The sequence below is a fragment of the Thermoflexus hugenholtzii JAD2 genome (assembly GCF_900187885.1).
Classification (GTDB): Bacteria; Chloroflexota; Anaerolineae; order Thermoflexales; family Thermoflexaceae; genus Thermoflexus; species Thermoflexus hugenholtzii.
This window is the reverse complement of the sequence record NZ_FYEK01000066.1, coordinates 1-87,574: the sequence shown is the minus strand read 5'-3', so window position 1 is coordinate 87,574 and position 87,574 is coordinate 1. Positions and strand designations below refer to the sequence as shown.

Annotated in this window: 81 protein-coding genes, 2 tRNA genes and 1 pseudogene; 54 read left to right on the top strand and 30 right to left on the bottom strand. The window is 68.1% G+C overall.

The features are described from left to right. Positions 1-600 (bottom strand): annotated as a pseudogene (locus tag CFB18_RS12630) (RNA-guided endonuclease TnpB family protein); the annotation flags it as partial. Between the two features lie 402 nt (positions 601-1,002). On the opposite strand from CFB18_RS12630, the gene CFB18_RS12625 reads away from it, so the two are divergent. From CFB18_RS12625 to CFB18_RS12560, 14 genes are all read left to right on the top strand, one after another. Next, the gene (locus CFB18_RS12625; protein ID WP_088572154.1) at positions 1,003-1,938 is read left to right on the top strand and encodes a ring-cleaving dioxygenase; all 936 of its coding nucleotides are present in this window, start codon (positions 1,003-1,005) and stop codon (positions 1,936-1,938) included. Positions 1,939-2,002: 64 nt separating this feature from the next. After that, entirely contained in the window at positions 2,003-2,515 is a 513-nt protein-coding gene (locus CFB18_RS12620) for a luciferase domain-containing protein (protein WP_088572153.1), read from the top strand. After that, positions 2,512-3,402: a VOC family protein gene (locus tag CFB18_RS12615; RefSeq protein ID WP_088572152.1), complete on the top strand. Its 891-nt coding sequence runs from the start codon at positions 2,512-2,514 to the stop codon at positions 3,400-3,402. Before CFB18_RS12620 ends, CFB18_RS12615 begins: the two co-directional genes overlap by 4 nt. A gap of 62 nt (positions 3,403-3,464) precedes the next feature. Then, positions 3,465-4,067 (top strand): DsbA family oxidoreductase, encoded by a 603-nt coding sequence (locus CFB18_RS12610; RefSeq protein WP_088572151.1) that lies wholly within the window; start codon positions 3,465-3,467, stop codon positions 4,065-4,067. 24 nt (positions 4,068-4,091) lie between these two features. Continuing rightward, a complete protein-coding gene (locus tag CFB18_RS12605; RefSeq protein WP_088572150.1) occupies positions 4,092-4,421 on the top strand; it encodes a hypothetical protein in 330 nt (109 codons plus the stop codon). Between the two features lie 13 nt (positions 4,422-4,434). After that, entirely contained in the window at positions 4,435-5,496 is a 1,062-nt protein-coding gene (locus CFB18_RS12600) for an LLM class flavin-dependent oxidoreductase (RefSeq protein ID WP_088572149.1), read from the top strand. Between the two features lie 177 nt (positions 5,497-5,673). Further along, a complete protein-coding gene (locus tag CFB18_RS12595) occupies positions 5,674-6,078 on the top strand; it encodes a DoxX family protein (protein WP_088572148.1) in 405 nt (134 codons plus the stop codon). Positions 6,079-6,161: 83 nt separating this feature from the next. Further along, the gene (locus tag CFB18_RS12590) at positions 6,162-6,749 is read left to right on the top strand and encodes a class I SAM-dependent methyltransferase (RefSeq protein WP_088572147.1); all 588 of its coding nucleotides are present in this window, start codon (positions 6,162-6,164) and stop codon (positions 6,747-6,749) included. 10 nt (positions 6,750-6,759) lie between these two features. Then, positions 6,760-7,656 (top strand): DsbA family oxidoreductase, encoded by an 897-nt coding sequence (locus CFB18_RS12585; protein WP_088572146.1) that lies wholly within the window; start codon positions 6,760-6,762, stop codon positions 7,654-7,656. 59 nt (positions 7,657-7,715) lie between these two features. Further along, positions 7,716-8,318 carry a DUF488 domain-containing protein gene (locus CFB18_RS12580; protein ID WP_200808214.1) on the top strand — a complete coding sequence of 201 codons (603 nt, stop codon included), beginning with the start codon at positions 7,716-7,718 and terminating at the stop codon, positions 8,316-8,318. Between the two features lie 21 nt (positions 8,319-8,339). Continuing rightward, positions 8,340-9,728, top strand: coding sequence for an MFS transporter (locus CFB18_RS12575; protein ID WP_088572144.1), 1,389 nt, complete (start codon positions 8,340-8,342; stop codon positions 9,726-9,728). 37 nt (positions 9,729-9,765) lie between these two features. Beyond that, positions 9,766-10,524 carry a MerR family transcriptional regulator gene (locus CFB18_RS12570; protein ID WP_088572143.1) on the top strand — a complete coding sequence of 253 codons (759 nt, stop codon included), beginning with the start codon at positions 9,766-9,768 and terminating at the stop codon, positions 10,522-10,524. 27 nt (positions 10,525-10,551) lie between these two features. Next, the gene (locus CFB18_RS12565) at positions 10,552-11,997 is read left to right on the top strand and encodes a sensor histidine kinase (protein ID WP_088572142.1); all 1,446 of its coding nucleotides are present in this window, start codon (positions 10,552-10,554) and stop codon (positions 11,995-11,997) included. Further along, positions 11,966-12,640: a response regulator gene (locus tag CFB18_RS12560; protein WP_088572141.1), complete on the top strand. Its 675-nt coding sequence runs from the start codon at positions 11,966-11,968 to the stop codon at positions 12,638-12,640. Before CFB18_RS12565 ends, CFB18_RS12560 begins: the two co-directional genes overlap by 32 nt. On the opposite strand, the gene CFB18_RS12555 is transcribed toward CFB18_RS12560, so the two are convergent. Both CFB18_RS12555 and CFB18_RS12550 read right to left on the bottom strand, forming a co-directional pair. Next, positions 12,635-13,351 (bottom strand): prolipoprotein diacylglyceryl transferase family protein, encoded by a 717-nt coding sequence (locus tag CFB18_RS12555; protein ID WP_088572140.1) that lies wholly within the window; start codon positions 13,349-13,351, stop codon positions 12,635-12,637. The two genes, CFB18_RS12560 and CFB18_RS12555, sit on opposite strands and share 6 nt — an antisense overlap. Next, entirely contained in the window at positions 13,351-13,896 is a 546-nt protein-coding gene (locus CFB18_RS12550) for a peroxiredoxin family protein (protein WP_088572139.1), read from the bottom strand. Before CFB18_RS12550 ends, CFB18_RS12555 begins: the two co-directional genes overlap by 1 nt. A gap of 156 nt (positions 13,897-14,052) precedes the next feature. Here CFB18_RS12550 and CFB18_RS12545 point away from each other — a divergent pair, with 156 nt between their 5' ends. From CFB18_RS12545 to CFB18_RS12535, 3 genes are all read left to right on the top strand, one after another. Further along, on the top strand, positions 14,053-15,882 hold the full coding sequence (locus tag CFB18_RS12545; protein WP_159461748.1) for a DUF2207 domain-containing protein: 1,830 nt from the start codon (positions 14,053-14,055) through the stop codon (positions 15,880-15,882). A 26-nt stretch (positions 15,883-15,908) separates the two neighbouring features. Further along, positions 15,909-16,451 (top strand): TFIIB-type zinc ribbon-containing protein, encoded by a 543-nt coding sequence (locus tag CFB18_RS12540; protein ID WP_088572137.1) that lies wholly within the window; start codon positions 15,909-15,911, stop codon positions 16,449-16,451. 228 nt (positions 16,452-16,679) lie between these two features. Continuing rightward, positions 16,680-17,930, top strand: a complete 1,251-nt coding sequence (locus tag CFB18_RS12535; RefSeq protein WP_088572136.1) for a hypothetical protein — start codon at positions 16,680-16,682, stop codon at positions 17,928-17,930. Positions 17,931-18,011: 81 nt separating this feature from the next. Here the strand turns inward: CFB18_RS12535 and CFB18_RS15425 are convergent, their stop codons facing one another. Both CFB18_RS15425 and CFB18_RS12525 read right to left on the bottom strand, forming a co-directional pair. Then, positions 18,012-18,788 (bottom strand): response regulator transcription factor, encoded by a 777-nt coding sequence (locus CFB18_RS15425; RefSeq protein ID WP_159461747.1) that lies wholly within the window; start codon positions 18,786-18,788, stop codon positions 18,012-18,014. Positions 18,789-18,951: 163 nt separating this feature from the next. Then, positions 18,952-19,674: a rhomboid family intramembrane serine protease gene (locus tag CFB18_RS12525; protein ID WP_088572135.1), complete on the bottom strand. Its 723-nt coding sequence runs from the start codon at positions 19,672-19,674 to the stop codon at positions 18,952-18,954. 148 nt (positions 19,675-19,822) lie between these two features. On the opposite strand from CFB18_RS12525, the gene CFB18_RS12520 reads away from it, so the two are divergent. After that, a tRNA-Ser gene (locus tag CFB18_RS12520) sits at positions 19,823-19,913 on the top strand. A 16-nt stretch (positions 19,914-19,929) separates the two neighbouring features. Next, positions 19,930-20,021 (top strand) — tRNA-Ser (locus CFB18_RS12515). 47 nt (positions 20,022-20,068) lie between these two features. On the opposite strand, the gene CFB18_RS12510 is transcribed toward CFB18_RS12515, so the two are convergent. Continuing rightward, positions 20,069-20,599 (bottom strand): 3-isopropylmalate dehydratase small subunit, encoded by a 531-nt coding sequence (locus CFB18_RS12510; RefSeq protein ID WP_088572134.1) that lies wholly within the window; start codon positions 20,597-20,599, stop codon positions 20,069-20,071. A gap of 122 nt (positions 20,600-20,721) precedes the next feature. Between CFB18_RS12510 and CFB18_RS12505 the strand changes: the two genes are divergently transcribed. Continuing rightward, on the top strand, positions 20,722-21,258 hold the full coding sequence (locus CFB18_RS12505) for a DUF4058 family protein (protein WP_088572133.1): 537 nt from the start codon (positions 20,722-20,724) through the stop codon (positions 21,256-21,258). Between the two features lie 11 nt (positions 21,259-21,269). On the opposite strand, the gene CFB18_RS12500 is transcribed toward CFB18_RS12505, so the two are convergent. The 8 genes from CFB18_RS12500 to lysW form a co-directional block, all read right to left on the bottom strand. Continuing rightward, positions 21,270-22,571: a 3-isopropylmalate dehydratase large subunit gene (locus CFB18_RS12500; RefSeq protein ID WP_088572132.1), complete on the bottom strand. Its 1,302-nt coding sequence runs from the start codon at positions 22,569-22,571 to the stop codon at positions 21,270-21,272. Continuing rightward, entirely contained in the window at positions 22,568-23,737 is a 1,170-nt protein-coding gene (lysS, locus tag CFB18_RS12495) for a homocitrate synthase (protein WP_407084016.1), read from the bottom strand. The genes CFB18_RS12500 and lysS overlap by 4 nt, the downstream gene beginning before the upstream one ends. Before the next feature lie 37 nt (positions 23,738-23,774). Next, a complete protein-coding gene (locus CFB18_RS12490) occupies positions 23,775-24,863 on the bottom strand; it encodes a [LysW]-lysine hydrolase (protein ID WP_088572130.1) in 1,089 nt (362 codons plus the stop codon). Next, the gene (locus tag CFB18_RS12485; RefSeq protein WP_088572129.1) at positions 24,860-26,059 is read right to left on the bottom strand and encodes an aspartate aminotransferase family protein; all 1,200 of its coding nucleotides are present in this window, start codon (positions 26,057-26,059) and stop codon (positions 24,860-24,862) included. The genes CFB18_RS12490 and CFB18_RS12485 overlap by 4 nt, the downstream gene beginning before the upstream one ends. 246 nt (positions 26,060-26,305) lie before the next feature. Further along, positions 26,306-27,130, bottom strand: a complete 825-nt coding sequence (locus tag CFB18_RS12480; RefSeq protein ID WP_088572128.1) for a [LysW]-aminoadipate kinase — start codon at positions 27,128-27,130, stop codon at positions 26,306-26,308. Between the two features lie 14 nt (positions 27,131-27,144). Continuing rightward, complete coding sequence (gene argC / locus CFB18_RS12475) at positions 27,145-28,185, bottom strand: N-acetyl-gamma-glutamyl-phosphate reductase (protein WP_088572127.1); 1,041 nt, start codon at positions 28,183-28,185, stop codon at positions 27,145-27,147. Next, on the bottom strand, positions 28,158-29,075 hold the full coding sequence (gene lysX, locus CFB18_RS12470) for a lysine biosynthesis protein LysX (RefSeq protein WP_088572126.1): 918 nt from the start codon (positions 29,073-29,075) through the stop codon (positions 28,158-28,160). Before lysX ends, argC begins: the two co-directional genes overlap by 28 nt. Before the next feature lie 3 nt (positions 29,076-29,078). Next, positions 29,079-29,249 carry a lysine biosynthesis protein LysW gene (gene lysW, locus CFB18_RS12465; protein ID WP_088572125.1) on the bottom strand — a complete coding sequence of 57 codons (171 nt, stop codon included), beginning with the start codon at positions 29,247-29,249 and terminating at the stop codon, positions 29,079-29,081. Between the two features lie 396 nt (positions 29,250-29,645). Between lysW and CFB18_RS12460 the strand changes: the two genes are divergently transcribed. After that, a complete protein-coding gene (locus CFB18_RS12460; protein WP_088572124.1) occupies positions 29,646-30,884 on the top strand; it encodes a coiled-coil domain-containing protein in 1,239 nt (412 codons plus the stop codon). A 25-nt stretch (positions 30,885-30,909) separates the two neighbouring features. Further along, positions 30,910-32,817: a selenocysteine-specific translation elongation factor gene (gene selB / locus CFB18_RS12455; RefSeq protein WP_088572123.1), complete on the top strand. Its 1,908-nt coding sequence runs from the start codon at positions 30,910-30,912 to the stop codon at positions 32,815-32,817. Positions 32,818-32,821: 4 nt separating this feature from the next. Here selB and mutL read toward each other — a convergent pair whose 3' ends face one another. Further along, positions 32,822-34,468: a DNA mismatch repair endonuclease MutL gene (gene mutL / locus CFB18_RS16335; protein WP_088572122.1), complete on the bottom strand. Its 1,647-nt coding sequence runs from the start codon at positions 34,466-34,468 to the stop codon at positions 32,822-32,824. Positions 34,469-34,471: 3 nt separating this feature from the next. After that, positions 34,472-35,593 carry a response regulator gene (locus CFB18_RS12445; RefSeq protein WP_088572121.1) on the bottom strand — a complete coding sequence of 374 codons (1,122 nt, stop codon included), beginning with the start codon at positions 35,591-35,593 and terminating at the stop codon, positions 34,472-34,474. Positions 35,594-36,055: 462 nt separating this feature from the next. Here CFB18_RS12445 and CFB18_RS12440 point away from each other — a divergent pair, with 462 nt between their 5' ends. From CFB18_RS12440 to CFB18_RS12405, 8 genes are all read left to right on the top strand, one after another. Then, positions 36,056-36,589 carry an HD domain-containing protein gene (locus tag CFB18_RS12440; protein WP_088572120.1) on the top strand — a complete coding sequence of 178 codons (534 nt, stop codon included), beginning with the start codon at positions 36,056-36,058 and terminating at the stop codon, positions 36,587-36,589. A gap of 233 nt (positions 36,590-36,822) precedes the next feature. Beyond that, entirely contained in the window at positions 36,823-38,907 is a 2,085-nt protein-coding gene (gene fusA, locus CFB18_RS12435) for an elongation factor G (RefSeq protein ID WP_088572119.1), read from the top strand. Between the two features lie 60 nt (positions 38,908-38,967). Then, the gene (locus CFB18_RS12430; RefSeq protein ID WP_088572118.1) at positions 38,968-39,378 is read left to right on the top strand and encodes an SCP2 sterol-binding domain-containing protein; all 411 of its coding nucleotides are present in this window, start codon (positions 38,968-38,970) and stop codon (positions 39,376-39,378) included. 50 nt (positions 39,379-39,428) lie between these two features. Further along, positions 39,429-40,595 (top strand): iron-containing alcohol dehydrogenase, encoded by a 1,167-nt coding sequence (locus CFB18_RS12425; protein WP_088572117.1) that lies wholly within the window; start codon positions 39,429-39,431, stop codon positions 40,593-40,595. A 13-nt stretch (positions 40,596-40,608) separates the two neighbouring features. Beyond that, entirely contained in the window at positions 40,609-41,097 is a 489-nt protein-coding gene (moaC, locus tag CFB18_RS12420) for a cyclic pyranopterin monophosphate synthase MoaC (RefSeq protein WP_088572116.1), read from the top strand. A gap of 14 nt (positions 41,098-41,111) precedes the next feature. Next, positions 41,112-41,837: a molybdenum cofactor biosynthesis protein gene (locus CFB18_RS12415; protein ID WP_088572115.1), complete on the top strand. Its 726-nt coding sequence runs from the start codon at positions 41,112-41,114 to the stop codon at positions 41,835-41,837. 148 nt (positions 41,838-41,985) lie between these two features. Beyond that, a complete protein-coding gene (locus CFB18_RS12410) occupies positions 41,986-42,423 on the top strand; it encodes a CBS domain-containing protein (protein ID WP_088572114.1) in 438 nt (145 codons plus the stop codon). 100 nt (positions 42,424-42,523) lie between these two features. After that, positions 42,524-42,823 carry a DUF1232 domain-containing protein gene (locus tag CFB18_RS12405; RefSeq protein ID WP_088572113.1) on the top strand — a complete coding sequence of 100 codons (300 nt, stop codon included), beginning with the start codon at positions 42,524-42,526 and terminating at the stop codon, positions 42,821-42,823. 22 nt (positions 42,824-42,845) lie between these two features. Here CFB18_RS12405 and CFB18_RS12400 read toward each other — a convergent pair whose 3' ends face one another. Next, a complete protein-coding gene (locus CFB18_RS12400) occupies positions 42,846-44,273 on the bottom strand; it encodes a glycosyltransferase family 39 protein (protein ID WP_088572112.1) in 1,428 nt (475 codons plus the stop codon). A 250-nt stretch (positions 44,274-44,523) separates the two neighbouring features. Continuing rightward, positions 44,524-46,548: a sigma-54-dependent Fis family transcriptional regulator gene (locus CFB18_RS12395; protein WP_159461745.1), complete on the bottom strand. Its 2,025-nt coding sequence runs from the start codon at positions 46,546-46,548 to the stop codon at positions 44,524-44,526. Positions 46,549-46,794: 246 nt separating this feature from the next. On the opposite strand from CFB18_RS12395, the gene CFB18_RS12390 reads away from it, so the two are divergent. The 18 genes from CFB18_RS12390 (at position 46,795) to CFB18_RS12310 (ending at position 68,981) form a co-directional block, all read left to right on the top strand. Then, positions 46,795-47,721, top strand: coding sequence for a hypothetical protein (locus CFB18_RS12390; RefSeq protein ID WP_088572110.1), 927 nt, complete (start codon positions 46,795-46,797; stop codon positions 47,719-47,721). 263 nt (positions 47,722-47,984) lie between these two features. After that, entirely contained in the window at positions 47,985-49,613 is a 1,629-nt protein-coding gene (locus CFB18_RS16330) for a helix-turn-helix domain-containing protein (RefSeq protein WP_159461744.1), read from the top strand. Continuing rightward, positions 49,576-50,922: a glutamine synthetase family protein gene (locus CFB18_RS12380; RefSeq protein WP_088572108.1), complete on the top strand. Its 1,347-nt coding sequence runs from the start codon at positions 49,576-49,578 to the stop codon at positions 50,920-50,922. Before CFB18_RS16330 ends, CFB18_RS12380 begins: the two co-directional genes overlap by 38 nt. Before the next feature lie 193 nt (positions 50,923-51,115). Continuing rightward, positions 51,116-51,556: a cation:proton antiporter domain-containing protein gene (locus tag CFB18_RS16325; protein ID WP_088572107.1), complete on the top strand. Its 441-nt coding sequence runs from the start codon at positions 51,116-51,118 to the stop codon at positions 51,554-51,556. Further along, the gene (locus CFB18_RS16320) at positions 51,553-52,347 is read left to right on the top strand and encodes a cation:proton antiporter (protein WP_088572106.1); all 795 of its coding nucleotides are present in this window, start codon (positions 51,553-51,555) and stop codon (positions 52,345-52,347) included. Before CFB18_RS16325 ends, CFB18_RS16320 begins: the two co-directional genes overlap by 4 nt. A gap of 38 nt (positions 52,348-52,385) precedes the next feature. Continuing rightward, complete coding sequence (locus tag CFB18_RS16080; protein WP_159461743.1) at positions 52,386-52,598, top strand: ammonium transporter; 213 nt, start codon at positions 52,386-52,388, stop codon at positions 52,596-52,598. Between the two features lie 53 nt (positions 52,599-52,651). Next, positions 52,652-53,809 carry an ammonium transporter gene (locus CFB18_RS12365; RefSeq protein WP_234977053.1) on the top strand — a complete coding sequence of 386 codons (1,158 nt, stop codon included), beginning with the start codon at positions 52,652-52,654 and terminating at the stop codon, positions 53,807-53,809. Positions 53,810-53,821: 12 nt separating this feature from the next. After that, positions 53,822-55,048 (top strand): hypothetical protein, encoded by a 1,227-nt coding sequence (locus CFB18_RS12360; protein WP_088572104.1) that lies wholly within the window; start codon positions 53,822-53,824, stop codon positions 55,046-55,048. A gap of 6 nt (positions 55,049-55,054) precedes the next feature. Further along, a complete protein-coding gene (locus tag CFB18_RS16315) occupies positions 55,055-56,341 on the top strand; it encodes a flotillin family protein (protein WP_159461741.1) in 1,287 nt (428 codons plus the stop codon). Between the two features lie 251 nt (positions 56,342-56,592). Then, positions 56,593-60,432: a phosphoribosylformylglycinamidine synthase subunit PurL gene (gene purL, locus CFB18_RS12350; protein WP_088572102.1), complete on the top strand. Its 3,840-nt coding sequence runs from the start codon at positions 56,593-56,595 to the stop codon at positions 60,430-60,432. 34 nt (positions 60,433-60,466) lie between these two features. Further along, entirely contained in the window at positions 60,467-61,399 is a 933-nt protein-coding gene (locus CFB18_RS12345) for a phosphoribosylaminoimidazolesuccinocarboxamide synthase (protein ID WP_088572158.1), read from the top strand. 10 nt (positions 61,400-61,409) lie between these two features. Further along, a complete protein-coding gene (locus CFB18_RS12340) occupies positions 61,410-61,916 on the top strand; it encodes an AIR carboxylase family protein (RefSeq protein ID WP_088572101.1) in 507 nt (168 codons plus the stop codon). Between the two features lie 11 nt (positions 61,917-61,927). Next, positions 61,928-63,424 (top strand): amidophosphoribosyltransferase, encoded by a 1,497-nt coding sequence (purF, locus tag CFB18_RS12335; protein WP_200808211.1) that lies wholly within the window; start codon positions 61,928-61,930, stop codon positions 63,422-63,424. Continuing rightward, positions 63,421-64,746: a phosphoribosylamine--glycine ligase gene (purD, locus tag CFB18_RS12330; RefSeq protein ID WP_088572100.1), complete on the top strand. Its 1,326-nt coding sequence runs from the start codon at positions 63,421-63,423 to the stop codon at positions 64,744-64,746. The genes purF and purD overlap by 4 nt, the downstream gene beginning before the upstream one ends. Before the next feature lie 12 nt (positions 64,747-64,758). Continuing rightward, positions 64,759-65,781: a phosphoribosylformylglycinamidine cyclo-ligase gene (gene purM / locus CFB18_RS12325; RefSeq protein WP_088572099.1), complete on the top strand. Its 1,023-nt coding sequence runs from the start codon at positions 64,759-64,761 to the stop codon at positions 65,779-65,781. A gap of 50 nt (positions 65,782-65,831) precedes the next feature. Beyond that, the gene (purN, locus tag CFB18_RS12320; RefSeq protein ID WP_200808210.1) at positions 65,832-66,452 is read left to right on the top strand and encodes a phosphoribosylglycinamide formyltransferase; all 621 of its coding nucleotides are present in this window, start codon (positions 65,832-65,834) and stop codon (positions 66,450-66,452) included. 326 nt (positions 66,453-66,778) lie between these two features. Next, positions 66,779-68,269, top strand: coding sequence for a type I glutamate--ammonia ligase (gene glnA / locus CFB18_RS12315; protein ID WP_088572098.1), 1,491 nt, complete (start codon positions 66,779-66,781; stop codon positions 68,267-68,269). Between the two features lie 82 nt (positions 68,270-68,351). After that, entirely contained in the window at positions 68,352-68,981 is a 630-nt protein-coding gene (locus CFB18_RS12310) for a LysE family translocator (RefSeq protein WP_159461740.1), read from the top strand. 213 nt (positions 68,982-69,194) lie between these two features. Here the strand turns inward: CFB18_RS12310 and CFB18_RS12305 are convergent, their stop codons facing one another. From CFB18_RS12305 to hisG, 7 genes are all read right to left on the bottom strand, one after another. Then, complete coding sequence (locus tag CFB18_RS12305) at positions 69,195-70,109, bottom strand: hypothetical protein (protein ID WP_088572096.1); 915 nt, start codon at positions 70,107-70,109, stop codon at positions 69,195-69,197. Between the two features lie 216 nt (positions 70,110-70,325). Then, on the bottom strand, positions 70,326-72,038 hold the full coding sequence (locus tag CFB18_RS12300; RefSeq protein ID WP_200808209.1) for a cytochrome c oxidase subunit I: 1,713 nt from the start codon (positions 72,036-72,038) through the stop codon (positions 70,326-70,328). A 14-nt stretch (positions 72,039-72,052) separates the two neighbouring features. Then, entirely contained in the window at positions 72,053-72,571 is a 519-nt protein-coding gene (locus CFB18_RS12295) for a cupredoxin domain-containing protein (protein WP_088572095.1), read from the bottom strand. 16 nt (positions 72,572-72,587) lie between these two features. Beyond that, positions 72,588-72,731 (bottom strand): hypothetical protein, encoded by a 144-nt coding sequence (locus CFB18_RS15415; RefSeq protein WP_159461739.1) that lies wholly within the window; start codon positions 72,729-72,731, stop codon positions 72,588-72,590. 109 nt (positions 72,732-72,840) lie between these two features. Continuing rightward, a complete protein-coding gene (gene hisB, locus CFB18_RS12290; RefSeq protein ID WP_088572094.1) occupies positions 72,841-73,437 on the bottom strand; it encodes an imidazoleglycerol-phosphate dehydratase HisB in 597 nt (198 codons plus the stop codon). Continuing rightward, positions 73,424-74,524: a histidinol-phosphate transaminase gene (gene hisC / locus CFB18_RS12285; protein ID WP_088572093.1), complete on the bottom strand. Its 1,101-nt coding sequence runs from the start codon at positions 74,522-74,524 to the stop codon at positions 73,424-73,426. The genes hisB and hisC overlap by 14 nt, the downstream gene beginning before the upstream one ends. A gap of 25 nt (positions 74,525-74,549) precedes the next feature. Then, positions 74,550-75,611, bottom strand: a complete 1,062-nt coding sequence (gene hisG / locus CFB18_RS12280; protein ID WP_159461738.1) for an ATP phosphoribosyltransferase — start codon at positions 75,609-75,611, stop codon at positions 74,550-74,552. A gap of 156 nt (positions 75,612-75,767) precedes the next feature. Between hisG and CFB18_RS12275 the strand changes: the two genes are divergently transcribed. Next, on the top strand, positions 75,768-76,475 hold the full coding sequence (locus tag CFB18_RS12275; RefSeq protein ID WP_088572091.1) for a Crp/Fnr family transcriptional regulator: 708 nt from the start codon (positions 75,768-75,770) through the stop codon (positions 76,473-76,475). A gap of 4 nt (positions 76,476-76,479) precedes the next feature. Here CFB18_RS12275 and tilS read toward each other — a convergent pair whose 3' ends face one another. Together tilS and CFB18_RS12265 are read right to left on the bottom strand one after the other, a co-directional pair. After that, on the bottom strand, positions 76,480-77,967 hold the full coding sequence (tilS, locus tag CFB18_RS12270) for a tRNA lysidine(34) synthetase TilS (RefSeq protein ID WP_159461737.1): 1,488 nt from the start codon (positions 77,965-77,967) through the stop codon (positions 76,480-76,482). Positions 77,968-78,025: 58 nt separating this feature from the next. Next, on the bottom strand, positions 78,026-78,820 hold the full coding sequence (locus CFB18_RS12265; protein ID WP_088572089.1) for an alpha/beta fold hydrolase: 795 nt from the start codon (positions 78,818-78,820) through the stop codon (positions 78,026-78,028). 284 nt (positions 78,821-79,104) lie between these two features. Between CFB18_RS12265 and galK the strand changes: the two genes are divergently transcribed. Continuing rightward, positions 79,105-80,277: a galactokinase gene (gene galK, locus CFB18_RS12260; RefSeq protein ID WP_088572088.1), complete on the top strand. Its 1,173-nt coding sequence runs from the start codon at positions 79,105-79,107 to the stop codon at positions 80,275-80,277. A gap of 8 nt (positions 80,278-80,285) precedes the next feature. After that, positions 80,286-81,593 (top strand): MFS transporter, encoded by a 1,308-nt coding sequence (locus CFB18_RS12255; RefSeq protein ID WP_159461736.1) that lies wholly within the window; start codon positions 80,286-80,288, stop codon positions 81,591-81,593. Positions 81,594-81,607: 14 nt separating this feature from the next. Here CFB18_RS12255 and CFB18_RS12250 read toward each other — a convergent pair whose 3' ends face one another. Then, the gene (locus CFB18_RS12250) at positions 81,608-81,943 is read right to left on the bottom strand and encodes a DUF4190 domain-containing protein (protein ID WP_088572086.1); all 336 of its coding nucleotides are present in this window, start codon (positions 81,941-81,943) and stop codon (positions 81,608-81,610) included. A gap of 79 nt (positions 81,944-82,022) precedes the next feature. On the opposite strand from CFB18_RS12250, the gene CFB18_RS12245 reads away from it, so the two are divergent. Next, complete coding sequence (locus CFB18_RS12245; protein WP_088572085.1) at positions 82,023-82,343, top strand: DUF4282 domain-containing protein; 321 nt, start codon at positions 82,023-82,025, stop codon at positions 82,341-82,343. Positions 82,344-82,405: 62 nt separating this feature from the next. Here the strand turns inward: CFB18_RS12245 and CFB18_RS12240 are convergent, their stop codons facing one another. Beyond that, positions 82,406-83,572, bottom strand: coding sequence for a S1C family serine protease (locus tag CFB18_RS12240; protein ID WP_088572084.1), 1,167 nt, complete (start codon positions 83,570-83,572; stop codon positions 82,406-82,408). A 100-nt stretch (positions 83,573-83,672) separates the two neighbouring features. After that, positions 83,673-84,245 carry a hypothetical protein gene (locus CFB18_RS12235; RefSeq protein WP_088572083.1) on the bottom strand — a complete coding sequence of 191 codons (573 nt, stop codon included), beginning with the start codon at positions 84,243-84,245 and terminating at the stop codon, positions 83,673-83,675. Between the two features lie 204 nt (positions 84,246-84,449). On the opposite strand from CFB18_RS12235, the gene hutU reads away from it, so the two are divergent. Next, on the top strand, positions 84,450-86,111 hold the full coding sequence (hutU, locus tag CFB18_RS12230) for a urocanate hydratase (protein WP_088572082.1): 1,662 nt from the start codon (positions 84,450-84,452) through the stop codon (positions 86,109-86,111). Between the two features lie 35 nt (positions 86,112-86,146). Then, complete coding sequence (hutI, locus tag CFB18_RS12225; protein ID WP_200808208.1) at positions 86,147-87,469, top strand: imidazolonepropionase; 1,323 nt, start codon at positions 86,147-86,149, stop codon at positions 87,467-87,469. Positions 87,470-87,574 lie beyond the last annotated feature (105 nt).

The window sequence follows — 87,574 nt, the reverse complement described above, 5'->3', positions numbered from 1 at the left end:
CTCACTGGTGGAGGTCACGAAAGCCGTCAGATTCCCCTCATGGCTGTCGATCCCGATCACCCCCTCCGGCTCATAGGGGATGGGGTCGGGGAACTTGAGGGGGATGGAGAGGGAGTGGGCCGTCAGGGTTGGCTCCCCCATCTTCGCCCGCCCTGCCTTCCACTCGTCCAGCAGCCGGCGATACTTGTGATGGGGACGGAAGGTGAGGACGATGGGATCTGGATCGTGAGGGGAGAGAGGGAAGGTCAGGGTCAACGTCTCCCCGTCCCACTCGATCCGCAGCAGATCCCGGCGCACATAAACGAAGGGCCGCCGGATCTCCGGCTTTTGAAGCTGGGTTTTCCCTTTTCGCTGGCGGTTTCGGAAGGAGTGGACGACGGCGGCTCCGGCGCGGACGGCGGACTGCACCCAAACCGAGTGGAGATCCGGATGCTGATCCCGCAGGGAGGGGTAGAGGGCTTTGATGAGGGTGAAGGTGGCGGTTTTGCCGTTTTCCAGGGCGTAGTCGACGGCCTGCCGCTGGATGTCGGCGCAGGCCTCCATCAAAGCGCGGATCTTCGGATGCTCCTCGAATCGGAATCGCAGGCAGACCGTCGGCATCGTCGCCGCCTCCGCGATCATGATCACCCTGTCCGCCGCGCGGGGGAATGACGGATCCAACTGTGCAACTCCTACCATTATAGCAGGTGGTCCCTCTGGGATTCTGGGAAAGGGTTCTGCGTATCCGATCATCACGCCTTCCATCCCAACCGGATTCATCCCTCATCCTCATCGGTTGGATGTTGCTCCGTTTATGAACGACCTGCCGCTGACCATCCTCGAGCGGAAGAACCTCGACGACGAGCAGGCCTCCGCATCCGTGTGATCTGGCACACCCAGGGGTCAGGCCATGCGGATCACCTAAGGGCCACCGCCCTTCGCCATGCCCTTGACAGGATCCCGGGTCGAGGATATACTGAAGATCGAACTTAAATCTAAAGTGAGATTTAGATTAAGGTGGGCGTGGAGGGGATTCAGGGGCTTCATCACGTGACGGCCCTGGCGGGGGATCCGCGGGGGAACCTGGGGTTCTACCGGGAGGTCCTGGGGTTACGGCTGGTCAAGCGCACGGTGAACTTCGACGACCCGGGCGCTTATCACCTGTATTACGGGGATGCCCTGGGCCGGCCGGGGACCTTGCTGACGTTCTTTCCGTGGCCGGGGGCGCGCCCGGGGCAGGTCGGTGCGGGGCAGGTTGCGGTGACTGCTTTCACCATCCCAGCGGCCGCCATCGGTTACTGGCAGGAGCGGTTGCAGGCCCATGGGGTCGCTGTGGAGCGCATCGCTCCGCGTTTTCAAGAGGAGGAGGTGGTCCTGGGGTTTCGGGACCCCGATGGCCTGGCCCTGGAGCTGGTCGCCCATCCCCGGGCGGAGGAGCGTGCGGGCTGGCCGGATGGGCCGGTTCCGCTGGATGCTGCGATCCGAGGCCTTCATGCGGTGACCCTTCTGGAGGCCGTTGGGGAGCCCACGCTTCGTTTCCTGATCGAGGGAATGGGGTTCCGAGTGGAGCGGGAGGAGGGGGATCGGATCCGCCTGCAGGTCGGCCCAGGGGGTCCAGGGGCGTGGATGGATCTCTGGATCGATCCCCGGGCCTCCCGGGGTCGCGTGGCGGTGGGGACGGTGCATCACGTGGCCTGGCGGGTTGCCAACGAGGCGGATCAGGGCGCTTGGCGGACCCATTTGCAGGCGTGGGGGCTTTATGTCACCCCGGTGATGGACCGGAAGTATTTCCGCTCGATCTATTTCCGGGAGCCCGGCGGGGTGCTGTTCGAGATCGCCACGGATCCGCCCGGGTTCACGGTGGATGAGCCGCCGGAACGTCTGGGGACGGGCTTGATGTTGCCGGACTGGCTGGAGCCCCAGCGGGGCGAGATCGAGCGAGCGCTGCCGCCTCTATGAGGTCTCTTAAAGCCAACGGCCCATGGATGGACCAAAGGGCAAGCTGAGAAAGGGAGGCAGAGCGATGGATCGCCTGGAGGATCTTCCAGCGCGCACGGGGGAGCGGCCGTTGACGCGCCGCTCGATGCCCCACCAGCAGCTCACCCAGAACGCCCCTCGGGCACTGCAGGAGGCGCTGTTCGAACGGGCGCGGGCCCTGCCGGGCGTTCGGGTGGCCCCCAGTCGGATCTCCGTGCCCGGAGCCCGGGCGTTTTACCTGGACCCGGAGCGAGCGCAGGGCCCGGCGGAGGCTTTTGTGTTCGGTTATGAGTTCGCCCATCTCCATCCCCCTTACGATGGAAGCCTGCATCTATCGCTGCCGCCGGAGCTGGCGGAACGCGTGGTGGAGCGCGGATGGGGGGAATTCCACCCTCTGGTCGCCCAGGGGGTGTTGCCCCCGACCTATGTGATGGTATATGGGCCGCGGGACGAGGCGGAGCTGGAGGTGGTGTGGCGGATCCTCCAGGCCAGCTACGCTTTCGCGCGCGGCGAAGAGGTGGAGTCGGTCCAGGCCCAGAAAGGAGATCGAAACGCATGAGGGAGCGCATCGGGTTACCCGAGAATACCCATATCGGTGGGGTTCACCTTCAGATCCGAGACCTGGGGCGGTCCCTGGCCTTCTACCGGGACCTTCTGGGGTTCCAGGAGGTCGGGCGGGAGGGAACTACCGTGCTCCTGTCCGCGCCGGGATCGCGATCCCCGTTGCTGGCGCTGACGGAGCGTCGGGACGCCCGGCCGAAGCCGCCGCGGACGACCGGGCTGTATCACGTGGCCATCCGGGTGCCGACGCGTCGGGATCTGGCCCGGGTCTTTCGGCGCCTGATTGAGGCCGAGTGGCCGTTCCATGGGTTCTCCGACCATGGGGTGAGCGAGGCCCTCTATCTGCCAGACCCCGACGGCAACGGCCTGGAGATCTATCGGGATCGGCCCCGGGCGCAGTGGCCGTGGCGGGAGGGGCGGCTGGCGATGGTGACCCGCCCTCTGGATGTCGAAGGGCTGCTTCAAGAGGGCGCCTCCGAGCCGTGGAGCGGGCTGCCGCCGGAGACTGACATCGGCCACATCCATCTGCACGTGGCGGATCTGGATGAGGCGGAGGCGTTTTACAGCGGGATCTTGGGCCTGACGGTGACGCAGCGGGACTATCCGGGGGCGCGCTTCTTCGCCGCCGGGGGTTACCACCATCACGTGGGGACGAACACCTGGGCCGGCCGGGGCGCGCCTCCGCCGCCTCCGGACGCCGTGGGACTTCGGGCCTTCCGCCTGGTGGTCCCGGACGAGGAAGCGTGGCAGGGGATCCGGGAGCGGGCGCGCCGCGCCGGACGGCTCGTGCTCGAGGGTTCCCCGGCGTTCTTCCTGCGCGATCCCTCGGGGAACGGGGTCTGGGTGAGCCGGGGGGACGGTTTCGAGGGGGAGCCCCCTGAATAAGGGAGAAGCGCGCGATGGTGCGGGTGACGTTCTACCACGATGTGCTTTGAGTCTGGTGCTTCCTGGCCTCGGCGAGGCTCCGAAGGGTGGTGCGGGAATTCGCAGGACGGGTGACGGTGGAGCACCGTTGCTTCGCCCTCGCCCCGGACCCGGAGGCGATCTCCCGGATCTTCGGGTCACCAGAGCGAGGGAAGGCGGAGATCCTGACCCACTGGGCGGCGGCCCGCCGGCATCCGGACGGAGAGGCCATCCATGTGGAGGGGATGCGAAGCGCCTCGTTCCCTTACCCGTATTCCATGCCCGGCTTGAAAGCGTGCAAGGCCGCGGAGCTCCAGGGCGGGCCGGAGGCCCACTGGGATCTGTTCGATCGGGTGCAGCGGGCCCACGCTGTGGAAGCCCGTAACATCGCCGACTTCGAGGTTCTACGGGATTGCGCCCGGGAGGTGGGCCTGGATCTCGAGCGGTGGGAGCGGGATTTCCGAAGCCCGGAGGTGGAACGACGGGTGCAGGCGGATCTGCAGGAGGCCGCACGGCGGGGGATCCACGCCGTCCCCACCCTGATCCTGAACGATCGCTGGGTGGTGCAGGGGGCGGTGCCCGAGGAGTTCCTGCGGTGGGTGATCGCGGATCTCTTGGCGGGGCGGGATCCGAGCCGCCGATCCTGATGCCAGATCCCGGAGGGAGGCCGTATGGCGCATTACCTGGTTCGTGCGCGGCTTCGGCCGGCGCTGGCGGGGGAGCTTCACCAGCGCCTGCGAAGGGGAGAGTTCCGCCGGCTGCGGCCCTTCGGGGAGGCGCTGACTTTCTCGCTGGAGAACGCCCGGCTCGACCCCGCTACAGGGGAGGCCGTGTGGGAGGAAGAGGATTACTGCTCCCCGCCGCTGGCGATGGAGCGGGAGGCGGTCCTCGACCGTTATTTCGAGGACCTGCGGGTGGAACGGGTGGCAGAGGGGGAGGGCTGGCGGCGGATCGCGGCGCTGCCCTCCCTCTGGGGGTCCGGTGGGACGGAAGCGGGTTGAGGCCGGAGGTCGGATGGAGATCGGGATCTACAGCTTCGGGGAGCGGACGGTCGATCCAGAGACAGGTCAGCTCCTCTCCCCGGCAGAGCGCATCCGGCGCCTGCTGGAGGAGATCGCGCTGGCGGACGAGGTGGGGCTGGATGTGTTCGGCGTGGGCGAGCATCACCGACCGGACTACGTGGTCTCCGCGCCGGCGGTGGTGCTGGCCGCGGCGGCCGCCCGCACCCGGCGCATCCGGCTGACCAGCGCCGTCACCGTCCTCAGCTCCGACGACCCGGTCCGCGTCTTCCAGCAGTTCGCCACCCTCGACCTGATCTCCGGGGGGCGGGCGGAGATCATGGTGGGGCGGGGCTCGTTCATCGAGTCCTTCCCCCTGTTCGGCTACGACCTGGAGGACTACGACGCCCTCTTTGAGGAGAAGCTGGATCTGTTGCTCCAGATCCGGGCCGCCGAGCGGGTGACCTGGTCGGGGAGGTTCCGGCCGCCCCTGCGGGATCAGGGGGTCTACCCCCGGCCGATCCAGGACCCGCTTCCGATCTGGGTGGCGGTGGGGGGGACGCCGGCGTCCTTCGTCCGGACCGGGGTGTTGGGCCTGCCGCTGATGTTGGCCATCATCGGGGGCCGGCCCCGGAATTTCCTCCCTTTGGTGGATCTGTATCGGGAGGCAGCGCGGCAGGCGGGGCACACGCCGAAGCTGGGGATCGCCTCCCACGGCTTCCTCGCCCCGACCCGGCAGGAGGCCATGACACTCGCGGTCCCTGCCTTCCTCGCCCAGATGAATCGCATCGGGCGGGAACGCGGGTGGCGCCCCCTGACCCCGGATTACTTTGAGTTCAGCCGGGGACGGGAGGGGGCGGACTTCATCGGAAGCCCGGAGGAGGTGGCGGAGAAGATCCTTTATCAGCACGAGCGGTTCGGGCACGAGCGGTTCCTCCTCCAGCTTACGGTGGGCACGCTGCCCCATCGGGCGGTGCTGCGGGCCATCGAGCTCTTAGGCACCCGGGTGGCCCCGGTGGTCCGCGCCGAGGTGGCGCGGCGGGCCTCGACGGCCGTTCCCGGCACGGTGGGCCGCTGATGGGAAGCGTCTGGCCGGAGGGAGGGAGAACGTCATGGATTGCGGGTCGCACAGGAGGCAGGAGGAGCCCGGGCGGGTCGCGGCGGCGACCCCGCTCGGGGGGAGCGCGGCGTCGATCGCCGGCGTTCCCCCCGGGCGATGGCCCGGATCTTCATCCCATCCTCACGGAGGTGTCCTATGGAGATCTTGTTCCTGATCGGGCGGATTATCGTCGGCCTCTTCTACCTGTTCAACGCGGCCAACCATCTGATCATGGGCACGGAGCAGATGACCCAGTATGCCGCGTATAAAGGGGTGCCCGCGCCCCGGCTGGCGGTGATCGTCTCGGGGATCCTCCTGCTGATCTCCGGCCTTAGTTTCCTGCTGGGGGTGTATCCGGGCATCGGGGTGCTGAGCGCGGTGCTGTTCTTCCTGCCCGTGACCTTCAAGATGCACAACTTCTGGGCGGTGCAGGATCAGCAGCAGCGCATCATCGAGATGGTCAACTTCAACAAGAACATGGCCCTGATGGGGGCGGCGCTGATGTTCCTCCTCATCGAGCGCTGGCCCTTCAGCCTGATCCCGAACCTCTGGCCGTTCTGAGCACGGCCGCCCGGGGGCCCGGCCCCGAAGGATCCGGGCCCCCGGGGCGTTGATCTCAGAGGAGGAGGTTGAGGAGGTTGAGAATGAGGTGGCTCCCGGCGATCGAGGGATGGCTTCCTTCTCGCCGTCCGCTTCGTGTCCTGCTCATCGGTTGTGGGGAAGGGGAGGAGGCCGCTGCGCTGGCCGACCGCCTGGGAGGGCCGGGGGTCGTGCGGATGGTGGGGGTGGACCTGGATGAGCTGGCGTTGGCGCGGGCTCAGGCGCGGGTGCCCTGGGCCCGGTTCCGCTGCGCCGACGCCGCCACCCTTCCGCCCGGCTGGGAGGGCGGCTTCGATCTCATCGTGATCCGCCGGCCGGACCTCCTCGCCCAGCCGAGCCGCTGGCAAGCGGTCTTCGCCCGGCTGCCGGGGCTCCTGGCCGCCGACGGGCGTTTGATCTGCACCACGATCTCGGCCGTGGAGGCCCGATGGGTCCGGCGCGAGCTCTCGGAAGCGGGCTGGAGCCTTCTCCACGAGGAGATCCATCCCGAGGTCCCGGAGGAGGTGGCCTGGCTGGTGGCCGCGCCCCCTGCGGAGCCGGAGACGTCTTCGGAGACCCTGGAAATCCTCCCGGCGGAAGAGCCCGGCCTCTGGTGTGATTGGAGCACCGGACGTTGCGGACCGATTGGGTGAGGAAGAGGGGATGGCGTCGCGGGTGGAGGTCACGTATTTCACGGACCCTTACTGCTCGTGGTGCTGGGCCACCGAGCCCATGCTCTACCGGATGCGGGAGACCTTTCGGGATCAGGTGCGGATCCGGTATGTCATGGGCGGGCTGGTGCGGGACATGGCCGAGTTCTACGACGCCCTCAACGATATCCGCACGGCCGCCCAGGTCGTCCCGCACTGGCGGATGGTCTCCCAGCGCTCGGGCCAGCCCATCGATGAAGGGCTGTGGCTGGAGCTGGACGATCCCCATTTCTCCACGTGGCCGGCCTGCATCGCCGTCAAAGCGGCCTTTCTGCAGGGGGAGGAGATCGGGGAGCGGCTCCTGCGGCGGTTCCGGCGAGCTGCCCTCACCGAGCGCCGCAACATCTCCCAGCGGGAGGTCCAGGAGGAGTTGGCCCGGGAGGTAGAGGGGTTGGATCTCGCACGCTGGCGGGTGGATCTAGAGAACGGACGTGCGGCGCGTGCGTTCGAGGAGGACCTGGAGGAGTGCCGGCGTTACGGGGTGACGGGGTTCCCCACGCTGCTTTTCCGGTACGTGGGGTCGGTGGCGGTCCCGGGCGCCCAGCGACCGGTCCTCGTGGTGGGCCACCGCGCTTATGCGACGTATCGGGAGGTCCTCCGCCGGCTGGCTCCCACCCTGAAGGAGCATCCCCCGCGGGCAATCGAGGAGCTGCTCCGGATCTACGGGCCGCTGACCACCCGGGAGCTGGCGGAGATCTACGGGAGGGATCTTCCGGGGATGCGGGAGGCCATGGAGGCCCTGGAGCGGGAAGGGCGAGCGCGACGGATCCCTGTCCCGGGCGGCGAGTTTTGGGCGTCGCCGACCGCTTCTCCGGAACCCGCCGAATCGGATCCCCGGCTCCAGAATTGACAGAACCGGTCCGCCCCGGTGACAATCGACGTGGCCCTCGGCCGCGTGGAGGGAGCGGAGTGCCCACAATCTGGACAGTAGGGCATTCGAACCGGCCGCTGGAGGAGTTCCTGGAGCTCCTCCGGATCCACCGGGTGGAGTGGGTGATAGACGTGCGGCGGTTTCCGTCCTCCCGGCGGCATCCCCATTTCCGCGGAGATGCCCTGGCGGTGGCCCTGGCCGCCGTGGGGATCGGTTACCTTCACCTGCCGGAGCTGGGCGGTCGGCGCGCCCCGCGGCTGGACTCCCCCCATATCGCTTGGCAGACGCCGGGGTTCCGCGGCTATGCGGACCACATGGAGAGCGAGGAGTTCCAGCGCGGGCTGGAGCGGGTGATGGAGGAGGCCGGGCGCGCCCGGGTCGCGCTCATGTGCGCGGAGCGGTTCCCGTGGCGCTGCCACCGGCGGCTCATCGCCGACGCCCTGACGGTGCGAGGGTTCCAGGTGGAGCACATCCTGGATCAGGAGCGTTGCGTCGGGCATTCGCTTCCTCCGTGGGGGTGCCTGGAGGGAGGGCGGTTGCTTTACGCCGGGCCTTCCAACCCGGGAGGGAGGCAGATGGAGTTGCTTCCCGAGGGATCCGCGCGCATCTCGCCGAACCCTCTGAAGGGTGAGGAAGGCTGAGAGGAGGCATCGCCACCCGCCATGATCACCTCCGCCGTCGTATCGCATCGGATTCGGGTCACCGCGGGCCTGATCTTGGGCCTGTTCTTGGCGGCTCTGGAAGCGACGGTGGTCGCCACGGCGATGCCCCGGGTGATCCGGGAGCTGGGCGGGGTGCAGCTCTACAGCCTGCCCTTCGCCCTCTACCTGTTGATGGCGACGGTGTCCGGGCCGATCTGGGGCCGCGCCTCGGATCTGTATGGCCGGCGGCGGCTGTATCTGGCGGCAGTGTTGATCTTCCTGCTTGGCTCCGCCCTGAGCGGGGCGGCCCGTTCGATGGGGATGCTGATCGCCACCCGCACCTTGCAAGGCCTGGGGGGAGGGGGTCTGCAAACCCTCACCTTCACCCTGGTGGGGGAGCTGTATCCCCTGCGGGAGCGGGCGCGGGTGCAGGGCTGGATCAGCGGCGTGTGGGGGTTCTCGGCCCTGGTCGGTCCCCTGATCGGGGGACTGATCGTGGATCACTTCTCATGGCGCTGGGTGTTCTACCTGAACCTGCCTTTTGGGATCGCAGCTCTGCTGCTGGTGGGCCGTGGCGTGCCGGAAAGGGTCGGCCATGAAGCCCCGCGGATCGATCTGAGCGGGGCCGCTCTGTTCACCTTGGGGGCCGGGGCGCTGATCTACGGCCTGGAGCTCGAATCCCCGGGCGCGCTGATCGTGGCGGCGCTGTCCCTGATCCTTTTCGTCTTCGTGGAGCGGAGTCAGGAATTGCCGCTGCTTCCTTTCCCGGCGCTGCGGCGGCCTTTCGCCTTCCGGGGATTCCTGGGCAATCTGCTCGGCGGCATGGCCTTCTTCGGGATGACCGCTTACATCCCGTTCTTCGTGCAAGTGGCCCGTGGCCAGAGCGCCACGGTGGGCGGATTGCTCCTCTCCCCGATGACCGTAGGCTGGACCGTGAGCAGCGTCCTGGCGGCGCGGTGGCTGCCCCGCTGGGGGCCCCGGCCCATGGCCCGCTGGGGTCCCCTCGCGATGATGGCGGGGTTCGGCCTGTGGGCGCTGGCGTGGCGGGCCCCGTTGCCGGTCCTGGCCCTGGCCGGCCTGATCGTCGGGGCGGGGATGGGGACGGTGATGCTGGCCCTCCTGGTGTGCGCGCAGGAGGAAGCGCCCCGGGAGGTTCTCGGTGTGGTCACCGCCATGCTGCTCTTCGCCCGCAACATCGGCGGGTCCATGGGAGCGGCGGCGATGGGTGCCGCATTGGGTCCGGCGCTGGCCGCCGGTGGGGAGGTTTTGCTCAACGCCTTCTGGCGGGTTCCCGCCCTCGCCCTGGTTCTGGCCATCGGGATCCTGTTGATCGGGCGGGGGGTTCCGGATCTGCCTGCTTCCGAGACCCCAGAGATATCGGAACCCATTGAGGTCCGTGCGGTGGAGTGAGCGGGGAGAAGGGCCATAGGACAGGGAGCGAAAGGGGATGCGTCACGAGGAAGAGCGAAAGGAAGCGGAGCGGACAGAGCGGCTGTGGACGATCGGGGAGGTGGTTGCGCATCTGCGATGCCGCTTCCCGGATGTGACGCCGAGCAAGCTCCGTTATTGGGAGAAAGCGGGTCTGATCCGGCCCCGCCGCACCCACGGCGGGCACCGGCTGTATTGTCCCGGCGACGTGGAGCGGCTGGCCCTGATCCTGAATCTGCGGGCCCGTCATCGGCTCCCCCTCCCGGTGGTGCGGGCGATGCTGGATCGCCTGCAGGAGGATCCGGCGCTGAGCCCGGAGGCCCTGGAGGCGCTTCTGGAGGTGTTCCGGGAAGAAGGCGTGGAGGGGTCGGCTTCTCTGACCGCAGAGGAGGCCGCGCAACGGGCGGGGATTTCCCTGGACCAGCTCCGTCGCATGGAGGCCATGGGCCTGCTCCCGGACGGGGAGTCCGGAGGGGAGCGTCGTTACGGCCTGGAGGACGTGGCGCTGATGCGGGTGGTGCGGGATCTGGAGGCGATGGGCATCACATGTCGGGACCTTGCCTTTTACGTGCGGCTGGTGCGGGCTCAGGTGCGCCACGACGTCGCCCTCTATGCGCCCCTCGTGGGCGATCTGGCCACAGACGTCGAGCGCATCGGGCGGTTCCGGGAGCTCCACCGCCGCATCCAGGCCCTGACCGGGTTGCTCTATCGGAAGTATGTGCGCCGGGCCCTGATGCGCCGCTGGCTCCGCCGGTCCATCCGCTCCGGCCGGACCTGAAGGCCACGCCCATCCGAGGTCGGGCCCATGCGGGAGGCACTTCAGGCTTTTTTCGAAACCAATCGGATCATCGTCTATTCGGTCTACGGCCAGGTCTTCTTCACCACAGGGGTGATCCTGGCCATCCAGAGCCTGCGGCACAGCCGGCTGCGGCTGGCCCAGGCCCTGCCCTGGCTGGCCCTCTTCGGCGTCCTCCATGGCTTGCATGAATGGGGCGATGTATTTATCCCGATCCAAGCCACTTATCTTCCCTCTTTCCTGGTGCAGTTATTGCACATCGCCCAGGTCTTTTTGCTCGCTCTTTCGTTCCTCTGTCTGTTTCAGTTCGGGATCAGCACCCTGGGCCCGCTTCCTCCGCGGTGGCGGTGGGCGTTCTGGGTCCCCACCGGGGTGTTCCTGATCTGGTTGCTGGGGCCTTTCTACGTCGGCCTGACGGTGATCCCGGAGATCGAGGCGTGGCATCGGGTGGCGGGGGCCACCGCTCGCTACAGCTTGGGGCTGCCCGGGGGGCTGATCGCCGCTTACGGGCTGCGCCTCCACGCCCATCGCCACATCGCCCCGCTGGAGCTTCCCCACATCCTGCGCACGCTGCGCGTTGCCGGCCTGGCGATGGCCGGCTATGGGATCGCAGGGGGCCTCTTCGGGCCGGTGGTTCCTTTTTTCCCGGGCAACCTCCTGAACGAGATGACAGTGTTCCAGACCGTCGGCATCCCCATGCCGGTCTGGCGCTCCCTGTTGGGCCTGATCCTCCTCATCGCCCTCCTGCGGGCGCTGGAGGTGTTTCAGGTAGAGGTCGACCGGCGGATCGAGGAGGTAGAGCGGGCGAACATCCTCACCCTGGAGCGGGAGCGGATCGGCCGGGAGCTCCACGATCGGGTCCTTCAGCAGATCTACGCCGCCGGCCTGCTCGTCGAGGCGGTGCGGGAGCATTGCGGCTGGAACCCCAAGGTCGGCCCCCTTCTGGAGGAGATGCTGCTCGCGCTGAACCGGGCCATCGAGGACGTGCGTCTCTACATCGCGACCCTGCATGGGATGAGCCAGCCCGGCCACTTGCGGACGTTGCTGGAGGAGATGGCGAGGGATCCTCGTTTCCGGAGCATGCTGGATGTTGAGGTGCGTCTGGACATCCCGGACCTGCTGCTGGAGCCGGAGCAGGCGGCCCATCTGGCGGCCATCCTGAGCGAGGCCTTCAGCAATGTCCTCCGCCATGCGCGGGCCCGACGGGTCGTCTTGGAGGCGCAGGTGAAGGACGACCGTCTGCGCATCGGCGTGCGAGACGACGGCGTCGGGATGCGCCCGGATCACCCGGTGGGGATGGGATTGCGCACCATGCAGGAGCGGGCCCGGCTGCTGGGTGGCGTCCTGCGGATCGAGAGCGCGCCCGGACAGGGGACGACGGTCTGGCTGGAGCTGCCGATGGCGGAGAAGGGGCGACGTCTGGATGAAGCGCCTGCGCCTGCTGATCGTGGATGATCACGAGGTGGTCCGGCTGGGGCTGCGGTTGCTGCTGCAGAACCGGCCGGAGTTCGAACTGGTGGGCGAGGCGGAGAGCGGGGCCCAGGCTCTGCGCCTGGTGGAGCGCCTGCGCCCGGACTTGGTGATACTGGATGTCCGCCTGCCCGATCAGGATGGGGTGGAGGTGTGCCGGGAGATCACCGCGCGTTTCCCGGAGACTCGGGTGCTGATCCTGACCGCCTACCCGGATGAGGAGTTCATCGTGCGGGCTATCGAGGCAGGGGCCTCCGGCTATGTGCTCAAGCAGGCAGGGAGCCGGGAGCTGATCGAGGCCCTGGAGGCGCTGGCCCGGGGGGAGGCGATCCTGGATCCCACCATCACCCGCAAGGTCCTGGAGCAGTTCCGCCAGCGATCCCGGGCCACCCGGGAGGAGGCCTTCAAGGACCTCACCCCACGAGAGCGCCTGATCCTGGCCCGCATCGCGGAAGGGAAAAGCAACCGGGAGATCGCCAAGGAGCTGTTCCTCACCGAGAAGACGGTGCGCAACTACGTCAGCATCATCCTGGACAAGCTGGGCGTCTCCAACCGGGTGGAGGCGGCCGCCTACGCCCTCAAGCACCGCATCCACGATTTTCTTAAGGAAGAAGACAGCGCTTCATGAAGGGGTGGCGGATCCCTCTTGTGTCAGGCCGGAAAGCCCCCACAGGCCGAGCAACATCCCGCCCAGGGCGACGGTTTGCAGGATCGGAGAGCCGGCCCCGAACCCCTCTGTGAACCAGCGGACGGCGCTGTAAAGGGTCAGGGCGAGGAGGAACGCGCCGCCCGGGGCCCAGGGTCGCCGCCGCAGGCGTTCCCACAGGAACAAGGCGAGGGCCCCCAGCGCGGCCTCGTAAAGGGGGACCGGGTGGCGCTCGCCGCCGCCCAGGGCGGCCAGGAGGGGAAACGCCGTGGCCTTCCCGTAACGCAACCCCTCCGCCCAATCCCCCAGCGCCCAGGCGATGGCCAGAACCAAAACGAAAGGGGCCAGGGTGTCCAACCCGGTCCGCCAGGGGACGCGACGGACGCGCCACCGCCAGGCGATCCAGGCGCTCATCCCCAGGAGCCCGGGAAGCGGGGCCAGGAGGGGGTCCGTGGGTCGGAGGAGGTAGATCAGGTCGAGCGGAGAGGGGATCCCATAAGGGAGCAAGGCCGCAAGGCGGGCGATCAGGTATCCGATGACCAGGCCGCCCAGGGCGTCGGCGGCCGGCGCGGCGCCGATCCCTCGCCGCCGGCCCTCCCGCTCCGCCAGGGCCAGCCCGATCCAGACCCCTATCAGGATGAGGGCGGGTCGGGTAGGTAGCGTCAGGGGGCCGAGGGGGAGGACCGGGAGCATCAGCGCGCCCCCTCTGAAAGCAGCGTCCGTACGCGGGCTTCGATAGCGGCCTCGCTCATCGGCCCACCCACCACCACCTCGCGGATCGTCCCCTGCGGGTCAATGAAGAACGTGGTGGGAAGGGCGGTGACCCGGTAGCTCCGGTTCGCGTCGCCGAAGGCATCCAGGAGGATGGGGAAGGTCAGCCCGTAGCGTTGCCGGAAATCGGCCACCGCCTCCGGGGCGTCGCTGAACGTGGCGTTGATGGCGATCACGATCAGGCCGCGGTCGGCGTAACGGGCGTAGAGGCGCTGGAAGGCAGGCATCTCCGCCCGGCACGGCGGGCACCAGGTGGCCCAGAAGTTCAGCACCACCGCTCGCCCTCGCAACCGGGAGAGGGTCAGGGTCTCCCCTCCCAGGGTCGGGAGCGAGAAGTCCGGCGCGCGGTAGCCCGGCTGCGGCGCCTCCCGGACGGGGAGCCCGAGCGCCCCGCTCCGGCTCCATCCGATCCAGGCGATGCCGATCACCGCGGCCAGCCCGATCCCCAGGAACCACCGGTATCGCATCCGACCTCCTCTCTGCGCTTCGAAGTCTCATCCATGTTAGATGCAGCGGGGGCGGGGCGGTGACCCGGAGGCGATGCGTGTAAAATGGGCCGGGGCGATTGCGCGCTTGAGGCGAGGAAAACGCTCCCCCGATTCCCGCAATCGAGGAGCGCGTCCATGCGGGTTCCCCTGCGATGGGTGTCCGGCATCCTGATCATGCTCCTGGGGCTCTTCGGGCCCGTGCCTGGGCTCCGTGCCCAGTCCTCTTCTCTGGTCGCGGAGCACTTCGACGTCGAACTCCACGTGCGGCCGGATGGGACCCTGGAGGTGGTCGAACGTCAGGCCATCCGGTTCCTCGGGACGTTCCGTCGGGGCTTCCGGGAGATCCCCCTCCGACGCACCGAGGGGATCACTATCTTGGAGATGGGGGAGGAGGGGTATCCCTATCGCCGCGCCTCGACCGGGGAACCGTTCACCTACACCGTGGAGGAAGGGGTCGAGGCCGTCACCGTCCGCTGGTTCTTCCCGCCGACCACGAACGCGCGCCGCACGTTCTATCTCCGGTATCAGGTTCGCGGGGCGATCCGGCGCTACGCGGCGGGCGATCAGCTTTGGTGGAACCCGCTGCCGGCCGAGCACGCTTACGAGATCCGTGAGAGCACGGTGACTGTGTATCTGCCCCCAGGAGCGATCGCGCAGCGCATCGCCGCCTACGGCCCGGCCGATGGGATCGCGGAGGAAGGCGGGCAGGTGGTTCGATTTCAGGCCCGGCGCCCCCTCGCCCCCGACGAATCCTTCGAGGTCCGGGTTCAGTTCCCCCATGGGATCCTCCCGCCGGAGCCCCCCGCGTGGCAGGTCTGGGAGGATCGACTCCCGCTGTATAACCTGGCGTTGCTCATGGTCGGGCTGTTCGTGCTGGCGGCCGGGCCCGCGCTGGCCGTAGGGGTCTGGGCGCGATGGGGGCGGGATCCTTACGTCGGGAGCGGGCCGGATTTGCTGACGGAGCCTCCCTTCCCGGATCCTCCGGGGCTGGTGGGGGTGTTGCTGGACGAGCGGGCGGATCTGCGGGACATCCTGGCGACGGTGGTGGATCTGGCTCGTCGAGGGGTGTTGACCATTGAGGAGATCCGGGAGGGCTTCGCCCGGGATTTCCGGCTGCGGCGGACCGGATCGGAGGCGGCGCTGCAACCCTTCGAGCGGTTGCTGATGCAGGCGCTGTTCGATGGATCCACGGAGCGGCGCCTGCGGGATCTGCGGCACCGGTTCTTCCGGCGGCTCCCGGAGCTGGAAGCGGCCCTCTATCGGGCCGTCGTCCAGGCAGGGTGGTTCTCCGCCCGTCCGGATCGCGTGCGGGACGCCTATCGGATCCCGGGTGTGCTGGCGGGCGGGCTGGCGGTCCTGACAGGGATCCTGGCCGCGCAGGAGAGCGCCCGGGGGCTGTGGGGGATATGGGCCATCGCAGTCGGGCTGGGAGGGACTGCGCTGGCCTGGTTGCTGATCGCCCCGCATATGCCCCGGCGGACCCGGAAGGGGGCGGAGCGGGCGGCTCAGTGGCGGGCATTCGCCCGGGGTCTGCGGGCGCTCCGGAAGATGGCGCCGGAGGAGGCCTCTGCCCGGCTGGAGCAGTATCTTCCCTACGCCATCGCCTTCGGGAAGGAGCGTCGTTTCCTGCGCCAGTGGCAGGAGATCGCCCCGGACCTCCCGCCGCCTCCCTGGTATCGCCCGTGGATCCAGCCGACGACTCCTGGGGCTTCGGGACGGGTGCCGGGGCATGCGGCGCCGCTTCCTGTGGAAGGGGGACCAGGTGTGCCGTCTCTCGATGATCTGGCCTCCTCGCTGACCGGGAGCCTCAATGCGTTCTCCGAGGGGTTAACGGCGATGCTGAACACCGCCGCTGACACCTTCGTCAGCCGTCCGCCATCGGAGCGGGGTGGGGGAGGGCGCTGGAGCGGAGGGGGGAGCTTCGGCGGGGGCGGGGACGGCGGCGGCCGCAGTGGGTTCGGCTAAGCGCGATCTTCATGAGGAGGCGGAGGATGCATCCGCGGACGATGCAGACGCTGGGAGGGATCCTGAGCGGGACGGGGTTGTTTCTGATCCTGGCCTTCGCAGGGTTTCTGCTGATCCAGTGGTCCACGGGCGCCCTCACGCCCGGCGGGCTCGGCATCGGGGTTTTCCTGATCTTGGTCATCTTCTCGCCGCTGATCGGCCTGGGGGTTTACCTGTGGCGCCGGGGAGCTGTGGAAGCACAGGAGGCAGAGGCGGCAGAGAAGCAGCGCCGGCTGCTGGGCATGATCCAGGCCCGGGGGCAGGTCTCGCTCCCCGAGATCGCCCTGGAGCTCCGGGCCACCCGGGATCAGGTGCGGGCGTGGATCTACGATTTGGTGCACATGGGCCTGTTCTCCGGTTACGTGAACTGGTCGGAGGGGGTGCTCTACTCCGCCGAGGCTGCTGCCCTGCGGGACGCTGGCCAGTGCCCTCGCTGCGGGGGCGCCCTGGAGCTGGCTGGCAAGGGCGTGATCCGCTGCCCCTATTGCGGCACCGAGATCTTTCTGTCCGGCGCCGGGGCGCAGCCGTGAACAACGACTTCGCAAAGGTTCGCAGTGAAAGCCGCTTCGATAACTCTGAACCTCTGGTTCTCGATGGCGCAAGGGTCGCGGCTGAAGCCGCTCCTACGAAAGACGGTTTTGTAGGAGCCCTGACACCCTGTCTTACGTAGGGAGCTTTCGCGCCAAACCCTCGTTCTTCGAGATGGGGGGGGTTCGCGGCTAAAGCCGCTCCTAATAGATATGATCCCGGAGGTGCGGATGGCGGTGCGGGCGCGCACTTTGAAGGAAGCGCTTAACCTGTTCGACCCGCGGGTTCCCCTGGCGGGGCGGGCCTTGGCCGCCTATTACGTTGAGCGGCCGGACGTCCCCACCCTGGAGCTGAAGGCTTATCTGGAGGCAATGGATGAGCCGGTGAAGGTCCTGTTCTCCGGCCACCGGGGGAGCGGCAAGAGCACCGAGCTCAACCGCCTGAGCGGCCTCCTGAAAGGGCGCTTCTTCATCGTCCATTTCTCCGTGCTGGAGATCCTCAACCTCACGGATCTCACCTACGTGGACCTGATCCTGGCCATCGCCCTGCGGCTGCTCCAGCAGGCCACCGATGAGCGGATCCTGAAGGGGCGCAAGCGGGGGCTGGTCGGAGTGGGGATGCTGGAGGACCTCTACCGCTGGTTGACCCACGAGATCGTCGAGGAGGAGATGGTCCGCCCCTCCCGGGAGGCCTCGGCCGAGGCGGCGCTGAACCTGCTGGCCCTGAAGCTGGAGGGGCGGGTGAAAACCGAGAGCAGCACCCGCCGGATGGTCCGGGAGCGGGCGGAGCTGCGGCTCTTCGAGTTGGTCTCCCGCACCAACCTCCTGATTGAGGAGATCCGCTCCAACGCCCGCCGGCCGGTGCTGGTGATCGTGGAGGATCTGGACAAGCTCGCCTTCGAGCGGGCGCTGGGGCTCTTCTTAAACCATGCAGCCCTGCTGGCGGAGCTGCGCGCCCACATCCTGTTCACCTTCCCCATCACCCTGCGTTACGCCCGGGAGTTCCTGCAGATCCGCAGTCATTTCAGCGAGCGTTTCTTGATCCCCAACGTCATGGTTTATGACCGCCACGGTCAGCTGCGGCCGGAAGGTTACCGGGTGATGCGGGAGATCGTGGAGCGGCGGATGGAGCCCTATCTGATCGACTCGGAAGCCGTCGACCTGGCCGTCCGCATGAGCGGAGGGGTTCCCCTGACCCTCATCCAGCTGCTTCAGTCCGCGATCCTCCACGGCCTGGCGATGGGGCGGGATCGGGTCGGGCTTTCCGAGATGCAGGGCGCGGTGATCCAGCTGCAGAACGATTACCGAGGGACGTTGCGGCCGGAGGATTACGGGGAGCTCCGGGGATATCACCGCACGCGGGCGTTTGTGAACAACGAGCGGACCCGGGAGTTCCTGGCCAACTTGAGCCTCCTCGAATACAGCGATGGGGAGCCCTGGTGCGATGTCCATCCGATCCTGCTCCCCCTGCTGGAGGCGTGAAAGCCTGGGGGAAGAGCCCTATGCATCCTCCCGCGGGCTCCGCTCGATCCGGCCCGCTCCAGGCTATCTCCCTCGCCCGGGTCAACCGTTCAGCCGGTAGCCGTAGCGACGGACCGTCTGGATCCAGCGGGGGCGATGCGGGTTGGTCTCCATCTTCTGGCGAAGGTTCCAGATATACCAGCGAAGGGCCTGGATGGATCCCTCCTGGGGTCCGCCCCAGACGGCCGTGAGCAGTTCGTTGATGGAGACCACCCGCCCGGCCCGTTCCGCCAGATAAAGGAGGAGGGTGTATTCGATTGGGGAGAGCTCCAGTAGGCGTCCCTGGAACCATACCTGGCGCCGCTCCCGGTCGATCACTAGGGCGCCATCCCCCAGCCGGATGGAGGCCCCTTCGATCGGAGCCGCCTGGCGCACCCGCCGCAGGATGGCCTCCGCCCGGGCCAGGAGCTCCTCGACGGCGAAGGGCTTGACGATATAATCATCGCCGCCCAGGACCAGCCCCCGCACCCGCTCCGGGATCCCCTCTAGGGCCGTCAGGAACAGGATGGGCACTGTGGAGACCTGGCGGATCCGTCGGCAGACCTCCCAGCCGTCGAGGTCCGGGAGCAACACATCGAGGATCACCAGGTCGGGGTTATGCTGATCGAAGAGGAGAAGGCCTTCCCTTCCGGTCTCCGCGGTCAAAACCTCATAACCTTCCTGGGTCAAGGCACGGGCCAGCACCTCCCGCAGAAGCAGATCGTCGTCGATCACCAGGACCTTCGCTTTCTCACTCATGGGCGGAACGCTCCCCCCCAGATGGATCGATTGGGTGTGGATCACGAACTCCCGCTCCGGATACCGGCCTCGATCTTCCATGGAATACTCCTCCGGATTTCGGATCGACTCGGATTGAGCGGAAGTCCCCGGTGCCCTTTCGGGCGCGTGACTCAGAGCCCGGAAAAACCCCAGGTTCGCATTTTGATTAGAAATTTTATTCGCTTTAGGGCTTGGTGGGAAGTGGGAGGCTCCCGGCGCCTCGCTACCATCGATATGGATCGTAGAAGTCATAGGGAAGCATCGGGCGGGGGCGCTGGGGTCGGGCGAACAGGCGGACCAGGAGGTAGCCGGCCACGAACCCGCCGATATGGGCCCACCAGCCGATGCCGCCGACGGAGGGGCTGGCAGTGGTGATGGCCGCCATGCCATTGATGAATTGCAACAGGAACCACATGACCAGCAGCAGGGCGGCGGGGACCTCGAAGAAGCCCAGGCCGAAGAAGAAATAAGGGGCCAGCACGGTCACCCGGGCTCCCGGATAGAGCACCAGGTAGGCGCCCAGCACCCCGGCGATGGCTCCGCTGGCCCCGATCAGCGGCACCCGCGAGCCGAAGAGGACCAGGGTCTGGATCAGGCCGGCGATGACCCCGCAGAGCAAGTAGAAGACCAGATAACGCAGGTGTCCCATCCGGTCTTCCACGTTGTCCCCGAACACCCACAGGTAGAGCATGTTGCCCAGGATATGGGCCCATCCCCCGTGCAGGAACTGGCTGGTGATCAGCGTGACCAGCCAGAAGGGATCGGCCTGCCCCAGCAAGGCTCCCCACACCCGCACCGGCACCGCGCCCCAGGCGAAGAGGAAACGATCCAATGCCCGAGGAGGCATGGACAGCTCCAGCAGGAAAACCAAGACGTTGACCAGGATCAGGGTCCAGTTGACGATCGGGATCGTGCGGCTTCGCGGACTGTCGCTGATCGGGATCATTCGAAGTTCCCGGCCGAAAGGTCAAGATCATTATATCCGAAGCGGGGGATTTGGAAAGCTCTCTCCGTTCGAGGCGGAGAGGAGACGCGCTCTGCGGGTGAGGCGCCCCGGCTTGACGGGGCGGCCCAGGTCGGGCATAATTGCGGATGGAGGGATGGCCGAGCGGCTGAAGGCGGCGGTCTTGAAAACCGCTGGGAGGCCTGAGCGCCTCCTCGGGGGTTCGAATCCCCCTCCCTCCGCCTGAGGGCATCGCCCGGAGGGGTGCCGGAGTGGCCTAACGGAACCGCCTGCTAAGCGGTGGGGGGTGCGAAAAGCCCCCCTCGAGGGTTCGAATCCCTCCCCCTCCGCCTGGTGGATCGGGCGGGACCCTCTGCCAGGTCCCGCCCGGTTCGTTTCAGTCGCCGCCCGCTCCGCCGATGTTTTCCGGGGGGAACGGCAGGCCCAGCCGGCGGCAGAGCATGGGGAGCAGCCCTCCGGCCTCCAGGATCTCCCGGATCGTGGGGGAGAGGGGCGGGAAGGGGAAGCTCCCCGCGCGACAGCGGATGCAGTGCGCCTCCAGGTCGATCTCGATCTCCTCCCCGGGCTCGATGGCCTCCACCGCCTCCGGGCAGACGATGGGCAGCAGGCCGTGGTTGACGGCGTTGCGGAAGTAGATGCGGGCGAAGGATTTGGCGACGATCGCTCGCACCCCCGCGGCCTTCAGGGCGACCACCGCCTGCTCTCGGGAGGAGCCGCACCCCCAGTTCCGCCCCGCCACGATGATGTCCCCGGGCCGCACCTCGCGGGCGAAGCGCGGGTCGAGATCCTCCAGGGCATGGCGGGCCATCTCCGCCGGGTCGGTGATTGTATACGTGTATTTGCCCGGGAAGATCACATCGGTGTTGACGTGGTCCCCATATTTCCACACACGTCCTCGCAGCCGCATCGCTGATCCCCTCCTGACCCACCGGGATCTCCGTGCCTCTCACTGACGCTGAAGGGCGGATCCGATACAATGGAAGCGCGTATAGGTCCGAACGCCGGTGATCCTTCCATAGGCCGACGGTAGTGGAAGCCCTGGTGGAGCCTGAGATCCGGGATGCCTACCTGGAGATCCGGGACGCCCGCACGCATCAGGTCGTCACCGCGATCGAGGTGTTGTCGCCGGCCAACAAGGTGAAGGGATCGCGGGGACAGCAGGCCATGCAGGAGAAGCGTCGGCTGCTCCTGCAGGGCGGCGCCAACTGGCTGGAGATCGATCTGCTCCGGGCGGGGAGCCGGCCGGAGCCGCTGGCCGGGCGCAGCGATTACGTGGTCGCCCTCTACCGGCCGCAACATCCCGGCCTGTTGGTCTGGTTCATCGATCTGCGGGATCCCCTGCCGGTGGTGGCGGTTCCGTTGCGGCCCCCGTTCCCGGATGCGCCGCTGGACTTGCAGAAAGCCCTCGACGAGGTTTATGAACGCGCTCGATATGCGGAGCAGATCGACTACACCGGGCCGATCCCGCCCCTGCCGCTCCCACCGGCGGATGCGCAGTGGGCGCAGGATCAGGTCCGGCGCTGGCTGGCGCAGCGGGCGACGCATCCGGGCCCTCCGGCTCCCTAAGCGTCGGTTCTTCAAGTTGCGATCTCCCGGGGATCCGTGATCACTCCCCGCAGGGCGCTGGCGGCCACCACCGCCGGGCTGGCCAGGTAGATCTCCGCGTCCGGCGTCCCCATCCGCCCCCGGAAGTTCCGGCTGCCGGAGGAGATCACGACCTCCCCGGGGGCCGGGATCCCCATATGGTTGCCCATGCACGGGCCGCAGCCCGGAATCCCGATCATCGCCCCCGCTTCCACCAGGGTCTGGATGAAGCCCCGCCGCAGGGCCTCCTCCAGGACCTCCCGGGAGGCGGGGATGACCAGCAGGCGCACGCCCGGGGCGATCCGCCGCCCGCGCAGGATCGCCGCCGCCGCCGCGATGTCCTCCAGGCGCCCGTTGGTGCAGGTGCCGATGAAGGCCATGTCGATGCGGGTCCCGGCGACCTCCCGGAGGGGGCGCACGTGATCGACGGCGTGCGGGCAGGCCACCATCGGCTCCAGATCCTCCAGGCGGTAGACGTATTCCGCCTCATACGGCGCGTCTGGATCCGGATACAGGGCTCCGGCGGCGATGCGCTCACGGACCGCCTCGATGGGCTCCCCGGTCCGCCGGGCCCGGCGCGGGGCCAGCCAGTCGAAGACGCGGTCGTCAGGGGGGAGGTAGGCGTTCTTAACTCCGAACTCGGCCATGAAATTGGCGATCACCATGCGGCTCTCAACCGAGAGATGGCGAACTCCCTCCCCTGTGAACTCCACGGAGCGATACAGCCCGCCGTCGGCCCCCAGATCTCGGAAGATCCGGAGGCACAGGTCCTTGGCCGTCACGCCGGGGGGCAGGCGGCCGGTCAGGACGATGCGGATGCTTTCCGGCACCCGCAGCCAGATCTCCCCGGTGGCCCAGAGGGCCAGCACCTCGCTGCGACCGACCCCGGCCCCGAAGGCGCCCATCCAGCCGAAGTGGGTGGTGTGGCTGTCGGCGCCCAGGATCATCTGGCCGGGGAGGACCAGGGCTTCCTCGCTCAGCACCTGATGGCAGATCCCCCGCCCGGCCTCGAAGAAGTTCCGGATGCCCTGCTCGGCCACGAAGCGGCGGATCTCCGCGTGGTTCTGGGCGTGGCGCGGGGTGGGGGGCGGCACCGCGTGATCCAGGGTGATGGCCAGGCGGTCCGGATCGCGCACCTTTTTCAGGCCCAGCCGGTAGAACATGGCCGCGATGGCGGCGGTGTTGTCGTGGCTGAGGATGAGGTCGGGGCGCACGTCCACGATCTGCCCCACGGCCACGTCGGGGAGCCCGGCCGCCCGGGCGATGGCCTTCTGGGCGAAGGTCTGCCCGCTCATCCCCGCGCCTCCCAAACCGGATCCGGCTCCCTGTGTCCGTCCGCCCATCGCCGGAGCATCTCGTCCACGTCGTTGAGGGTGATCCGCTTCTCATCCGCCAGGGCCTTGATGTGGGCGGTGATCTCCCGGATCTGCTCGTCGCTCAGGCTCAGCCCCAGCTGCTCCGCCCGGGCCTTCACCGCATTCCATCCGGTCAGCCGGTGGGCGATGGAGATGTAGCGGGTCATCCCGAAGTCCTGGGGGTCCAGGGCCTCGTAGGTCTCCGGGTTGTTCAGGATGGCCTTGGCGTGGATGCCGGCCTTGTGGGTGAAGGCGGCCAGGCCGGTGATGTAGTTGTTGAAGGGGATCTCGACCCCCACCATCTCCGCCACCATCTGTTCCAGCTCCCGCAGCTTCTTGAGGTTATACTTGCGCCGCACCAGGTCCCGGTGGATCGTATACATCCGGGCGATGAAGCCCCCCAGGGGGGTGATCCCGTTGCGCTCCCCGATGCCCAGGACGGTGGTGTCGATGTGGGTGGCGCCGGCCTCCAGGGCGGCGAAGGCGTTGGCGATGGCGCAGCCGGTGTCGTTGTGGCCGTGGAACTCGATGTCGGCCCGGGTCAGCCGACGCAGGGTGCCCACCAGCCAGGCCACTTGGCTCGGGGTGGCGATGCCCACGGTGTCAGCGATCCCCAGCCGGTTCACCACCCCCAGCCGGTCCACCGCCAGATACACCCGGAGGAGGTCCGCCGGGTCGCTGCGGAAGGTGTCCTCGGTGGAGAAGCGCAGCTCGATGTGAGGGGCCTGTTCCCGGATGAAGGTGAGCACCTCGGCGGCCCGATCGATGATCTCCTCCACGCTCATCCCGTGGCTGAACCGCCTCAGATACGAGGAGACGCCGATGACCACGTCGATGCCGTCCACCCCGGTCTCCAGGGCGCGCTTGGCGTCTTCCAGGTGGCAGCGGATGTGGGTGAGCACCTTGCACCGGAGCCCCAGCCGGGCGATGGCGCGGCAGTCCTCGAAGCTCTTCGGCGAGGCGGAGGGGTTGGTGAGCTCGATATACTCGACGCCGAACTCATCCAGGGCCCGGGCGATGCGGATCTTGTCTTCGGTGGAGAAATGGGCCCCGACGAACTGCTCTCCTTCCCGCAGGGTCGACTCGATGATGTAGAACTGATCCAGCGGCATCGCGCTCCCTCCTTTCATCGGGATCGGTCTCTTACCGGTTGCCCTCCGCGATCCACTTCAGGGCGCGGGTCAGCACGCGAACGCCCTGAAGGTATTCCGCCAGGATGATGTGCTCCTCCGGCGTGTGGTCGAGCCGGGCATCGCCGGGCCCGTAGGCGGCGATGGGGCAACGCCAGGCGGGTCCCACCACGTTCATGTCCGAGGTCCCCGACTTCAGCAGCAGCCGCGGCCGCAGGCCCTCCCCGCGGATCCCCTCCAGCAGTGCCTTCACCAGAGGGGTGTCCACGGAGGCCCGCCAGGCCGGCTCCTCCCCCTCGGTCCGCCAGATCGCCCCGGCCGCCTCCAGGGTCGGCCGGATGACCTCCCGCCACCGTTCCGGCGGCCAGGCCTCCGGGAGCCGGAACCCGATGGTCATCTCGGCCCACTCGCGCAGGCCGTCGCCATCGGCGATCACCCGGCGGAGGGAAGGGGTGATCTGTTCGAAAAGGGCGGCTCCGGGGGAAGCCGCGCGGGCCTGTTCCCGCAGGGCGAGCCAGAGCGCCACCAGTCGTTCCGCGGGCCCCGGCTCGGGCACCGCGCTGTGCCGATGGGGGGCTTCCAGACGGACGTGGAGGATCATCCGTCCCTTGTAGCCCAGGGTGATGGCGTCGACGCCGCTGGGCTCCAGGATGAGGACCATCTCCGGCGGCGGCCACGTGCCCAGCAGGTGGCGCGCGCCCCGGGAGGTGGCGGCTTCCTCTTCTACCGCCCCGACCACCGCCCAGCGCCATCCGGGACGTGGGCCGACGCGGGCGACGGCGACGAGGGCGGCGGCGAGGGGCCCCTTGGCGTCCACGGCGCCCCGGCCGTAGAGGCGGCCGTCCGCCACCCGCACCGGGATCTCCCCGGGGACGGTGTCCAGATGGCCCAGCAGCATCAGCGTGCGGGGGCCTTCCCCGAGGACCCCGATGGCGTTGCCCGCATCATCCATCCACGCGGTGAAGCTATGGCGCTGCATCCAGTCCACCAGGAAGGCAGCGGCCTCCCGCTCCGCGCCGGAGGGGCTGGGGATGCGCACCAGCTCCTCCAGCAGGCAAAAGGCTTCCTCATCGGGGATGGGGAGCGCCTCCTGCGCGGTCATGGGCTTTCCTCCAAAGTCGAGGGAACGGGAAGGGATGTTTCCACCAGGGCTTCCTCGAGGGCTGCGGCGATCTCCGCCAAATGGTGCGCTTCCACAATCAGGGGCGGCAGGAAACGGATGGCGTCCGGCCCGCCGGGGAGCGCCAGCACGCCCCGCGCCATCAGCCGGCGCAGGACCGGCGTGGCGCGGACCCGCAGGGACACGCCCACCATCAGGCCCAGGCCGCGGACCTCCCGGATCAGAGGGGATCGGAGCTGACGGAGGCGCTCCCGGAAATCCGCGCCGAGCCGCTCCGCCCGCTCCACCAGGCGCTCCCGGCGGATCGTCTCCAGGGTCGCCCGGGCCGCGGCGCAGGCCATCGGGTTCCCGCCGAAGGTGGAGCCATGGGCGCCCACGGGCATCGGGCCCCACTCCGCGGGGAAGGCGAGGGCGCCGATGGGGAACCCCCCGGCCAACCCTTTGCCGAGGGCGAGCAGATCGGGGACCACCCCGGAGTGCTCCGCCGCGAACCAGCGCCCCGTCCGCCCGCACCCGGTCTGCACCTCATCGAAGATCAGCAGGGCCCCGAAGCGGTCACACAGCGCCCGCGCCGCCTGCAGGAAGGCGGGGTCGGCCGGCCACACACCTCCCTCCCCCTGAACCGGCTCCAGGATCACCGCAGCGGTCTGGGGGCCGATGGCGGCCTCCAGGGCGGCGATATCGTTGAAGGGGATGTGGCGGAAGCCGGGCACCAGCGGCTCGAAGGGCTGGCGATAGGCCGGGTTCCAGGTGGCCGAGAGGGCGCCCATGGTGCGGCCGTGGAAGGCCCGGCGGGCGGCGATGATCTCCGACCGCCCGGTGCGGAGGCGGGCGAACTTGAGGGCGGCCTCCACCGCCTCGGCGCCGGAGTTGCAGAGGAAGATGCGCCACTCCCGGTTCCCGGGGAGCACCTCTTGAAGGGCCCGGAGGAGGGCGGCCCGCTGATCGTTGTAGAAGATCTCCGGGCAGACCATCAGGCGGTTCATCTGTTCCTGGAGGGCCATGCGGACCGCCGGCGGGTTGTGGCCCAGGAGGGCGGCGCCCTGACCGCCGGTGGCGTCGAGGTAGCGCAGTCCCGCTTCATCCCACACGTAAACGCCCTCGCCGCGGACCAGGACGAGCTCTCGCTTGGGGTAAACCCCGCTGGTGTAGCGTTCTTCGATCGCTCGTATGTCCATTGTCCTCTTCCTCCCGCGGATGGGTGTCGATGGGAATCGGCCTTCGCCGACGCCTTTTCCCCTACGGTCGGCGCAGGCGGAGCGTTGGCCGAAGGCCTCCCAAGGGCGAATTCATTCGACGTGCTCTCACGCCGATTGAAATCGGCCTTCTCAAGCGCTTTCGCGCCAGGCATCGGCCTTCGCCGACGCAATGTCTCTTCGGTCAGCGCAGGCCGACCCTCGGCCGGAGGTCTGCCAAGGTCGAATTCATTCGACCCACCCGTGCCCGTCGGCCTCGATTCGGGTGCCGTTCCCGTTCAGGGCCGCGGCGAGGGGGGCGGGCCGCCGGCCGTCGGCCAGGAGCACCTGCGGCACGCCGCCCGTCAGGGCCTCGCGGGCGGCCAGCAGCTTGTGGCGCATCCGGCCCTGGGCCCAGGCCATCGCCGCTTCCAGCTCTGGAAGGGTCAATCGCGGCACCCGGGTGGATTCATCGGGGAAGGCCCGGAGCAACCCCGGCGCCCCGGTGACGAAGATCAGGCCCTCCGCGCTGAGGGCGGCCGCCAGAGCCGCCGCCGCCCGATCCCCATCCACGTTGACGATCTCCCCATCCGACGTCAGCCCCATCGGGGCGATCACCGGGTAGAATCCCTGATCCAGCAGGAGGCGCAGGAGTCTCTCGTTCACCCCGGCCGGGGTGCCCGAGTAATCGCCCCGCAGGATCAGGATCCGCTCGCCCTCCCGCACCCGCAGGGCCTCCTTCCGCCGGGCTTGGAGCAACCCGCCGTCGATCCCCCGCAGGCCGATGGCCGGGACGCCGCGCCGATGAAGGGCCGCCACCAGGTGGGCGTTCGCCCGGCCGTAAGCCATCAGCAGGATGTCCCGGGTGCGGGCGTCGGTGTATCGGCTGGTGAAGCCCGAGGCCGAGGTGATGTAGCGGGGCGGATGGCCCAGGGCCTCCCCCAGCGCGTCGGCCTCCGCCGAGATCCCGTGGACCAGCACCCAGCGCCGGCCCTCCCGGGCCCAGGCGGCCAGCTCCTCCAGCACCGCCTCCGCGTTCACCGTTGCGTTCCCTCCCAGCTTGATCACCCACATCCTTCCGCCTCCCCTCACGCGGGATACACGGGGATCAGATCCAGGCCGGTCGTCTCCGGCCAGCCCATGGCGATGTTGAGGGACTGGACGGCGGAGCCCGCCGCGCCCTTCATCAGGTTGTCCAGGGCGCACAGGGCCACGATCCGTCCCGTCTCCTCCTCCACCGCGAACCCGACGTCCGCGAAGTTGCTCCCCACCACCGCCTTGGGATCCGGCAGCCGGTGCACGCCCTGACGATCCTTCACCAGGCGGATGAAGGGCTCCTCGCCGTAAGCGGCCCGGTAGATCCGCCACAGCTCCGGCTCGGCGATGCGATCCCGAGGCCAGGCGTGGGCGATCGCCAGCACCCCCCGCACGGCGTCCACGGCGGTGAGGGAGAGGACCACCCCCTCGCGGCCGAGGGCCTGGCGGACCTCGGCGGTGTGCCGGTGCTGGACGGGGGCATAGGGGCGGATCGCCCCATGGCGCTCCGGGTGATGGGAGCCCGGGTTCGGCTCGCGCCCGGCCTCCGAGGAAGCGGCCTGGATGTCCACGATCACCGGCCGCTCCGGGTCGAGCAGGTCGGCCTGGACCAGGGGCCAGAGGGCCAGGATGGCGGCGGTCGCGTTGCAGCCGACCCCGCTGATGGCGCGGGCCCCGCGCAGCTCCGCCCGGTAGCGCTCCGGCAGGCCGTAGACGAAGCGGGACAGCCACTCCGGATGGGGGTGGGGATGGCCATACCAGCGGGCATAGTCCTCCGGCCGGCGGAGCCGGAAATCCGCGGAGAGGTCCACGAGGACGGGGGCCAGGGCCGCGAAGGCCTCGATGCGGGGCGCCACCTGGCCATGGGGGAGAGCGATGAAGAGCACATCGCATGGCTTGAGGTCCGCCATGCGGCAGAACGTCAGACCCGTCGCCTTGCGCAGGTGCGGGTGCACGCGATGCACCGGCTCCCCGGCATGGGACTCCGAGGTGACCTGGGCGATCTCCACGTAGGGATGCCGGAGCAGCAGGCGCAGCAGCTCCCCGCCCACATATCCCGAGGCGCCTACGATGCTGATGCGGACCCGTTCCATCGCCCGACCTCCTGGGGAAGAGCGCGGTGGGCTGCGGCCCAGCCCTCCCGGGCCACCCGGAGCACAAAGTCCGCCACCGCCCCCGGGATGTCCACCCCGGTAGGCTCCACGGAGTTGCGGAACTCCATGGAGTGGTTGATCTCGTTGACCAGCAGCCCCCGCCGCGGATCCTCGAAGAGGTCCAGGGCCAGCACCCCGCCACCCACCGCGGCCGCCGCCCGGGCGCAGAGGTCCGCCAGCTCCGGGGTGATGGGGCAGTTGAGGGCACGCCCGCCGCGGGCCGTGTTGGTGATCCAGTGCGCCGAGGTCCGGTAGATCGCGGCCACCGTCTCCCCGCCCACCACGAAGGCCCGGATGTCCCGCCCTGGCTTGGGGATGTATTCCTGGATGTAGTAGACGCCGTGGGCGAACCCCCCCAGGGTCTCCTTGTGCTCCAGGAGGGCCTCCGCGGCGTCGCGGTCGTTCACCCGGGCCAGCAGCCGGCCCCAGGAGCCCAGCACTGGCTTGAGGACCACCGGGTAGCCCATCTCCTCGATGGCCTGCAGGGCGCCTTCGGGGGAGAAGGCGACCTTCACCCGAGGGGTGGGAATCCCGGCCCGGACCAGGGCGGCGGTGGTGAGGAGCTTGTCGGAGCAGGTGTGGATCACCGTAGAGGGGTTGATTACTGGCAGCCCCAGGTCTTCCAGCAGCCGGGCGGCGTGGAAGGCCTGCCAGTGGCTGAGGGAGCGCATTAGCACCGCATCGAACCGGCGCCAGCTTTCTGCAGCTCCGACCTCCAGGACGGTGGAGCGATCGTGGAGGACCTCGACCTCTGCCCCCCGGCGTCGGAGCGCCTCCAGCAGCCACTTCTCCTCCGTGCGCACCAGCGAGCAGAACAGGGCGATCCGCATCGCTCACTCCCCCCAGTCCTCTTCTACTTGGGGCGCCCGGTCGAGGGTCAGCGGGGAGAGGGAGACCACCTCCAGGGCGGTCCCGCACTCGGGGCAGGTGAGGAACTCGTGGAGCATGACGTCCTCCCGCAGCGGCACGCCGGCCGCGCACTCCGGACAGATCGCCTGGGACATGATGGACCTCCTTCCGTCGGGTTTGGGAAAAAGAAAACCCCCAGGCCACCGGACGGTAGCCTGGGGGTGGGATCCTGACGGATGAAAAAGCCGCTACGTCAGGACCGGACTACCGTCCGGGCCCGGAGGCGCAGCGGCTTTTTTGATGCACACCATCCAGGATGTCCAGCGTTCCATGCGCAGGGTCGGCTCCCTGAGTTTGGCTCTAAATATACGCGGGATTTCGATTTTGTCAAGAGGAGGCGATGACCAGCTGGGGAGGTCCGTGGCCCCGCTCTCGGAAAAACCGTGTAGACTGAACCTACAACAGGCGCCGGAGATGTCCTCCGGCGTCTCGCGCTGGAGCAAGCGGAACGGCTTTCGTCGAACCCCTGCACATCTGCCAGGAGGTGCCTTGTGCGGCCGGAGATCGAGATGGAGCTTGCACAGACCCGCCAGACCGTCCTCTGGCTGGAGCAGGAGCGACGGAAGGATAAAGAGACCATCGCCTTGCTTCAGCAACGGGTGGATCAGCTGACCGCCCTCCTGGAGCAGGCTCGGGAGCAGATCCGCCAGCTGGCCGCGGCCCTGGCCGCGGCGCAGGCCCAGGCCACTCGCCCGGCCCAGGCGGAGCCTGCTTTCACCCGCTTGCGGGAGGAGGTGACCGCGCTGATCCAGCGGCGCCTGGACGAAATGGAACGCCAGCTCCGCGAAGGACAAACCGCGTTGCAGCTTCAGATCGGGGAGCTCCAACGCACGGTGGAGGAGCTCCGGGAAACCCTCCCCCGGCTGGAGCGGACGGAGCAGGAGCTGGTCTCCCGGCGCGCGGAGCTGGACCGTCTGGTCTCGCTCCTGCAAGCCCAGGCCCGACGCCTGGAGGAAATCAGCCGCGGGCTGGAGGAGACCCGTCCCCGCCTCACCTATCTCGAGGAACAAGGCCGGCAGACCCTCAAGCGGATCGCTGACCTGGAGCAAGGGCAGGTGGATCAGCGGCGGCGGGTGGAGGAGCTGGCCCAGCGCTTCCCCCTCCTGGAGGAGGAGCTCCGCAAGCAGCCCCGGCGCTTCGAGCCCATCGAGGCCCGCCTGGAGGAGATCGCCGCCCAGACCGAAGCGCTGCGCCTGGCCGATCTCCAGCATCTCCAGGCCTTCCGCCGCCTGGAGCAGCATGTGGAGGAGCGCCTGGCCCGCATCGAGGACTACCACGCCGCCCTCCACCAGCTCCAGGATCTGGCGCGGGAGAGCCGGCAGGCCTTAGGGGAGCTGGGGGCCCTGCGCGAGGGATGGGAGAACCGGCTGCGGGAGATGACGGAGATCCTCCGGCTGAGCGAGGCGCGTCTGCGGCAGGAGTGGGACGAATGGCAGGCGGCCCAGGAGCGGCGCCTCCACCAGCTGAACCTCCTGCGGGAGGAGCGCTGGGCCGCCCACGAGCGGGAGCACCGGGAGCTGGGCGGGCGGATCGAGGAGCTGGAGCGGCAGTGGCCGCGCCTGGAGCAGCTCCTCCGCGGGCTGCTGGAGGAACAGGAGGAGTGGGCGCGCCACCTGCGCGACGCCGCCCGCGCGTGGAGCCAGGGCCACGAGCAACGCCTCCAGCGCTTGAAGCAACACCTCAAAGAAACCCCGGGCCGCGGATCCCCCTCCCCCGGATCCACCCCTTGACCCTCCGAAAGGAAGGTGAGCCGCCATGCCGGTGATCGCCACCGCAGGCCACGTCGACCACGGGAAATCCGCGCTGGTGGAGGCGCTGACGGGCATCCACCCGGATCGCTTGAAGGAGGAGCAGATCCGGGAGATGACCATCGACCTGGGCTTCGCCTGGCTGACCCTGCCGAACGGGGAGACGGTGGGGATCGTGGACGTGCCCGGCCACCTGGATTTCATCGAGAACATGCTCGCCGGCGTGGGCGGCATCGACGCCGCCCTGCTGGTGGTGGCCGCCGACGAAGGGGTGATGCCCCAGACCCGGGAGCACTTCGCCATCCTCACTCTCCTCGAGGTCTGCCGAGGCGTGGTCGCCCTGAACAAGATCGATCTGGTGGACCCGGAGTGGCAGGCCTTAGTGGAAGAGGAGATCCGCGCCCTGCTTCGGGGGACCTGCTGGGAGACCGCGCCGATCGTCCCGGTCTCCGCCCGCACCCGGGCCGGCCTGGAGGCACTGGTGGGGGCCCTGCAGCAGGCCCTGGAGGGCCAGCCGCCCCCGCCGGATCTGGGCCGGGCTCGCCTGTCCATCGACCGGGTCTTCACCATGCCCGGCTTCGGGACGGTGGTGACCGGCACCCTGCGGGACGGATGCTTTCGCGTTGGGGATGAGGTCGAGATCTGGCCCTCCGGCCGCCGCGCGCGCATCCGGGGGCTGCAATCCTACCGCCGACGGGTGGAGCAGGCCCTCCCGGGCTCCCGGGTGGCCATCAACCTGAGCGGCGTCTCGCCGGAGGAGCTCCGCCGGGGGGACTGGGTGACGGTCCCCGGGCGGTTCGCGCCCACCGCGCTCCTCGACGCCGCGCTGATCCACTGGGAGGGATCCCCGCGGCCGCTTCCCCATTTCGCCGAAGTCAAATTTTTCCACGGGGCAGCCCAGATCATGGCCCGGGTCCGCCTGCTGGATCGGGAGATCCTGCCCCCCGGGGAGATGGGGTTCGTCCAGCTGGTGCTGAGCCGCCCCACGATCGCCGCGCCGGGGGATCGTTTCATCCTCCGCTGGCCTTCGCCCTCCATCACCCTGGGGGGTGGGGAGATCCTGGACGCCCATCCGGCTCGCCGCCACCGCCGGCTCCGCCCGGAGGTCCTCACGGCCCTCCGGGCCCTTCACCGCGCGGACCCCGCGTCCCGGCTGCGGGTCTGGCTGCAGGAGGCCGGATCCCTCGCCCTCTCGGAGGCCTCCCGGCGCCTGGCTCTGCCGCCGGAGACCGTGCGGCGGTGGTTCGAGGCCCTGGCCGAACGCGGGGAGGCCATCCCGCTCGCCGGGGACCTCTGGGCGGCCCCCGACTGGCAGGCCCGGGCCGTGGGGCAGCTGGTGGAACGGGTGGAGGCCTATCATCGGGAGAACCCCCTCCGCCGGGGGATGCCCCGGGAGGAAGCCCGCAGTCGCCTCGGCTGGCCAGCCCCGATCTTCGAGGCCGTGCTGCAGGCGGCCCTGCGGGAGGGTCAAATCGAGGAGATCGGCCCGCTGATCCGGCGCCCCGGCTTCACCATCCGCCTGACCGAGGCGCAGCGTCAACAGGTGGAAACATGGCTAACAGGGCTCCGCCGGGATCCGTGGCATCCCCCGACCTGGAAGGAGGCGGAGGCCGCCCTGGGCCGAGAGCTCCTGCAGGCCCTGCTGGATGAGGGGCGCTTGATCCGGCTCGGCGAGGAGCTCGTGATGCTACCAGAGACCTGGAACGAGGCGGTGGCGCGGATCCGGGAGCACCTGCAGGCCCACGGCACCATCTCCGCGGCCGAGGCCCGGGATCTGCTGGGGACCAGCCGGCGGGTCGCCGTCGCCCTGCTGGAACAGATGGACGCCCTGGGGATCACCCGGCGCGTAGGGGATGTGCGCGTGTGGGGGGCCGAATCGGGCGGGGATCCGGGATCGAAGACCTCCGACTCCTGAGCCCTCACCGGCGAAGGAAACGGCGCTCGATCTCCTCCCGATCCAACAGGAACCAGGCGGGGCGGCCGTGGGGGCACGTGCTGGGGGACCAGGCTTCCTGGAGCGCGTCGAGCAGGGCCTGCATCTCCTCCGGGGAGAGGCCGTCCCCCGCTTTCACGGCGGCCGTGCAGGCCAGCCGCATCGCCAGCCGTTCGCGCAGATCCCCCGCGTCCCGCCGGGTGGCCTGCAGCTCCTCCAGGATTGCCGAAAGCAATCCCTCCACCGGCTGCCCGGAGAGCGGGGCCGGCACGGCGCGGATCACGAAGGCGTTCCCCCCGAAGGGCTCGATGTCGAAGCCCAGGCTTCGGATCCCATCCAGCTCTGCCTCCAGCCGCTCCGCCTCGCGGGCGGAGAACGAGAGGACGGCAGGGGTGGGGAGGGCCACCGGTGAGCTTCCGGACCATAGCCGTTCGAAGAGCACCTGCTCATGGGCGGCGTGCTGGTCCACCACGATCAGGCCCTCCTCGCTCTGGGCCAGGATGTAGCTCCGGAACAGCTGCCCCAGGGCGCGCCAGCGGGAGGCGGGCCGGTATCCTTCCAGGGGTTCCGCCAGAGGCCGGGCGGGGAGCTCCGGCATCCCCCCGGGCCAGAAGCCAGGCGGGATCTCCGGCGAGGGGAATCCGGAGAGGGCGGTTTCCACCGCCCGGCTCACGCCCCAGTAAACCGAGCGCTCCTGGGAGAAGCGCACCTCGGCCTTCTGGGGATGGACGTTGACGTCCACGAAGGCGGGGGGCAGCTCGATGTGCAGGATCGCCAGGGGATAGCGCCCCGGCGGGAGCCGCCCGGCGTAGGGGCGCTCCAGGGCCACAGCCAGCAGCCCGCTGCGCACCGGGCGCCCGTTGACGTAGAAGTATTGAAAGGCCCGCGAGGAGCGACCCAGGGTGGGCCGGGAGATCAGGCCGGTGATGCGCAGGTCCGCCGCCTCCCAGAAGACCGGGATCAGCTCCTCCGCGGCTTCCCGCCCCCAGATCAGCGCCGCCCGCTCCCGGGCGGTCCCCGGGGGCGCGATCAGGACCTCCCGGCCATCCACCAGGAGGCGGAAGGCGACCTCGGGATAGCCCAGGGCGTAGCGATAAACGGTCTCGCGGACCCGCTCGGCCTCCCGCAAAGGGGATTTCAGAAAGCGCCGGCGGGCCGGCGTGTTGTAGAAAAGGTCCCGCACGGTGACGGCCGTCCCCACCGGGCTGGCCGCCGGCTGCATCGTGATCCGCCCTTCCTCCGCGAGCAGACGGGTGCCCTCGGTCTCCTCGGCGGTGCGGGTGAGGATCTCCACCCGCGCCACGGCGGCGATGCTGGGCAGGGCCTCGCCGCGGAACCCCAGGGTGCGCACGCGGGTCAGATCTTCAACGCTGCGGATCTTGCTCGTGGCGAAGCGGGCCAGGGCCAGCGGGAGCTGATCCCGGGGGATGCCGGTCCCGTTATCGGCCACCCGGATCCAGGCGAAGCCCCCTTCCCGGATCTCGACCTGGATCGCGGTGGCGTCCGCGTCCAGGGCGTTCTCGATCAGCTCCTTCACCACGGAGGCCGGCCGTTCGATCACCTCCCCCGCCGCGATCCGGGCGGCCACCTCCGGAGGCAAGACTTCAATGCGGGAGGACACGCCGGCCGGCATCGTTCACCTTCCTCGCTTCTCCGTTGAGGACGAGGGGGAGAGCGGGTGGCTTCCGGTGGAAACCCGGTAAAGGGGGATCCGGAGGAAAGCGGGGGCCTCGGTCCAGGGCTGGGCGGGGAGAAGGCCCTGGACGGCCTCGTAGAACGTGGGGGTGAGGAGGATCTCCCCGGGGGGAGCGATCAGCGCCAGCCGCCGGGCGGCTTCTACCGCTTCCCCCAAGGCGCCGTAGTGCCGGTAGCCGGATCCCCCCATCAGCCCCACCAGGGCGTTCCCCCGGTGCAGCAGGATCCCGGGGACGAAACGCAGGCCAGGGGGGAGCTCCGAGTGGAGCCGGCGGATCCGCTCCCGGAGGACCAGGGCGGCCCGCAGGGCCCGCACCGCGTGATCCGGGCAGGGGAGGGGGATGTTGAACCAGGCCATCGTCACCTCGTCCACCATGGGCGCAGGGGATCCTCCCTCGGCGTGGATGCTCGTGTGGAATACCTCCAGATGCCGGTTCAGGGCCTGGCCCAGCGTCCCGGCCGGGAGCCGGCCATCCTGAGCCGCCTCGCGAAGTCGCTCCCGGAGCCCGCCCCATGTCACCGTTAGGATGCTGAGGGGTCGCATCCGGGCGGGGCCCACCACTTCCTGCGGGGCCTTCTGGAGCGCCTGCAGGATCGGGGAAGGGACGAAGGCTCGGAGGAAATTCCACCATTGCAAGTGATAGGTTTTGAGGGAGGCGATGCGCTGGCCCCGGCGCAGGAGCGCCTGCAACCGGGCCAGGACCTCCCGCGGATCGTAGGGCTTGGCGACGTAATCCTCCGCCCCCGCCCGCAGGCCTTCCACCAGCTCCCGGACCGCGGAGCGGCCGGTGAGGATGAGCACCGGGAGGTCCCGGAGCTGGGCGTCGGATTTGATCGCCCGGCAAAGCGTCAAGCCGTCCGCATCCGGCAGGCCCAGGTCGAGGACCACCGCATCGGGACCCCAGGAGCGCAGCCGGCTCCAGCCTTGACGGGCGGTGGCCGCCAGGGCCACCTCAAATCCGTTCCAGACCAGCAGATCATGCAGCGCCCGGGCCTCGTTCGGGTTATCTTCCACGATCAACACGCGGGGCGGACGGATGCCCCTTCCTTGGGATGAAGCCATGGCGTTGATGGACCACCTTCGAGGGATCGGGACGGGCGGGCGTTTCCGCGCTCGCCGCGTTTCAGGCTTGGCTCCATTTTACCCGCATCGAGGGGGACGGGCCGTTCCCGGGAGGCCGCCGCTGGCGTCGAGCTGCGCTGGAGCGGATGAAGCCGCTCTCACCACCTCGAACCCTCCGCCTCTGTAGGAGGGGCTTTAGCCCCGAACTCCCGTCCTCAATGACACAAGGGTTGCGGCGAAAGCCGCTTCGATAACTCCGAACCTCCGATTCTCGATGACACAATGGTCGCGGCGGAAGCCGCGCCTACCGCATCGATCTTTCTCGCCGTTGCGCCACTGGTTCCAGCAGGGCAACCGCAGGCAGTTGACTTGCATTAAAATCTCCGAATCATTGGAGGGAAAGAGCTGATCGTTCAAGACTTCAACCTCCGGCTTCAGGCCAGGCAGGCAAGTCCGGCGAAGATGAGTGGATGGCGTTATCGGTGGCGGCAGTTCCGATGGGCGCTGGGGGCGCGGATCCGGGAGGAGGATCAGGCCCTGGTGGCGCGGTTCCTGCCTCCGGAGGCCCAGGCCCTGTTCTGGCGGATGCCGCGCGGCGACCAGCGTCACAGCCTGGCGGTGTTGCGAACCTTGCTGGAGTGGGGGGAGACGCACCCGGCGCTGTTGCAAGCGGCGTTGCTTCACGATGTGGGGAAAGCCGCCGCGCCCCTCTCCCCCTGGGAGCGGGCCCTGCTGGTGCTGACGGAGGCCCTGTGCCCACCCTCCTGGCGGCGGATCTTCCGGCAGCTCCCGTTGCTTCGCCGCTGGGCCGCGCGGGTCCAGCGGTATCGGGCCCATCCGGAGATCGGGGCGGCCTGGGCTCAGGCGGCCGGGTGCGACCCCCTCACGGTGGCGTTGATCCGGCGTCACCAGGAGCCTCTTGGCCCTCCCCAGCTGGAGGAGGACCTGGAGACCCGTCTGCTTCGCCGGTTGCAGGAAGCGGATGGACGGAATTGAGAGCGGTCCCGAAAGGGCCCGGCTGGGGGCAGTGGAACCCCGGGGATGGCGCTCTGGGTTAAACTATAGATGGGCTGTGGAAAGGTCTCCTCTGAACGCGCGCTCATTGGCTCAGGGATCAGACTTCGCCGGCGCGGAAGGAACGGACGGAGGCCGGAAAAAGCAGGAGGCGGTGAGAAACCTTCCGCCTCGAGGGCGGATCGGGGACATCCTCTAACAGAGGGGGAGGCACGATGAAGACGTATCGCACAGAGAACCTGCGGAACATCGTGCTGGTCGGCCACAACGGATCCGGCAAGACCACCCTGACAGAGGCGATGCTGTTCATCAGCGGGGCGACCACCCGCATGGGCCGCGTGGAGGAAGGCAACACCGTCTCCGATTTCGATGAGGAAGAGATCCGTCGCCGCCTCTCCATCTACACCTCCCTGATCCCCATCGAATGGTCTGACCACAAGCTCAACTTCCTGGACGCTCCCGGATATCTGGATTTCGTGGGCGAGATGAAGAGCGCGGTGCATGTGGCGGATTGCGCGCTGGTGGTGGTGGATAGCGTGGCGGGTGTGGAGGTGGGCACTGAGCAGGCGTGGGCGGCCCTGGAGGAGCGAGGCCTGCCCCGCATCGCGGTGATCAACAAGATGGATCGGGAGAACGCGAACTACGAGCGAGCCCTGGAGAGCCTGCAGCGGGCCTTCAAGGCGAACTTCGTCCCGATCCAGCTCCCCATCGGCAGCCAGGCAGCCTTCGAAGGGGTGGTGGATCTCATCGCCATGAAAGCGCGCCGGGGCCCCCGCGGGGAGGCCGGGGAGATCCCGCCGGCGTTGCGGGAGGAGGCGGAGGAGGCCCGGATGCGCCTGATGGAGGCCGCTGCCGAATCCGATGATGAGCTGATCGTGAAATACCTGGAGGGCGGCGAGCTGACGGAGGAGGAGATCCGGCGGGGCCTGAAGGCCGGCTTCCTGACCGGACGCATCGTCCCGGTGGTCTGTGTGGCCGGCTTCTCAACCATCGGTATCGGCCCCCTGCTGGACCTGCTGGTCCAGCTGGCTCCCTCGCCCCTGGAGGCGAAGCCGATTGAGGCGGTGCCGGTCTCCAACGGGCAGCCGGAAGCCATTCAGCCGGATCCGGCCGGGCCGACCGTGGCCTATGTGTTCAAGATCACGGCGGATCCCTTCGTCGGGAAACTGGCCTACTTCCGCGTTTTCCGGGGGACCGTTCGCTCCAACTCCCATCTCTTCAACGCGAACAAGGGACAGGACGAGCGGCTGGCCCAGATCTTCGTGATGCGGGGCAAGGAGCAGATCCCGGTTCCGGAGCTGGTCGCCGGGGACATCGGGGCAGTCCCCAAGCTGAACGTGACGGGCCACGGGGACACCCTCTGCGATCGCAGCCATCCAGTGCGCATCGCCCCGCCTGTCTATCCCACGCCGCTCTATGCGGTGGCGGTGGAGCCGAAGACGAAGGCCGACTCCGCCAAACTCATCCCGACCCTCCAGCGCCTGTGCGAGGAGGATCCCACCCTCCATCTCCGCCAGGAGCCCTCCACCCATCAGACCATCCTGGAGGGCATGGGGGATGCCCATATCGACGTGGCCGTCCGTCGGGCGGCGACCAAGTTCGGCGTGGAGATCGTGACCAGCGTCCCCAAGGTGCCTTACCGGGAGACGATCACCAAGGTGGCCCGGGCCCAGTATCGCCACAAGAAGCAGACCGGCGGGGCCGGGCAGTTCGGCGAGGTTCACCTGCGCATCGAGCCCCTGCCGCGGGACGGCGGCTTCGAATACGTCTGGGAGGTCTTCGGCGGGGCGATCTCCTCCAACTTCGCCCCCTCCATCGAGAAGGGCATCCGGAGCGTGATGGAGCAGGGGCTGCTGGCCGGCTACCCCATCGTGGATCTGCGCGTGGCCGTCTACGACGGCAAGGAGCACCCGGTGGACTCCAACGACATCTCCTTCCAGATCGCCGGGCGCGAGGCGTTCAAGCTGGCCTTCCAGCAGGCCGGCCCCGTCCTCCTGGAGCCGATCATGCAGTTCACCATCATCGTGCCGGAGCAGTTCACGGGGGACGTGATCAGCGACCTCAACACGCGCCGGGCCCGGGTGCAGGGCATCGAGCAGCAGGGCGACAAGAGCGTCATCATCGCCCTGGCCCCTCTGGCGGAGATGCAGCGCTACGCCACCCAGCTGCGCTCCCTGACCCAGGGCCGCGGCGTGTTCCGCATGACCTTCAGCCACTACGAGGAGGTCCCTCATCACATCGCCCAGACCATCATCGAGCAGGCGCGGCGGGAGCGGGAGGCCGCGAAGGAGAAGGCATGAGGCATTGAGCCGAAGGCAGGTTCCGTAGTCTTGGGATCGCCGAACACCAGGAGGCTCGCGATGGGGATCCCCTTTCCCTCCGACGCGTGGATCAAGGCCTTGATGGAGGAGGTCAACCGCAGCCCGGGCTACGCCGAGGCCGCGAAGAACTGGGAGGGTGATTTCTACTTCGTCGTGGAGCCCGAAGGCCCCCTGACGAAGCCCGTCGTGCTGTATATGGACCTCTGGCACGGGCGGTGCCGCGAGGCCTTCGAGGTCACAGATGAATCAACCCGCAACCCGGCTTACCGGATGTCCGCCCCCTACTCCGTGTGGAAGCAGGTCATCCAGGGGAAGCTGGATCCCATCCAGGCGCTGGTCACCGGCCGCATCAAGCTGAAAGGGAACATGGTGAACATCATGCGGAACGTGCGGGCGGCCAAGGAGCTGGTGCTTTGCTGCACCCGCGTGCCTACTGACTTCATCGCCTGAAAGGGCTTCAAAGCGTTTTCCCCATGCGCAGCGCATGAGGGTGGAGACTGATGTGGTTCTTCAAGACCCCGGAGATCGTCTTCGGTGAGGACGCCCTCTTCTATCTGGAGGAGCTGAGGGGACAGCGGGCCTTCGTGATCACCGACGCCCAGCTGCGGCGCCTGGGCCTGGTCCGGCAGGTCGAGGAGCACCTGCGCCGGGCCGGGATGGAGGTCCACGTGTTCGACATGGTGGAGCCCAACCCGACCGTCGACCTGGTCCGCATCGGAGCTGATGTGATCCGGGCCTTCAACCCAGATTGGATCGTGGCCGTGGGAGGGGGCTCCGTGATCGACGCCGCCAAGGCGATCTGGGTGCTCTTCGAACGGCCGGACCTCGACCCATTGGCCATCAGCCCGATGGAGCCGCTGGGCCTGCGGCGTCGCGCCCGCCTCGTCGCCATCCCCACCACCAGCGGCACCGGTTCGGAGGCCACCTGGGCCATCGTCCTCACGGATCCGCGAGCCCGGCGCAAGCTGGGCGTGGGCTCCCGGGAGAACATGCCGGATATCGCCATCGTGGACCCCGCGATGGCCATGGATCTGCCGCCCCGCCTGACCGCAGACACCGGGATGGACGCCCTGAGCCACGCCCTGGAGGGCTACGTCAGCACCTGGCGGAACCCGTTCAGCGATGCGATGTGCCTGCACGCGGCCCGCCTGATCTTCGCTTACCTTCCTCGCGCCTACCGGGACGGCGCCCGGGATCCCGAGGCCCGCGCCCATATGCACCTGGCGGCCACGATGGCTGGCATCGGCTTCGGGAACGCCATGGTGGGCCTGGCCCACAGCCTGGGCCACGCCCTGGGCGCCCGCTTCGACATCCCCCACGGCCGGGCGGTGGGACTCTTCCTCCCCTATGTGATCGAGTTCAACGCCCGGGTGGCTGCGGATCGTTACGCCCACCTCCTCCAGGCCATCGGACGGCCGAGCCCCAACGGCCCCGAGGCGGCTTTCCAGCTCTCCCGGACTGTCCTGGAGCTGCTCGAAACCCTGGAGCAGCCTCAGACCGTCGCCGCCTGCGGGATCCCGAGGGACGACTTCGAGGCCGATCTCCCCACTCTGGTGGAATACGCCCTGGAGGACCCCAGCACGCTGACCAACCCGAGGTCCCCCACGGCGGAGGAGGTGGAGCACCTGCTGCTGTATGCCTACGAGGGGAAGATGGTGGATTTTTAAACCGGGGGATGCCATGCTCACGCATCTGGACGAGCACGGCCGGGCGCGGATGGTGGACGTCGGGGAGAAGCCGGAGACCCACCGGGTGGCGGTCGCCCGGGGAGAGGTCTGGATGGCTCCGGAGACCATGGCCGCCATCCGGGAGGGGAGTCTCCCCAAGGGGGATGTGCTGGCGGCGGCGCGCATCGCGGGCATCATGGCCGCCAAGCGCACCCCCGATCTCATCCCCCTGTGCCATCCCCTGCCCATCACCCGGGTTCAGGTGGATTTCGCCCTTCACGATCCCGATGAGGCGCATCCCCTTCCCTGGGTGGAGATCACCGCGCAGGTGGAGACGGTGGCCCGCACCGGCGTGGAGATGGAGGCGCTCACGGCGGTGGCGGTGGCGGCCCTGACGATCTACGACATGGCCAAGGCGCTGGATCGGCGCATGCGCCTGACCAACATCCGCCTGATCGAAAAGCACGGGGGACGAAGCGGCGATCTCGTCCTGGAACCGTGAGGGGGAGGCCCGCCATGGAGATGGAAGTGCAGGTGCGCCTGTTCGCCACGTTGAAGGATCGCGCCGGCCGAGAGGTGATCACCGTGCGGCTCCCGGATGGGGCCTCCGTGGCTGATCTGCTGCGCGCGGTGGCTGAGGCCTACCCCAGCCTTCAGCCTTACCTGCCCTCCACCGTCGTGGCGATCAACCACGAGTTCGCGTTCCCGGAAGATGACGTCCGGCCCGGGGACGAGGTGGCCCTGTTCCCGCCGGTGAGCGGGGGCGGGGAGGATCCCGAACCGCCGGAGGTCATCGCGCTGACCGCGGAGCCCATCGATCTGAACGCGCTGGTGCGAGCGGTGACCACCCCCCGAACCGGCGCGGTGGCGCTGTTCGTCGGGGTGGTGCGCGGGGAGGAGGGCGACCGGCAGGTGGAGGCCCTGGAGTATGAGGCGTATCGCCCCATGGCCGAGGCCAAGATGCGCCAGGTCCTGGCGGAGATCCGGGCCCGCTGGCCGCTGGCCTGCGGCATCGCCCTGGTCCAGCGGATCGGACGCATGGCGGTGGGGGAGGTCACCGTGGCGGTGGCCGTTTCCGCGGGGCATCGCCATGAGGGGATCTTCGAAGCGGCCCGCTACGGCATCGACCGCCTGAAGGAGATCGTTCCCATCTGGAAGAAAGAGCGGGGCCCGCACGGCGAGCTTTGGATCGAAGGCCATTACCATCCCTCCCCGGCGGATGTCTCTCCCCCATCCTCCTGAGCGATGCGTTTCGAGGTCGGAAAGCGGAGGGACGGATCCCATAACCCGAAACCTGCTTGACACTGCCCTTCTGTTTTTGATGCCTGTGCCGCCTCTTTTCCAGATCGTGTTATACTGATTACGGACATCCTGCGCCCGGAGGTTTCCCATGGCCAGCGTCCTCAAGCAATACAAGGTGCGGGACTGGATGACCCCGAATCCGATCACCATCTCCCCGCGCACGACCCTGCCCGAAGCCCATCAGATCATGAAGGAGAAGCGCATCCGCCGTCTGCCGGTGGTGGATGAGAACGGGCATCTGGTGGGGATCGTCACGCTGGGGGATGTGCGGGAGGCTTCGCCTTCGGATGCCACTTCCCTCAGCATCTTCGAGCTGAACTACCTCCTCGCTCGCCTCACCGTCGATAAGATCATGACCCGCAAGGTCATCACCGTCACGCCGGACACGCCGATCTATGAGGCGGCGCGCCTCATGCTGGAGCACAAGATCGGCGGCCTCCCGGTGGTGGAGGACGGCCGTGTGGTGGGGATCATCACCGAGTCTGATATCTTCAAGATGGTGGTGCGCCTGGCCGCAGAGGAGTGACCGAACCCAGACGTAATCTCCCAACTACAGAAGTCGGTCCCAGGGGCTGGAGAGGCGCCTCCAGCCCCTTCGGTTTCCGAGGTGCGCAGGAGGTGAAAGGATGGGCCGTGGAGGATCCTGGGGGCGGATCATACGGGATCTGTGGCGGATCTGGCGATTGTGGCGGGATCCCCGGACGCCGGGTTGGGTCAAGGCGCTCCCCCTGTTGGTGTTGCTGTATATCCTCTCTCCCATCGATTTCATGCCCGATCTGATGATCCCCGGCCTGGGCTCTCTGGATGACCTGGTTCTCGCGTTGCTGGCCCTTCGCGTGTTGCTGGATCTGGCCCCGCCGGCCGAGCGTCCCCCCACCCGGAGCGGCGAGGTCATCGACGCCACCTATCGGGTGTTGGAAGAGTGATGTGCGCTAAGCCGTGTTCGTTTCAAAACGCCGAGGGGATTACCCGGAGGGCGAGGTAGAGATCGAGGGCGAAGGCGCCGAGGCAAGCGAGTAGGGCCAGGGCGGGGCGGAGGGCAGGGAATCGCGACGCTATCTGAGTGACTAGCCCAGTCCCGATCATCAGGAGGATGGGGAAGGCCGGAAGATCCCTTCCAAGGATCCCCGCGAGCCCCAGGATCAGGATCCCCAGGCCGCAGGCCCCGGCCAGCCCATCCGCCGCGGGCCGCTCCAGCCACGCGAGCCACCCCACGGTGAGGCCCAGGGCGATGGGGAGCAGGGCCGGGAAGAGATAGCGCCCCTGATGCTGGACGAAGGAGAGGTTATACCCGATGTAAGCGGCGGCGGTGAGCAGCAGGTGAAACGCCAGAAGCCGCCCGGGCCATCCCCAGACCGGAGAGCGCCGGCCCTCCCGCCCCAGGTGCAGGGCCAGGCCCAGCAGCCCCAGCACAGTCAGCCAGGCGAAGAGAAGATACCATCGGGCCTCCAGCACCACCCCCATCCAGCCGAACTGCCCCCAGAAGCTCTGGAAGGTGAACGCGCGGAAGCGATCCAGGGTCGCCGCCAGCCCGTAACGGGCGATCCATTCTGCCGTCCGCGGCTGCCCGACCACCACGCGATCGTGCCGTTGCAGCCCCAGCAGATCCGGCCAGCCATAGGTGAGGGCGTTGCGCGCCCACCAGATCCCTCCCAGGAGGAGGGCGGGGAGCAGCCAGCGCGCCAGGCGTCGCATCGCCTCCGCCCGCGGGGCGCGATCCGCAGCGATCCGCACCCCCACGGCGACCAGGACCACCAGCGCCATCGGGTAGACGGTGGTCTTGGTCAGGAAGCCGGCCCCTAAGAGCAGGCCCCCGATCCACGCCGTGCGCGGGCGATGGCCTTGAAGCTCCTTCGCCAGCTGCACCCAGAGCCCCAGGATCAGGGCCTCCGCCAGGGCGTCGTTGTTCACCCCGCTGTTCATCGCCACGTGCTGGGGCAGGAAGGCGAAGACCGCCGCCACCCCCAGCGCCCAGGTTGGCCGTTCCGGGAACAGGCGACGGGTTGCGGCGAAAGCCAGGAGGACCTGAAGAAGGCCCAGGGAGGCCGAAAACAAGCGAAGGGGGAAGAGCTGGCCTCCGAAGAGCAAAAAAAGGGGAGCGGCCAGCAGGTAGTAAAGCGGGGGCTGGTGGAACTCGTAACGCAGGGGATCGATGGGAAGCTCCGGCGGGAAGCCTCTGGAGACGATGGCGCTCAGGTATTCCTGATCGTAATCCCCCGGCCGGAGGACAGGCAGGCGGCCGGCCGTCGCGATGAAGCGGATGTAGTTGTAATGCGCGGGCTCATCCGGCACCTGCCACGGCGGCGTCTGCCGTGCGAAGTTCCAGGCCAGGATGAGGTAAAGCCCCGAAATCAGCATGAGGAGCCAGCGAGTCATCGAAGGCGATGCTCCCTCCAGCAGGGTGGAGGCGGGAACGCCTCGAAGGGCGGATCCCGAAATTTATTTCGGCCAAAGATGACCTCATCCCACCCTTAAAGGTCTTCGCTTCCAGCAAGAGACCTTCGCCCCGCTCCTCCCCTTCGATTTTGCGAGGCGCAGGTCGCGGCTCCGCATGGCCGCCGAAATGAATTTCGGCTTACGGCGACACCGTTCCATAGCCAGGGCCTTCGCTTCCGACAGGTGTCCATCACCGGGTAGGGGCGAAAGACTTTTCGCCCCTACCTTTCGCTTTCTCCTTGCGGTCCCGGAAGGCGGCCGGGTCGATGCCGTAGCGCTTCAGGCGGCGCCACAGGGTGGTGCGGCTGAGGCCCAGGGCGGCCGCCATCGCCCCCACACGCCCACGATACCGGATCGCAGCCCGCAGGATCGCCTCCCGTTCCAGCTCCTCCACGGGTCGGACGGAATCCGGCGGGCGCTCCGGGTCCGTTCCGCCCACGATCCGTTCCGGGAGGTGGATGACGTCGATCCATCCGTCCTCGCTCAACGCCGCAGCCCGCTCCAGGACGTGCTCCAGCTCCCGCACGTTCCCCGGCCACGGATAGGCTTTCAGCTGTTGCAGGGCCGCCTCGGTGAGCCGATACGTTCGCCCGGATCCGCGGCGCAGGCGGCGGAACACCGCCTCCGCGATGAGCGGGATGTCCTCCGGCCGCTCCCGCAGGGGCGGGATGTGAATGGCCATGCTGGCGAGGAGGTGATAGAGATCGGCCCGGAAGTGCCCTTCCGCCACCAGCTGCTCCAGGGGAGCCGAGGAGGAGGCGATCAGACGCACGTCCACCGGGATGGGGCGCAGGCCGCCCAGGCGCATCACCTCCCCCGTCTCCAGGATGCGCTGGATGGCGGCCTGCAGCTCCAGCGGCAGCGCCTCGATCTCGTCCAGATAGAGGGTTCCGCCGTGGGCCAGCTCGAACTTCCCCGGCCGCCCTTCCGACGGCCCGTTCCGAAAAGTCCCGCCCTCCACGCCCAGCAGTTCCATCGCCAGCAGCTCCCGCGGGATGGCTCGACATGAGACGGCGATGAAAGGCCCGCTGGCCCGGGTGCTGGCGTTGTGGATGGCCCGGGCGAGCACCCCCTTGCCGGTCCCCGGCTCCCCGTGCAGGAGGACCGGGAGGCTGGTGCGCGCCGCCGCCCGCGCTTGCTGGCGGACCTGCTGGATGGCCCGGGAACGGCCGGGGATGTCGGCCAGGGTCATCAGCGCCTGCGCCCCCACCAGTCGGGCGACCATGCGGTGGATCTGCTCGCTCCGGCGGAAGGTGAGCACACACCCCAGATGATGCCGGCCTTCCGCAACGGCGTGGAGGGTCAGCCAGCCTTCCAGGGGTGCCCCATCGATGAGCAGCGCGGCCTCGGTCTCCAGGTGGACCTGGGGGTCCATGAGAGCGTTCTGGAGGGCAGGGGGGAGCTGGATGTGGCTGCTCAGCGGGCGTCCCAGGATCCCGGAGGGATCCAGGCCCAGCACGCGGGCCGCCGTGCGGTTGAGGCGGACGATCTCCCCCCGGGTGTTCAGGACCATCACCACCTGATCGATGGCTTCCAGGATGGCCTGGAGCTCAGCGAGATACTGATGGCTCTCCTGAAGGTTCTCTGCGGCCTGGAGCTGGTTCTCGATGGCCCGGGCGGCGGCCATCACCATCCCCAGGGTGTCTGGCTGGGCACGTTCCACCGGCGCCATCACGCCGATCGCCCCCAGGGGCTGACCGTCCAGGCCGTAAATAGGAGCGGCCGTGGTCACCCAGTCATGATAGAGGGCAACGAAATGTTCGGCTCCGACGACCTGCACGGGGGTGCGCTCCAGGAGAGCGAGGGCGAAGGCGTTGGTGCCCACGTGGCCCTCGCTCCAATAAACCCCGGGTCGTAGCCCCACCGCCTCCGCCGCGCGGACGATCCCCGCGTCCCCCAGGACGTCCAGCACGCACGCGGCGGGGTCGAAGAGGGCGATGGCCAGCCCCGAGCCCTCGGTGAACTGATGGAGATCCTCCATCAGCGGTCGGGCGGTGGCGATCAGATCAAAGAGGGTGAGCCGCACCCGCTCCAGGGTTCCCTCATCCAGACAGGGAAGGGCTGGGGGGGCTTGGGGGTTCATGCGAGGAGCGCATCGCGCCCACGGGGCCGCCACCAGCGGGTCCAGGGCCGGGTTCAGCTCCCGGCGCTCCACGAACCGCTGCCACCAGGATCGGATCCGAGGGAGGTCCAACGGATACGCCCAGGGTTGCATCGCTGCCTCCTTCGTCGCGCCACCCGCCCGGCTGCGCATCCCGCACCACTCTATCTTCTAAAAAAGCAATATTGCCTTCTTCGGAGGGAAAAGGCAAGGGAGCGGCCTGGCGCGCAGCCTTCCAGTTTTCCCCGGAGGGACGCGACGGCTCGTGCTTCTTGTGTCGGCTCCATTGGATCCCCGAACCGAATACCATGGAGGACATCCGGGCCGGACGGCGATTCAGAGTGCTTCAGGAGGAGGTCGATGTCGAAAGTGATGAGGTGGGGGTTGTTGGGAACGCTTCTGCTGATCGGTGGGTGTCGCTTTCACCCATCCCCGACGCCATCTTCCTCCCCCCTGGAGGGGATCCCCTTCCAGGCGTTGTGGGAGGCGGCCTTTCCGGCGGCGTGGTCCGCGTGGATGCCTCAGGCCCTCGCATGTGGGGAGATGGTTTCGGATCCCGGCGGATGCTTGCGGGGGATCCGGCCTTCGCTGACGGAGCGGGTGGTGGAGGAGGCGGCCCGTCTGAAGGAGGAGCGGGGGATCGATGCGCCGTATGTGGCGAACATCCTGGGGGGATATGCCCAGCGGCCGGAGCAGACGGCATCGTTGGTGATCTTGGCGATGGCTCGATCCCCGGATCAGGCACACCGGGCACGCCTGCGAGCGGTCCTGCAGATCCTTCCTCAGCGGTTCCGGAGGATCCCCTTGTCGGCACGCACTACGGTGGTCCCGCTTCCTCGGCCCCGCATGGAGGATCCGCCTCCGCGCTGGGCCCGGTATTATCTGGCTCTGGAGTGGGGCCTGTTGCGGGCGGCCGTCACTGCCTGGCGTCCGCCCTCGCCCCGGGAGCTCGGTTGCGCGGACCTGATCCCGGGGGAGGACCTTTGCCCGTTGTTGGGGGAGCTTCGATCCCCGGAAGCAGGGTCAGCCTTAGAGGCCCGGCTGGAGGAGTTCTTCCGGGGTGCCTTCGATTACGCGGATGCCTTCGCCCGTTCTGAGCGGGCCCTGCAGGGGGATCCGGCGGCGGTGCGGGCGGCGCTGCAGGAGATGCTCCGGGCCGCTCGGGAGACGCTCATCCCGTTGGAGCGGCAGGCCGCTGAACGACGGCTGACTGGGGAGGATACACCGTTGCCGGAACTGGAAGCGGCCTGGGATCAGGTGGAGCGGCGTCTGTTCGGCTCTCCCTAAGGTCTCACCCCGTCGCTCGGGCCTCCGGAGGACGGCCGCGGCTATAATACCAATGGTCGCGGCGCTTGAAACGGGAGTCTTCCGGCGTTCCTCATGGCTTCACCCCCGGCAGGAACAGGAGATAGCAGTGAGCAAGGAGAAGGCGTTCTTCTCCACCTTTCGGGATCTCTTTGTGGGCACGAAGGTGAAGGGCGAGTCCGGCTTCGTGAACCGGATGTAGATGGATCTCCTTTCTTTATTCGATGGAGAAGAACGAACGGTCTATGCGTGGGGTTCCGTTACGGGAGCTGGTGGAGACCACCCTGCCGTCGGGGACGCGGGTGCTCGGCGGCCGGGACGGGATGGACCGCGAGGTGACGTGGGCCACCTTGCTCCGCACCCTCCCCGCGCGGACGGCGATCCAGCGCGGGGACCTCCTCCTCTTCTCGGTCGACCTGCTCTTCATGCGGGAGCCCCCCCTCTCGTTCCCCGCCCTCCTAGAGGTGGCCCTGGAGCGGGAGGCGGCCGGACTGGCGGTGGTCGGGCCGGCCCCGGAGGACTGGGGCCCGCTGGCCGATGAGGCGGGCCTTCCGCTCTTGGCGTTGCCGGAAGGGATCAGCCTGGCGGACCTGGCCAATCAGATCGCCCGCTTCATCACGGCCCGCCGGGAGGCCCTCTATGAGATCGAGCGGGAGCTCCAGCGCCGGTTCCAGCAGGCGGCCCTGACCGGCGAGGGGCTCCCGGCCATCCTGCGGGCGTTGGAGGAAGCGACAGGAAAACGGACGTGGCTGGAGGACGCCGAGGGGAGCCCGTGGCCGGACCTCCCCGGGCCCCCGGAGCCCCCGCCGGGCATCCCGGAGCGTCGGGCTTGGCTGCGGCGCCTGCCCCTGCGGGAGGAAGGAGGGGAGCCCCCGGTGGCCCTGTTCGGGCCGGATGCCGCGGGGCGGATCTGCCTGGCCGGGGCGGTGCTCTTAGAGCGGCGGCCGGTCGGAGCGATCTGTCTGCTCGGGACTACCGGGAGGATCACCGAGCGGGACCGTCTGGCGGTGGCCCAGGCGGCCGCGGCCTGCGCTTTGGTGCTGATCCGGGAACGTTCGCTGTGGTCGGCGGAGGCCCGGGTCCGGGGGGAGTTCCTGGCCCAGGTGTTGCGCGGGGAGCTCCCGGAGGCGGAGGCCCGCCGTCGGGCCCGCATCCTCAACGAGCCCATCGAGGAGCCGGCGGCGGTGGCCGTGTTCCGGGCACCGGAGGCGGAGGGGAACGCGGAGCGCCTCACCGAGGCCATCCGCCGCCTCACCACCCGCTTCCCCCGCTGTCGGGTCCAGCCGATGGCCGAGGGGATTGCCTTCGTGTTCCCGCCTCCGGGTGGGGAGGCGGATCCGGAGGCCGTGGTGGAGGGCCTGCGGGCGGAGCTGGCCCGCGCCCTGGGCCTCTCGCGCTTGGCGGCTGGGGTGGGCGGGGTCTACGCCGGCCCCGCCGGCCTGGCCCGTTCCTTCCGCGAGGCGGTCCAATCCGTGCAGATGGTGGAGGCCCTGCTGGGGGGGGACCGCACCCTGGCCTACGCGCGGCTTGACGTCTACCGCATCCTTTACCCCCTGCGGGAGAGCGAGCTCCTGGAGGAGTTCTACGAGCAGGTCCTCGGCCCTCTGGAGCGATATGACCGGGAGCATCACGCCGAGCTGATCCCCACGTTGGAGGCCTTCTTCGCCTGCGATGGGAACCTGCAGCGCGCGGCCGAGCGCCTGTTCCTGCACCGCAACTCCCTGGCCTATCGGCTCCGGCGGATCCAGGAGATCACCGGGATGGATTTGCGACGCTGGGAGGATTGTTTCCGATTGCAGCTGGCCCTCAAAATCCGACCCATGTTGAGGAGGTCCCATGCACAGCCCGGCAGTGGATCCGAACCGCGTGCTTGAGGAAGCCCGCCAAGCGGGCGTCCGGTTTGTCATTCTGCGTTTCACCGATATCCTCGGGGCGCCGAAGGGGGTGACGATCCCCCTGGAAGATCTTCCCGAGGCCATCGAGACTGGGAAGTGGTTTGACGGATCGGCCATCGAGGGGTTCGCCCGGGTGGCGGAGTCGGATCTCTATCTCAAGCCGGACCTCAGCACGTTCACCATCCTGCCCTGGACCCGGGGGCAGGGGACGACGGCCCATGTGATCTGCTGGGTGGTGAACCGGCGGGGGGAGCGCTTCGCCGGGGATCCCCGGGCGGTGCTGGCCCGGGTGATGGAGCGGGCGGCCCGCATGGGCTACACCTACGTGGTGAGCCCCGAGCTGGAGTTCTACCTCTTCCGCGCCGAGGGGGAGCGGTTCGCCCCCGCCCCCCACGATGAGATCGGCTACTTCGATCTGGCCACGGATCTGGCTTACCGGGTCCGCTGCGAGATGGTGGAGACCCTGCGGGCCCTGGGGATCCCGGCCGGGCCGGGCCATCACGAGATCTCCCCCGGCCAGCACGAGATCGACTTCCAACCGGCGGACGCCCTGCGCATGGCCGATTACCTCGTCACCGCCCGGCTGGTCATCAAGCACATCGCCCAGGCCCACGGCCTTCACGCCACCTTCATGCCCAAGCCCCTGGAGGGACGGGCGGGGTCCGGGATGCACACCCATCAGAGCCTGCTCCGCCGGGAGGATGGGGGGAACGCCTTCGCGGATCCGGAGGACGATTACGGCCTTTCGCCCCTGGCCAAGGCCTTCCTGGCGGGGCAGATCGCCCACGCCCGGGGGATGTGCGCGGTGCTCTGCCCGCTGGTCAACTCCTACAAGCGGCTGCTGGGGGGCTTCGAGGCGCCGCCGTACGTCAGCTGGGCCCGCATCAACCGCTCCGCCCTCATCCGCATCCCGGCCATCAAGCCCGGGCGCTATCAATCCACGCGCATCGAGTTGCGGAGCATCGATCCCGCCTGCAACCCTTATCTGGCCTTCGCGGCCATGCTGGCGGCCGGCCTGGATGGCATCGAGCGACGGCTGCCGCTCCCGCCGCCGGTGGAGGAGGAGCTGTTCCCGATGGAGGCGGCGGAGCTGGAGGCGCGGGGGATCCAGCGCCTGCCGGCCACCCTGGGGGAGGCCTTGGAGGCCTTAGAGGCCGACGAGGTAATCCAGGAGGCCCTGGGCCCGCTGGCGGCCGAGCGCTTCCTCGAGGCCAAGCGGCTGGAATGGGAGGCCTACTGCCGCCACGTCAGCGCCTGGGAGATCGAGCGGTATTTCCACGTGTATTGAGGCAACCAGGGGTGGGCGCCCTCCGTGTCCACCCCCGCTTTTCCCCCGAATCTCCCTCTCCGGACCTCCGTCCGACAGCGGATTTGTGCGCCCTGCCCAAAACCGGCCCCACGGTTTTCGTTCCTCCCGACCGTAGCGAAACTTCCCTGGCTTTCCTTACAATCGGCGCAAACCGGTGGCCGGAGGGAGAGGCATGAAGGAGCTCTCGATCCTGCCCACGCTGGCGCTCATCCTCCTCAGCGCTCGATTGGGAGGAGAGCTTTGCGCGCGCCTGGGGCTGCCGCCGGTGTTCGGGGAACTTCTGGCGGGGCTCCTCTTGGGTCCGGCTGGCCTGGGCTGGCTCCATCCCGGGGAGGAGCTCCGGGCCGCGGCCCTGCTCGGGGTGTTGCTCCTCATGTTCCTGACCGGTCTGGAGACGGATCCTCACGGTCTACGGGAGACGGGACGAGGGGCACTGATGGCGGCCCTGGGTGGTGTGCTCTTGCCTTTCATCAGCGCGCTGGCCCTGGGGCTCCTCGCGGGGCTCTCATGGCGTGAAGGGCTCTTCCTTGGAGCCGCCCTCACTGCCACCAGCGTGGGCCTCTCCGTGCGGACCCTTCGGATCTTGGATGCGCGCAGAGCCGGGTGGGGATGACGATCCTGGGTGCCGCCGTCATGGACGACATCCTGGCGATGGGGTTGCTGGCCATCGTGACGGGGCTGGTCGGGCTGGGGCAACCGCTGCCCTCGCTGTTGCGGATGATTGGGTTCCTGATCCTCTCCTTCGGGATCGGCCGCTGGCTTCTCCCTCCGATCGCCCGCTGGATCGCCCGGCGTTATCCGAATGAAGGTGGGCTGGCCCTGGTGGTGGCGCTGGTGATGGGGATGAGCTGGGCCGCCGCGGCATGGGGCGGGGTGGCGGCCATCACCGGCGCTTATCTAACCGGGCTGTGGATCGCCCGCACGCCGCTGCAGGAGCACATCCCCCAGGGGGTCCAGACCCTGGGGGATGGCTTGTTGATCCCAATCTTCTTTGTGGCCGTGGGCCTGGAAGCGCAGCCTCTGGACCGGGGGATGTTATCCCTTTTCGGGATGGCGCTGCTCCTTCTGGCGGTGCTGAGCAAGGGGCTGGGAGGCGGGTTCGGCGCATGGCTGGGTGGGCTGACTCCCCGGGAGGCGCTTCAGGTGGGTGCTGGGATGGTCTCCCGAGGGGAAGTGGCCCTGGTGATCGCGACGTTGGGCCGCCAGATGGGGATCCTGGGGCCAGGGCTTTATACGGATATCCTCCTGATGACGATGTTCACCACCGTGCTGACGCCCATCCTGCTCCGTCTGACCTTCCTGGAGGGCCCCTGGCCCTTCCCGCTCAGGATCTGGAACCCCGGGGCCCCGGCGTCCCGGGGGATGGGGGAAGACATCGCTCGCCTGCAAGCATCCCGGCGTTGAACGGGGTTTGGAGAAACCGAGGCGAAGGAGGTGTTCCGATGCATGGGTGGCGTCGACGGGTAGTCATCGCGTTGATCATAACCGTTCTGACCGCGATTGCGCTGCACTCCCCGGCGCTGGCGCAGGGATCCGGCCCGGAGAACGAAGCCGTAGAGGCCGTGAAGGAGGAGCTGGGCCGTGCGATCAACTTCGCTTGGACGCTGATCGCCGCTTTCCTGGTGTTCTTCATGCAGGCCGGGTTTGCGATGTAGAAGCCGGGTTCTCCCGCACGAAAAACGTCGTTGCGGTTCTGACCAAAAACCTCATGGATGCCATGATCGGAGGGCTGGCGTTCTGGGCCTTCGGGTTCGCGTTGATGTTCGGAGGGTCCAGCCTGGCCCCCGGTCTGGAGCGCGGCACGCCGCTCATCGGCCTCTCCGGCTTCTTCCTCGCTGGATCTGCTTACCAGGATCAGACCGCCATGCTCTGGTTCTTCCAGATGGTCTTCGCTGCCACGGCGGCCACCATCGTCTCCGGCGCCATGGCGGAGCGGACCCGCACTACGGCCTATCTGGCCTATAGCTTCCTCATCTCCGCGCTGATCTATCCCATTTACGGCCACTGGGTGTGGGGCGGAGGCTGGCTGGGGAATCTCTCCGCTCACCTGCCGTCCCTGGGGGAAGGGATAGGGGCACGGGATTTCGCCGGATCCAGGGTGGTGCACGCGGTGGGCGGGTTCGTAGCCCTGATGGGAGCGGCCATGGTCGGCCCCCGCCTGGGCCGCTTCAATCGCGACGGCACGCCCAACGTGATCCCGGGGCACAGCCTGACCCTGGTGACCCTGGGCACCTTCATCCTGTTCTTCGGCTGGTTCGGATTCAATCCCGGCTCCACCCTGGCGGCGACCGATCTTCGGATCGCCATGATCGCGGTCAACACCTTCCTGGCCGGGGCCGCCGGGGCGGTGGTGGCGATTTACTTCGGCTTCTTCCGCACCGGCCAGCTGGATCTCGCCCTGGCGTGCAACGGGGCCCTCGCTGGCTTGGTGGGGATCACCGCCCCGTGCGCCTACGTGGCCCCATGGGCGGCGGTGCTCATCGGGGGGATCGCGGCCCTGGTGATGATCGGCGCCTCCGCCTTCGTCGAGCGCGTCCTCCGCGTGGACGATGTGGTCGGAGCTTCGGCAGTGCACGGGTTCGCCGGCCTGTGGGGTCTGCTGGCTGTAGGGATCTTCGCCGATGGGACCTACGGAGGGGTGCGGGGTCTGATCGTAGGGGAATGGGCGCAGCTGGTCGCCCAGCTCATCAGCATCCTCGCGGTGACCGCTTGGTCCCTGGGGACAGGCTTCCTGATCTTCTGGCTGATCCGGGAGACCATCGGATTGCGGGTGAGCCCGGAGGAGGAGCGCATCGGCCTGGATCTCACTGAGCACGGGGCCGAGGCCTACCCCTCCGGCCGCCGGCTCCCTGTCGAAGCGATGTGAAAGGGGGAAGCCATGGGATGGGAGATGGAGGTCATCCTCGGAGGCCTGGGGTTTGCCTTCTTCCTGCTCCTGTGGGGGATCTTCCCGCACCGGATTTATCAGGTCCGTCGATCGAACGGCGACGGAGCCATCTCCTCCCCGCACCAAGTCGAAGCGTTACGCGTTGAGGCCGAGGGGGTGAAGGCCGAAGCAAACCGCGTCGTCCGCATCCCATCCGTTCGATCGCCCGTCGGGTTATCGGTGGACGACCGGCTCTTCCATCTTCGCGTGCTTCCCCACTCCTCCCGGAACGGCGGGCCTTGGGGGGTGTTGGAGGGACAGATCGGCGGATGGGGGTTTCGGGTTCCAGTGTTCTTCGAGCAGGTTCGGATCGATGGGACGCTCCGGGAGCGCTATCGGGCGCGGATCTGGGGTTGCCGTTGCGAGGCGACCGCGATCCCCGATTTCCGTGAGCAGGCGGAGGACGTCTTCCGGGCGCTCGAATACGCAGACCGGCTTCCCCCCTATGCCCTCCAGCGCTCCGAACCCCATGATTCCGCGCTGATCCCGATCTATCCCTGGGGAGAGGGATGGCGGGTCCACGAGCCGGACGGCCCGATCCTGGAGGCGATGGACCTGGGGACCCTGCGCCAGCGCGTGGCGGATGCATACGGCCTGCCTGTGGGAGCTGTCCAGGTGCGGGTGCTGTCGGAGGAGCTGGCATGGGTCCCGCCTGTCGCCGTCTTCCGGCCGATGGAGGGATCCATCTTCTATTTGCCGGTGGCCTGGAGCGGGACCAGCTGGCGCCTGCATCTGGCCGGCGCCCCGCTGTCGGCCCCCGGCGATGGAGCGGGGATCTGGTCGCTGTGGAAAGTCGTAGCCGCCCGGGGCCTGGAGCGCGGATGGCTTCGCGTCCCGGAGGATCTGGTCCTGGAGGTCTGGTCTGCGGCGGCGTGGGAGGTCCTCGTGAGCACCCTGCCGGAGGCGATCGCCGGGCTTCGGTTCTATGCGACCGGGCCGCAGCTCCGCGCGGTCCTCCTACCAGTCTACCGGCGTGAAGACGGTTGGGTGGCCGTTTACACGGAGGAGGATCGATGGACGGTTTTCATGGGCCGCGATCCGGCGGACCTGCGGCAGCGGGTGGGGGAGGCCCTCTGTGCGGCCGGCTGCCTGGCGGACCCCCAGGCGTTGCGCCTGGAGATGAAACGGATGGGGAAGCCTTCACATGCTGAGTGCGCACTTCCGGATCTGGGGAGGTGAGCGATGATGCTGGCGACAGGTGTCCTGGCTCTGGTGGTGCTGGTCGGGCTCATCGCCCTCTGGGCCTGGCGCTACACCAAGGCCGGCCCGAACGAGGTGCTGATCATCTCCGGCCGCAAGCGTAAGGTGATCGATCCCGACGGGCGCAAGCGGGTGGTGGGCTACCGCCTGGTGCGGGGGGGCGCCTTCGTCTGGCCGATCCTCGAGCGGGTGCAGCGCCTCTCCCTGGAGCTGCTCACTATCGAGATCCAGACCGCGGATGCCTACACCGCCCAGGGTGTGCGCATGGTGGTGGACGCCGTGGCCCAGGTGAAGGTGAAGGGCGACGAGGCCTCCATCGCCCTGGCCGCGGAGCAGTTTCTCTCCAAGTCTAAAGATGACATCCGGCGGGTGGCCCTGCAGGTGATCGAGGGGCATCTGCGGGCAGTGCTGGGGACAATGAGCGTGGAGGACCTCTACCTGCGCCGGGCGGAGTTCGCCCGCCAGGTCCGCGAGGCGGCCCGGCAGGACCTGGAACGCATGGGCCTGGACATCCTCTCCCTCACTGTGCGGCACATCGCCGATGAGCAGGGCTATCTGGAGGCTATTGGCCGGCCGCGGATCGCTCAGGTGCGTCAGCAGGCGGCCGTGGCCGAGGCCGAGGCGGATCGGGTGGCCCGCATCGCCCGGCTGGAGGCCGAGCGAGCGGTGGAGGAAGCGCGGCGGGAGCGGGAGGCCCGGCGCGCGGAAGCGGACATGGCCTACGAGCTGCATCGCCACCGCGTCGCCCAGGCCGTCAAGCGGGAGGAGATGGCGGTCCGCCGGGTGGAGAAGGAGCTGGCCATTGAAATCGAGGAGAAGGAGATCGAGCGCAAGCGGCGGGAGCTCGCGGCAACAGTCGAGCTGCCGGCGGAGGCGGAGAAGCAACGCATCTTGGCCCTGGCGGATGCGGAGCGTTACCGGCTGGAGGCTGAGGCGGCGGGTCAGGCGGAGGGCATCCGGGCCACCGGCCGGGCGGAAGCGGAGGCCATGCGGGCCAAGGCGGGGGCGTGGCGGGAATACAACGAGGCGGCCATGGCCCAGATGGTGGTGGACATTCTGCCGGCGCTGGCGAAGGCCCTGGCAGAGCCCTTGTCGCGGGCGGAGCGGATCATTCTCATTGGGGATGGGCATGGAGGGATCAGCCGCTTCACCGGGGACCTCGCCCAAGCGATGGCTCAGCTCCCCGCCTTGGTCGAAGCCCTCACCGGCGTGCGCCTGACCTCCCGCTTGCCGCAGGGTCTCTCCCAAAAGGCCGTCGAACGTTCCGATTGAGCGGGTCAGGAAAAGACCTCTTGTTTTCTCCCGGATCCCAGGACGTCCTCGTGTTGCCGAGTGGGGGGCGAGGGCAATCCCCTCGCCCCTCTATGCTTGAGCTGGCGACGATCCCAGGCTACATCCCGGTTTCGTTCATCCTTGACAGCATGAATCGAGCAGGTTAAAATCTCAATTCAAAATCGCCGGGTGAGCGGTGCGGGATCGAGCCGGGGCCGAAAGTGCCCTGGACCGCACGGAGGATCCGCGCGATGGAACAGGAGGCGGCTCCCACGGAGGAGGTTCCCCCGCTGCCCACGGGTCCGGTCCGGAGGTGGTTCCGGGTAGAGATCCAGAGCCGATCGCCGGAGGACCCGGAGGGCAGCCGGCTGGTGCAAGCGGCCCGCGCGCAGGGCCTTGAGCGTCTGCGGGCCTGCCAACGGGATCGTGTGTGCTTCTTGCAGGGCCCCCTCTCTCTCCCCGAAGTCGAACGCCTCGCCCGCCTGCTCCTGGCCGATCCGATCCTTGAAACCTATCGGATTCTGTTAGTGGAAGATCCCATCGAACCCCAGGATTTCCTCCCAGAGGGGAGAGACGCACATCGCATCGAAGTCACCCTCCTCCCCGGTCTGCGGGATCCCTCGGTGGAGAACCTGATCCGTGCGGCCCATCGGCTCGGCTTCATCGGGCTGGAGCGCGCCGCGTGGGGTTGGATCTTCCGTCTATGGGGGGAACTGGAAGAGCGCGATCTGCAGCGATTGGCGGTGGAGCATTGCGCGAACCCCCTGATCCATCGCTATGCCATCGATCGCTGCGTTGCCCCGCCCTTTGATAACGAGGTTCCCGCTCCCGTCGTGGTGGAGATCATCCCCCTACGGGAGGCAGACGAGGGGGCCCTCCGCGCTTTAAACGCGCACCGCCGTTTGTCCCTGAGCGTAGAGGAGCTGCGGGCGGTCCAGGACTACTTCCGCGCCCGAGACCGGGATCCCACCGACGTCGAGCTGGAGACCATCGCCCAAACGTGGAGCGAGCATTGCGCCCATAAGACCTTTAAGGCGCGCATTCGTTACACCGGCCCGCCTCCCGGCGCTCCGCCGGACGCTCCCCCTCAGACGGTGGAGATCAATGGTTTGCTGGACACCTGCATTCGGGCTGTGACCGCGCAGGTGGGCCGGCCGTGGCTCCGCTCGGCCCTCGTGGACCACGCGGGGATCATCGCCCTGGATGGGCGCTGGGATCTGGCCCTCAAGGTGGAGACCCACAACCATCCCTCCGCCGTGGAGCCCTTCGGCGGGGCCAGCACCGGGGTGGGCGGGGTGATCCGGGATATCCTCGCAGTGGGCGCGCGCCCGATCGCGCTGCTGGATGTCCTGTGTTTCGGCCCGCCGGATCTGCCGGCCTCGGCGCTGCCGCCCGGGGCCCTCCACCCACGGCGGATCGCCGAGGGGGTCATCCACGGCATCGAGGATTATGGGAACAAGATGGGGATCCCGAACGTGTGCGGGGCTGTGTTCTATCATCCGGGATATGCGGCCAACCCCTTGGTGTTCTGCGGCTGTCTCGGGCTGCTCCCTCATCAGGAGTCAGCGGCCGCCCCGCGGTCCGGCGATCTGATCGTGGTGATCGGCAACCGGACAGGGCGCGATGGCCTGGGCGGAGCCACCTTCTCCAGCGCAGGCCTGGATCCCGAGGCCCCCTCTGCCGCCCGCGGAGCGGTTCAGATCCCCAACCCCATCCTGGAGAAGCAGATCCTGGAGGTGATCCTTCAGGCCCGGGATGAGGGGCTTTACCGCGCCGTCTGGGATTGCGGGGCAGGCGGCCTCTCCTCGGCCGTCGGGGAGATGGCCCGCGACCTAGGCGCTCAGGTCGACCTGGATCGGGTGCCCCTCCGGGACGCGCGTCTGCAGCCATGGGAGATCTGGTTGAGCGAATCCCAGGAGCGCATGGTGCTGGCCATCCCGCCAGCATGCTGGCCTCGTTTTGAGGAGATCTGCAACCGGCACGGTGTGGAGGCCGCGATCATCGGCGTCCTCGAGCCCACGGGGAAGCTGCGCCTGCGCTACCGGGGCCGGATCGTCGGCGAGCTCGACCTGGACTTCCTCCATAACGGACGTCCGCCGCGGATCCTCGAGGCCCGCTGGTCCCCTCCCGCCCCGCCGGCGCTCATCCCCATCGCGCCCCCGGAGGACCTGGGGGAGATCCTGCTCGCGCTGCTGGCCCATCCCAACATCCGGAGCCGCGAAGAGATCCTCCGCCGCTACGATCACGAGGTGCAGGGGGCCACGGCGGTCAAGCCCCTGGTGGGGGCGGCTTCCCATGGACCGGGGGACGCTCCCATCCTGGCCCCTCTGGAGGTCGGGGCGGGCGAGGGCTCTGCGCCCGGAGTGGCTCTCAGCGTGGGCCTGGCCCCGCTGTACGGCGAATGGGATCCCTATGGGATGGCATGGGCGGCGGTGGATGAGGCGTTCCGAAACCTGGTGGCGGTGGGCGCGGACCCCGACCGGGTGGCCCTGCTGGACAATTTCTGTTGGGGAGATGTTGAGGACCCTGAGCAGCTGGGCGCCCTGGTCCGGTGCGCCCAGGGTTGTCGCGATGCTGCCCTCGCCTATCAGGCCCCATTTATCTCCGGCAAGGACAGCCTGAACAATTTCCACGTGGATGCCCTGGGGAGGCGGCGCTCGATCCCCGGCACCCTGCTCATCACCGGGCTCGGGATCGTGCCGGATCTCTCTCGCACGGTCACCATGGACCTGAAGTCGCCGGGGTCTTGGCTCTATCTGGTGGGGGAGACACGGGCGGAGCTGGCGGGAAGCCACTATCTACAGATCCGGCCCGGCGGACGGCCGGGCGCGGAACGGCTGCCTCAGCCGGTTCCCCACGCCCTGGCGCGCCTGCGCGCCCTGCACCGCGCCATCGCCGCCGGGCTCGTCCGGGCTTGCCATGACCTTTCGGAGGGCGGTCTGGGGGTGGCCCTGGCGGAGATGTGTCTTGCCGGCCGGCTGGGCGCGGAGGTGGACCTGCGCAAGGTCCCCTGCCCGGAGGCGGACAGCGAGGATGACGTTCTCCTGTTCTCCGAATCCCTCTGCCGGTTCCTCGTCGAGGTGCGCCCGGAGGATGCGTCCGCTTTCGAGGCCATGCTGGCGGGACATCCCATCGCGCGCATCGGCCGGGTGACCGCGGACGGCCTGCTCCGGGTGGTGGGGCTGGATGGCCGGGAGCGGATCCGGCTGCCCGTGGAGGCGCTGGAGCAGGCGTGGCGAGGCACCCTCGCGCCCGCTCCTCTACCGGCTTCCCGGTTTCCCTTATCCCAACGGGCATCCTCCCCGGGGATTTCCCGGCGCCCCCGCGTGCTCATCCTCCAGGCTCCCGGGACCAATCGGGATCGCGAAGCCGCCTGGGCCTGTCAACAGGCCGGCGGAGAGCCGGAGATCGTCCCTCTGTCTGCTCTGCTGCGCGGAGAGCGGGATCTGCGCGATTACGCCATGCTGGTGCTTCCCGGAGGGTTTTCCTATGGGGATGACCTGGGGGCAGGAACGCTCTGGGCGCTGGAGTTGCTGGACGGGCTGAGAGGCGCCCTGGAGCGGTTCATTGAGAGCGGTAGGCCCGTGCTGGGGATCTGCAACGGGTTCCAGGCCCTGGTCCGGGCGGGTTTGCTCCCCGGCCCTGAGTTTCTGGAGCCGGACGGCCGGCGGACGGTCACGCTGGCCCCGAACGCGTCGGGACGTTTCGAGTGCCGCTGGGTTTACCTGCGCGCGGAGCCGCGAAGCCCGTGTCTGTTCACCGAGGGGATCGAGGAGCTGCTGTATTGTCCCGTCGCCCATGGGGAGGGACGGTTCATAGCGCGGGATGAGTCCGTGCTGCACAGCCTGGAGGCGCGGGGGCTCATCGCCCTCACGTATGTGGACGCCTCCGGCAACCCCGCCGGCTACCCCTTCAATCCCAACGGATCCCAGCGAAACGTGGCTGGCCTCTGCAACCCGGCCGGCAACGTCCTGGGCTTGATGCCCCACCCGGAGGATCACATCTTTCCGTGGCAGCATCCCCGCTGGCATCGCGGGGAGCAAGGCGGACTGTGTCGGATTCTGTTCCAAAACGCGATCCGGAGGTGCTGACGTGAGCGTGTCCGATGTGCTGCTGCAGGAAGCGATGGCGCAGGCAGTGTCCGCCGTGGAGCTCCCGGAGCTGGGGACTCGGCGCGCCGGAAAGGTGCGGGATATTTATGAGGTGGGGGATCGCCTGATCCTGATCGCCACAGACCGTATCTCCGCTTTCGACCGGGTCCTGGGGGTGATCCCCTTCAAGGGGCAGGTGCTGAACCAGCTCAGCGCCTGGTGGTTCGAGCGGACCCGCGATCTCATCCCCAACCACCTCCTGGCTGTTCCCGATCCTAACGTGATGGTGGTCCGACGGGCGCAGCCGCTACCTGTTGAGGTGGTGGTGCGAGGGTACATCACCGGGGTGACGCGCACCTCCCTCTGGACCCTGTATGCCCAGGGGGAGCGTCGCCCCTATGGGATCCCGCTGCCGGAAGGCCTGCGGAAGAACGATCCGCTGCCGCATCCCATCCTCACACCCACCACGAAAGCGCCCTCCGGGGCGCACGATGAGGTCCTGACCCGTGACGAGATCCTGCGGCGGGGCTTGGTGCCGGCGGATCTCTGGGAGCGGATCGAAGCCATCGCCCTGACCCTTTTCGCCCGCGGCCAGGAGGTCGCCCGGCAGGCGGGTCTGATCCTGGTCGACACCAAGTATGAATTCGGGCTGATCGACGGCGAGCTGGTCCTCATCGACGAGTTGCACACACCGGATTCCAGCCGCTACTGGCTGGCGGAGAGCTACCGGCCCGGTCAGGAGCCCGAGTCCATGGACAAGGAGTTCGTCCGGGCCTGGTTCGCCGCTCGGGGCTACCGGGGGGACGGCGAACCACCTCAGATGCCGGCGGAGCTGATCCGGGAGGCGGCCGCCCGCTACATCGCTGTCTACGAGCGGCTGACGGGGGAGCCCTTCCGTCCGGGGGAGCAGCCCGCTGTCGAGCGGATCCGCGGCAACGTTCGAGCTTTCCTCAACATCTTCGGATGAGAGGGCAGCCATGACGAGGCCGTTGGTGGTCATCCTGATGGGGTCGCGATCGGATCTGGAGCACGCCCGGGCGGTGATCCGCGCGCTGGAGGAGCTGGGGCTGGACTGGGAGCTTCGCGTCGCCTCCGCCCATAAGGTGCCGGATCATCTGCTGGACTTGCTTCGAGGATATGAGGCCGACTCTCGTCCCAAGGTTTACATCACCATCGCCGGGCGCTCCAACGCCCTCAGCGGGATGGTGGATGGTCAGGTGCTGGCGCCAGTGATCGCCTGCCCGCCGATCTCCGAGGCTTTCGGGGGAGCGGATATCTTCTCCTCCCTGCGGATGCCCGGGGGGATCGCTCCGGCCGTGGTGCTGGATCCGGCGGGGGCAGCCCTTCTGGCGGCGAAGATCCTGGGCCTGTGCGACGCCGCCATCCGGGAGCGGGTCGCCGCCCTGCAGGCGCGGGGCCGGCAACGGCTGCTGGCCGATGACGCCGAAATCCGCGCCCTTCGTCCCGCGGCTCAGGGCACCTGAAGGAGGGAGCGATGAGGGTCCCGATGGCCCGACGCGAGGCGGATCATCCCCGGGAGTCGTGTGGGATCGTGGGGTTGTGTTCGGAAGGTCGCCCGGCGGCCCCGCTGGCGATGATGGCGCTGTGGGCCCTGCAGCATCGCGGCCAGGAGAGCGCCGGCATCGCCACCAGCGATGGCCGCGTGGCGTATCTGCACAAAGGGATGGGCCTGGTTTCCCAGGTCTTCCACGAGGGGATCCTGCGTTCGCTCCGGGGCCATCTGGCTATCGGGCACACCCGTTACTCCACGACGGGGGTTGCCCATCTGCAGAACGCGCAACCCTTCCTCAGCGAGACTCTCCTCGGTCCCCTGGGCATCGCCCACAACGGCAACCTGGTGAACGCGCTTCCGCTCCGCCGGCGTCTTCTGGAGCGGGGTGTGGGCCTCTCCTCCGGCAGCGACAGCGAACTGATCCTTCAGATCCTGGCCTCTCCCCCTGAGGCCTGGGGATTTGCGGCGGCTGTGGAGCCCGAGGGGGATCCATGGGTCTCCCGTCTCCGGTGCCTGTTGCGCTTGAGCCCGGGGGCCTATGCCCTGGTCGTTCTCACCCGCGAGGCGATCTATGCCGTTCGAGATCCTTATGGCTTCCGCCCTCTGTGCCTGGGGGAATGGGAGGGAGGATATGCGGTGGCCTCGGAATCCTGCGCCCTGTCTATGATCGGGGCCCGCTATGTGCGGGAGATCGCGCCGGGGGAGATCGTGCGTTTGGATCCACGGGGGGTGACGTCCTTCGCCGGAGGTGTCCCCTCTTCCCCTGCCTTTTGCATCTTTGAGTATGTCTACTTCATGCGCCCCGACTCTGAACGGGAAGGGGGAACCGTGTATTCGGCGCGCCTGGCCCTGGGACGTCAGCTGGCCCGGGAGGCTCCGGCGGAGGCGGATCTGGTCATCGGGGTGCCGGATTCCGCCACCGCTCACGCCATCGGCTACAGCCTGGAGAGCGGGATCCCCTTCGTGGAAGGCTTATTGAAGAACCGCTACATCGGCCGCACCTTCATCCAGCCCGACGATCAGGCCCGACGATGGGGGGTCCGTTTGAAATACAGTCCTCTACGCGAGGTGCTCCAGGGACGTCGGGTGGTGTTGGTCGACGACTCCGTCGTCCGTGGTCACACCACCCGCCAGCTGGTCCAGCTTCTCCGGGAGGGAGGCGCTTTGGAGGTTCATCTGCGCATTGCCTCCCCGCCGATCCGCCACCCCTGCTTTATGGGGATCGATATGGCGACTCACGAGGAGCTGATCGCCCATCGCCTGGATGAGGAGGGGATCCGTCGTTTCGCCGGCGCGGACAGCCTGGCCTTTCTCAGCCTGGAGGGGATGCGCCGGGCGATTCGGGAGACGATGCCGGTCCCGGAGGGAGGATACTGCACCGCCTGCTTCTCCGGCCGATATCCTGCACCCCTACCCGAGGAGATCCGGCGCGAACCCTCGCCGAAGCTCGCCTTTGAGGGGATCCGGAGCGTGCGATGAAGAAGGGGAAACGGGTTCTGGTGGTAGGATCCGGCGGCCGGGAACACGCCCTGGCATGGGCGCTGGCCCGGTCCGCGGAAGTCGAGGCGGTTTATGTCGCGCCGGGCAACGGGGGGACGAGCTGGCCACCTTCCCCGGAGGCTTCCGATCTGCATCCGCGGGCCCCTGCGCGTTCGGTGCCCCTTCGCTCGGACGACATTCAGGCGCTGATCGATTTTGTGCGTGAGCAGGGGATCGACCTGACGGTGGTGGGCCCGGAGGCCCCGCTGGCCCGGGGAATTGTGGATGCTTTCCGGGCGGCCGGCCTTCGGATCTTCGGGCCCAGCCGCGCGGCGGCTCGCATCGAGACCTCGAAGGCCTTCGCCAAAGCGCTCATGCGCTCGTGTGGCATCCCCACCCCCGACTATGCCGTGTTCCATGACTTCGAGAAAGCGCGAGCTTATCTGCGCGCCCGCCCGGGTCCAGTGGTGGTCAAGGCCAGCGGTCTGGCGGGCGGCAAGGGCGCCTTTGTGTGCGAGAGCTCGGAGGAGGCCGAGGAGGCGCTGTATCGCCTCATGCGCGAGCGTATCTTCGGGGAGGCCGGGGACACGGTGGTCGTCGAGGAGCGGCTGTATGGGTCGGAGCTCTCCTTGCTGGCCTTCAGCGATGGGCGGACGGCCCGGCCGTTGCTGCCGGCTCGAGACCACAAGCGGCTGCTGGACGGAGATCGAGGCCCCAACACGGGAGGGATGGGTGCCTATGCCCCGGTGCCCGAAGTAGGTCCTGACGCCGTCGATCGGGTGGTTCGGGAGATCATGGAGCCCGTGCTGCAGGCGCTGGCCTGCCAGGGAACCCCCTTTGTGGGCGTCCTCTACGCCGGCCTGATGTGGACCGAGCGAGGGCCTTTCGTGCTGGAGTTCAACGCCCGCTTCGGCGATCCGGAGGCCCAAGCCATCCTCCCGTTGCTGGAGACGGATTTGCTGGCGGCGCTGGAGGCTTGCGTGGAAGGCCGTCTCGGCGATGTCGAGCTGCGCTGGCGCCCCGGCGCCTGCGTCACGGTGGTCCTGGCAGCCCCGGGATATCCCGGCCCGGTCCCGGAGGGGCTTCCCATCGCCGGCCTGGAGGAGGCGGCGGCCCAGGAAGGGGTGCTGATCTTCCACGCCGGCACCCGACGGGAAGGGGATCGGGTGCTCACGGCCGGCGGGCGGGTCCTGGCCGTCAGCGCCATCGGCGGGAATCTGCCCGAGGCCGCCGCCCGCGCCTACGCGGCGGTGGAGCGCATCCACTTTGAGGGGATGCATTATCGCCGGGACATCGGCCGATCGTCCCCCGCGATCCGATAAGGGGAGGGGGAAATGCCAGCGGAGGCCTACGCGCAGGCTGGGGTGCGCCTGGATGTCGCCCGGGACATTCGAAGGCGGATCGCGGACGCCGTTCGCTCGACGTACGGCCCGGAGGTGATCGCCGGGATAGGGGCCTTCGCAGGCCTCTACCGGGCGGAGGCCCTTCGGGGAATGGAGGAGCCGGTCTTGGTCGCCTCCACGGATGGGGTGGGCACCAAGCTGAAGGTGGCGGCTCGTCTGAACCGTTGGGAGACCGTCGGCTACGATCTGGTCCATCACTGCGTCAACGACATCCTGGTGCACGGCGCCCGCCCTCTCTTTTTCCTGGATTACATCGCGGCGGCCCGTCTGGACCCGGAGGTGATCGTCCGTGTGGTGGAAAGCGTGGCGGCCGCCTGTCGGGAGGTCGGCTGCGCGTTGCTGGGAGGAGAGACGGCCGAGCTTCCGGGGGTCTACGCGCCGGGGGAGCTGGACCTGGTGGGCACCATCGTCGGCGTCGTGGAGCGTCCGCGGATCCGGGATGGTTCCCGCATCCGTCCGGGGGACCGCTTGCTGGCGCTTCCCTCCAGCGGTCTTCACACCAACGGCTACAGCTTGGCCCGCAGGGTGCTCGCGGACCAGAACTGGGAGCGGCCTCTGCCGGAGCTGGGGACCTCCATCGGAGAGGCTCTCCTGGCCCCGCATCGCTGTTATCTGGAGCCGATCCGGCGTCTGGAGGCTGCAGGCATCGATCTGAAAGGACTGTGTCACATCACAGGAGGGGGCGTGTATGAGAACCTGCCGCGGGTTCTGCCCCCTGGCACCGCGGCTGTCCTCCGTCGGGGGACTTGGCCGGAGCCGCCGATCTTCGGGCTCATCCAGCGCCTCGGGGGGATCTCCGATGAGGAGATGTTCCACGTGTTCAACATGGGGCTGGGCATGCTCCTGGTGGTCCCCCCCTGCGATGTGGAGCTTGCGCAGGCCGTCCTGCCCGGGGAAATCTGGCTTGTGGGAGAGATCGTGGAAGGAGACCAGGCGGTCCGAGTCGAGGGGTGAGCCGTCGGCGCCTATATCCTCGAGGGCAAGCGCAGCGGAGGTGGAAACCCTTGCCCGAAGCGCGAAGCCGGTTGGTGGTGATGATCTCCGGGTTTGGGAGCAACCTGCAGGCGATCCTGGATGCCTGTGCGGCGGGCCGCCTGTGGGCGGAGGTGGTGCTGGTGGTCTCCAACCGCAAGGACGCATACGGACTGGTTCGGGCAGCCAGAGCGGGCGTGCCCACACTGTATTTCCCCTTGCGTCCCTATCGGGAGCGGGGGCTGGACCGCACGGATTATGATCGAGATCTGGCCGAGCGGATCGCGCCCTATCGCCCGGATCTCATCGTCCTGGCCGGTTGGATGCACATCCTGAGCCCCGCCTTTCTGGATCGGTTCCCCGGCCGGGTGATCAACCTGCACCCGGCCCTGCCGGGCATGTTCCCCGGGCGTGATGCGATCCGCCGCGCCTTCGAGGCCTACCGGCGCGGGGAGATCGCGTATAGCGGCTGTATGGTGCATGAGGTCACCCCGGAGGTGGACGCCGGGCCTGTCTTGGCCCAGACTGTGGTCCCCATCTTCCCCGACGATACCCTCGAGCGCTTCGAGGCCCGCATGCACGAGGCCGAGCATCGCATCCTCCTCAAGGGGATCCAGCGCGCCCTGGAGCGCATCCGGTCGCGCGGCTTTTGAGATCGGGAAGCCCCCTCTTCATCGGGATCCCCATCTCAGAGTTCACCAGCTATAATTTTGAAATCCCCCAAGACATGGGATGATTTATGACAAAAGTAGAGACTCAGTTTATTTAAGTCGACCTTTTATAGAACCAGAATGGATTCTTGGCGGCCGAGCTCGCCTAGCGGAGGCGAGAGGCTGGAGCGCTACAAGCCCCCTTTCGGTAGACCTTTGTGCATCGTGCACAAAACTGGGCATCTCGATTTTGGTCTCCTTGCCCGTAGCCAGGGCTCGTGCCTCTTTCTACAATCGGGGGGAATTTCCATGCCGTGAAGGAGGTGGCGATGGCCCGGCAGACCCTCACCGAAGTCGCCCGCGAGGTCCTGGAGCGCGGCAACGGGAAGGCCCCCAAGCCCCTCACCAAACCGAAGGACGTCATCGAGTTCGCCCGCGCCCAGGGCGTGGTGATGGTGGATCTCAAGTTCGTGGATCTGCTGGGGAACTGGCAGCACTTCAGCATCCCCATCACAGCGCTCTCTGAGGAAGTCTTCCAGGAAGGGCTAGGCTTCGACGGCTCCAGCATCCGGGGCTTCCAGTCCATCGACCAGAGCGATATGATCCTGATCCCGGACCCCACGACCGCGGTGGTGGATCCGGTCTGTGAGGTGCCCACCCTCAGCCTGATCGGCGACGTTTACGACCCGGTGACCCGTGAGCCCTACACCCGGGACCCCCGTTACATCGCTCGCAAGGCCGAGGCGTATCTGAAGCGGAGCGGGATCGCCGATGTCAGCTACTGGGGCCCGGAGGTGGAGTTCTTCATCTTCGACAGCATCCGGTTCGATCAGGGGGCGCATTACGGCTTTTATTTCATCGACTCGGAGGAGGGGATCTGGAACAGCGGCCGAGATGAGGGGCGGCCGAACCTGGGCCACCGCCCGCGGTGGAAGGAGGGTTACTTCCCGGTGCCCCCGGCGGACTCCCTCCAGGATCTGCGTTCGGAGATCGTGCTGCGGCTGATGCAGGCGGGCATCGAGGTGGAGACCCATCATCACGAGGTGGCCACCGGCGGGCAATGTGAGATCGATATGCGCTTCCAGACCCTCACCCGCATGGCCGATCAGGTGTTGATGTATAAATACATCATCAAGAACGTGGCCCGGGCCCACGGGAAGACGGCCACCTTCATGCCCAAGCCGCTCTTCGGGGACAACGGCTCGGGGATGCACGTGCACCAGAGCCTCTGGAAGGAAGGCCGGAACCTGTTCTGGGACGAGCGGGGCTACGCCGGCCTCTCGGAGCTGGCCCGCTATTACATCGGCGGGATCCTCTACCACACGCCGGCCCTCCTGGCCTTCTGCGCTCCCACCACCAACTCCTACCGCCGTCTGGTCCCCGGCTACGAGGCGCCGGTGAACCTGGTCTACTCCCGGCGCAACCGCAGCGCCGGCATCCGCATCCCGATGTATTCGGACTCCCCCGAGGCCAAGCGGATCGAGTATCGCTGCCCGGATCCTTCGGCGAACCCCTACCTGGCCTTCGCCGCCATCCTGATGGCCGGCCTGGACGGGATCCAGAACCGCATCGATCCGGGGGACCCGGTGGATGTGGACCTTTACGAGCTGCCGCCGGAGGAGGCCCGAAAGATCAAGCAGGTGCCGGGCTCCCTGGAGGAGGCCCTGCGGGCCCTGGAGCGGGACCACGAGTTCCTGTTGCGGGGCGGCGTCTTCACCCCGGATGTCATCGAGACATGGATCGAGCTGAAGCGGAAGGAGGTGGATGCCATCCGCCTCCGGCCGCACCCGTATGAGTTTTACCTCTACTACAGCGCGTAAGGGAGCGGCCTCATCGGACAGGGGGCGGAGGGAAAGCCCCTCGGCCCCCTGTCTGTTTCCGAGACTCTGTATGGAGGGCCGTGTGATCGGGATTTTCCTTCGCGGGTTGCTGCTCAGCCTCTCCCTCTCGGTCCCTCTGGGGCCCGGGAACCTGGCCATCCTGCGGGCGGGTCTGCGCAGCGGGTGGAGAGGGGCCGTCCTCACCGGTCTGGGGACCGTAGCCGGGGATCTTACATATTTCACCCTGAGCCTGGTGGGGGCGGCGACCCTGCTGGTGCAATGGCCGGCGCTGGGGACGGCCATGGCGGCAGCGGGGGCTGTGTTGCTGATCGGGCTGGGGATGCTGACGCTGCGGGATGCATGGCGGGGGGTGTCCGTCTCCTGGGAGGCGGGGGCTTCTTCCTCCCGGCTGTTCCTGACCGGTTTGGCCATCACCTTGACGAACCCGATGGTTCTCCTCTGGTTCGCCGCCATCGCCTCCACCATGCTCCGCCTGGGGATCCCGGAGGTCACGCCGACCGCGGTGGCAGTGTTCTACAGCGGCTTCACCGCAGGGAGCCTCCTCTGGGTGGGGGTGCTGGGCCTGGTGGCCCACGGCGGGGTCCGACGGCTCTCCCCTCCGGTGTTGCGGGCGCTGACCCTCCTGTGCGGGCTGACGTTGCTGGCGATGGGTGGATGGAGCGGATGGCAGCTGCTGGCATCTCTGGGATGACCAGAGGGATCGGCACATCCCGCTGCCTATAAAGCCCCCATCCCCTTCGTGTTTCTTTCCATCTTTGCCAGAGTAGGTTGTACCCCTTCATCGTTGAGTTGAAGTGGGGCTCAAGCGATGTGTGGAAAAAGATGGGCCTGGTGGCCCAGGAAGGATCCTTCAGGCGCGCATATCCGAAAAAAGGTAGGGGCGCAGCGCCGCTGGGCCCCTGCTTCATTGGCTCGCATGATCTGATGCGGCCATGAAGAGCTGACGGTAGAACAGGGTCCAGCATGACGAGAAGAACATGGCGGTCCCCGTGTTGATCGCCAGTTCCGCAATATATAGACCCATCAGAGGTAACCTGCGCCCACCGGGAGCGGAAACCAGATCCGGCGCTTGGCCTGCCTGATAGCCGGTTATTCCTTGAAGGATGTAAAGCGGTGCCATAACTCCCAGCCCGATCCCGAAAAGCATCAGGGCGAAGGGGATCACCTGGCCGGAATGCCGCTGGAGAGCGTTCCAACCATAAGCGATGCTCGCACGGATCGAACGGTGGTTCAGGATGCATGCCCGATCCGCAAGGGCTTCGATCCAGCTGAAGAGGATCAAGGCAGGGATCCAGATCGTTGCCCCCAGACAGCAGCAAAACAGGCCCAGATCGATCTGGGGGCCCGGGATGGTCGATCGTCCCTCGACCAGCGCTTGCCCGATCGGAACGATCAGCGGGAGCACGGAGGCTCCCGCGAGTAAAAAGATGGGCAGCCGGAGCAGCCCGTGGATCAGGAAGATCCGCCAGCCGTAGCGCCGGATGGCCTCCCAGCCTGCGGAAAGCGTGGGCGCCGCGCCCTCCTCTGCGCGGTTCACCAGAACAATCAGCGCGGCGTGCCCGGATGCGTTGATGAGGAGCCACATAACCAAAGTGAAAAGGGCCAGAAGGGAAATCCCTGCCCACACCCATGGAAAGGAGGGGTGGAGAAGGAGCCCCCGGAGCTCTTCAGGAGATCGAGGGAAAGCGATGAAGGCGTTCCCGCTGAACTGGAAGAGGGCCATGGGAGGTCCGAAACCGGCGATGAACCCGAACAGCCACAAGGATCTGTGGCCGCTCACGATTCGCCAGGCTCGCGAAAACAGCGCGCGATCGTCCATGGCCCTTCTCCAGGCTCGTGCCGAATGCAGGGAACCGAGGTGTTGAGGATCTGCAGCGGACCGGGCTCTGGAATCATTCTACTCGATGTACCCGGATGTTGCGATTCAAAAAGGAGCATGAAAAACAAAGCACAGGGCCGGATATCTGCCCGCACCCTGTGCTTTTTCTTCGCCCTGGAAATGTTTGAAGCGATCTTCGGCGTTTGGAGTGCCCGGTCAATGAACTAGCCAGCTCCGGAGCCCCAGTAGCCACCAGTTTCGGAAGTAAACCAGGATGAAGAAGGCCAGGAAGGCCAGCGCGATCACGAAGGTCCCCCGGGGCTCCTCATGGGCAGTTTCCGCCGCTTCGGGCGGATCCGCCGGGCTCGCGACCACCAGGCGGAGGGAGCGGGCTTCCTGAACGGCCCCGGTGAGCACGGAGCTCAGGACGACGAGGAGGAACATGGCGCCGCCGATCGAGGCGATCACGCCGCCGAGGCCGGCGATGGCGAGGGTGAACTGGGCGGATTCAGGAATCAGCGTAGAGAAAGCAGCGGGGGTTTTGAAGACGGCCCAGTCCCGGCGAGGAACCCCCAGGGTGCCGCTGAGCAGGAAGCCCAAGATCAGCAGCAACATCCCGAAACCAAACACGTAAGGCTGATACGAGGCCAGTCGCTTCAGCCGAAGCTCCCTCCGGAAGATGAGGGGGATGAGGTAATAGGTCAGCCCCATGAAGGCCAGGGTGGTGCCCCCGACCACCGTGGCGTGGAAATGCCCGGGCACCGCCAGGGTGTTATGGAACTGCATGTTGAGCTGCTCCGTGCCGATGATCACCCCGCTCACCCCTCCCAACCAGCCGAAGAGGACCATGGAGACCACCAGGGCGGCGAACCCCGGCTCCTGCCATGGGGCCCGGCGCAGCCACTCGAAGAGCCCCCGGCGATACCCCTGGCGTCGCAATGCCACTTCCACGGCCGCCGGGATCGAGAAGGCGTGGATCAGGCTCCCCAGGACGGCCAGATACATCGCATAGGACGTGTTGAACATTTTCCACGCGAAGCTCAGGCCGGGGTCCACGAGGAGGTGGTGAGCGGCGCCCAGGTTGATGAACAGGATATAGAGAACAAAAGCCAGCCGGCAGAGTTTCTCGTTGATCGGCGTCGCGCCAACGGTGATCGCGGCCAGCGCATACCACACCGCTACCATGGCGGCCAGGTTGATCTGCTGGGCCGGGTGCCCGAAGCCCCAGAAGAGGTTGCGATAGAAGCCCGGATCATAGGTGCGCAGCCACCCCAGGGACCAGAAGAAGGCAGGGATGAAAGCGATGGCCCCGGAGAGCAGGGTGTAGGTGGCGATGATGGCGGCCGTCGCCAGCCCGAAGACCACCAGGGGCACGGAGCCCGTATAGCGACCCTCCAGGCGGGCGATGAGAAGGTTGACGAAGAAGAGCGCCACCGCGATCAACGCGCCCACGGCGAAGAGGATGACCCCCAGATAGAAGAGGGGATGGGCCTTCAAGGGCACATAGGCCGTGAACATCACATCCGCGCGCCCGGCGAGGACGATCCCGTTCACCAGCAGGGCCCCCAGGAGCATCAGGGCGAAGGCGAGGCGGGCCGCCCACGGGCTTGCCAGCCGGGCGTTCAAGAGCACCGTGCTCCCGAAATAGAGCCCGGCCACCTCAAAGAAGACGATCCAGGCCACCAGCATGTTGAAGCCGTGGCCCGTCACCAAACGATAATACCAGGTGGCCGGCAGCAGATGGACGGCTTCCCAGCGGGTCAGGGCCAGCAGCAGCCCCATGACCCCGCCGACGAGCAAGAAGATCACCGCCGCGGTGGCGTTGGCGATGATCATCCGCTCCGCCGCCAGATCCACCCGCAGCCGGGTCACCGGGCAAACGCGGAAGATCGCCTTCTCTTCACCAAGCGGAATGGCTGGAGCCGCCATGCCGGCCTCCTTTCTCAATCCGTGACCAGGATGCGCCCGACCATCACGTGATGTCCGATGTAGCAAAACTCGTTGCAGACGATGGAGAACTCTCCGCTTGTCAGCGGGGTCAAGGTGATCACATAGACGTATTCCGGCAAGATCTGAAACGTCAGGTTGGCAGGCTGGATGGAGAAACCATGCTGCACATCGATCGAGGAAACGTGGAGGCGGTAGGTCTGTCCTTTCTTAAGCTTGAGGATGGGGTACCATTGCCACTGACGGGCCAGGAGGTAGACATCCCCGGGAGGGGGCTCCACGACCGGGATGCCCTTCTCCGTGCCAACCTGATATTGGCGGACGAATTCCTCCACCCGCTGCTGGAATTGGGCAGGGGCAGCCCGATAAGTGGTCGCCGGGACGTTATGCCGGCCGAGGATCAACCAGACCGGCATCATGATAAAGAGCACCAGGCACCAGGCGAAGGCCAACAACAGCCAGGTCCGCTCCAGGCGGTCCAGGGGCCTCCACCACACCCGCGGCGGCGCGAACATAGGGCCCTCCTTTCTTTCAGGGGACCAGGAGAGGAGTTCGCAGCAGATCCAGCAGACCCCAGATGTTGTAAAGGATCAGGCTGATGACGAGGGAGAGAAGGAAAAGGAGGAACAGCTCATCGAAGATCATCTGTCCCAGCGGGATCTGTTCCTTCTCCATCGCCCACCTCCTCCGAGGAATGCTGCTGCGTTCGCAAAGCCGAGGTCATGCTTAGTTTCCCCCGGAGAAGGGGAGGGGGCCTATGATCGCCGTCATATTGGGAAAAAGATCACAATCCGAGCGTCCCCTTGGTGGAGGGGATACCGCCTCGTCGGGGGTCCGGTCGCACGGCCAGCTCCAGGGCGCGGCCCAGGGCTTTGAAGAGGGCCTCCGCCCGATGGTGATCATCCCGCCCGGAGAGCAGGCGGGCGTGCAGGTTCATCCGGGCGTGGACCGCCAGGCTTTCCAGGAAGTGGGGGATCAGGGAGGTGGGCAGGGCCCCCACCGTCGGTCCGCCGAAGGGGAGATCCAGCACAGCGTAAGGCCGGCCGGAGAGATCCACCGCCACGAAGGCCAGCGCCTCGTCCATCGGCACATAGGCATGCCCCATCCGCACGATCCCTTTTCGATCCCCTAACGCCTCGTCCAGGGCCTGTCCCAACACGATGGCCACATCCTCTACCGTGTGATGGGGATCGATGTGGAGATCCCCCCGGGCCTGGACCTCCAGGTCGAAGAGCCCGTGGAAGGCGAACAGGTGCAGCATGTGATCCAGGAAGCCGATGCCGGTCTCCACCCGGGCTTCTCCCCGCCCGTCCAGTCGGAGAAAGACCGTCACCTCGGTTTCCGCGGTGCGCCGCTGGCGTCGGGCCTCACGGGGCGCCATGGGGGACCTCCTCGGCGATCTCCGTCAGGGCCCGGAGCAGCGCCTCGCTGTGCTCCGGCCGCCCCACCGAAATGCGGATATGCTCCCGGAGCGCCGGCGCGGTGTAGCGGCGGACCAGGATCCCGCGCCGCAGCAGCGCCTCCCACAGGCGATGGGCGTCCCACCCGCTCACCCGGCACAGGATGAAATTGGTGTGGCTGGGGAACGGCCGGAGGAAGGGGAAGGCCTGCAGGGCCCGGTAAAGCCGCTCCCGCTCGGCCACCAGGCGGGCCACGTTCTCCATCAGATACGCCCGATCCTCCAAAGAAGCCAGAGCGGCCTGCTGCGCCGCCAGGTTGACGTTGAAGGGCGGGCGTACCTCGTCGTAGGCCCGGACCAGGTCCGGGTGCATTAAGGCGTAGCCCAGGCGCAGGGCCGCCAGCCCCGCCCACTTGCTGAAGGTCCGCACGATGGCCAGGTTCGGATAGCGCGGGAGCCATCCGGCGAAGGTGTGGCCGGAGAACTCGAAGTAGGCCTCGTCCACGATGACCATTACGCCTTCCTCGAGGGCCGCCTGAAGGGTCTCCTCGGGGAGCAGCTGGCCGTCCGGGTTGTTGGGGGAGGCCAGGAAGACGGCGGCGGGCTGCAGTCGCCGGATCGCCTCGAGGAGCGTCTCGCGGGGGAGGCGGAACTCCTCATCCCGTTGGACGACGTGGACACGGCCGCCGTGCCAGCGGACGGAGAGGGCATACATCTCAAATGTGGGCTCGGCGATGAGGGCCGCCCGCCCGGGCCCGACCAGCAGCCGAGCCAGGAGATCGATCACATCATCCGCTCCGTTGCCCAGGGCAATCCGCTCCGGGCCGAGGCCAGTGTATTCGGCCAGGGCGCGGCGCAGGGCCCGCCCCTGAGGATCCGGATAGCAGTGCCATTCCCCGTTCCGCAGCGCCTCCCGGGCGCGCGGGGAGGGCCCGTAAGGGTTCTCGTTGGCGTGCAGACGGATCAGCCGGTCCGGCCGGATGCCGTAAGCGGCGGCCAGCTCCTCCGGAGAGACCGCCATGCTATAGGTCAAGAGATCCCGGAGATCCGGTCGGATCCATCGTTCCATGCGGATCGCTCCTGGTGTGCGGGTTTTAAGAGGGAGAGGCCTCCTCGGCCTCGCGCAGCTGGTCCAGCACCCGCTGCCAGCGGGGGGGTTCTTCCTCGAAGATGTAGGTCACCGGGGCCACCACCACGCCGCTGCCGCCGATGGCCCGCAGTTGCCGGATGGCCTCGTTCAGGCGGTCCTTGCGCACGATGATGTGGATGGCGAACCAGCCGGGGTCCTCCTCGCGGACGTAGACGCGGGAGATGGTGGGGCCCTGGAGGCCGCCCAGATCCGTCTGGGTGAACAGGCGGCGGGCGATGGCCTCGGCGGACTCCCCGCGCATGTTGGCGAAGAGCATGTAGTGGCCTTCCGCCCGCAGGTGGGCCTCGAAGAACTCCACCAGCTGCCGCGCCACGGCCAGGACCTCCGGCCGGGTCCGCAGGGCTTTGCGGTTGGCGATCAGGCAGGCCTGGGCATGGAGGATGATGCCGTCCCGCAGGGGCTTCAGGCGGTTGTCGTGGAGCGTGGTCCCGGTGGTGGTGAGGTCAGCGATCAGGTCCGCGTAGCCGATGCTGGGGGCGACCTCCAGGGTGCCCTCGGAGACCACCAGCTGGAAGGCGGGGATCCCATGCTCCTGCAGGAAGCGGCCCACCAGATGGGGGAAGCGGGTGGCGATGCGCAAGGGATGGCCCTCCCGGGCCCGGGATTGGGCGAGGGCAGCCAGCTCCTCCATCGTCTCCACCGGCCAGGATTCGGGCACCGCCAGGACCAGGTCGCAGTGGCCGTAATGGAGGGCCTCGTGGAGGATGAGGACATTGGGATCGTGATCCAGGCGCTCCATCACCACGTCATAGCCGGTGATGCCGAAGTCGACGCCGCCGTCCCGGACGCTCAAGGGGATGTCGCCGGCCCGCTGGAAGAGGACGGTGACGCCCGGCAGGGCGGGAATGCGAGCGACATACTGGCGGGGGTTGGTCTTCTCCACCGCCAGGCCACATGCGGCCAGGAAGGCCAGCGTGGGCTCCTCCAGTCGCCCCTTGCTGGGCAGCGCGATCCGGATCTCCCCGGGGCGCCGCGCGCCCGGTTGCCACAGGCCATGCGCCTGCAACGCGTGCCTCCTTGCAGACCACTGATTTTCCCCCATTTTATCGCAGGGGCAGCCCCCTGGATGGTCCCTGCCGGTGGTCAGATGTCGGCGTTTTCGTGTTCCTCCGCCTCCCGTTATACTGGGGAAGTCGGATGATTGGCCCCGGGGGATCGATGGATGGGTTCCCTGATCGAGATCCTGCAGAGGGTCTCTCTGTTCGCGGGCCTGGACGTAGACGCCTATCACGAGATCGGCCACTGGACGGAGGTGCTCTCCTTCCCGGCGGAGCGGTATATTTTCCATCAGGGTGATGAGGCCGACGCAGTTTGGATCGTGGCGGAGGGACGGGTTCGGATGTTGCGTCAGGCCTCCCCGGGCAAAGAAGTCATCCTGGAGCTCCTGGGCCCGGGGGAGGTATTTGGCGGGGCGACCCTTCTGTTGAGTCGTAACCCGGCCACGGCCCAGGCTGCCACTCCTGTCACTGTCCTTCGGATCCCCCGCGCCGCCTATCTGGAGCTCCTGGAGCGCTATCCCCGCGTGGCCGTCCGGTTGCTTCAGATGCTGGGTCAGCGCCTGGAGCGGGCCATGTCCATCCGGGCGCTGATCCTGGAGCGGGTGGAGAACCGCATCGCCTACGTGGTGCTGACCCTGGCGGAACGCGCGGGCCAACCCGAAGCGGAAGGCCTTCGGATCACCATCCCCCTCTCCCGGGAGGATATCGCCCGCATGGCGGGCACTACCCTGGAGACGGCCATCCGGATCCTGAGCCGCTGGACCCGGGCGGGGTGGATCCGCACGGAGCGGGGAGGATATATCCGGATCCGGGATTTGGACGCGCTGCGGGAGCTGGCTCACAGCGAGGGGGAAGCGCACGGCAATGGCTGAGCGGTCATCCTGTTGCCGCCCTTCGGATGGCGATCCGCCATACGCAGCGGGAATGCGGGCCGGGGCGGATGGAGGCCGCGGGCCGCACCCCCGCCACCCACAGGATCTCTTCCCGCTCGTTCACCAGCAGGGGCCAGCGATCCCGCCAGGCCTGCGGGATCTTCTGGTTGATCAGGAAGGTCTTCAGGCGGACCGGCCCGGGCATCCCCGCCGGGTGGAAGCGATCCCCCGGGCGCCGGGTCCGGAAGCGCAGCGACTCCCCCGCCTGCTCCGCATCCAGGTACAGGGTCCACAGATCCGCATGCTGCAGCCGGGCGGGATCCCATGCCGGAAGCTCCTCCCAGATCACCACCCACCGGCCGTCCGGCCAGAGCGTCTCCCCCGGCTGTAAGTGGAGAGCTCCCGACAGCAGCGGCAGGTCCGGCTCCGGCCAGAGGGCGCCCTCTCGAGCGAGGATGAGGGTTCCGTAGGCGACGGCGACCCGCAGGCCCTCCGGCCAGGTCAGCATCCCTCCGGTCATCTCCTCTTCCGCCATCCGGATCGCCTCCTCCACGTGCTCGAACCGCAGGTCCCGCAGGCGATGGGCCAGCCGGAAGGCGGCCTCCCGCAAGGCCATGCGCCGCAGGCTGAGGGGGAGCTCCCGCCAGCGCGCGAGATCGAAGACGATCCGCTCCGGCTCCTCGAGGGCCACGAAGGTGGGCCAGACCTGACGCAGGGTCTGCTCCAGGAACTCGTAGTCGGCGGCGAGGGCCTCCGCCATCCGCCACCAGGTCTCCCGCAGGCGGGGGTTGAGGCGCTCCAGGAACGGCAGCACCTCATGGCGTAGCCGGTTGCGGAAGAAAGTAAGGTCCAGGTTCGAGCGATCGAAACGGGGGGTCAGCCCCCGGGCTTGTAAGTAGGCCTCGATCTCGCTCCGCCAGACGCCGAGGAGCGGCCGCACCAGCCGGAGCCCCTCCGGGGGCCGACGAAGCAATCCGTGGTATTCCGTGAGGGGCATGCACGGGCGCATCCCCCGCAGCCCGGCCAGGCCGCTCCCACGCAGGAGATGCATCAGCACGGTCTCCACCTGATCATCCGCATGATGAGCCACGGCGATGGTCCGGCTGCCCACCTGAGCGGCCACCTCCGCCAGGAAGGTGTAGCGCGCCTGACGGGCGGCCTCTTCCAGGGAAAGGCCTTCCCGCTCCGCCAGGGCCCGGACCTCGAGGCGCTCGATGGTGTAAGGGAGCCCGCGCGCCGTCGCCTGCTCGGCCACGAACGCGGCGTCGGCGTCGGCCTCCGCTCCCCGCAGGCCGTGGTGGAGATGGGCGATGTGCAGGGCGATCCCCAGCTCGGGAGCCAGCGTGTGCAGCGCGTCCATCAGGCACAGGGAGTCCGGCCCCCCCGAGACCCCGACCACCACGGTCTCCCCGGGAGAGAAAAGGGAGAAGCGACGGGCGGCCTCCCGGACCGCCCGGAGCACCCGCGCGATGGCGCGCTTCTCTGCCGACACGATCTTCCCCCAAATGAGCGGATCCCGAACCATCGCCCCCAGGCAGGCCGTGCGGCCCTCACGGGAGTTGGCCCAGGAATGTCCGCACAGCCTCGTTGAAGGCTTCGGGGGCCTCGACGTTCGCGAGGTGGCCGGCCGAGGGGAGCACCACGAGCCGGGCGTGGGGGATGGCCTCCGCCATCTGGCGGGCCACCTCAGGCGGGGTCACCTCATCCTCCTCGCCGACGATCACCAGGGTGGGGACCTGGATCCGGGGGAGGAGCTCCGTTCGATCCGGGCGTTCGGCCATGGCCTGGAGGGCGCCGATGAGCCCGGCGGCTGGGTTGGTCATCATCTTGCGCCGCAGCATCTCCACCCGCTCCGGATGCTCCCGTCGGGTGGTGGCCCCCAGCAGACGGGGGAGGAAGGCCTCCACCGCGGCGGCTGTCCCCTCCTGGCGGATCCGTTCGATCAGCGCGTAACGGTTCGCCCGGGCCTCCGGTGTGTCCGCCTGATGTCGGGTATCCGCCAGGATGAGCCCGCGAACCCGCTCGGGGTAGGCGGCGTAAAAGGCAAAGGAGACGTATCCGCCCATGGAGAGCCCGGCCAGGACCACCCGATCGATCCCCAGGAGGTCCAGCAGCCCGCGCAGATCCTCCGCGTAGGTTTCCATGGTGTAAGGGCCTTCCGGAGTGCTGCTTCCCCCGAACCCGCGTAGATCCACGGCGATGGACCGGGCCACATCCCTCAGGGCCTCGACCTGCGGATCCCAGAGCCAGCGGCCCAGGGGGAACCCATGGATCCAGAGGACCGGAACCCCCTGGCCACGGAGGTCATACACCAGACGGACGCCCTGAACGGTGGCGAACGGCATCGCAGCCTCCCGATCCGGAGGATGGTTGCTGGATTCATTATAGGACAACCGGGTTGATCATCCGCGCGGTGTGCCTGGCCGGAGATCGGGGGCCTCCATTCCGTCAGGAGGCCCGTTGTCGGTGGTTCAGGGTTGAAGCCTCTCCTGCTTTCACCGCGGCCTCGCTGCCTCGAAGACAGAGAAGGGGCTTCCGTTGCGATCAGTTGCTCGATCCTTTCCATCGATGGAATCGGGCTACAATTCGAGGTTGGCGGGTTTTGCACGATCTCTCCGGAGCGGAAGCCATGTCCGATGCGCGGGCGCGAGCGGAGCACATCTTTCGGGCACGCTTTGGGGACGCACCCCTCCTGCGGGCCCGGGCGCCGGGGCGGGTCAACCTGATCGGCGAGCACACGGATTACAACGAGGGGTTCGTCCTCCCCATCGCCATCGATCGCGCGGTCTGGGTGGCCGCCCGCCTGCGGACGGATCGGGAGGTCCATCTGGTCGCGGCCGATTTCGGGGAGGAGGCCGTGTTCTCCTTGGACGGCTTGCGTCCGGGCGCTCTGCGGGGATGGGCAGCTTACCCGGCCGGCGTGGCCTGGGCGCTGGAAGGGGCCGGATATCGTCTGGTCGGGATGGATGCGGTGGTGGCAGGGGATGTGCCGATCGGGAGCGGCCTGAGCTCCTCGGCCGCCCTGGAGGTGGCTTTCGCTGTGGCCTGGGCGGCGCTGAGCGACCACGAGATCCCGCCTCTGGATCTGGCCCGCCTGTGCCAGCGGGCGGAGAACGAGTTTGTAGGGGTGCGTTGCGGGATCATGGACCAGATGGCCGCGCGGTTCGGCCGGCGGGGACATGCCCTGTGGATCGACTGCCGCTCCCTGGCGATCGAGTGGGTGCCGGTCCCGCCGGAGATGGTCGTGCTGGTAGCCGATAGCGGGGTGCGCCGGGCCCTGGCGGCCTCGGCCTACAACGAGCGTCGGGCGCAATGTGAGGAGGCGGTCCGACGGCTCCGGTCGCGGGATCCGGGGTTGCGGGCGTTGCGGGATCTCACCTCGGCGGCTCTGGAGGCGGCCCGGGCCGAGCTCCCGGAGGTGATCTACCGACGGGCTCGCCACGTGGTCACGGAGAACCAGCGGGTGCGGGAGGCGGTGGACGCGTTGCGGCGCGGGGATCTCCCGGCCTTCGGAGCGTTGCTCAACGCCTCTCACGACAGCCTGCGGGACGACTACGAGGTCAGCTCCCCGGAGCTGGACACCCTGGTGGAGGCGGCCCGGACGGTCCCCGGGGTGTATGGGGCGCGGTTGACGGGAGCCGGATTCGGGGGCAGCATCCTCACGGCTGTCCATCGGGACGCGGTGGCTGAGGCGGCGGAGGCGATGACCCGGGCCTACGCCGCCCGCTTCGGACGAGCGCCGACCCTGTTCCGGGTCGAGCCGGATGAGGGAGCACAGGTGGAGCAGATAGCGAACCCATGAGGCCGGCGATGTCGACCCGTCGGGCCCGGCATCCTTTCCGGGCGCTCCGCCACTGGAACTACCGGCTGTATTTCATCGGCCAGCTGATCTCCCTCAGCGGGACCTGGATGCAAACCATCGCCCAGAACTGGCTGGTCTACCGGCTCACCGGGTCGCCGGCCGGGCTGGGCATCATGAACGGCCTTTCGATCCTGCCCCTCTTCCCCCTGGCGCTGTTCGGCGGCAGCCTGGCCGATCGCTTCCCACGGCGCTGGGTCATCCTGATCACCCAGTCGCTGATGATGTTCCAGGCCTTCCTGCTGGCCTGGCTCACCTGGAGCGGTTATGTCCAGGTCTGGCACGTGTGGGGGATGGCCATGCTGCTGGCGGCCTTTCAGATGCTGGACGTGCCCGCCCGCCAGGCCTTCGTGGTGGAGATGGTGGGGGAAGAGGACCTGGGCAACGCGATCGCCCTGAACTCCTCCCTGTTCAACTTCGCGCGGATCATCGGCCCTTCCCTGGCCGGTCTGGTGGTGGCCACGCTGGGGGAGGCCATGGCCTTCTTCCTCAACGGCGTTTCGTTCCTTGCGGTGATCGCCGGCCTGCTGGCCATGCGATTGCCCGGCTCAACGGCCCGGCGCGTCCGCGCGGGCTCCGCTTCGGATCCCCTGGCCGGGCTGGCTCGCATCCGAGCGGATGCCACGTTGTGGGGCTTGGTGAGCATGGTGGGAGTATCTGCCTTCCTCTCCATGCCCTACACGGTTCTCCTCCCCGTATTCGCCCGTACCTCGCTCTGGGGCAGCGCGGCACCGGTGGTCGGGCACCTCTGCGGATGGGTTGCCGAGAGCCGGTGGGGCGAGGTGCTTCTGTCGTGCGCGCAGCCGGAGGCGGTGGCCTACGGCCTGATGATGGGCGCGGTAGGGATCGGCGCGGTGGCCGGGGCGCTGCTCGCCGCCGCCTATGGGGATACGGGACGCCGGGGGCGGATGCTCACCTGGGGGAACCTGGGCTTCCCGCTGGCGCTGCTGGGGTTTTCCCTTTCCCGTTCTTTCCCCCTGGCGCTGGCGTTCCTGATCCTGAGCGGGATGGCCTTCGTCTGGCAGAACGCCCTGGCCAACACCCTGATCCAGGTGAACGTGGAGGACGCGGTGCGGGGACGGGTGATGGGGGTGTATACCCTGGCTTTCCAGATGATGATGCGGCTGGGCGGGTTACAGGCGGGCCTGATGGCCAGCGCCCTGGGCGCCCCGGCGGCCGTGGCCCTGGGGGCCGCGGCCAGCCTGGGCTACATGCTCTGGGCGCACCGCCGCTACCCGCAGATCCGATCGCTTCCTTAAAGAGGGTTCGGATCTTAACGGGAAGTGAGGATCCCACCTATAAGGGCAGAGCAGAACCCCAGCCCGATGGTGCTGCCCAGGATCAGCAGGGCACAGATCGTCCCGATCACGCTCAGGGCCAGCCCCACCCACCCGATGATCACGCCGGCCTCGGCCAGCCCCTCGCCGGTGAGGTCCCCGCCGCTGCGGGCGATCTCCCCCTTCGCTTGGTTGCCGAAGATGATCCCGAGGATGGAACCGATGAGGGGGAGCACGCCCACCAGGCCAAGGAGGCTCAGGATCAGGCTAGCGATCGCCTTCCCACTGGTTTTCGATGCCGCCGGAGAAGGAGGAATCGCAGGCGCTTCCATTGTTCCCCCTTTTTAAGGGGCAGTATAATGTCGAATCGTTCGGGGGACAAGACGATCCTTGAGACGATGGAGGTCCTCTATGAACTGGGAAGACTTCCTCACCTTCCGCCGGATGATCACGCCCTATCTCATCCAGGCGCTGTTCTGGATCGGTGTCGCCATCAGCATCTTGGCGGGCTGCGCCATCCTGTTCGGCGGGATCACCGGAGCGGGGATCGCCGGCCGTCGGGATGGAGCCGGGGCGATCCTGGGCGCCCTCTGCCTAAGCCCCCTGGTGGTCCTCCTGGGGATCCTGCTCTCCAGAATCTACGCGGAGCTGCTCATCGTGACCTTCCGGATCAGCGAGACCCTGACGGACATCAAGGAGCTGCTGGAGCGCCAGCGCCCAACCGGGGCGTAAGCGATCCTCGGGCCGACGGGGAGGGCCGATGATGCCCTCCCCGCCTGTGTCTTCCGGAAGGGTCATGAGGAAGGCCGCGGGGCAAGGCGGACCCGAACCTCGCGCGTCTGGCCGTCCCGCAGGATGGAGAGGGTGATCTCATCCCCGGGCCGGTAATGTTCCTCCAGTTCGGCGATGAGATCCTCCATGCTGGAGATGGGGCGGCCGTCGATGGCGACGATGAGGTCGCCTCCGGCGGGAATGGATTCCCCGAGGACGGGGATCGGGCGGCTCCCCCCGCGCAGGCCAGCCCGGGCTGCAGGGCCTCGGGGGTCCACCTCCAGGATAAGGGCCCCCCGCTCGGCCGGCAGCCCCAGCTCCTTCGCCACCAGCGGCGTCACCGAATAGCCGGAGATCCCCAGCCAGGGATGCTCATAACGGCCCCGGGCGATCAGCTCCGGGACGATGCGCCGCACCGTGTTCACCGGGATGGCGAAGCCCACCCCCGAGGAGACCCCTGTCTGGGAGAAGATCATCGTGTTCACGCCGATCACCCGGCCCTGGCTGTCCAGCAGCGGGCCGCCGGAGTTCCCCGGGTTGATCGGCGCGTCGGTCTGGATCATATTCGGGATGCTGAACACGCGGGATCCCGGCCGGATGACCCGACCGACGGCGCTGACAATCCCCACGGTCATCGTCCCCTCCAGCCCGAAGGGGTTACCGATAGCGATGGCCAGCTGCCCCGGGTGCACAGCCCCCGAATCCCCCAAGGCCACGGGATGAAGCCGCTCCGACGGCACCTCCACCTGAAGCACCGCCAGATCGCTGTCCGGGTCCGTGCCGATCACCCGGGCAAGGACCTCCGTCCCATCTGCGAAGGTGACGATGACGGTCCCCCCGCCTTCCACCACGTGATGGTTGGTGACGATGTGTCCATCTCGATCGTAGACGAAGCCCGAACCGGTGCTTTCCTCCCGGAGGGCGCCCTGGCCGCTTCGAACGCGGATGTGGACTACCGAAGGGTTCACCTGTTGATAGATCGCCTTCAGCTGCTGCTCCAGGGCGGCGACGGCCTCCCCGGCTCCGGCGGCCAGGGCCACAGGCACCGGCGCAGCGATCCCCGGGGTGGGCGGGATGGAGGTCGAAAGGGCGGGACCGGGCGCTGGAGCGGCGGATCGCATCCCCTGACAGGCGACCAGCAGGCTCAGAAACCCCATACCAGCCCATCGAAGCCATTTCGGAAACCTCATCCTGCCCTCCTGTCCGGTTGGTCAATGGAGTCCCTGAAAAAAGCGTGGAGGGGATGCGGCCGGCGCATCCCCTCCGGGGTGGGATCGACGCACGAGATCCTCAGGCGGAGCGGCCCAGGATCCCGAAGCGCGGTCGGGAGAAGCCGGTGCCGCCCGGCGCGGGAGTGGGCGTGGCCGGCCCTTTCGGAGCCCACCACCACCCGCCGCGGCCCCGGAAGCCCCAGAAGCCGCGGAAGCCCCACCATCCGGCGCCCGGGCCCCAGTAGCCGCGATCCAGCCCCTGCAGCAGCCAGTCCGCCTGCTCGCGGGTCAGGCGGCCGTCCCGGACGGCCTGCTCGATGGCGTCACGGATGGCCTGCACGCACGCCTGGTTCACCGCATCGCGGACCTTCTGGAGGTCCACGCCGGCTTTATCCGCGAGCTCGGCCAGGGTGCGGCCACCCCAGAGCTGGGTGGAGAGCTCCTCAGGGGTCATGTTGAGGGCTTTGGCGGCGGCCTCCAGCCCGGCCTGCCCGCAGAGGCCCCGGCCGAACCAGCCGCCGGGGTGGCCGACGAATCCGCTCAGGGGGGCGGCGGCGCGGGCCGCCTGCGCCCGCCCGACGATCCCGAACCCCAGCGCCCCGACCAGCAGGGCCAGCAGGAAAAGCGGGACGAACAGCCATCGCTTGCTCATGGGATCACACCTCCGGTTGCGCATGGTTTGGGCTCCATAGGAGTCCCGGTTGTCCATCGACATCCTACCCGCCCACCGTTATCCACGGATTATGAGCCTGTTAACAGGTCTTAATCCCTGGGCCGTTCGCAGCCGGGCCCCCGGTTGCCGGATCCACGCATCTGCGCTACACCAGGAGGTGCCAGCCTGAGTCAGGAGGTCCCCATGTCTGCGAGCGGGACGGCCCCGGTGATCCGTGCGCCCCGGGGAAGCACGTTAACCTGCAAGAACTGGCAGATCGAAGCGGCCTACCGGATGATCCAGAACAACCTGGATCCGGAGGTGGCCGCTGATCCGGCGAACCTGATCGTCTACGGCGGCCGCGGCAAGGCCGCCCGCAACTGGGAATGCTTCTACGCCATCCTGGAAGCCCTCCGCAATCTGGAGCCCGACGAAACCCTTCTGGTGCAGTCCGGCAAGCCGGTCGCCATCTTCCGCACCCACGAGCTGGCCCCCCGCGTCCTGATCGCCAACAGCAACTTGGTCCCCCACTGGGCCACCTGGGAGGTCTTCGACGAGCTGGAGCGCAAGGGCCTGATCATGTTCGGCCAGATGACGGCCGGGGCCTGGATCTACATCGGCACCCAGGGGATCCTCCAGGGGACCTATGAGACGCTGGCGGCCTGCGCCCGGACTCATTTCGGGGGCAGCCTTAAGGGGAGGTGGGTGTTGACGGCGGGCTTGGGGGAGATGGGCGGCGCCCAGCCCCTGGCCATCACGATGAACGAAGGGGTGGGCCTGATCGTGGAGGTGGACCCGCGTCGGGCGCGGCGGCGCCTGGAGCACGGGTTCCTCGATGAGATCGTGGAGGATCTGGAGGAGGCCCTGCGGCGGGTGGAACGCTACCGGAAGGCGGGGCAGGCCCGTTCCATTGGGTTGTTGGGCAACGCCGCTGAGGTCTTCCCCGAGCTTGCCCGCCGGGGCATCATCCCGGACGTGGTGACCGATCAGACTCCCGCCCACGATCCATTGATGTATGTCCCCCGTGGGCTCTCCGTGTGGGAGGCAGAGGAGCTGCGGGCGAAAGATCCCCAAACCTACGTCCGGCGGGCCAGGGAGAGCATGGCGGTCCACGTGGAGGCCATGCTCGCCTTCCATCGGGCGGGGGCGGTGGTGTTCGATTACGGCAACAACCTGCGCCAGCAGGCTTACGAGATGGGGGTGAAGGACGCCTTCGCCTATCCGGGGTTCGTGCAGGCTTACATCCGGCCGCTGTTCTGCGAGGGGAAGGGTCCCTTCCGCTGGGTCGCCCTCTCCGGGGACGCCGAGGACATCTATCGGACGGATCAGGCCATCCTGGAGCTGTTCCCCGAGAACGAAAGCCTGCGCCGCTGGATCACCATGGCGCAGAAGCGGGTGCGGTTCCAGGGGCTGCCTGCCCGGATCTGCTGGCTGGGCTACGGGGAGCGCGACCGGGCCGGGCTCTACTTCAACGAGCTGGTGCGTAAAGGGGAGCTGAGCGCGCCGATCGTCATCGGGCGGGATCACCTGGACGCGGGCTCGGTGGCCAGCCCCAATCGGGAGACCGAGGGGATGAAGGACGGCTCGGACGCCATCAGCGACTGGCCGATCCTCAATGCCCTGCTCAACGCCGTGGCCGGCGCCACGTGGGTGGCCTTCCACCACGGCGGCGGCGTCGGCATCGGCTACAGCCAGCACGCGGGGATGGTGGTGGTGGCCGACGGCACAAAGGAGGCAGAGTGGCGCCTGGAGCGGGTGCTGCGAACGGATCCGGGCCTGGGGGTGGTGCGCCACGCGGACGCCGGCTACGAGAAAGCCATCGAAGTCGCCCGCCGGCATGGGATCAAGATGCCGATGCTGAAATGAGTCGGCGCGACCGTACTTCGTCGAGGAGGGATCCCGTGAATGTTGATCTGTTGATCCGTCACGCTGCCCAGGTGGTCACCCCGCGGGGGCGCGGGCCCCTGCGCGGGGCGGCCATGGGGCTCCTCACCGTGATCCCCGACGGCGCTGTGGCCATCCGGGAAGGCCGCATCGTGGCGGTGGGGCCCACCCGGGAGATCGAGGCCCAGATCACCGAGGCCGCGGAGATCCTCGAGGCCCGGGGCCGGGCGGTGGTCCCGGGCCTCGTTGATCCCCATACCCACCTCATCTGGGCGGGGGATCGGGCCGCGGAGTTCGAGCAGCGCCTGAAAGGGGCCACCTACCTGGAGATCCTGCAGGCGGGAGGAGGGATCCTCGCCACCGTGCGGGCCACGCGGGCCGCCTCCCCCGAGCAGCTGATGGCGGAGACCCGCGCCCGGATGGACCGGATGCTGCTCCACGGCACAACCACCGCGGAGGCGAAGACCGGATACGGCCTGGAGTGGGAAACCGAGCGTCGTCTGCTGGACCTCCTTCATCGATTGAACGCGGCGCATCCTCTGGATCTGGTGCCCACGTTCATGGGAGCCCATGCCATACCGGCGGAATACCAGGAGGATCCCTCCGCCTACGTGGCCGTGCTGATCGAGGAGATGCTCCCCACCGTCGCGGCCTGGCGGTTTGCCCACCACGGGCTCTGGTGTCCGCCCTGGGAGGATGGGCGGGCGGCCTGGTTCTGTGACGTGTTCTGCGAGCGAGGGGCCTTCGATCCGGAGCAGACCCGGCGCATCTTGGAGGCCGCGAAGGACCTGGGGTTCGGCCTCAAGGTGCACGCCGATGAGTTCGAGCCCCCGTTGGGAGCGGTGCCCCTGGCGGTGGCCCTGAGAGCGGTCAGCGTCGATCACCTGGTGAGCACGCCGCCGGAGCACCTGGAGCAGCTGGCCCGCTCGGAGACCATCGGGGTGATGCTCCCGGGGACTTCCTTCGGGCTGGGGAGCACACGGTATGCCCCGGCTCGTCGGCTGATCGACGCCGGGGGCGCCCTGGCCCTGGCTACAGACCTCAACCCCGGGACCTCTTGGTGCGAATCGTTGCCGATGATGATGGCCCTGGCGACCCGCTATATGGGCCTCAGCCCGGCGGAGGCCCTGACCGCCGTCACCCTCAACGCGGCCTGCGCCGTCGGGCTGGGCCATGAGATCGGGAGCCTGGAGCCGGGGAAGGCGGCAGACCTCGTGATCCTGGAGGCACCGGATTACCGGCATCTGGCCTACCGGTATGGCGTCAGCCTGGTCCACACGGTGATCAAACGCGGGCGCGTGGTGGTGCAGGACGGCGTCCTCCGCATCCCGGAGAAGTAAACCAGAAAGAGCTGCAGCGTGGGCTGCTCCCGGAGCGCGGTTCCCCTATCCCAGGATGTCATCCACGCTGAGCTCCAGGTCGGGCAGGGTGGTGGGGCGCACGGT

What these genes read in the sequence shown, in the direction of transcription:
- hisC (WP_088572093.1), bottom strand. Translation starts at nt 74,524, where the DNA reads ATGGAACGATGGATCCGACCGGATCTCCGGGATCTCTTGACCTATAGC.
- CFB18_RS12570 (WP_088572143.1), top strand. Translation starts at nt 9,766, where the DNA reads ATGCGTCACGAGGAAGAGCGAAAGGAAGCGGAGCGGACAGAGCGGCTG.
- CFB18_RS12340 (WP_088572101.1), top strand. Translation starts at nt 61,410, where the DNA reads ATGACGAGGCCGTTGGTGGTCATCCTGATGGGGTCGCGATCGGATCTG.
- CFB18_RS12560 (WP_088572141.1), top strand. Translation starts at nt 11,966, where the DNA reads ATGAAGCGCCTGCGCCTGCTGATCGTGGATGATCACGAGGTGGTCCGG.
- CFB18_RS12545 (WP_159461748.1), top strand. Translation starts at nt 14,053, where the DNA reads ATGCGGGTTCCCCTGCGATGGGTGTCCGGCATCCTGATCATGCTCCTG.
- CFB18_RS12575 (WP_088572144.1), top strand. Translation starts at nt 8,340, where the DNA reads ATGATCACCTCCGCCGTCGTATCGCATCGGATTCGGGTCACCGCGGGC.
- CFB18_RS16080 (WP_159461743.1), top strand. Translation starts at nt 52,386, where the DNA reads ATGCATGGGTGGCGTCGACGGGTAGTCATCGCGTTGATCATAACCGTT.
- CFB18_RS15425 (WP_159461747.1), bottom strand. Translation starts at nt 18,788, where the DNA reads ATGGAAGATCGAGGCCGGTATCCGGAGCGGGAGTTCGTGATCCACACC.
- CFB18_RS12565 (WP_088572142.1), top strand. Translation starts at nt 10,552, where the DNA reads ATGCGGGAGGCACTTCAGGCTTTTTTCGAAACCAATCGGATCATCGTC.
- CFB18_RS12265 (WP_088572089.1), bottom strand. Translation starts at nt 78,820, where the DNA reads ATGCCGTTCGCCACCGTTCAGGGCGTCCGTCTGGTGTATGACCTCCGT.
- CFB18_RS12600 (WP_088572149.1), top strand. Translation starts at nt 4,435, where the DNA reads ATGGAGATCGGGATCTACAGCTTCGGGGAGCGGACGGTCGATCCAGAG.
- CFB18_RS12410 (WP_088572114.1), top strand. Translation starts at nt 41,986, where the DNA reads ATGGCCAGCGTCCTCAAGCAATACAAGGTGCGGGACTGGATGACCCCG.
- CFB18_RS15415 (WP_159461739.1), bottom strand. Translation starts at nt 72,731, where the DNA reads ATGGAGAAGGAACAGATCCCGCTGGGACAGATGATCTTCGATGAGCTG.
- moaC (WP_088572116.1), top strand. Translation starts at nt 40,609, where the DNA reads ATGCTCACGCATCTGGACGAGCACGGCCGGGCGCGGATGGTGGACGTC.
- CFB18_RS12415 (WP_088572115.1), top strand. Translation starts at nt 41,112, where the DNA reads ATGGAGATGGAAGTGCAGGTGCGCCTGTTCGCCACGTTGAAGGATCGC.
- mutL (WP_088572122.1), bottom strand. Translation starts at nt 34,468, where the DNA reads ATGCCGGCCGGCGTGTCCTCCCGCATTGAAGTCTTGCCTCCGGAGGTG.
- CFB18_RS12480 (WP_088572128.1), bottom strand. Translation starts at nt 27,130, where the DNA reads ATGTGGGTGATCAAGCTGGGAGGGAACGCAACGGTGAACGCGGAGGCG.
- CFB18_RS12605 (WP_088572150.1), top strand. Translation starts at nt 4,092, where the DNA reads ATGGCGCATTACCTGGTTCGTGCGCGGCTTCGGCCGGCGCTGGCGGGG.
- CFB18_RS12525 (WP_088572135.1), bottom strand. Translation starts at nt 19,674, where the DNA reads ATGATCCCGATCAGCGACAGTCCGCGAAGCCGCACGATCCCGATCGTC.
- hutU (WP_088572082.1), top strand. Translation starts at nt 84,450, where the DNA reads ATGTCTGCGAGCGGGACGGCCCCGGTGATCCGTGCGCCCCGGGGAAGC.
- CFB18_RS12510 (WP_088572134.1), bottom strand. Translation starts at nt 20,599, where the DNA reads ATGCGGCTGCGAGGACGTGTGTGGAAATATGGGGACCACGTCAACACC.
- purF (WP_200808211.1), top strand. Translation starts at nt 61,928, where the DNA reads ATGAGGGTCCCGATGGCCCGACGCGAGGCGGATCATCCCCGGGAGTCG.
- CFB18_RS16315 (WP_159461741.1), top strand. Translation starts at nt 55,055, where the DNA reads ATGCTGGCGACAGGTGTCCTGGCTCTGGTGGTGCTGGTCGGGCTCATC.
- CFB18_RS12300 (WP_200808209.1), bottom strand. Translation starts at nt 72,038, where the DNA reads ATGGCGGCTCCAGCCATTCCGCTTGGTGAAGAGAAGGCGATCTTCCGC.
- purM (WP_088572099.1), top strand. Translation starts at nt 64,759, where the DNA reads ATGCCAGCGGAGGCCTACGCGCAGGCTGGGGTGCGCCTGGATGTCGCC.
- CFB18_RS12535 (WP_088572136.1), top strand. Translation starts at nt 16,680, where the DNA reads ATGGCGGTGCGGGCGCGCACTTTGAAGGAAGCGCTTAACCTGTTCGAC.
- CFB18_RS12590 (WP_088572147.1), top strand. Translation starts at nt 6,162, where the DNA reads ATGAGGTGGCTCCCGGCGATCGAGGGATGGCTTCCTTCTCGCCGTCCG.
- selB (WP_088572123.1), top strand. Translation starts at nt 30,910, where the DNA reads ATGCCGGTGATCGCCACCGCAGGCCACGTCGACCACGGGAAATCCGCG.
- CFB18_RS12405 (WP_088572113.1), top strand. Translation starts at nt 42,524, where the DNA reads ATGGGCCGTGGAGGATCCTGGGGGCGGATCATACGGGATCTGTGGCGG.
- hisB (WP_088572094.1), bottom strand. Translation starts at nt 73,437, where the DNA reads ATGGCGCCCCGTGAGGCCCGACGCCAGCGGCGCACCGCGGAAACCGAG.
- CFB18_RS12255 (WP_159461736.1), top strand. Translation starts at nt 80,286, where the DNA reads ATGTCGACCCGTCGGGCCCGGCATCCTTTCCGGGCGCTCCGCCACTGG.
- argC (WP_088572127.1), bottom strand. Translation starts at nt 28,185, where the DNA reads ATGGAACGGGTCCGCATCAGCATCGTAGGCGCCTCGGGATATGTGGGC.
- CFB18_RS12235 (WP_088572083.1), bottom strand. Translation starts at nt 84,245, where the DNA reads ATGAGCAAGCGATGGCTGTTCGTCCCGCTTTTCCTGCTGGCCCTGCTG.
- CFB18_RS16325 (WP_088572107.1), top strand. Translation starts at nt 51,116, where the DNA reads ATGAAGGAGCTCTCGATCCTGCCCACGCTGGCGCTCATCCTCCTCAGC.
- CFB18_RS12345 (WP_088572158.1), top strand. Translation starts at nt 60,467, where the DNA reads ATGGCGCAGGCAGTGTCCGCCGTGGAGCTCCCGGAGCTGGGGACTCGG.
- CFB18_RS12555 (WP_088572140.1), bottom strand. Translation starts at nt 13,351, where the DNA reads ATGCTCCCGGTCCTCCCCCTCGGCCCCCTGACGCTACCTACCCGACCC.
- glnA (WP_088572098.1), top strand. Translation starts at nt 66,779, where the DNA reads ATGGCCCGGCAGACCCTCACCGAAGTCGCCCGCGAGGTCCTGGAGCGC.
- CFB18_RS12615 (WP_088572152.1), top strand. Translation starts at nt 2,512, where the DNA reads ATGAGGGAGCGCATCGGGTTACCCGAGAATACCCATATCGGTGGGGTT.
- CFB18_RS12500 (WP_088572132.1), bottom strand. Translation starts at nt 22,571, where the DNA reads ATGAGCGGGCAGACCTTCGCCCAGAAGGCCATCGCCCGGGCGGCCGGG.
- CFB18_RS12245 (WP_088572085.1), top strand. Translation starts at nt 82,023, where the DNA reads ATGAACTGGGAAGACTTCCTCACCTTCCGCCGGATGATCACGCCCTAT.
- CFB18_RS12445 (WP_088572121.1), bottom strand. Translation starts at nt 35,593, where the DNA reads ATGGCTTCATCCCAAGGAAGGGGCATCCGTCCGCCCCGCGTGTTGATC.
- CFB18_RS12620 (WP_088572153.1), top strand. Translation starts at nt 2,003, where the DNA reads ATGGATCGCCTGGAGGATCTTCCAGCGCGCACGGGGGAGCGGCCGTTG.
- fusA (WP_088572119.1), top strand. Translation starts at nt 36,823, where the DNA reads ATGAAGACGTATCGCACAGAGAACCTGCGGAACATCGTGCTGGTCGGC.
- CFB18_RS12550 (WP_088572139.1), bottom strand. Translation starts at nt 13,896, where the DNA reads ATGCGATACCGGTGGTTCCTGGGGATCGGGCTGGCCGCGGTGATCGGC.
- CFB18_RS12400 (WP_088572112.1), bottom strand. Translation starts at nt 44,273, where the DNA reads ATGACTCGCTGGCTCCTCATGCTGATTTCGGGGCTTTACCTCATCCTG.
- lysW (WP_088572125.1), bottom strand. Translation starts at nt 29,249, where the DNA reads ATGTCCCAGGCGATCTGTCCGGAGTGCGCGGCCGGCGTGCCGCTGCGG.
- CFB18_RS12585 (WP_088572146.1), top strand. Translation starts at nt 6,760, where the DNA reads ATGGCGTCGCGGGTGGAGGTCACGTATTTCACGGACCCTTACTGCTCG.
- CFB18_RS12240 (WP_088572084.1), bottom strand. Translation starts at nt 83,572, where the DNA reads ATGAGGTTTCCGAAATGGCTTCGATGGGCTGGTATGGGGTTTCTGAGC.
- CFB18_RS12490 (WP_088572130.1), bottom strand. Translation starts at nt 24,863, where the DNA reads ATGACCGCGCAGGAGGCGCTCCCCATCCCCGATGAGGAAGCCTTTTGC.
- galK (WP_088572088.1), top strand. Translation starts at nt 79,105, where the DNA reads ATGTCCGATGCGCGGGCGCGAGCGGAGCACATCTTTCGGGCACGCTTT.
- CFB18_RS12485 (WP_088572129.1), bottom strand. Translation starts at nt 26,059, where the DNA reads ATGGACATACGAGCGATCGAAGAACGCTACACCAGCGGGGTTTACCCC.
- CFB18_RS12275 (WP_088572091.1), top strand. Translation starts at nt 75,768, where the DNA reads ATGGGTTCCCTGATCGAGATCCTGCAGAGGGTCTCTCTGTTCGCGGGC.
- CFB18_RS12390 (WP_088572110.1), top strand. Translation starts at nt 46,795, where the DNA reads ATGTCGAAAGTGATGAGGTGGGGGTTGTTGGGAACGCTTCTGCTGATC.
- CFB18_RS12540 (WP_088572137.1), top strand. Translation starts at nt 15,909, where the DNA reads ATGCATCCGCGGACGATGCAGACGCTGGGAGGGATCCTGAGCGGGACG.
- CFB18_RS12425 (WP_088572117.1), top strand. Translation starts at nt 39,429, where the DNA reads ATGTGGTTCTTCAAGACCCCGGAGATCGTCTTCGGTGAGGACGCCCTC.
- CFB18_RS12595 (WP_088572148.1), top strand. Translation starts at nt 5,674, where the DNA reads ATGGAGATCTTGTTCCTGATCGGGCGGATTATCGTCGGCCTCTTCTAC.
- lysX (WP_088572126.1), bottom strand. Translation starts at nt 29,075, where the DNA reads ATGCGGATCGCCCTGTTCTGCTCGCTGGTGCGCACGGAGGAGAAGTGG.
- CFB18_RS16320 (WP_088572106.1), top strand. Translation starts at nt 51,553, where the DNA reads ATGACGATCCTGGGTGCCGCCGTCATGGACGACATCCTGGCGATGGGG.
- CFB18_RS12360 (WP_088572104.1), top strand. Translation starts at nt 53,822, where the DNA reads ATGGGATGGGAGATGGAGGTCATCCTCGGAGGCCTGGGGTTTGCCTTC.
- CFB18_RS12295 (WP_088572095.1), bottom strand. Translation starts at nt 72,571, where the DNA reads ATGTTCGCGCCGCCGCGGGTGTGGTGGAGGCCCCTGGACCGCCTGGAG.
- CFB18_RS12380 (WP_088572108.1), top strand. Translation starts at nt 49,576, where the DNA reads ATGCACAGCCCGGCAGTGGATCCGAACCGCGTGCTTGAGGAAGCCCGC.
- CFB18_RS16330 (WP_159461744.1), top strand. Translation starts at nt 47,985, where the DNA reads ATGCGTGGGGTTCCGTTACGGGAGCTGGTGGAGACCACCCTGCCGTCG.
- CFB18_RS12395 (WP_159461745.1), bottom strand. Translation starts at nt 46,548, where the DNA reads ATGCAACCCTGGGCGTATCCGTTGGACCTCCCTCGGATCCGATCCTGG.
- CFB18_RS12430 (WP_088572118.1), top strand. Translation starts at nt 38,968, where the DNA reads ATGGGGATCCCCTTTCCCTCCGACGCGTGGATCAAGGCCTTGATGGAG.
- CFB18_RS12305 (WP_088572096.1), bottom strand. Translation starts at nt 70,109, where the DNA reads ATGGACGATCGCGCGCTGTTTTCGCGAGCCTGGCGAATCGTGAGCGGC.
- CFB18_RS12365 (WP_234977053.1), top strand. Translation starts at nt 52,652, where the DNA reads ATGGATGCCATGATCGGAGGGCTGGCGTTCTGGGCCTTCGGGTTCGCG.
- purD (WP_088572100.1), top strand. Translation starts at nt 63,421, where the DNA reads ATGAAGAAGGGGAAACGGGTTCTGGTGGTAGGATCCGGCGGCCGGGAA.
- CFB18_RS12250 (WP_088572086.1), bottom strand. Translation starts at nt 81,943, where the DNA reads ATGGAAGCGCCTGCGATTCCTCCTTCTCCGGCGGCATCGAAAACCAGT.
- CFB18_RS12440 (WP_088572120.1), top strand. Translation starts at nt 36,056, where the DNA reads ATGAGTGGATGGCGTTATCGGTGGCGGCAGTTCCGATGGGCGCTGGGG.
- purL (WP_088572102.1), top strand. Translation starts at nt 56,593, where the DNA reads ATGGAACAGGAGGCGGCTCCCACGGAGGAGGTTCCCCCGCTGCCCACG.